Consider the following 112,306-nt stretch of genomic DNA (forward strand, 5'->3'; position numbering starts at 1 on the left):
ACCCCGCCTCGGTGAGCAGTTCGGTGACCAGCGGGCCGATCGAGTCCTCGGCGCCGTGCGCCGTCCGATCGTCGACCACAACCACCAGTGCCCGCCCCGCCACAGGAGCATCGATTTCCATGTCGCTCACCGTAGCGCCCAGCGGCGACAGCCCGACCGATCCCCCGGGCAGCACGCGCATCAACGGCCCGCCTCCGCCGGTGCGGCGTCCAGCGTCACCTGGACGGCCCTCGGATTGTTGCCCTGTTCGTCGGTGTAGGTCACCGTCACCTTGTCTCCTGGTTGGTGGGAACGGACCGCGGCGATCAGCGCGTCACCGGAATCGATGACCCGATCGTCGACCTTGATGACGACCGCTCCGGCCGGAATCCCCGCCTTGGCGGCGGGTCCGTCCTGGGTCGCTTCGAGCACCTGTGCCCTGGTGTCCTGCGGGCGCAGCCTGATGCCGATCTGGGCGTAGGTGGCCCGGCCGGTCTTGATCAGCTGGTCGGCGACTCGCCGGGCCTGGTCCACCGGAATGGCGAAGCCGAGCCCGATCGAGCCGCTCTGCTGGCCGCCGGTCTCGCCGCCGAGGGTGGCGATGGCGGTATTGATGCCGATGAGCTTGCCCTCGCCGTCCACCAGCGCGCCGCCGGAGTTGCCCGGGTTGATCGCGGCGTCGGTCTGCACCGCGTCGATCACCGGGTTGACGCCGGGGGCGGTGCCGGAGCCGCTGGTCGAGACCGGGCGGTTGAGCGAGGAGACGATGCCGGTGGTGACGGTGCCCGCGAGGCCGAGCGGGGAGCCGATGGCGATCACCGGCTGGCCGACCTGGAGTTCGGCCGAGCTGCCGAGCTCGATCGGGGTGAGGCCGGTCTTGCCGTCGGCCTTGATGACCGCGAGGTCGGAGACCGGGTCGGCGCCGACGATGGTGGCCGGGGCGGTGGAGCCGTCGCTGAAGACGACCTCCATCCTGGCGCCGGTGCCGCCGCCGGTGGCGACGTGGTTGTTGGTAAGGATCAGGCCATCCGAGGAGAGCACCACGCCGGAGCCCTCACCCTCGGCGCGGTTGCTCGCCACCTTGATCATGACGACGCTGGGCAGCACCTTCTGGGCCACCGCCTGGATGGAGCCTGCGGGGGCGTTCGAGACCGTGTTCACGTTCGGCTTCGGGGCGTCGAGGGCGTTGGCGACCGTCGAGGTGGCGTCGCGGTCGACGGCGACGGCGCCGACGACGCCGCCGATGCCGCCGCTCACCAGGGCGAGGGCAAGGGCGCCCGCGACCAGCGCGGTGCGGCGGGGGCGCTTGGCCGGGCCGGGGCCGGAGGGGCCGCCGCCGTAGGCGGGTGGGATGGTGCCCGGCGGCACCGGGCCGCCCGGCTGGGTGTAGCCGGAACCGTAGGGGGCCGGGCTCGGGCCGGACTCGTGCCGGCCCTGCGCGTCGTGCGCGGCTGGGCCGAAGCCCTGGTTCGCGCCGAAGGCGCTGGTGGGGTTATCCGGTCCACCACTGCCTTGCGCGCCGAAAGAGCCGGTCCCCGGAGCCCCGGCCCCCGGCTCGAACCCACCGGACCCGGCACCGAACCCACCCGCCCCGGGCGGGTTGTACCCACCCTGCGGCCCGTACGGCCCCGGCGCCCACGGCGACCCCGGCCCGGTCGGCTGCTGGCTGGGGTGCGGGGCCCCCGCGGGCTGCTCACCCGCGCGGCGCTGGTTTTCCTCGGTCACGGCGATCCTCGATGCTCGGCTGTGGGTCCTGCTCGTAGTACCCCCCAGCCTGCTCATCACGACTGAGAACGGACTGAGACGGCGCTATCAGTTTTCCGAGAGCTGCTCGGGCCTGCCTCCCTCGCCGGGGAGCACGATGCGGATGAGCGCCCCGCCGCGCTCGGAGGCGTCGACGGTGATGGTGCCGCCGTGCTTGGTCACCACCTGCTTGACGATGGCGAGGCCGAGCCCGGAGCCGGGCATGGAGCGGGAGACGGTGGTCCGGTAGAAGCGCTCGAAGACCAGCTCCCGCTCGGCGGGCGGAATGCCTGGACCGGCGTCGTCGACGGCGAGTTCGAGCAGGCCGCGGCTCACCTCGCGCATGGTGACCAGGACCCGGGCCCCGCCCGGGCTCCACTTGGCGGCATTGTCGAGCACATTGAGCACGGCACGCTCCAGCCCGGCCTCGTGGCCGTAGACGAACCACGGCCGCAACTCGGCGACGAATTCGATGGCGCCGCGCCTGCGCCGGGCGCGCTCCAGCGCCCGCTCGGCGACCTCGCCGAGATCGACGCGGTCGTAAACGGTCTCCGGCGCGTCCTCGCGGGCCAGGTCGACCAGGTCGCCGACGAGGGTGGAGAGCTCCTCGATCTGCCCCATGACGTCGGCGCGCAGCTCGGCCATGTCCTCCTCGGGCAGCCGGGGCGCACCCGGCCTGCTGGAGGCGATGAGCAGCTCCATATTGGTGCGCAGCGAGGTGAGCGGGGTGCGCAGCTCGTGCCCGGCGTCGGCGACCAGCCTGCGCTGCCGGTCCCGCGACTCGGTGAGCGCGCGCAGCATGGTGTTGAAGCTCTCGGTGAGCCTGGCCAGTTCGTCGTCGCCGGTGACCTGGATCGGCGTCAGGTCGTCGGTGCGGGCGATCCGCTCGGTGGCGGCGGTGAGCCGGGCGATCGGGCGCAGCCCGGTGCGGCCGACCGCGGTGCCCGCCGCGGCGGCGAGCACCACGCCGCAGCCGCCGACCACGAACATGAGCCAGGCGAGCCGGTCCAGCACCTCCCTGGTCGGCTCCAGCCGCTGCGAGACCACCAGCGTGGCCCCGGAGTTGGTGCGCCGCGCGAGCACCCGCTGATTGTCGACGGTGCGCAGGGAGAACTCGCGCTCCCCGGCGGCCACCGCCATCTCGTCGGCGCCGACCGGCGGATCGGTCGGCTGCGGGGGCACGTACTGCTTGTCGTCGCCGAAGATCAGCGCGACGCCGACATCGTTGGAGTAGAGCCCGGCCAGGATGATCGAGTAGAAGCCGAGGCTGTCGAAGTTGTTGTCGATGAGCGTGGCGGCACGGGCACGCAGCTGCGAGTCGACGTCGGCGTAGAGCGAGCGCGCCACCATGGCGTAGGCGGCGATGGAGGCGAGCGCCACCGCGATGGCCACCACCGAGGCGGCGAGCAGGGTAACCCGCCAGCGCAGCGAGACCGAGCGGGTCAGCGGGGTCGGCGGGCGCATCTCCGGCGGCAACTGCTCGGACGGGCGCGGCTCGGCCTGGCGCGTGCCGAGGGTGGCGATCACCGGCCGTCGCGCGTTGCGCGACATGGCGGTCACGGCGGGGTCTCGCGGAGCACGTACCCGACGCCGCGCACGGTGTGGATGAGCCGCGGCTCGCCCTCCGCCTCGGTCTTGCGGCGCAGGTAGCCGATGTACACCTCGAGCGCGTTGCCCGAGGTCGGGAAGTCGTAGCCCCAGACCTCCTCCAGGATCCGGCTGCGGGTGAGCACCCGCCGCGGGTTCGCCATCAGCATCTCCAGCAGCGAGAACTCGGTGCGGGTGAGGCTGATCGACCTGGTGTCCCTGGTGACCTCCCTGGTGACCGGATCCAGCGAGAGATCCGCGAACGTCAGGGTCTCCGAGGCCTCGCCGGGCGCGGTACCGGTCCGGCGCAAGAGCGCGCGCAGCCGGGCGAGCAATTCCTCGAGCGCGAACGGCTTCGGCAAATAGTCGTCGGCGCCCGCGTCAAGTCCCGCGACACGTTCGGAAACGGAATCCCGCGCCGTCAAAACCAGAATCGGAAGGTCGTCTCCGGTACTGCGCAGCCTGCGGCATACCTCCAGACCGTCCAGCCGTGGCATCATCACATCCAGCACCAGCGCATCGGGGCGCTGAGCGGTCGCCTTCTCGAGCGCGTCGACCCCGTCGACCGCCAGATCCACCGTGTAGCCGTTGAAGGTCAGCGACCGGCGCAACGATTCGCGAACGGCGCGGTCGTCGTCGACTACCAGAATCCGCATGTGACCAGTGTGGCCCCACCGACTGAGAGCCGACTGAGAGGGTGTGTCCGACACGCCGTGGCGCGACTCGCCGGGGGATCTCGGCGGATCCATCTCGGAACGATCACGGTCCGGTCACCGACGATGACCAGCGCCTTTTATCCGAAGTCGCCGAAGTGCTTCCGGGCGGACGGGCCGATAGCTCCGAAAGGCGTTCTGTGACGCCATATTCGAGAAAAACATACTGAGTACCCCAGATTGCTCACGCTCACGCAGCGCGGTATGTTCACCGCGGTAAAAAGAAGACCCTTCGTTGGTTCTGTGATGCGGGTTGATCCACATCCGACGAGCAGCCACGCGCCGCCGGGGGTCACTCGTGAAGCGGAGGCGACGGAAGCGGATGGAAGCTGCACCGCGATCCTGGCAATTCAGCCTGTCGAACTGGTCCGTCACCCGCAAGGTGGGGATCGTTCTGGTGCTGCCGGTACTGCTGGCGACCGTATTCGCGGTTCTGCGTATCAACAACGAGTTGCGCACCATGGAGCAACTCCACGCAGCGACCGAACAAGCGATCATCATCCGGCCGGTCATCCGGTACGGCACGGCCACCGAGCAACTCGCCGTCGCGGCCTCCTCCTCCTGGGGGAACATCGCGGACCCGGCGACCGCGGCCGCGCTGACCCGATTCGACCAGGCGCTCGCCGAACTCGAGGTCGCGATGCAGACCACCGACGTCAGCGGGAAGGTGACCGCGGAGCTGGCCTCCGCGGTAGCCACCGGGTCGACCATGCGCAACAGCCTGCGCAACGGCTCGCCCGCCATGGTCGGTGAGCAGGCCGACGAGATCGCGGCCAGGATCGGCAACGCGCTCGCTCGCTCGCCCTCGGTCGACGACCTGGTGATCCAGCGCTACTTCCTGCAGCTCGGCGCGATTCAGTCGGCGCGCCGCACGCTCACCCAGCAGCAGCTGCTGATCGGCATGCCGGATGCCGCGCGCAACCCCGGCGTGCAGGCCAAGGTGCTGATCTCGGCGGGCGCCGAGATGACGATGATCTCGACCTACTCGCTGATCCTGCCGGAGAACGCGGGCAACCTGCGGCCGCTGATGGACGCGGTGCAAACCCGGCTCGCGGCCTTCAGCCAGAACGTCGGCGACCCGTCGGCCAACCCGGCCGTCGTGGATTCGCTGCGGGTCAGCAGCGACACCTACGCCGTCACCACCGACGAGCTGATGGAGATCATCGACGGGTCGCTCGCCTCCAGGACGGTGAACGCGCAGGCCAGCGCGCTGCGCGAGGCGAGCATCGTGCTCGGCACGCTGCTCGCGGGGCTGGCGCTCGCGCTCTCGGTGGCTCGCACGCTGGTGGTCCCGGTGCGCAGGCTGCGGCGCGACGCGCTGGAGGTCGCGCACGTCAAGCTGCCGGACGAGCTCGCGGTGGTGCGCGCGGGCGGCGCCACCCCGCAGATCACCCCGGTCGGGGTGCACAGCACCGACGAGATCGGGCAGCTGGCTCGCGCGGTGGACGAGATCCACGAGCAGGCGCTCGCGCTCGCCGCCGAGCAGGCCCGGCTCCGGGTGCAGATCGGCAATATGTTCGAGACGCTCTCCCGGCGCAGCCAGTCGCTGGTGGAGCAGCAGCTCACGCTGATCGAGGAGCTGGAGCACGACGAGGACGACGGCGAGCGGCTGCAGAGCCTCTTCCGCCTCGACCACCTCGCCACCCGCATGCGCCGCAACGGCGACAACCTGCTCGTGCTGGCCGGTACCCAGCTGCGCCGCGGCGCGCTGCACCCGGTGCCGCTCTCGGACATGCTGTGGAGCGCGGTCTCCCAGGTGGAGGATTACCAGCGGGTGGAGATCGGCTCGGTGCCCGAGGGCGTCGTGCCCGGCGAGCCCGCGGTCGACATCGAACACCTGCTGGCCGAGCTGATCGACAACGCGCTGCGCTACTCGCCGCCGACCACCGCGGTCGCGGTGATGGTGGCCCGCGCGGTGGACGGCGGCTACCTGATCGAGATCACCGACCGCGGCCTCGGCATGGCGTCCGAGGATCTGCAGGCGACCAACGAGCGGCTGGCCTCCGGTGGCGAGGTCAATGTCGAGACCGCGCGCCGGATGGGGCTCTTCGTGGTCGGCAGGCTGGCCAAGCGGCACACCATCACGGTGAGCCTGCGGCGCACCTCGACCATGGCGCAGCAGCCGGGCATCACGGCGAGCGTGCACCTGCCCGGCGCGCTGGTCGCGCCGCAGCTGGACCACACCGACCCGAACGGCAAGCAGCTCTCCGGCCGGGACGACGGCTTCGGCTCCGCGCCGACCCGCAACCTGGTCCCGGTGCCGAGCCTGCCGCAGCGCGAGACCGGCAGCAGCGGCTTCGGCACCACCAGCAACGGGCTGCCGCAGCGCCGCCCGGCCATGCGGGTGGCGGACGCGCCGGAGCAGCCGAGCGTCTCGGTGCCCGGCCGCGGCGACCACTCCGGTACCGACCGCTCCGGCACCGACCGGCCGCGCACCCCGGCCTTCGGCGCGGAGGCGCCGTCCCGGACGACCGGCAGCTTCCCGGCGGTCGACCCGCACAACCCGCCCACCGGCACCGACCTGTGGGCGGAGAACAAGGACGACCCGGCCGACGACGGCGACTCCGCCCAGTTCACCAGCCGCTCCGGGCTTCCGGTGCGCAGGCCAGGCGAGCATGCGCCCGCCGCGGTCCGGCTGGACGGCACCGACCGGTCCGATCGCGCGGCGCAGCCCTCGGCGCGCGACGACCAGCGGGCCGAGCCCGTCGATTCCGGCGAGCAGCCCGCCGCCCGCCGCCCGGTGCCGGATTACGACGGCCCGGAGTACGCCACCCAGGCGTACCGGCCCTTCGACCGGCCCGCGCACACCGGCGAGCAGCAGCGGGTCCGGCGCGCGGAGGAGCCCGACGACGGCCGCGAGCAGACCGGCTCGTCCCGGCTGCAGCCCATCGCCGGGGAGTCGCCGACCCCCATCTACCAGCGCATGGTCTCCGAGTGGCTGGTCGAACCGGCGTCCTCGGAGGCGGCTCCCGGCTCCTGGTCGTCGCCGGCCGACGCGGGCTGGTCCGCGGCGGCCGAGGCGAGCAAGCCGATCACCTCCTCGCGCACCGCGGGCGGGCTGCCCATCCGCAGGCCGGGCGCGCAGCTGGTACCGGGCGGCCTCGCCCAGGCGGAGGAGCAGGGTGACCGCGACCCTGAGGAGATCCGCAACAACCTCACCAGGCATCTCAGCGGGGTCCGCAGTGGGCGGGCCAATGTGCAGTACAACGACGGAGGGCTTGCATGACCAACGCCAACAAAGGCACCACGGACGAGAACCTGAACTGGCTGGTCGCACGGTTCACCCGGGATATCCCCGGCGTCTCGCACGCCGTCCTCGTCTCGGCCGACGGCCTGCTGCAGGCCACCAGCCCGCACCTGCCGTCGGACCGGGCCGAGCAGCTGGCGGCCGTCACCGCCGGGCTTGCGAGCCTCTCCGCGGGCGCCGCGCAGCTCTTCGACGGCGGCAAGGTGATGCAGTCGATCGTCGAGATGCAGCGCGGGTACCTGCTGGTGATGAGCGTCGGAAACGGTTCGCACCTGGCAGTTCTCGCCAATAAATCGCACGATATCGGCCGCATCGGGTATGAGATGGCCCTGCTCGTCGACCGGGTCGGCAGCGTCGTGTCGGCGACCGCGCGGACTGCCGTCTGAGCTTGCCATGTCCAGCCCGCACGGCTCCGGACCGTATCGACCTCCCACTCGCGTCCGGCCCTACGCTCTGACCTCGGGTCGGACCGAGCCCGCGGTGGACCTGCCGCTCGAAGCGGTGATCGAAACCCTGTCGCACAACGCGCATCTCGACTGGCCGTCCGGTGACATCCGTACCGAGATCCTGCGTCTCGGTACGCACCGGTTGTCCGTCGCCGAGATCGCCGCACATCTGGACCGCCCGCTGGGTATGGTCCGGGTGGTGATCGGCGATCTCATCGTGGACGGCGCCATGCGCATGCACATCACACTGACCGAACAGACGAGCTTCAGCGAGCGCCGTACCCTGATGGAGAGGACATTGCGTGGACTCCGCGCCCTTTAGGAAACAAGGGCCCGAAAGCAAGATCGGGCCCGAAGGCAGCACCGGGCCCGATGACGCCGATACCAGGACCGCGTCCACCAAGATCGTGGTGGCGGGCGGGTTCGGCGCCGGGAAGACGACGTTCGTCGGCGCGGTCTCCGAAATCGTGCCGCTGCGCACCGAGGCCATGGTCACCCAGTTCTCGGACGGTATCGACGATCTCGCCGATACTCCGCAGAAGGAGACCACGACGGTCGCCATGGATTTCGGGCGGATCATCCTGCCGGGCAACCTCACGCTGTACCTGTTCGGCACGCCCGGCCAGCGCCGGTTCTGGTTCATGTGGGACGACCTGATCCGCGGCGCGATCGGCGCCGTCGTCCTGATCGACACCCGCAGGCTGGAGGACAGCTTCGCCGCGGTGGACTTCTTCGAGGCCCGCGGGCTGCCCTTCCTGATCGCGGTGAACCGCTTCCCGCACGCGCCGCGCTTCCCGATCGCCGAACTGCGCGAAGCGCTCTCGGTGCGCGAGGGCGTGCCGATCGTCGACATCGACGCGCGCAACGCGGTCGAGGTGCGGCAGGCGCTGGCCGCGGTGACCGAGTACGCCATCGCGGAGCTCAAGTCGCAGGAGCTGGAAGGGGCCGCACGGCATGCCTGAGGTCCAGCTGCTGGCGAGCGGAGGCGCCGAGGTCGAGCTGTTCGTCCTCGGGCCCTGGATCGCCGGGCTCTCCGTCGCCATCTCGGTGCTCGGCGCGCTGATCGGGTTCGCCTGCATCGTGCACAGCGTGCGCTCGGCCCGCTTCCGGCTGGTCTGGCTGACCGCGGCCGCCGTCTCGATCGGCGGCATCGGGATCTGGCTCGCCACCTCGGTCACGCTACTCGGGCTCGATGTCTCGAGCACCGTGCTCCGCTACGACCTGGCCTACCAGATCGCCGCGCTGGTGGTGGCCTTCGCGGCGGTGCTGATCGGGCTGCTGCTGCTCGGCCGCTCCTTCCGGCTGCCGATGCTGCTCGCGGGCGGGCTCGTCATGGGGCTCGGCACCGCGACCACGCTGTACCTGAGCCTCGGCGCCATCAGCGTGCAGGGCAAGGTCGACATCGCGCCGTGGCTGGCCGCGCTGGCCGCCGTCGTCGCGGTGCTGGTGTGCGCGGGGGTGCTGTGGTCGTTCCAGGCGCTGCGCGGCAGGCCGGCGCGGGCCGCGACCACTCTGCTGTTCGGCCTCGGCATCGCCGGGGTGTACTACCTCGGCCTCTCGGCGCTGGAGTTCGAGGTCGACCCGACCGCGACGGCGCCGGAGGGCGTGGAGCTGTTCGACTTCGTGTTCCCGATGTTCGTGATCGGCTTGCTCTCGCTGACCATTCCGATCAGCGCGGTGCTCATCGCGCCGGATCGCCGCGCGCTGGCCGCGGCCACGCCCGCGCCGCGCCCCGACCTCGAGCCCGCGCACTGACCGGCCCGCACGGCTACCAGGGAGGGAGCGGGGCGTGACCCCGGAACAGGAAGCCGTGCTGCGCGACATCCGGCGGCAGCTGCGCTTCCCCGAGCCCGCCGGGCTCGGGGAGCAGGAGGCCACGCTGGCGGGCACGGTGGCCGCGATCCGGGCCGACAGCGCGGCGCTGCGCGAGCAGGCGGAGGCGCTGCGCGGCCAGATCGTCGCGTTGCGGACCGAGATCAGCGAGCTGGAGGCCACCACGGCCGATCTCGCGGCGGAGCTGCGCGGGCTGCTGGAGCGGCGGCTGCCGTTCCCGCTCTCGCTGTTGGAGGGGCCCGCGGTGGCCCTGGTGGGACGTTTGGAATCGCTGCTGCCCGCTCGCCCGGGCGAACTCGCCGCTCCTCATGGAGCTCGGGAACATCACCCCTGAAACAGGGCGGGAATCCGCTGGTGGAGCTTGGCGATGAGCGGGTTCCCCTGCGGCACCGGCTAAACCGGGCTTCGGAGGAACCCGCCCTCCCGCACGAGGGTACCGGTGCGGATCGGTGAAATCCACTCATTCGGCAGGACTTTTATAGGGTGCGAAACCAACCTAGGGTCTGAGCCACGCTCTGCCGCAAACTTTTCGCATCGCCTAGAAAAACATCGTGAAAGGTCCGGCGGGTTACGGGGATCGCGGCGCGTTTGCCCAGCGGGCCCACCCTGTCGAGTGCCCTTGCGCTGGATCCCGTCGCGTGTTCCCGGGTCGCCGCGCGCGAAACCGAGCTATTGTCGGCGCGCACGACGCATCCGGGTTCGTTCGTTCGAAGGAGTTCCGCATGGCTGTCACCGTCTCGCTCGACAAGGCCCTCGACAAGGCGTTCGAGGACAAGTCGCTGCAGGAGATTCTCGCCGCTCCGCCCTCGGCCCTCGCCGGGCTCACCGAGGCGGCGGATCAGAAGTTGCTCGACGTGCTGAAGATCAAGACGATCGCCGATCTGGGGAACAACAAGTACTTCCGGCTCGCGGCCGCGCTCGTCGATCTCGCCGAGCGCGAGGGGTAGTACTCGGTCGCGTCGGCCGGTGCGCGCGCTCGCGGCGCGGGCACCGGCCGACGCGGTGGGCGTATCCGGTCGAACGGCGCTTGGGCCGGGTGATATCGGCGGCGGCGCGAGCGCGCGGGTCCCTAGATCCGGGACGGGTCGATCAGTCCGCGCCGGACCGCGGCGACGAGCCGCCGGGGCACCCGGTGCGCGACCCCGCCGACGGTCACCTCGACCAGATCGGGAGCGACCGCCTTCCACTGCGCCCGCCGGCTGCGCGTATTGCTGCGCGACATTCGCCGCTTCGGAACCGCCACGACCTACCCCTCCCGCCCGGGCCGCGCCCGCCGCCCGTACTTGCGCTCGAACTTCTCGACCCGCCCCGCGGTGTCGAGCACCCGGTTCGCCCCCGTCCAGAAGGGGTGCGAATCCGAGGTCACGTCCACCACGATGAGCGGGTAGGTCGCGCCGTCACTCCATTCGACGGTGCGCGAACTCCCTGCGGTGGACCGGGTCAGGAAGCGGGTCCCGGTACTGGAGTCCTCGAACACCACCGCTCGGTACTCCGGGTGAATCCCTGCCTTCATGCGTTGTCCTCTCTGTGCAGGCTCTCCGCGCCGACCCCGGACGGGCCGGCGCACGGATCGGTGTGCTGCTCGCCGAACGGGTCCTCCCACCCGGCGACGACCTGCGGCGACCGCGCCACCAGCAGCAGCTCGTCGTCTTCGACCAGCGCCCAGTGCAGGGCGCGGCGGATCTCGGCTGGGTCGGCGTGGTGCACCAGCACGACCAGCGAGATGTGCCGGTCACCGAAGCGCTCGTCCCAGCGCAGCGCGGCCAGCGCGGCCCGCTCCGGGTCGGCGGCGGCCCGCTCGGCCGGGGTCATGGCGGCCAGCCAGTGCCCCGCTCCCCCGACCCGGAGCCCGCCGCCTGCCGACTCCAGCCACACCACGTCGGCGGGCTGGGTGGCCAGCCAGATCCGGCCGCGCGCGGTGACGACGCCCTCCAGCAGCACGTCCAGCGCCTCGTGCAGCCGGGCCGGGTGGAACGGCCGGTCGGCGGCGAACTCCACCCACTCGACGCCGTGCTCCCGGCTCAGCGGCGGCTGCCCGCGCAGCAGCGGCGCGTGCGGGTCGAAGCCGCCGCGGGTGCGCGCGGGCACTGCGGCGAGCAACGCCTCCAGCTCGGCGGCGAAAATCTGCTCGGGGCCGGTGCCCGCAGCACCGGAACCGCCGTGCCCGGCCGGGACCACCGAATCGGCGGCGAATTCGGCATCCGGCTCGACGCGCAGCGCCGGAACGCCGGGGGCCAGCCGGTGCAGCACCGCCTCGGTGCGAACCCGCCGCACCGGATCGCCGCTGCCCGCGATCAGCAGCGCGTCGGCGGACTCGACGTGGGCGAGCGCCACCTGCGCCACCGTGCGGTCGTCGTCCACCGTGGTCAGGCCACGCTCGGCCAGGGTGTCGTCGCCGGTGGCGTCGGCGAACCAGCCACTCTCGTCCAGGCAGCCGAGCACGGCGTGCACCCGCACGTCGCGGCTCGCGGGCGCGTCCGGCCTGCCGACGATCCCCGCCACCACCACGTGCTCGATCGCCTCGCACACCGCCGCCGCCTCGAAGGCGGCGTCCAGGTCGAGCACGATGCGGCGCACCCGCTCCCGCGCCGCGAGGGTGCGCAGCAGCGGAAGCAGGTCGCCGCGGAGCGTGCAGGAGACGCAGCCGTGCGCGAGCTCCAGCACCGCGAGCTCGGCGCGGTCGCCGTCCAGCACGGTCCGGCGGACCACCCCCTCACGGAGGTCACGCAGATCGTGCCGGACCACGACGGTGCCGGGCGCACGGAGCAGCGCCTCCGGCACGCCGCGCGGGCCGGTGCCGGTGAGCAGGACGACGGGGGTGCGCCGGTCGGACGCGGGGACGGATTCGGCCACCGGAACAAAACCCTTTCGGCAACGGTTTTCATTTGCTGTGCAGCGACGCTACAGTGTCGGACAGCCGTTGTCGAAAACGATATTCAACTAGGAGGTGGGGTCGTGTCGGCCCACTGCCAGGTCACCGGGCGCGCGCCCGGATTCGGCAAATCCGTCTCGCACTCGCACAAGCGCACCAGCAGGCGCTGGGATCCGAACATCCAGCGCAAGACCTACTACCTGCCGAGCGCGGGGCGGCGGATCACGCTGACCGTCTCCGCGAAGGGCATCAAGACCATCGATCGCGACGGGATCGAGGCCGTGGCCGCACGGCTGCGCGCCCGCGGCGTCAAGTTCTGAGGAGGGGCACATGGCCTCGAAGTCGACCGAACTCCGGCCGATCGTGAAGCTGAAGAGCACGGCCGGAACCGGCTACACCTACGTGACCAGGAAGAACCGGCGCAACGATCCGGACCGGATGGTGCTGAAGAAGTACGACCCGGTGGTACGCAAGCACGTCAGCTTCCGGGAGGAGCGCTGATGGCGAAGAAGTCGAAGATCGCGCGGGATCAGCAGCGCCGGGTGATCGTCGCCAGGTACGCCGAGCGCAGGGCCGAGCTCGAGGAATTGGTCCGCAAGCCGACCACGCCGGCGGAGCAACGCGCCGCTGCGCAGGCAGAACTGCGGAAAATGCCGCGTGATGCGAGTCCGGTACGATTGCGCAATCGGGACGCCGCCGACGGTCGACCGCGCGGCCACCTCCGGAAATTCGGGCTCTCGAGGGTCCGGGTGCGCGAGATGGCGCACCGGGGCGAGCTGCCCGGTGTGCACAAATCGAGCTGGTAGATCATCCACGATCGCGTAGAAGGAAACCGTCAGCATGGCAGTGAAGCGAGCACCGTCGAAGAAGGTCCGTGCCGAGCAGGCGCGCCGCCCGAAGAAGAATCCGCTGATCGCCGCGGGCATCGAGCACGTCGACTACAAGGACGTGAACCTGCTCCGCACGTTCATCTCCGATCGTGGCAAGATCCGCAGCCGCCGGGTCACCGGGCTCACCCCGCAGCAGCAGCGGCAGGTCGCCGTCGCCGTGAAGAACGCCCGTGAGATGGCGCTGCTGCCGTTCACCAGCCGCTGATTCGGCGACCAGCGAGGCCCGGTGCGTGCGCACCGGGCCTCGGTCGTCTCCCGGGACGGTGAGCACCTGGCCCGGATTCGCCGGCGGGCGGTGGCGCGGGCAGCGGCTAGGGTCGGAGGCATGGCTCGGATGTCGTACCCGCGGCGGGTCGCCGCGCTCGCCCTGCTGCTCGGTACCGCTGCGTGCGCGGGGTGCGGGAATACCGGTTCGGACGCGAACAACCCGGCCACGCAGTCGGTTTCGTCCACTACGGCGGCGCCGAGCACACCGGTGGAGGGCGAGCCCGGGCTGCCCGCGGAGCCTTTCACCGCCGCGCCGACGCTGGTCGGCGCGCACCCGATCCCCTTCACCTCGTACTCCCGGCTGGGTGACGACCGGATCGCGGTGGTGTTCGAAACCGGGTCGCCGGAGTGTTACGGAGTGGCGGGTTCGGTCAGTGCCGAGAGCGATTCGACCGTTACGGTCGAGCTGCTGGCGGGCCGTAAACCGGAGGCGGAGAATCGCCTGTGCACCATGATCGCGGTGACCGGAAGTCTCGAGATCCAGCTGCCCTCGCCGCTGGGTCAGCGCCTCGTCCTCAGCGCCGCATAGGCCGCAGGGGCGGCGTCCCAGCGCTCTCGCGCCCCACGGCGCTCACAACCCCGGCGGCCGGGCACCCGCAGGGTGCCCGGCCGCCGCAAGAACCTGCTCAGTGCGCGAAGTGCCGGGCACCGGTGAGGTAGACGGTGACCCCGGCCTCGCGGGCCAGATCAATGGTCTCCTGGTCGCGCACCGAACCACCGGGCTGCACGATGGCGCGCACCCCGGCCTGGATCAGCTGCTGCGGGCCGTCCGGGAACGGGAAGAAGGCGTCGGAGGCGGCCACCGACCCCTTGGCCCGGTCACCCGCCCGCTGCACCGCGAGCTGCACCGCGTCCACCCGATTCACCTGCCCCATGCCGACGCCGACCGAGGCGCCGTCGTCGGCGAGCAGAATGGCGTTCGACTTCACCGCGCGGCAGGCCCGCCAGGCGAAGGCGAGATCGGCGAGGGTGGCCGAGTCGGCGGCCTCGCCCGCCGCCAGCGTCCAGTTCGCCGGGTCGTCGCCGGCGGCGTCCAGGATGTCCCGCTGCTGGAGCAGCAGCCCACCGCTGATCGGGCGCAGTTCGGCGCCCGCCCGCTGCGGCGGCTCGGCGACCAGAATGCGCACGTTCTTCTTGCGCTGCAGCACCTCGACCGCGCCGTCGGCGTAGCCCGGCGCCACGATGACCTCGGTGAACACCTCGGCCACCTGCTCCGCCATGGCCACCGTGACCTCGCGGTTGGCCGCGATCACGCCGCCGAACGCGCTCACCGGGTCGCAGGCGTGCGCCTTGCGGTGCGCCTCGGCGATATCGGCGCCGATCGCGATGCCGCACGGGTTGGCGTGCTTGATGATCGCCACCGCGGCCGCGTCGTGGTCGTAGGCGGCGCGCCAGGCGGCATCGGCGTCGGTGTAGTTGTTGTACGACATCTCCTTGCCGTGCAGCTGCTCCGCCTGCGCCAGCCCGGTGCTGCCGTCGCCGCTGGTGTAGAGCGCGGCCGACTGGTGCGGGTTCTCGCCGTACCGCAGCACCGCCGAGCGCTCCCAGGTACCGCCGACCCAGGCCGGGAAGCCGGCGGACTCGCCGCCGCCGACGCCGGGTGCCAGGACATTGAGCATCCAGCTCGCCACCGCGACGTCGTAGCTCGCGGTGTGCTGGAACGCCCTGGCCGCCAGCGCGGTCCGCTCGGCGAGGGTGAAGCCGCCCGCCTCGATCGCGTCCTCGACCGCGCCGTAGTCGCCGGTGTCGACCACGACCGCCACCGAGGGATGGTTCTTGGCGGCCGCGCGCACCATGGACGGGCCGCCGATGTCGATCTGCTCGACGCACTCGTCCGGGGTCGCGCCACCGGCGACGGTCTCGGTGAACGGGTACAGGTTCACCACCACCAGCTCGAACGCCTCGACGCCGAGCTCGGTGAGCTGTGCCAGGTGCTCGGGGCGCCTGGTGTCGGCGAGGATGCCCGCGTGCACCCGGGGGTGCAGCGTCTTCACCCGGCCGTCCAGGGTCTCCGGAAAGCCGGTGAGCTCCTCCACCTTGGTCACCGGGACGCCTGCGGCGGCGATCCGGCCCGCGGTGGAGCCGGTCGACACGATCTCCACGCCTGCCGCGTGCAGCGCGGTGGCCAGCTCTTCCAGCCCGGTCTTGTCGTAGACGCTCACCAGCGCCCTGCGGATCGGCCTGCGGTCACTCACCGGGGACCTCGCTCATCTGGGATTACTGCCTTTCGTCCGTCGGAGACAATGCCGCGGGTCGCGATGCCGGCGACGACCTCCGCCAGCAACCGTCGCTCGACAACCTTGATGCGCTCGTGCAGCGTGGCCTCGTCGTCGGCGGGCAGCACCGGCACCGGCTCCTGCGCCAGGATCGGGCCGGTGTCGACGCCCGCGTCCACCAGGTGCACCGTCGATCCGGTGACCTTGACGCCGTAGGCGAGCGCGTCCCGCACGCCGTGCGCGCCGGGGAAGGCGGGCAGCAGCGCCGGGTGGGTATTGACGATCCGGCCGCCGAAGCGCTCCAGGAAGGCGGGGCCGAGGATCTTCATGAAGCCCGCCGAGACCACCAGGTCCGGCGCGTACTCCGCGACCGCCGCGGTGAGCGCACGGTCCCAGGCGGCGCGGTCGGCGTACTCGCCGAGCGCTACCAGGAAGCTCGGGATGCCCGCGGCCGCGGCGTGGCCGGTGGCCGCGCACTCGCGGTCCACCCCGACCGCCGCGACGCGGGCCGGGTACGCCGGGGCGGCGGCCGCCTCGAGCAGGGCGCGGAGCAGCGATCCGGTACCCGAGGCGAGCACGACGACGGTGGCGGGCACCCGGTCGACAGACGGTGACGTCAGCGCTCTACTCCTGCGTGAGATGGACGGCGGCGACGTGATCGTGGGGCGAACACCGCCGCCCTAGAGCCTAACGACCCGGGGTGCGGCCACCGTCCGGCAGGTCGCCATCCACCACCTCGGCGTCCAGGATCTCCGGGGTCGCCGCCGTGCTGCGGGCGCTGACGACGGGGTCCTCGTCGTCGAGGAGCTCGGCGTCGAGCGGTTCCTCGCCGCCCGCGTCGAGGTAGCGGGCGCCGGGGTGCTCCGGGTCGTCGCCGGGGTCGCGGTCGCCGGAGGTGGGCTCGGCCTCGGTGCCGCCGCGGATCGCCGCAGGGGCGTCGGCGCGCTCAGCGCCACCGCCGCTGATCGGCGCACGGTCGCCGTAGTCGGCACCACCGCGGATCGCGGCCGGGTCGGCACCGAGGCCCCCGGACTCGGCAGCGCCGTCGTCCGGCTCGTCGTCGTACCCGGCGTCCTCGTACTCGTCCCGGTGGTAACCGTCGGCGTCGTACCCCTCCTCGTCGAAGCCGTGCCGGTCGAAGCCGTCCGCGTCGTATCCGTCCTCGTGCAGCCCGTCCTCGTGGTACCCGCGCTCGTCGTACCCCTCGTGGTCGTACCCGTGCGCGTCGTACCCGTGCGCGTCGTACCCGTGCGCGTCGAAACCGTCGCGGTCGTACCCGTCGATATCGAAGCCATCGCCGTCGAAGCCGTATTCGTCGAACCCGCCGGACGGCACCGCTGCCGTGCGCTCCGCGGCAGGCGCCGCCCGCCGCAACCGCGGCCGCCGCAGCGCGACATTCCACCGCCTGCCGAGGAACAGCCCGGCGTACCCGAAGATCGCGAACCAGGCGAAGGCGACCACCCCGAAGGCGGGCAGCAGCATCCCGACCCGCCCGGCATCGCCGAGCCCGCCCCCGCTCACCGCGCCGAGCAGCAGCAGCGCCAGCGTGGCGCTGCCTGCGGCGGTGAGCGTGGCCCACGGCACGGTGAGCCGGTCGTCCGAGCTCCGCGCGGTGTCGAGCCCGCCGAGCGCGCCCACCGCGGCGGGCAGCAGCAGGAGCACCGGCCACCACCCGGCAGCCGGGCCGGTCGGCACCGCGGCCAGCAGCGGAAGCCCGGGCACCGCCCCGCCCACCACCCCGAAGAGCCCGAATTCGGCGCCGCCGAGCTGCGCGCCCGGCCCGAGCAGCACGCCCACCGCCGCCACCACCACATTGGGCAGATAGCCGATGGAAAGCACGGTGAGCCCGAGCACCCCGACCACCCCGTCCGCGCCCGCGTAGGCGTCGAGCACCGCGGAGCCGCGCGCCAGCAGCGCCAGCACCACGACGACGGCCGCGCAGCCGAGCATGCGGAGCACGATGATCCCGCCCGCGCGCAGCCCGGGGAGCACCCACTCCGGCAGCCGCGGCAGCGGCAGGTCGAGATCGGGCAGCCGGGTCGCGATACCGGCGCACGCGGCGAGCAGGTGCCAGCCGAACACCCAGGTGAAGGCGGTGAGCGGGTTCGGCGGCTGCAGCGCGACGACGGCGGAGGCGTCCTCGGCGACGGCGATGCAGATGGAGGTCACCACCAGCGGCCCGAGCAGCGCGGCGCCGAGGATCCAGGAGAGATCGACCCGGTTCGCGCCCGGCCGCACGGCGTGCGCGCACTCCCTGGCAGCGGCCGACACCAGCAGCGCGGTGGCGAGCAGCGGCAGCGCGCCGAGCGTGGTCTTGCCGATCGTCAGCGGCACCTGGTGCACGGCGAGCCAGCTCGCCGCGATGGCGCCCGCACCGCCCTCGGTGCCACTGCCCGCGGCGAGCAGCGTGGTCATGACGAGGACGGTGATGATGGTCAGGGCGAAGGTCGCCGGCCTGGCCGCGACCAGCAGCAGCACCCTGGCCCGCTCCGGGGTCAGCGCCCAGCCGCCCTCCTGGCCGCCGGGACGCTCCGGGCCGCGGCGGGTCGGGCGGCGGCGTTCGGCCGTTGTTCTCGGGGCGCTCATGGGAATGAAGCGTGGCACCGGCCCCGGTGCGCCCTCGTCAGGCGCGCCGGGGCCGGTGCGGCCGCGCTACTTGTTGTCGTCCGAGGGCCGGAAGGCCCGGGTGGCATCGGCGGCCGGATCGGCGCCCTGCTCCCCGCCGAACGGCTGCCCCTGCTGGGCCTGGCTCGGCTGCGGCTGGGCCGGCTGGCTGTGCTGCCCCGCCTGCGGCTGGGCGGCCGGCTGCTGCGTGCCGGTCTGCGGCTGGCCGTAGCCCGGCTGCGCGCCGTACTGCGGCTGCTGCTGGCCACCGAAGTGCTGGGTGGCCTGGTCCGAACCCGGGAACGAGCCGTGCTGCTGGGCGCCGTACCCCGGCTGCGGCTGCTGGCCGTACTGCTGGCCGTAGGGCTGCTGCTGCTGCCCGTACGCGGGCTGGCTCGGCTGGCTCTGCCCGTACGGCGACTGCTGCTGGACCGGGTACTGCGCGCCGCTCTGCTGCCCGTAGGACTGGCCGAACCCCTGGGTGGACGGGCTCGCCTGCTGCCCGAACCCGGCCTGCTGCCCCTGCTGCCCGTAGCCGCCCTGCTGCCCGTACTGCTGCCCCTGCTGGCCGTACCCGCCCTGCTGACCGAAGTTCTGCTGGCCGAAGTTCTGCTGCGCCGGCGCGGCCGGACGCGGCGCGGGCGGCTTGATGATGCCGAGCTCGAAGAGCACCGCGGCGACCGCGATGGCGGCCTGCACGAAGAGCAGCACCAGCACCACCCAGGCGCCCCACTTCAGCTCCAGCCCCTCGCCCAGGTTGAAGGAGACGAAGAGCAGCGCGAGGAACGCCACCACCGAGGCGGCTGCCGCCGGCGGCAGCCAGGCCTGCTTGGGCAGCAGCGAGAACGCGGCGAGCACCCCGGCGAACAGCGCGAAGCCGAGGATAGACGCGCCGAACGCGGTGTCGAACAGGCTGTTCGACACGTCCGACTCGATGGAGGTGTCGCCGAAGCTCACCGGGGAGGTGGTGAGGAAGGGCAGGAAGCCGAGCAGGAAGTTCAGCACGCCGAGCGCCGCGACACCGACCGTCAGCAGGAAGGGCAGCCCCTTGCCCGCGACACCGGCCGCCGGTGTGCTGGAACCGGTAGCGCCCGCGCCGGTACTCGGCGTACCCGCCTGCTGCCCGGTGCTCGGAGTGGCGGAGGGCTGGACGGGGTTGTTGTACCCGGAGCCCCCGGTCGGGTAGGACATGTCGTCGTCTCCTTGTCGATGGGTCGAGCGGCGAGGGCCGGTCGAGTCGTGCACGGCTTTCGACGGGTGATTACCCCGACGCTACTGCAACCCACAGCCCGGGTCACCACCAGCCGAGAACAGCGGAGGCCGTCTCCCCGCGGGGAGACGGCCTCCGGTGGCACCCGGCGCGGATCACGCCGTGACGGCTGCCTTCTCCAGGATTTCGCGGGCCAGCGCGGCGGTCTCGGACGGCGTCTTGCCGACCTTCACGCCCGCGGCCTCCAGCGCTTCCTTCTTGGCCGCGGCGGTGCCCGAGGAGCCGGAGACGATGGCGCCGGCGTGGCCCATGGTCTTGCCCTCGGGGGCGGTGAAGCCCGCGACGTAGCCGACGACCGGCTTGGTGACATTGGCCTTGATGAAGGCGGCCGCGCGCTCCTCGGCGTCGCCGCCGATCTCGCCGATCATCACGATGAGCTCGGTCTCCGGGTCCTTCTCGAACGCCTCGATGGCGTCGATGTGGGTGGTGCCGATGACCGGGTCGCCGCCGATGCCGATGGAGGTCGAGAAGCCGAAATCGCGCAGCTCGTACATCATCTGGTAGGTCAGCGTGCCGGACTTGGAGACCAGGCCGATCGGGCCCTTGCCGGAGATGTTGGCCGGGGTGATGCCGACCAGCGACTCGCCAGGGGTGATGATGCCGGGGCAGTTCGGGCCGATGATCCTGGTCTTGTTGCCCTTTTCCAGGTTGTAGGCCCACGCGTACGCGGTGTCCTGCACCGGGATGCCCTCGGTGATGACCACGAGCAGCGGGATCTCCGCGTCGATGGCCTCGATGATGGCGTCCTTGGCGAACTTCGGCGGCACGAAGGCGATCGACACGTCGGCGCCGGTCTTCTCGATGGCCTCGGCGACCGAGCCGAACACCGGCAGCTCGACGTCGCTGCCGTCCTTGGCGACGTGCGCGACGGTGGTGCCTGCCTTGCGGGCGTTGACGCCGCCGACGACCTGGGTGCCCGCCTTCAGCATCAGCGCGGTGTGCTTGGTGCCCTCGCCGCCGGTGATGCCCTGGACGATGACCTTGGAGTCCTTGTTCAGGAAGATAGACATTGCCGTTGTCCTTACTTGGCCGCTGCCAGTTCGGCCGCCTTGTCGGCGCCCTCGTCCATTGTCTGCGCCAGCGTCACCAGCGGGTGCGCGGCATCGGCGAGGATCTTGCGGCCCTCGTCCACGCGGTTGCCGTCGAGCCGGACCACCAGCGGCTTGGTCGCCGTGTCGCCGAGGATCTCCAGCGCCTTCACGATGCCGTTGGCCACCGCGTCACAGGCGGTGATGCCACCGAACACATTGACGAACACGCTCTTGACCTGCGAGTCACCCAGGATGACGTCGAGCCCGGCCGCCATCACCTCGGCCGAGGCGCCGCCGCCGATGTCGAGGAAGTTGGCCGGCTTGACGCCGTTGTGCGCCTCGCCCGCGTAGGCCACCACGTCGAGGGTGGACATGACCAGCCCCGCGCCGTTGCCGATGATCCCGACCTCGCCGTCCAGCTTGACGTAGTTGAGGTCGTTCTCCTTGGCCTTCAGCTCCAGCGGATCGGTGGCATCACGATCGGCGAACTCGTCGTGGTCGGCGTGCCGGAAGGAGGCGTTCTCGTCCAGGGTGACCTTGCCGTCCAGCGCGAGGATCTCGTCCTGCGGGGTGCGCACCAGCGGGTTGACCTCGACCAGGGTGGCGTCCTCGGCGACGAACACCTCCCAGAGCTTCTGGATGGTCACGGCGGCGGCGTCCAGCACCTCGGCGGGCAGGTGGCCCTGCTCGGCGATGGAGCGGGCGAAGGCCAGGTCGACGCCCTTGACGGCGTCCACGGAGATCCGGGCCAGCCGGTCCGGCTTGGTCTCGGCGACCTCTTCGATCTCCATGCCGCCCTCGACCGAGCACATGGCCAGGTAGTTGCGGTTGGCACGATCGAGCAGGAAGGAGATGTAGTACTCCTCCGCGATGTCCTTCGCCTCCGCGACCAGGACCTTCTTGGTGATGTGGCCCTTGATGTCCAGGCCGAGGATGTTCGAGGCGTGGGTGAAGGCGTCGTCCGGGGTGGCGGCGTACTTGACGCCGCCGGCCTTGCCGCGGCCACCGACCTTCACCTGCGACTTGATCATCACCGGCTTGCCGATTTCCTCCGCGATGGCGCGCGCGTCCTCGGCCGTGTCCGTGACGCGGCCCTCCGACGAAGGCACTCCGTGCTTAACGAAGAGCTCCTTCGCCTGATATTCGAAGAGATCCATGTACTCACCGTCTCGTCTGCGTTGTGATGACAACGTCTTTGTTGGCGGCCCGACGTCGGAAGCGGGTCGGCTCGGACTCTAATCAGCCGCACCGAGCGGGAATCGACCGCGTGCCCCTCCAGTGGCGCAGGTCACGGGGGTGTATCCGGGAACGGCAAAAGCCCCGGTCAAGGCTACTGGCGAGTAGGGAGCCAGGTAGGGCGCCCTGGCGCCGGAGACGAGCGCGCGCGCACCGCCGCCGGGTCACGTACCCTCACTCCGGTGCCCGCCGGGCGGTGCGTTGGTACCGACCCCGGTCGGTGATCAATCTCACATGCTTGGACAGAATCGGCGGAGCGCTTGAAGCCCTGTAGTCATTTCGTTACCGTTATGCGGTCGATGTCACAGCAAGGTCACGACACGTGCCAGGTCACGAGGAGGACGGCAAGCTTGTCACAGCACACCACTCCGCAGGTGCACTGCCGCTTTCTCATTGACCGGTTGCCCGGTATCAGGACGATTTACACCTCCATGCCTCTGCACACTTCCGGCCGGTCCCTCCGATGACCGACGCGCTCTCGTTCGACGCCTTCGCCGGCCCGCGCCGCCGCCAGGTCGGCTCGCTGCACCGCTACCGGGACGCCGAACCCACGGCAGCCGTGCTCCCCTTCCGGCCCGCCGCCCCCGAAGCCCAGACCGGCCACTGCCTGCCGCACGACGGCACCCCCGGCCACTGGCCGGGCACCGACGGCCGCCCGGCAGGCTCCCGCGATCACGACGCGAGCTGGACCGACGCGCAATCCTGGGGCCAGGCGGGCGCCTGGGACGAGGGCGCCGCGTGGCACGACGGCTCGCCCGCCCGCCCGGCCGCCACGCCGGGCTGGGGCGCCGAGCAGGCCTGGAACGACTCCCCCGGCTGGGGCGCCGAGCAGGCGTGGGGCGAGCAGCCCGCCGCGGGCGATTGGCACGAGGGCGCCGCCTGGGATTCCGAGCGGAGCTGGGACGGCGGCTACGACGAGCAGCGCTGGGGCGCCGAGCAGGCGTGGAACTCCGAGCCGGAGTGGAGCCCCGAGCAGCCCTGGAACCCGGACGAGCGCTGGGACGCCGCCGAACCGGCCGAGGAGGCCGGGCCGCAGCCGCGCTACATCGGCTCGCGCGCGGGCCACAAGGCGGGCACCGGCGCGCACCGCCTGCCCGCCCCTCCCGGATCGCTCAAGGGCAGGGCCGCGGTCGTCGCCGTCGCGGCCGGCGCGGTCGTCGCCGCCGGGCAGGCCGCGCTGGCCAGCCCGGGGCAGTCGTCGCAGGCGGTCGACTACGAGGCTGCCGGGCAGGTGCACGAGATCGCCGCGCAGTCCATGAGCGTCGCCGATCCCTCCGCCGCCTCGCCGGAATCACCGCAGATGCTGAACATCTCCGCGCCGGTCGAGCTGACCCAGTTCAGCGACATCCTGGAGAAGGGCGCCAAGTACGCGGAGGATCTGGCAGCGGCCGAATCCGCCAAATATCGCCCGCTCTTCGCCAAGTTCACCTCCGGCACCTACACCTCCGGCTACGGCGCCCGCTGGGGCGTCCAGCACCTCGGCCTGGATATCGCCGGGCCGATCGGCACCCCGATCTACGCGGTCGCCGACGGCACCGTGATCGAGTCCGGGCCCGCCGCCGGCTTCGGTATGTGGGTCCGGCTGCTGCACGACGACGGCACCGTCACCGTGTACGGCCACATCGACACCGCGACCGTCTCGCAGGGCGAGCGGGTGCTGGCCGGCGACCAGATCGCCACCATGGGCAACCGCGGCTTCTCCACCGGCCCGCACGTGCACTTCGAGGTCTGGCTGAACGGCTCGGACAAGATCGACCCGCAGCCCTGGCTCGCCACCCGCGGCATCAGCCTCGGCCCGATGGGCGACTAGGCAGCTGGTCAGAGCTTCATCAGCGTCCGGCTGAACTGCGGGATGAGCCGGATGGTGCCCGCGGTGCCGAAATCGATGGTCACCGTGGCCAGCGGGCCGACGCCGTCGGCGGCGACCACCCGGCCGAGGCCGTACTTGTCGTCGGTCACCCGATCGCCCACCGCGAGCACCAGGTCGGTGTTGTTCCGCTTGGCGCCGCCCGGCGCCGGCCTGCGCGGGCCGCCGCGCACGCCGGGGCGCTCGTCCCAGCCGCTCCCCCTGGTCCAGTCCCTGGCCAGGCCATCGTCGTCGCCGCGCCTGCGGCCGCGCCCCGCGGTCTGGCTCACCGGCTCCAGCCGCTGCCAGTCGATGAGGTGCTGCGGGATCTCCTGCAGGAAGCGGGATTCCGGGTTGCTCACCGGCTGCCCCCAGCCGGAGCGCACCACCGCGCGGGACAGGTACAGCCGCTGCCTGGCCCTGGTGATCCCGACGTACGCGAGCCGGCGCTCCTCGGCCAGCTCGGTCGGGTCGCCGAGCGCCCGCATGTGCGGGAACTGGCCGTCCTCCCAGCCGGTCACGAAGACCACGGGGAACTCCAGCCCCTTCGCGGTGTGCAGGGTCATCATGGTGACCACGCCGGTGCCCTCGTCCGGGATCTGGTCGGTATCGGCGACCAGCGAGACCCGCTCCAGGAAGGCCGCCAGCGAGCCGGGGTCGGGCTCGCCCTCCTCGGCCTCCGGCACCAGCCCCTCGGCCGCCGCGGCCTCGGCATTGTTGTGCGCCTCCGAGCTGAATTCCCTGGCGACGCTGACCAGCTCGTTCAGATTGTCCAGCCGGGCGCCGTCCTGCGGGTCGTCCGAAGCCTCCAGCTCGCGGCGGTAGCCGGTGCGGTCCAGCACCGCGTCGACCACGGTGCCGACGTCGAAGTAGGCGGCGTCGGGCTGGGCGCCGAGCACGCGCACCTCGTCCAGCAGGTCGAGGAAGCCGGCGATGGCGCGCTGGGCCCTGGTGTTGAGCAGCGCGACCTTGCCCTCCGCCGCGTCCCGCAGCGCCGCCCCGAAGCCGAGGCCGCGCTGCTCGGCGTGCACCGCGACGCAGGCCTCGGCCCGGTCGCCGATGCCGCGGCGCGGGGTGTTCAGGATGCGGCGCATGCTCACCGCGTCCTCCGGGTTCTCCAGCACCCGCAGGTAGGCGACGATATCGCGCACCTCCTTGCGCTCGTAGAACCGGACGCCGCCGACCACCTTGTACGGCAGCCCCATGCGGATGAAGATCTCCTCCAGCGCGCGCGAGTTGTTGTTGGTGCGGTAGAAGACCGCGACGTCGCCGTAGTTGGCGTCGCCCGCGTCGACCAGCCGGTCGATCTCCCTGGCGACGAAGGACGCCTCGTCGTGCTCGTTGTCCGCGACGTAGCCGACGATCAGGTCGCCCTCGCCGGAATCGGTCCAGAGCTTCTTCTCGCGCCGGTTCTCGTTCCGCGCGATCACCGCGTTCGCCGCGGAGAGGATGTGCTGGGTGGAGCGGTAGTTCTGCTCCAGCAGGATGGTCTCGGCGTCCGGGAAGTCGCGCTCGAACTCCTCGATATTGCGGATGGTGGCGCCGCGGAAGGCGTAGATGGACTGGTCCGCGTCGCCGACCACGCAGAGCTCGCTCGGCGGCACCTCGCTGTGCAGCTCGCGGCCGTCGGGCCCGCGCTCGGGCGCGGCCGCCGCGTGCCCGACCAGCTCGCGCACCAGCACGTACTGCGCGTGGTTGGTGTCCTGGTACTCGTCGACGAGGACGTGCCGGAAGCGGCGGCGGTAGTACTCGGCCACCTCGGGGTGGTTCTGCAGGATGGCGACGGTCTCGCCGATCAGGTCGTCGAAATCGAGCGCGTTCGCCGCGCGCAGCCTGCGCTGGTACTCGGTGTAGACCTTGGCGACCAGGGCGGGCAGCTCGGACTCGTCGGACTCCGCGTCGAGCACCGCCTGCGCCGGGCCGATCAGCTCGTTCTTCAGGTTCGAGATGGCGGTGGCGAGCAGCCGGGCCGAGTACTTCTTGACGTCGATCTCCAGATCCCGGCTGATCATGGTGAGCAGCCTGCGCGAATCGTCCGCGTCGTAGATGGAGAAGTTGGAGTTCATGCCGGGCAGCAGCGCGGCCTGCATGCGCAGGATCCGCACGCAGCTGGAGTGGAAGGTGGAGACCCACATGCTCTGCGCCCGCGGCCCGACCAACCCGGCCACCCGCTCGCGCATCTCGGCGGCGGCCTTATTGGTGAAGGTGATGGCCAGGATCTGCCCGGTGTGCGCGCCGCGGGCGGCGAGCAGGTAGGCGATCCGGCGGGTGAGCACCGCGGTCTTGCCCGACCCAGCGCCGGCCACGATGAGCAGCGGCGCCCCCGCGTGCACCACGGCGGCGCGCTGCTGCGGATTCAGCCCGTCGAGCAGGTGCTCGGCCTCGTCCGCGCGCTTACGCTCGCGCTCGACCCGCAACTGCTCGCGCTCGTCCTGGCTCAGCGGCGCCTGCGCGGTGAGCGCGACCCGCTTCGCCGGAGCCGGAGCCGTTCGAGTGCCGTTCGTTTCGTCCTGCGCCACCGTGATGTCCATTGCCCATCCACGCTACCGGCGCGCACCGACAGAACCGAGCCCGGACCGGGGCGGTCGCCGCCCACCGGCCCCGCCGTCGGTGGTGTGGCAGACTGGCCGGGTGATCAGCAACCCGACCCGCAGCCCGGAGTTCCGGTTGTCCGCAGGCCACCCTTTCCGCGGATCCTGATCCACGTGTGACCTAGCGGGGGGAGAATCAAGGTCCACCAGGTTCTGTTTCAGAGTGAAAGAACCGATCGGTAACGACCAGGGGATGACGACCGATCCACGTTCTGACACGAGGAGATGAATGATGAGCACCCCTGCCACCACCGCCGGGTCGAATTCCGCGCCGTCCCCCGGGTCGGACGCTCTCCCGCAGAGCGAGGCCGAGATCGAGAAGCTCCGCAAGGAGATCGATCGGCTGGACGCGGAAATCCTCGCCGCCATCAAACGGCGCAGCGAGATCTCCCGGGTGATCGGCCGGACCCGGATGGCCTCCGGCGGGCCGCGCCTGGTGCACAGCCGGGAGATGAAGGTGCTCGAGCGCTTCAGTGAGCTCGGGCAGGAGGGGCACACCCTCGCCATGCTGCTGCTTCGCCTCGGCCGCGGACGTCTCGGCCACTGAGCTTCCACCCGCGACAGCCGCCCCGGATCTCCTCGGACCGGGGCGGCTGTCGCGCGTCCGGGCTCAGGTGAGCGCGATGTACTTGGTGGAGAGGTACTCCTCGATGCCCTCGCTGCCGCCCTCACGCCCGAAGCCCGACGCCTTGACCCCGCCGAAGGGCGCCGCGGTATCGGAGATCACGCCGCGGTTGATCCCGACCATCCCGCTCTCCAGCCCCTCGGCGATCCGCAGCGCGCGCTCCAGATCCCGGGTGTAGACGTAGGCGACCAGCCCGAACTCGGTGTCGTTGGCGGCGGCCAGCCCCTGCTCCTCGGTCTCGAAGGTGACCACCGGCGCCACCGGGCCGAAGACCTCCTCGCGCAGGATGCGGGCGTCCGCGGGCAGGTCGGCGAGGACCGTGGCGGGGTAGTACCAGCCGGTCCCCTGCGGCCGCTCGCCGCCGATCCTGACCTGCGCGCCCTTGGCGACCGCGTCCTCCACCAGCTCGGCGACGGTGTTCAGCTGATCCTCGCTGACCAGCGGGCCGAGCGTGGTCTCCGGATCGGTGCCCGGCCCGAGCACCACGGACTTCATGGCCTCGGCGAATTTGGCGGTGAACTCCTCGGCCACCCCGGCCTGCACGTGGAAGCGGTTGGCGGCGGTGCACGCCTCGCCGCCGTTGCGCAGCTTGGCCAGCATGGCGCCCTGCACCGCGGCATCGATATCGGCGTCGTCGAAGACCACGAAGGGGGCATTGCCGCCCAGCTCCATGGAGGTGCGCAGGAGCCCGGGCGCGGCCTGCTCGACCAGCGTGCGCCCCACCTCGGTGGAGCCGGTGAAGGTCAGCTTGCGCAGCCGGGAATCCGCAAGCAGCGGCTTGGTGACCGCGGCCGAGCGGCTGGACGGAATCACCGAGAGCACGCCGTCCGGCAGCCCGGCCTCGCTGCACAGCTTGGCCAGCAGCAGCATGGTGAGCGGGGTCGCCGAGGCGGGCTTGACCAGCATGGTGCAGCCCGCGGCGAGCGCGGGGCCGATCTTGCGGGTGCCCATGGCGAGCGGGAAGTTCCACGGGGTGATGGCCAGACAGGGCCCGACCGGCTGCTTGTGCACCAGGATCCGGCCGGTGCCGAGCGGCGAGTGCTGGTAGCGGCCGTGCACCCGCACCGCCTCCTCGGCGAACCAGCGGAAGAACTCGGCGCCGTACCGCACCTCGTTGCGGCTCTCCGGCAGCGCCTTGCCCATCTCCAGCGTCATGAGCAGCGCGAACTCCTCGCTGCGGGCGGTGATCGCCTCGAAGACGGCGCGCAGGATCTCGCCGCGCTCGCGGGACGGCGTCGCGGCCCACTCGGCCTGCACGGCGACCGCGGCGTCGAGCGCCCTGACGGCGTCGCGCGGGCCGGCGTCGGCGATCTCCAGCAGCACGTCACCGGTCGCCGGGTTGTGCACGGCGAAGGTGCCGCCCTCGACGGGATCGGCCGCGCCGCCGATCCACAGCGACGTCGGAACGGATTCGAGAACTTCGTGTTCGGAGGCCATGCCGCCAGCCTATCGACCTCGGGCGCGGTTACCGGGCGGTCCGCTCCCGGCCGCACAGCCTGCCGCGGAGCAGCGGGTTACCGCGGACCGGCGGCGCAGGGCACCGCCGGCGGGGTTGGTGCCGGCCGCGACTGCGTCACCGGCCGCCCCGCCTGCGGCGCCCGCGCTGTAATGTCGGTGGACGTGAGCAGCGACATCACCGCGTCGGCGGCATGGCGGAAACTGCACGATCACCACGGGAGCGTCGGGGGGACCCACCTGCGCGAGTTCTTCGCCGAGGATGCGGAGCGCGGGCGCGAACTCGTCGTCGAGGTCGGCGATCTGCGCATCGACTACAGCAAGCACCGCGTCACCCGCGAAACCCTCGCGCTACTCGCCGAACTGGCGCGCGAGGCGGACGTCGAGGGGCACCGGGACGCCATGTTCCGCGGTGACCACATCAACACCAGCGAGGACCGCGCGGTCGGGCACATCGCGCTGCGCGCCACCGCAGGCGAGCCGCTCACCATCGACGGCGCGGACGCCACCGCCGAGGTGCACGACGTGCTGCGGCGGATGGGCGAGTTCACCGACGCGGTGCGCTCCGGGGAGTGGCGCGGCGCCACCGGCGAGCGCATCCACACCGTGGTCAACATCGGGATCGGCGGCTCCGACCTGGGTCCGGTCATGGTGCACCGGGCGCTGCGGCACTACGCGGACGCCGGGATCGACGCCCGCTTCGTCTCCAATGTGGACCCCGCCGACCTGGTCGCCAAGCTCACCGGGCTCAACCCGGCGCACACGCTCTTCGTCATCGCCTCCAAGACCTTCTCCACGCTGGAGACGCTGACCAACGCCACCGCGGCGCGGCGCTGGCTCACCGCCGCGCTCGGCGAGGACGCGGTGGCCAAGCACTTCGTCGCGGTCTCCACCAATGCCGAGCGGGTGGCCGAGTTCGGCATCGACACCGCGAACATGTTCGGCTTCTGGGATTGGGTGGGCGGGCGCTACTCGGTCGACTCCGCCATCGGGCTCTCGGTCATGGCGACCGTCGGCAAGGAGCGCTTCGCCGAGTTCCTGGCCGGGATGCACGCGGTGGATCAGCACTTCGCCACCGCCCCCCTCGAGGCCAACGCGCCGGTCCTGCTCGGGCTGCTCGGGGTCTGGTACTCGAACTTCTTCGGCGCGGAATCCCGCGCGGTGCTGCCGTACTCGAACGACCTCGACCGCTTCCCGGCGTACCTGCAGCAGCTCACCATGGAGTCGAACGGCAAATCGGTGCGGGCCGACGGCACCCCCGTGCGCGCCTCCACCGGCGAGATCTTCTGGGGCGAGCCGGGCACCAATGGCCAGCACGCCTTCTACCAGCTGCTGCACCAGGGCACCCGGCTGATCCCCGCCGACTTCATCGGCTTCGCCGCCCCCACCGACGACCTGCCGACCAGGGACGGCACCGGCAGCATGCACGACCTGCTCATGAGCAATCTCTTCGCGCAGACCAAGGTGCTCGCCTTCGGCAAGACCGCCGAGGAGATCGCCGCCGAGGGCACCGATCCCGCGCTGGTGCCGCACAAGGTCATGCCGGGCAACCGGCCGACCACCACCATCCTGGCTCCGGTACTCGCCCCGTCGGTGGTGGGGCAGCTGATCGCGCTGTACGAGCACATCGTCTTCGTGCAGGGCGTGATCTGGGGCATCGACAGCTTCGACCAGTGGGGCGTCGAGCTGGGCAAGCAGCAGGCGCTCGCGCTGGAGCCGCTGCTCACCGCCGCCGAGGAGCCGGAGCCGCAGGACGACTCCTCCACCGACGCGCTCATTCGCTGGTATCGCGCAGCCCGCGGGTGATCGTCCCGGTGGCGACGGCGAGCAGCACGCCGACCACCACCAGGTCGAACACGATCTGCAGCATGGTGACGATGCGCGCCGCCTGACCGGTGGCGCGCACGTCGCCGTAGCCGACCGTGCCCAGCGTGACGATCGTGTAGTACAGCGCGTCGGTGCGCGTCTCCAGCCCGTCGAACTGGGCGGGGTCGTTCCGCGCCAGCAGGTAGTAGGTGAGCGCGAAGAACACGATCGTCACGGTGAGCAGCAGCAGGATCCCGTCCACCTGCCTGCCCGCCTGCCTCGGGGCCGCGGTGAGGCGGCGGACGTGGCGGTCGATGAGCCGGGTGAGGCCGGCGAAGGCCACCAGGAAGACGATGCTGCCGAGTGCTCGGCCGGCGAGGTTCAGCTCGAGCGGGATGCCGTAGTAGATGAGCAGGGCGCAGAGCACCGCGGTGCCGTTGCGGAGCACGCGGATGCCGTGCGAGTCGTGCGGGCGCATCGGTTCATCATGGGGTGGATCCGGGGGTGGGGGCGGGATCCACGCCGGGTGGACGCAGGACGAGGTCGGCTCGGTCTCTGGTCTCGGCGATCAGCTCCGCATTCCGCAGGTCGCTCTCGTACACCTTTCTTCGCGCCGCCTCCTCATCGCGCCCGCCCTGCCGATGGCGGTCGATGAGCCGTTGCGCGAGCAGGTCGCGCGGGGCGTCGAGGTACCAGATCTCGTCCAGGAGCGGGCCGACCTCCGCCCAGGTCAGCAGGTAGTTCCCCTCGACAAGGGCGATGCGCTGCGTCGTGAAGGTGACGCCGGCGGGCGTCGGCTCGTCGGTACTTCTGTCGAACGTCGGCCAGGGGACGGTCTTCTCGTGTCGCAGCACCCGGAGATTCGCCACGAATCCGGCGACGTCGAAGGTGTCGGGCTCCCCTTTCCGCTCCCGCGCTCCACGCTCGTCGAGCACCGCGTTCGGCAGGTGGTACCCGTCCATGGGCGCGATCTCCGCGTCCGGCGCGAGGGCTGCGCGCAGCCCTTCGGCCAGGGTGGATTTGCCGGTGCCGGGCGGGCCGGTGATGCCGAGCAGGACGCGCTGATCCGTCCGCTCGGCGCGGGCCCGCACCCGGCGGACGAGTTGCTCGAGCACCGGGTCCCGGCGCTCGGCACGATCCGGCTCCACGGTAGGGAATCGCGGCACGTCGGCTGCGGACCCGTCAGTCGACGAACGCCCGCTCGACGATGGAGTGCGTGTCCACGCCGACCGGAAGGGTGCCGAAGGCGATACCCCAGTCACCGCTGAGCCGGGTGGCGCAGAAGGCGTCGGCGACGGCGGAGTGGCCGTGGCGGACCAGCTGGGCGCCCTGCAGGACCAGGGCCATGAGCTCGATGACGCGGCGGGCGCGGTACTCGATGTCGGAGAGGTCGGTGAGTTCCTTGCCGACGCGGTCGATGGCGTCGTCGAGGCGCGGGTCGGCGCCGCGGGCGAGCGAGACCTCGGCGAAGTAGGCCTCGACCGACTCGGGCTGGCGGGCCATGGCGCGCAGGGCGTCGAGGGCGGCGACATTGCCCGACCCCTCCCAGATGGACATGAGCGGTGCCTCGCGGTAGAGCCGCGGCATTCCGGACTCCTCCGCGTAGCCGTTACCGCCCAGGCACTCCAGCGCCTCGGCGGCGTGCGCGGGGGCGCGCTTGCAGACCCAGTACTTGGTGATGGCGAGCGCGATGCGGCGCAGCGCGGCCTCGGCGGGGTCGGCGCCCGCCCGGTCGGTGGCTCCTGCCAGCCGCATCATGACGGTGGCGGCGGCGTCGGACTCGATCACCAGGTCGGCGAGGACATTGCGCATGGCGGGGTGGTCGAGCAGCGGCTTGCCGAAGGTCTGCCGGTGCCTGGCGTGGTGCACGGCGTGCACGGCGCCGACGCGCATCCCGGTGGCGGAGCCGATCACGCAGTCCAGCCTGGTCATGTTGACCATCTCGATGATGGTCTTCACGCCCGCGCCCTCGGCGCCGACGAGCCAGCCGGTGGCGTTCTCGTACTCGATCTCCGACGACGCGTTGGACTTGTTGCCGAGCTTGTCCTTGAGCCGCTGGATCCGGATCGGGTTGCGGGTGCCGTCCGGCAGCACGCGGGGCAGCAGGAAGCAGGAGAGCCCGCCCGGCGCCTGGGCCAGGGTGAGGAACATGTCCGACATGGGCGCGGAGGTGAACCACTTGTGCCCGACGATCCGGTACGCGCCGTCCGGCTGCGGGGTGGCGGTGGTGGTGTTGGCGCGCACGTCCGAGCCGCCCTGCTTCTCGGTCATGGACATGCCCGCGATCAGCCCGGTCTTGGTGGACGGCTCGCGCAGCCCGAAGTCGTAGCTGCGCGAGCCGAGCAGCGGCTCGAAGCGGGCGGCGAGCTCGGGGTTGTGCCGGAGCGCGGGGATCACGGCGTAGGTCATGGAGATCGGGCACATGTGGCCCGCGTCGGCGGCGCCCCAGGTGTAGAACTTGGCGGCCCGCGCGACGTGCGCGCCCGGCCGGTCGTCCAGCCAGGGCGAGCCGTGCAGCCCGTGCTCGACCGCGACCGCCATGAGCTCGTGCCAGGCCGGGTGGAACTCGACCTCGTCGATGCGGTTGCCGTAGCGGTCGTGCGTGCGCAGCACCGGCGGGTACTCGTTGGCGAGCCTGCCCCACTCCTGCGCCTCGGCGCCGCCCGCCCGCAGCCCGAGCGCGCGGACCTCGGGCTCGGCCCAGCCCGCGCCCTCCCGGTGCAGCCCCTCCAGCAGCGCCGGGTTGCGCGCGACGTCGAAGGGGACGATGTCGGGCACCTGGTTGAAGACGTCGTGGGTGTGCATGGTCGCTCCTCTCAGTGGAGGCCGAGCGCGCGCAGCGCGAAGGCCACCAGGTCGTCGATGACGGCGGGGTCGGCGGGTTCGGCGGCGAGCGGACCGACGAGGACCTCGCCGATCGCGCCCACCAGCGCCGCCGCGGTCACCGCGGGCCGCTGCGGCGGCAGCTCGCCGCGGGCGATGCCCGCCGCGACCGCGCCCTCGAAGGTCTCGGCGAAGGCGCGCCGGAAGTGCAGCCGCTCGGCGTCGACGGCGGCGTCGACCGGCTCCGCGAGCAGCACATAGGCCAGTTTGGGGTTGCGCAGGGCGCGACCCGCGAAGGTGCGGACGGCGGCCGAGACCAGCTCCGCCGCCGAGCTCTCGGCGGCGTTCGCGGCCGAGCGCACCGCCGCCACCTCGTGCGTGACCACCGTGCGGAAAACGGCCCGCACCAGCTCGGCCTTGCCCGCGTAGTGCTTGTAGACGGTGCCGGTGGCGATCTCGGCCTCGGCGGCCACCGCGGCCATGGACAGCCCGGCGAAGCCGTCGCGGGCGAGTACCCGCGCGGCGGCCTGCGTGATCAGCCCCGTCTGCGCATCCAGCCTGGCCTGCACGGCGGGGGTTCTGCGGTACGCCACGCAAGAAGTGAAGCATCTATTCACTTCTTCGCGCAAGGGGTAGGGTCGAGCCGTGAACGCTGTGCGGGTAGAACGCTCCGGCCCCGTGACCACGGTGATCCTGGATCGCCCCGAGGCGCGCAATGCGGTGGACGGCCCCACCGCCGCCGCGCTCGGCGCGGCCTTCCGCGAGTTCGACGCGGACGAGGGGGCGGCCGTCGCGGTGCTCTGGGGCGCGAATGGCACCTTCTGCGCGGGTGCCGACCTGAAGGGGCTCGGCACCGAGCGCTCGAATGTCGTCACCGAGGACGGCGACGGGCCGATGGGGCCGACCCGGATGGTGCTGAGCAAGCCGGTGATCGCCGCCGTCTCCGGGTACGCGGTGGCGGGCGGGCTGGAGCTGGCGCTCTGGTGCGACCTGCGAATCGCCGAGGAGGACAGCACCTTCGGCGTGTTCTGCCGACGCTGGGGTGTCCCGCTCATCGACGGCGGCACCGTGCGGCTGCCGCGCATCGTCGGCCAGGGGCGGGCCATGGAGCTGATCCTCACCGGGCGGGCCGTGGATGCCGCCGAGGCGCTGGCCATCGGGCTGGCGAACCGGGTGGTGCCCGCCGGGCAGGCGCGGGCCGCCGCCGAGGAGCTCGCGCGGGAGCTGGCCGGGCTGCCGCAGGAGTGCCTGCGCTCGGACCGCATGTCGGTGCTGGAGCAGGAGGGGCTGGACGAGGCCGCCGCGCTGCGCGCCGAGTACCACCACGGGCTGCGGGCGCTCGCGGGTGGTGCGCTGGAAGGGGCGCGGCGCTTCGCTGCCGGGGCCGGGAGGCACGGGGCCGCTTCGTCGTGACGGCTCGGCTGAGCGTCGTCGACGAGATCTTTCTGCGCACGCATCGGGGGATGGGGACGCCGATCGTGCTGCAGGGTGTCTGGCGGACCGCCGAGCGGGTGCCGGTCGGGGTGCTGTGGGCGCTGCACGAGGGGTTGCGGACCGGGGAGCTCGGGCGGCGGGTGCGCAGTGCCTCGGTGCCAGGGGCGCGGCGGGGGTGGGTGCGGAATGTGCGGGGGTTGCCGCTGACGCTCTACGGGGTGATTCCCGTTGCCGAGCTGCTGGATTGGGCCGATGCCCGCGGCGCCGAGCTGGACCCGTCGCGCGGGCCGGGGTGGCGGCTGGCCTACGCGCCGCTCGCCGACGGCGGCGCGGTGGTGTCGCTGACCTGCTCGCATGTGCTGGCCGATGGGCGGGCGCTCGTGCTCGCCGCGGATCGCGCGCTGCGCGGCGTCGGGGGTGCGGCGGAGGTGCTTCCGCTGGACGCGCGGGGTGATTGGGGGGATGCCCGGCGGGTGTGGGGTGTGGTGCTCCGGGGGACCGCGCGGGCGGGATCGGAGTGGTTGCGGCGCGGTATTTCCGAGCGTTCCGGAGCCGCGCGCCGCGCGAACGGCACTGGACCGCTGACCGCCGCCGCACTGCCGCGCCCCGTGGCAGCGGTGCCGAACGCCGCCGGTCCACGGGTCACGGGCGCGCCGGAGCCGCTCGGCGGCAGCGGTCCCGGCTCGCCAGGGGCGGCGCGCACACCGGCCGCGGCGGCGCAGCGCCCCGCCCCGCGCCGTGCCCTCCCCGCGGACCGCGGACCGCGGCTCCGCACCGCCCCGGTCCCGCCGGACGCCACCGCGACCGTCACCCTGGTCGCCCAGTCCCCCCTGGCCACCTGGGATTCCATCGCCGAGGAGCACAAGGGCACCCCCAACAGCCTCTTCGTGGCGCTGGTCGCGCACACCCTCTGGGAGCTCGGCCACCACCGGGCCGAACTCACCGCGAGCCTCCCGGTCGACACCAGGGCCGAGCCGCGCGTCGACAACGACCTCGCGATGACCGCCATCCGCATCACCCGCACCGACACCCCCGCCGACCTGCGCGAAAAGGCTCGCGCCGCCTACGAGTACCGCATGACCGGCCCGGCCGGAATCCCGGAGCAGATCCTCCAGGTACTCCCGGACCGCCTGGCCCACACCCTCGCCGCGGGCGCGGGCGAGCGCGACATCCTCTGCTCGAATATCGGCCCGCTCCCCGACTCCATCGGCGCACTCGGCCCGAGCCGCTGCACCGGCATGGCGGCCCGCGCCATCCACCCCGGCCTGCGCCCGGACCGGCTGCCGCGCACCCGCCTCTCCGGCTACCTCTGCCACCTCGGCGGCGAGTACACCCTGGCCCTGGTCGGCCTGGAGCCCGAGCGCACCCGCGCCGAGCTGCGCGCCGCGCTGCTGCGCGCCGCCGAACCCTTCGGGCTGCCGCTCACACCGTGGTGACGGCCGCCCGGCCGAGCACCGAATCCGGCACGCCGACGCCGGGTTCGAGGTCGGCCGAGGAGATGGGCGGGTCGAAGACCTGACGCAGCGGAAGCACCCCGGCCCAGACCCCACCGGCCGCGATATCGTCGGCATCGTCCACCGGCCCGCCGGTGCGCACCTTGACCGAGGCCTCGGTGAGGTCGAGCGCGAGCACCAGCGTCGCCGCCAGCTCCCTGGCATTCGGCGGCCGCACCCGCGCCCAGGAGCCGGGGGCGGTGTGCTCGACGATCACTCGCAGCGCGTGCAGCCGCCGCTCGGCATCGGTGAGCCGCTCCGGCCTGCCGTGGATCACCGCGGAGCGGAAGTTCATCGAGAAGTGCATGGCCGAGCGCGCGTAGACGATGCCGTCCACCTGGGTGACGCTCACGCAGACATCGCCGGTGAGCGCGGCCCGGATGTTCCCGGAGCCGGTGGAGCCGTGCAGGTAGAGGGTGTCGCCGTCGCGGCCGTAGACGGTCGGCACCACCAGCGGGGCGCCGTCGAGCACGACGCCGAGGTGGCAGAGCGCGCCCGCGTCGAGCAGGGCGTCGAGCTCGGCGCGGTCGGTGCGGCCGCGCTCCCGGCTGCGGGTGAGCCGGGTGCGCGGGGTCGGGGCGAGCGGGGCACGTTCGGTCATGGTTCCAGCGTGCGCCGGTAGGTGGCATTATCGAAGGGCCAATTCGCGGAAGGTTCGGAAGACCACTTCGGGCTCGCGCCGGCCGCGCAGCGGAGACCGGCCCGGTCGTACCGGATCTCGTCGCGGCGGGGCACCGCACACGTACCCGACCCCACCTCCGGGTGAATGGTGCCGCACGACCGTGGCCCCGGACCACAGCAAGGACTGCACCCCGTGACAACCCCTGCCGACGAGTTGCCACTCACCTTCGATCGGGCGAGCGCGGTCCCGCTCGCCGTGCAGGTCGCGGACGGCCTGCGCCGCGCGGCGGGCTCCGGGCTGCTGCGCCGGGGCGACCGGCTGCCTTCCTCCCGCGCACTCGCGGCCCGGCTCGGGGTGAGCCGGACGGTGGTCGCCGCGGCCTACGACCGCCTGCACGCCGAGGGCTGGCTGGGCGGGCGGCCGGGCTCGGGCACCTACCTGCTCGCCGCACCCGCCGCGGCGCCCGCGGCCCCGGCGCCGCTGCCGTCCGACACCGCACACAGCGGGTTGATCGACCTCGCACCGGGCGCACCCTGCGCCACCGTCATCGACCGGGCCGCCTGGCGCCGGGCCTGGCGCGCCGCCGCCGACCGGCTGCCCGCCACCCGGCGCGACCGGGCGGGCGAGCCCGCCTACCGCGCCGCCGTCGCCGAGCACCTGCTGCGCCACCGCGGACTGGCCGCTGGCCCTGAGGTCACCGTGCTGGCGACCACCGGCACCGGCGCCGCGGTCGCCGAGATCGCGGCCGCGGCGCTGCCGCCGGGCGCGGCGGTGGCCGTGGAGGATCCCGGCTACCAGCGCGCGGTCGGCGGCTTCCTGGCCGCCGGGCTGCGGGTGCTCCCGGTGCCGGTGGACGACGGCGGGCTGCGCGTCGACCTGATACCGGACGGCGTCGCGGCGGTCTACTGCACCCCCGCGCACCAGTTCCCGCTCGGTAGCCGGATGAGTGCCGAGCGCCGGGTGCACCTGGTCGACCTGGCCCGCGAGCGCCGCTTCCTGGTGCTGGAGGACGACTACGACGGCGAGCTCCGCTACGACACCGCCCCGCTGCCGCTGCTCGCCGCGCTGGCCCCGGACGTGGTGGTGCACCTCGGCACCACCAGCAAGATCCTCTCCCCCACGCTCGGCGCGGGCTGGCTGGTCGCCGCGCCCGAGGTGGCCGCCGCGGTGCTCGCGCACCGGGACCGCACCGGCACCGCGCCGTCGCCTGCGGGCCAGCTGGTCCTGGCCGAGCTCGCCGCACACGGCGACCTCGCCGGGCACCTGCGCAAACTGCGCCGGGTCATGCCCGCCCGCCGCGCGCTGCTGCTCGACCACCTCACCGGGCTCGAGGTGCTCGGCGACGACGCTGGCTCGCACCTCGTGGTCCCGCTGCCCGGCGCCGCGGCCGAACACGCGGCGGTGCGGGCCGCCGCGGCGCGCGGCGTGCTCTTCGACGGCCTGGCCAGACACCACCTCGGGGAACGGCACCGCTTCGGCGTCGCGCTCGGCTACTCCGCGGCGAGCGAATCGGAGCTCGCCGTCGCCGCTCGGATAGCGGGCGAGTGCCTGCGGCGGTCGTAGCATGGGCGGCATGAGCGAACAGGACCTCCTGGCCCGTATCCGTGAGCTGGTCGACCGGGAGCACGAGCTCCGGTCGCAGGCCGAGAACCGGGAGAGCGATCCGGAGACCGAGCGCCGCAAGCTCGCCGAGCTCGAGGTCACCCTCGACCAGTGCTGGGACCTGCTGCGGCAGCGCCGGGCCCGGCTGGACGCGGGCGAATCCCCGGACGACGCCGCGGTCAACTCGCCCGGCCAGGTCGAGAACTACCTCCAGTAGCCGTGACCGACGAATTCGACGTCATCGTGATCGGGGCCGGGCCGGCCGGCGAGAACGCCGCCGCCTACGCCATCGCGGGCAGCGATCGCACCGCCGCGCTGGTCGAGCGCGAACTGGTCGGCGGCGAGTGCTCCTACTGGGCCTGCATTCCCAGCAAGGCGCTGCTCCGCCCCGGCCACGTGCTCGCCGCCGCCAGGGCCATGCCCGGCGTCACCGCCGACGGCCTCGACGTGGCCGCGGTGCTGGCCCGCCGCGACTCCTTCACGCACCGCGACGACCGCGGCCACGACGACTGCTCCCAGGTCGACTGGGCCGAGGACAACCGGATCACGGTGGTCCGCGGGCACGGGCGGCTCGCGGGCGAGCGCGCCGTCGAGGTGGAGGGCCGCACCCTGCGCGCCAGGCACGCCGTCGTGCTGGCCACCGGCACCACCGCCGCCGTCCCCGACGTGCCGGGCCTGCGCGCCGCGCTGCCCTGGACCTCGCGCGATGCCACCGCCGTCACCGAGATCCCCGGCCACATCGCCATCATCGGCGGCGGCGTGGTGGCCTGCGAGGCCGCGACCTGGCTGGCCGCGCTCGGCGCGCGGGTCACGCTGCTGGTGCGCGGGCGGGCGCTGCTCGCCGGTAACGAACCGTTCGCGGGCGAGCGGGTCGCGGCCGCGCTCACCGGCACCGGGCGGGTCGAGATCCGCTTCGGCGCGCAGCCCGAGCGGGTGCACCGGCCGGCGGCCGCCGACACCGGCGAGGGCCGGATCCACGGCGGCCCGGTCACGGTCGAGCTGGGTACCGGGACCGTCGAGGCCGACGAGATCCTGGTGGCGGCGGGCCGCGCCCCGCACACCGGCGACCTCGGGCTGGCGACCGTCGGGCTGGAGCCCGGCTACCTCGCGGTCGACGACCACCTCACCGTCGCCGGTGTGCCCGGCGAGTGGCTGTACGCGGTGGGCGATGTGAACCACCGGGTCGCGCTCACGCACATGGGCAAGTACCAGGCCAGGGTGGCGGGCGATGTGATCGCCGCCCGCGCGGAGCGCCGCCCGCTGGACAGCGCCCGCTACACCGCGCTCGCCGACCACGATCTCGCGCCGCAGGTGGTCTACACCGATCCGGAGGTGGCGGCGGTCGGGCTCACCGAGGCCGCGGCCAGGGAGCGCGGGCTCACCGTCTCCGCGGTCGAGCTGGATATCGCGGTGGCGGGTTCCGCGCTGGCCAGGGACGACTACGCCGGGCACGCCAAGCTGGTGATCGACGAGAGCACCGACACCCTGGTCGGCGCCACCTTCGTCGGCCCGGATGTCGGCGAGCAGCTGCACGCGGCGACCATCGCCGTGGTCGGCCGGGTACCGCTCGCGACGCTGTGGCACGCGGTCCCGGCGTTCCCCGCGGTCAGCGAGTTCTGGCTGCGGTTGCTGGAGGCGCGGCGGTAGCGCTGGCACTCGGTGCCGATGGGCTCAACGGTACCGCTGGTTCCGGTTACCCCTGTCGGCAAGCGCCCGCGCTGGATACCATCGGGGCATGGTGGCAACGACAGACATCACGATCGCCGACGGAGTCGTCCGCGGTCGTCGCGGTCGTCGCGTACTGCGCTGGCGATCGATTCCGTACGCGGCCCCGCCCGTCGGCGACCAGCGCTTCCGCGCGCCGCAGCCGGTGCAGCCATGGTCCGGCGTCCGGGACGCGACCGAGTTCGGCAACGCGGCCATGCAGCACCGCGAGGGCGCTCGGATCGGCCCGCGCGGGTACCAGCCGACCAGCGAGGATTCGCTGACACTCAATGTCACGGTGCCCGCGCGGGCGTCCGCGTCGCCGCGGCCGGTGCTGGTCTTCATCCACGGCGGCGGGTACCTCTTCGGCACCTCGGCGCTCGGGCTCTACTCCGGCGCCAGGCTGGCCCAGCGCGGCGACGCCATCGTGGTCTCGCTGAACTACCGGCTCGGCGTCTTCGGCTACGTGGACTTCGGCGAGTACAGCAGCGCGAGCCGGGCCTACGAGAGCAATCTGGGGCTGCGCGACCAGGTGGCCGCGCTGCGCTGGGTGCGCGACAATATCGCCGCCTTCGGCGGCGACCCGGGCAATGTCACGATCTTCGGCGAATCCGCGGGCGCGCACGCCGTGCTCGCGCTGCTCGGCACTCCCGAGGCCGGTGGCCTCTTCCACCGCGCCATCTCGCAGAGCCCGCCCGCCGACTGGGCGATGACCGCCGAGGATGCCCGCACCTTCGCCCGCCGCTGCCTGGACGAGCTCGGCATCGCGCCGGAGGCCGCGAACAAGGAGCTCGGCACGATCGACGGGCACGAGCTGCGCCGCGCCTTCAACCGGGTCGCGCGCCGGGTGGTACACGAGCGCCGCGGCCTCTTCCCCACCTCCCCGGTCGTCGACGGCGAGTACCTGCCGCTCCCTCCGGTGCAGGCCATCGAGGAGGGCAGCGCGCACCGGGTGCCGCTGATCATCGGCACCAACCGGGACGAGGGCACGCTCTTCGCCAAGTTCGCCGACGAGCTGCCGACCACCCCGGACCGGCTGCGCTCCGCGCTGGAGTCGGTCGGCGCCGACCAGGAGCGGATCGCCGCCGCCTACCCCGGCTTCGCGGACAACCCGCGGGTCGCGGTGAGGGCAGGCGGCGACTACGTCTTCTGGCGCCCGTCGCTGCGGGTGATGGCCGGGCACAGCAGGCACGCCCCGACCTACGCCTACCGCTACGACTTCGCGCCGCGCGCCCTGCACCTGGCCGGGCTCGGCGCCACCCACGCCTCCGACCTCATCCCGGTCTTCGGCGGCGGCGACGGCCCGCTCGGCCGTGCCCTCACAGCGGCGGGCGGCGGCAGCGGGCTGCGCGCCGTCACCAGGCAGTTCCAGGACAACTGGGTGGAGTTCGCCCGGACCGGGACGCCGCTGCCCTCCTGGCCGCGCTACACCGAGCAGCAGCGCAGCACCCTGATCATCGACGACCCGACCCGGGTCGAGCACGATCCGGAGCCGACCAAGCGGCTGGCCTGGCAGGGCGTCGGGGTGCCGAGCCTCACTTGAGCAGCCGGGACATCCGGCGGTCGGCCAGGGTTCGGCCGCCGGTCTGGCAGGTGGGGCAGTACTGGAACGAGCGGTCCACGTAGGAGACCTCGCGCACGGTGTCGCCGCAGACCGGGCAGGCTTCGCCGGTGCGCGCGTGCACCCGCATCCCCGAGCGCTTCTCGCCCTTCAGCCGGGCAGCGTCCTGCCCCACCGAGCGCCGCACCGCGTCGGTGAGCACCGCGCGCATGGCCGCGTACAGCTCGGCCGTCTTCGCCTCCGGCAGCGTCTTGGTATTGGCGAACGGCGAGACCTTGGCGGTGTGTAAAATCTCGTCCGAGTAGGCATTGCCGATGCCGGCGAGCAGCGTCTGGTCCACGATGGCGGTCTTGATCCGCTGCGAGGTGCCGCGCAGGAGCGCGCCGAACTCCTCCTCGGTGAGCGCCAGCGCGTCCGGGCCGAGCCTGGCGATGCCGGGCACCTGCTGCGGATCGTCCACCACGTACACCGCGAGCCGCTTCTTGGTGCCCGCCTCGGTGAGGTCGAAGGCAGGCGTCGCCCCCGCCGGGGTGAAGAAGTGCACCCGCAGCGCCAGCGGCCCCCGCCCCGGCTTCGGCGGGTTCGGACTCGGCTCGTCGATCCAGCGCAGCCAGCCGCCCCTGGACAGATGCGTGAGCAGCCACAACCCGCCGCAATCGAGCCCGAGGAACTTGCCGAACCGCCCCGCCCCGGTCACATCCCGCCCGGACAGCGCCGTGATCGGCGGCTCGAAGGTCTTCACCGCGCTCAGCGCCGCAATATCGATCCGCCCGACCACGGCACCGGTCGCATGCTCCCGCAGGAACTGCGCCAGCGCCTCGATCTCCGGCAGTTCGGGCACATCGCCAGGTTACCGGCGAGGGCCGACAGGTGCGGGAATCAACTCGGCACCGTCAGCTGCCAGACGTGGCCGTCGGGGTCGGCGAAGGTGGCGGTGAAGCCCCAGGGCTGGGTGGCGGGGGCGGTGATGACGGTGGCGCCCGCGGCGCAGGCGCGGTCGGTGGCGGCGATGACCTCGGCCTCGGTGCGGAGGGCGAGGCCGAGGAGGCATTCGCTGGTGCCGGGGGTGGCGACCGAGCGGTCGCCGAGCACCCAGCCGAAACCGCCGGTGGGGACGAGCATGAGGGTGGTGCGGGCGTCGAGGCGGTACTGCAGGGGCTCGGGCACGCCGTCGCCGGCGAGGTCGCCGAAGGGCTCGAGGCCGAGGGCGTCGCGGTAGAAGGCGACGGCGCGGCGGCGGTCCTCGGTGGGCAGCGCGATCACCAGCGGGGGCACCTCGGTGGCGCGGCGGAGCAGGTAGATGTCCATGATCCAGCCCTTGGCCGCGCGCAGCTCGGCGCGGCGGGCGACGATGCGCGGGCCCACCTCGGCGAGCGGGCCCTCGATCAGCTCCTCGTCCGGCATGCCGAGGTAGGCGCCCCACCAGATGTGCACGTCGTCCGGCGGCACGGTGGTCCACGCGCAGTCGCCGTCCAGCATGACCAGCGTCGGGTCGTTGCCGAGCCCCTCGGCGCGGAGCCTGCGGCCGGTGGTGATGTGCACCGGCTGGCCGATGCCGTGCAGCACCGTGCGGTGCGCCGCCGCCAGCGCCTGCGGGCTGGTGATGCCGGGGATCACGGTGTACTCGAAATCCTGCGTGCCGCGAATGGTCTCGACTAGCCGCAGCGTGCTGTCGTAGAGCGCGGGGTCGCCCCAGACCAGGATGCCCCCGACCCCGTCGACCGCCGCGAACTCGGCGGCGAGCAGCGCGGCGCGGCGGCGGTGCCAGTCCTCGACCGCGCCGCGGTAATCGCCGGGGTCGCGGTCGCGCGGGGGGTCCTGCACCTCGACCACCCGGTGCCCCGCCCCGGCGTGCCGGTCGAGGATGGTGGCGCGCAGGTCGAGCAGTTCCCGCTTCTCCTCGCCCTTGCCGATGACGAAGAAGGTGTCCACCCGCCCGATGGCCGCGACGGCCTGCAGGGTCACCTGGTCCGGATGGCCGGCGCCGATTCCGATCACGTAGAGCGTCCGCATGCGCCGAGACTAGAGTCGACGTGTGACGACTGCGCCGGACACCCAGTACGAGGACCTGCTGCGCCTGGTCCTGAGCACCGGAACCGCCAAGGGCGACCGCACCGGCACCGGCACCCGCAGCGTGTTCGGCCACCAGCTGCGCTACGACCTGAACTCCGGCTTCCCGCTGGTCACCACCAAGCGCGTGCACCTCAAGTCGGTGGTCTACGAACTGCTCTGGTTCCTCCGCGGCGACTCCAACGCCCGGTGGCTGCAGGAGCGCGGGGTGAAGATCTGGGACGACTGGGCAGGCCCGGACGGCGATCTGGGCCCGGTCTACGGCGTGCAGTGGCGGTCGTGGCCCACCCCCGACGGCCGCCACATCGACCAGATCACCGGCGTGCTGGAGACTTTGCGCACCGACCCGGATTCCCGGCGCATGCTGGTCTCCGCGTGGAACGTCGCCGAGCTGGACAAGATGGCGCTCGCGCCGTGCCACGCGCTGTTCCAGTTCTACGTCGCGGACGGCAAGCTCTCCTGCCAGCTGTACCAGCGCAGCGCCGACCTCTTCCTCGGCGTCCCCTTCAATATCGCCTCGTACTCGCTGCTCACGCACATGGTGGCGCAGCAGGCCGGGCTCGGCGTCGGCGAGTTCGTCTGGACCGGCGGCGACTGCCACATCTACGACAACCACGTCGAACAGGTCACCGAGCAGCTCGGCCGCGACCCCTACCCCTTCCCCGAGCTGCGGCTGCGCAGGGCCGATTCGCTCTTCGGCTACGACTACGAGGATGTCGAGATCCTGGGGTACCGGCACCACCCGGCCATCAAGGCGCCGGTGGCGGTGTGACCGCCCGGACCGTCGGGCTGATCTGGGCGCAGACCCCGGCCGGGGTGATCGGCAGGGACAACGGCATTCCGTGGCGGGTGCCGGAGGACGTCGCGCACTTCAGGGCGACCACCGCGGACCACCCGGTCGTCATGGGCCGCCGCACCTGGGACTCGCTGCCCGCGCGGTTCCGCCCGCTGCCCGGCCGCCGCAATATCGTCGTCACCAGGCAGCCCGGGTGGTGCGCCGCGGGCGCCGAGTCCGCCACCTCGGTCCCGGCCGCGCTGGCGCTGGCCGGAACCGGGACGGTTTGGGTGATCGGCGGCGCCGAGATCTATCGCGAGGCGCTCGCCGCCGCCACCGACCTCGCCGTCACCGAGGTCGAGCTGGCCGTCGAGGGCGACAGCTTCGCCCCCGCGCTCGGCCCGGAGTGGGCGGCCGACGACCCGGCCTGGCAGGCGTCGAGCACCGGCATCCGCTACCGCATCCGCCGGTATCGGCGTGCGGAGCGCTGAACCCGGCATATCGCCGCGCGGCGTCGGGCATACTTCGGTTCATCAGCACCTGTGACCTCAGCCACAGCCCGGCCGAGGTCGGCGCGAAAGGTTGTCATGGACAAGAAATCGCTCACCGCGGTGGCCCGGCAGCAACTGAAGCTCGCGGCCACCGCGACCAGCGGCCGGAGCTCCCAGACCCTCTTCGGCGGTCACGCCAACGCCCTGCGGCAGACCGTCGTCGCGCTCACCGCGGGGCAGAGCCTGGCCGAGCACGACAATGCCGGGGAGGCGACGCTGCAGGTCATCAGCGGCACGCTCATCCTGATCAGCGGCACCACCGAGTGGAAGGGCTCGGCAGGCGATCTGCTGGTTGTCCCCAAGGCGCGGCACAGCGTGAAGGCTGTGGATGATGTGGCGTTTCTGCTGACCGTCGCGAAGTCGTGAGCGCGCCGACGATCTAGGCTTTCCGGCATGGGTGAGCCGCAGCCGATCCTCGAACCGCTCACACCGGCCGCCATCTTCCTCGTCGCCACGATCGCCGAGGGGGGCGAACCGGTGGTCCGCGACCTGCTCGCCGACCTGCCCGGGCTCCGCCGCTCGGTCGGCTTCCGGCTGCCCGGCGCCGGGCTGACCTGCGTCGCCTCCATCGGGTCGGCGGCGTGGGACCGGCTCTTCGCCGGGCCGCGCCCGGCCGAGCTGCACGAGTTCCGCGAGTTCAAGGGCGAGGTGCACAGCGCGCCGGGCACCCCTGGCGACCTGCTGTTCCACATCAAGGCCGAGGTGCACGACGCCTGCTTCGAGCTGGCCATGGCGATCGGCGACCGGCTCGGCGACGCGGTGCGGATCGTGGACGAGACCGTCGGCTTCCGCTACTTCGAGCAGCGCGACCTGCTCGGCTTCGTGGACGGCACCGAGAACCCGGAGGGCGCCACCCCGCAGTCCGACGCCGGGCGCACGGCGCTGATCGGCGACGAGGACCCGGATTTCGCCGGCGGCAGCTACGTCATCGTGCAGAAGTACGTGCACCCCATGGACAAGTGGCGGGCGCTGCCGGTGCCGGAGCAGGAGAAGGTGATCGGCCGCAGCAAGCTGGACGACTTCGAGCTGGCCGACGACGTCAAGCCGCCGGACTCGCACGTCGCGGTGAACACGATCGTCGACGCGGACGGCACCGAGCGGCAGATCCTGCGCGCCAACATGCCCTTCGGCAGCGTCAAGGACGGCGAGTTCGGCACCTACTTCGTCGGCTACGCGGCCACGCCGAGCGTTACCGAACGCATGCTGGAGCGCATGTTCACCGGCACGCCCGACGCCGCCTACGACCGCATCCTGGATTTCTCCGTCGCGGTCACCGGCACGCTGTTCTTCACGCCGCCGAACGACTTCTTCGACGACCTGCCCGATCCGCCGGAGCAGCCCGCGGCGCCCGCCGCCGAGCGATCGGCCGACGGCTCGCTGGGAATCGGCACGCTGAAAAGGAGCACCAACCGATGAACAACCTGCACCGCGAACTAGCGCCGATCACGCCCGAGGCCTGGGCGCAGATCGAGGAGGAGGCGAAGCGCACCTTCAAACGGCACATCGCCGGGCGCCGCGTGGTGGATGTCTCCGGGCCGTTCGGGGTGGACTACTCCGCGGTGGGGCTCGGCCGCACCACCCCGATCGCCGCGCCGGACCAGGGCGTCGAGGCGCGGCAGCGGGTGGTGGCGCCGCTGGTGGAGCTGCGGGTGCCGTTCACGCTCTCCCGCGAGGAGCTGGACAATGTCGAGCGCGGATCGCAGGACACCGACCTGGACGCGGTCAAGGACGCCGCGCGCAAGATCGCCTTCGCCGAGGACCGCGCGGTCTTCGAGGGCTATCCCGCCGCGGGCATCAAGGGCATCAGGGCCAGTGCCTCGAATCGGCCGATCGGGCTGCCCACCGACACCCGACTGGTGCCGGAGGCCGTGGCACAGGCGCTCTCCGCGCTGCGGCTGGCCGGGGTCGACGGGCCGTACTCGGTGCTGCTCAGCGCCGACCTCTACACCGAGGTCTCGGAGACCTCCGACCACGGCCACCCGATCCGCACGCACATCGAGCGGCTGCTGCCGGAGGGCGAGATCATCTGGGCCCCGGCCATCGGCGGCGCGATCGTGCTCACCTGCCGCGGCGGCGATTTCGACCTGCGCATCGGCCAGGATCTCGCCATCGGCTACCTGAGCCACGACGCGGAGTCGGTGCGGTTGTACTTCCAGCAGAGCATCCAGTTCCTGGTGTACACCGCCGAGGCCGCGGTCTGCCTCTCCGCGTGATGGACGACGCGGTGGCGACGGAGCGCCCTGGCCCGGTGCGGGCCGGGGTGGTCCCCGGGTCCAGGATCGCGCTGTACGCGGTGGCGGCGGTACTGGTGACGGCGGCGCCCTGCGCCGCGGTGGTCGCGCTCTTCGGCGTGCACCGGGTGGTCACCGGGGTGCTGCTCGGCGGGGTGTTCGGGATCGCGGTGCTGGTGGCGCTGTTCCGGCGGGACGCGGTGGTGCTCGGTGAGCGCGGGATCGAGCGGCGCACACCATGGTCGGCGGAGCCGCTGTCGTGGGAACGGGTGGTCGGCGGGCGGTTCGCCCTGGACGAGCGGGCCCGCTGGGCGCTGGCGCTGGATCTGACCGGCGACGCCGAGCTGGTGCTGCTCTCCATCCCGCCGGTGGTGCGGCCGGTGGGCAATGCCTACGAGATGCGCAAACGCGAGCAGGTGCGGCAGCTGCGGCAGCTGCTGCGGGAGAAGCGCATCCCCATCACCGTGCTGCCGGAGATCGCAACCGCATTACAACGGCACTGGCGCCTGGCACCGCCCGCCCGCTGACCGGTATACCTGGTGCGGAGCGAGACGCGGAGGCTGAAGTGTCGATGAAGAAGGGCGCCAATGTCGCGGTGCCGACCTCGGTGTTGCGGATCGAGGTATCCGCGGCGCCGGATGTCGCCGCGCTGTTGCTGGCCGGGGGGCGGGTGCGCAGCGACGCCGATTTCGTGTTCTTCAACCAGCCCGCGCACCCCTCCGGTGCGGTGCACTACGAGCGCGAGCACATGCTGGTCGCGGATCTCTCCCGGATCGAGGACGCGGTCGATTCCATCGTGATCGCCGTCGCCGGAGACGAACCGCTCGGTGCACTCACCGCGCGGGTGCTCGACTCCACCACCGGGGCCGAGGTCGCGGCCTTCGAATGCCGGGCCGACGCGGAGAACGCGCTGGTCGCCGGGGAGCTGTACCGGCGCGGGGGCGGGTGGAGGTTCCGTGCGGTCGGGCAGGGGTACACCTCCGGGCTGGCGGGGCTGGTCGTGGCGCACGGGGTCTCGGTGGACGAGGACACACCGAAGGTCGATTCCGGAGCCGAGCCTTCCGGGGTGCGGCAGGCAGCTGCGGAGCAGCGCCCCGCGCCTGCTCAGCAGTATCCCGTAACGGGTGATCCGGCGTCGGCACAGCCATTTTCGGTTCCGGCACGAACCGCGCCGACACTGCCGAATCCGGCCCCGGTCCGCGGTGCACCGCACCCGACACTGGTCAACCCGAATTCGCGGGCACCGCATCCGACGGCGGTCGACCCGCGCGCGAACGCGCCCTACTCGCCCCCGCCGGACAAGGTGACCGAGGAACTCCCGACCCTGTCGCTGACCAGCGTCGGCGCCACCTCCGGGCTGCTCAGGATCAACCTGAGCTGGTCCATCCCGGCGATCCGCGGCATCGCGGGCCGCGGCGCCCCCGACCGCCCCCTCGACCTGGACCTGTGCTGCCTGTGGGAGCTGAACGACGGCAGCAAGGGCATCGTGCACGCCCTCGGCGAGTTCGGCAGCCTCGCCGGCCCCCCGTTCCTGAAACTCGACACCGACGACCGCACCGGCCGCCCGGACGGCGAGAACCTGCTCATCGACCTGGACCACACCCCCGACTTCCGCCGCATCCTGGTCTTCGCCTCGGTCTACGAGGGCGCCGACGACTTCCGCGGCGTCACCGCCACCGCCACCCTGCACCCGGTGCACGGCGCCCCCATCGAACTCAGCGTCGGGGGCTGCACCGACAACTCCCGCAAGGTCGCGCTCGCCATGCTGGAGAACGTCGCGGGCGACCTGGTCCTGCGCCGCGAGGGCCGCTTCATCCCCCCGCCGACCCGCCCGCCCTTCTTCCTGAACATGGCGGTGGACGAGGCGTATTCGTGGGGTTTGGCCTGGGTGAGCGCACCGGCCAAGGAGTAGGTGTCGTTCGGAAAACTCTGCACCCGGTGCAGGGTTTTCGATTCATTCCTCGGTGGGGAGGTCGCCCCGGAGTGCGCGCCGGGCCGCGGCGATCGCGGGGTGACCGCCGGTGCCGCGACGGTAGGCAAGGTGCGTCCGGCGCTGGATGGGCAGCGGAGTGAGTACCACGCCGTCCGGGGCGCTCGCAGTGCCGAGGTCGGGGACGAGGGCCACACCCTGCCCGGCGGCGACCAGGGCGAGTACCGCCCCGAAATCGTCGGCGTGGTGCCGGATTCGCGGCGGGAAACCGGCCGCCTCGCAGGCGCGGAGGGTGAGGGCGTGGCAGAGGGTGCCCGGGGTTCCGGCGATCCACGCGGACTCGCGGTGGGACGCGAGGGGTTGCGCAGAGCGCGCGGCGAGGTGGACGGTCTCGCGGAGCAGTGGTTCGGTTTCCAGACCCGGGTCGGGGACCACGGGGACGTAGTCGTACTCCTGGACGAGGGCGATATCGAGCCGCTCACCGCGCAGCGCGTCGGGGACCGAGGCCGGGTCGAGCTCGGTGACCATGAGATCGAGCCCGGGGTGCGCGCTGCTCAGCGCCACGATGGCGGGGGTCAGAATGGCCGGGACGGCGGAGGGGAAGACACCGATGCGCAGGGTGCCGGTGAGCTCGGTGGCGGCGAGTTCGGCGGCGGCGCGCTGCAGCACCGCGAGGAGTTCCTCCGTGTGCGCGACCAGCCCGCGGGCGGCGGGGGTGAGCGTGACCCGGCGGCCGGTGCGCTCGAGCAGGGCCGCCCCCGTCTCCCGCTCCAGCGCGGTGAGCTGTTGTGACACCGCCGAGGGGGTGTAGTTCAGCGCTTCGGCGACGGCGGCGATGGTGCCCCGGTGGGCCAGTTCGCGAAGCAGCCGCAGTTTGCGGACATCGAGCATAAGTTCAGCTTATGCTCGATGTCGGGAATCCGAACTGGACCTGACGAACGATCCGGGCGATGGTCGATTCATGCTCCGCACCGGCCTGTATGTCCCGCTGATCACCCCGTTCACCGCCACCGGCGAACTCGCGACCGCCGCATTGGAAGAACTCGCGCACGCCGCGCTGACCGGCGGCGCCACCGGGCTGGTCGCGCTCGGCACCACCGGCGAAGCCGCGGCACTCACACCGGAAGAGCACGACACCGTCATCGACATCTGCGCAAACGCCTGCGGCGAGCACGGCGCGCCGCTCATCGCGGGAGCGGGAACGAATACCACCGCCGCCTCGATCGAGCAGGTCGCGGCGCTGGACCCGCGGGTCACCGCCGCGCTCACGGTGGTCCCGTACTACACCCGGCCATCCGAAGCTGGTGTGGTCGAGCACTTCCGGCTGCTCGCCGCCGCCAGCCCGGTGCCGCTGATCGTCTACAACATCCCCTACCGCACGGGCCGCACGCTCAGCGCGGAGACGCTGGGCCGAATCGCCCGCATCCCCGATATCGCCGGTTTCAAGCACTCCACGGGCGGCATCGACGAGACTACCCTTGCCTTCCTCGCCGACCTCCCGGACAACACCTCGGTCCTCGCCGGAGACGACCTCTTCACCGCCCCGCTCCTCGCCCTCGGCGCCACCGGCGCGATCCTGGCCTCCGCCAATATCGTCGCCCGCCCGTACGCCGACCTCATCGCCGCCTGGCGCGGGGGCCACGTCGAGCGGGCCAGGCGACTCGGAAACCGCCTGGTCCCGCTCACCCGCGCCCTCTTCGCCGAGCCCAACCCGACCGTCGTCAAAGCGGTCCTCGCCGCGCAGGGCCGAATCCCGAGCCCCCACGTCCGCCTCCCCCTGCTCCCCGCTCGCCCGGAGTCGACTGCCGCCGCTCTGACCTACGTGGACCAGCTCGCCCTCGGACCGCTCGACCGCTCGTAGGGGGACGTCGGCGGTCTTGGTTGTCCGCTCCCGCGTTGCCGATTCCGCGCACTACGCCCGCGGCCCCGCGAGCGATTCCAGCAGTGCCACCGCCTCCGCCCGCACGCCCCCCTCCGCCCCGAGCACCCGCAGCACCGCCTCCGGAATCGTGTGCTCGGCGTACTCCGGCGCCGCCCCCTCGTCGGACCGAATATTGATCACCGTCTCCACCAAGCGGAACGGAAGCACCTCCGCGCCGAGAGCGGCGCCGAGGTCGGCGAGGACCAGCCGGGCCAGCTCCTCGTAGTGCCCCCGCAGCTCGTCCCGGCGCAGCCGGAAGGCGGCGAACCGCTCGGTGCGCAGCTCGGGAAGCAGGTACAGCGCACCGAGATTCCAGCGCGCGGCACACAGCTGGCGCACGTCGAAGAGCGCGAGCGCGTAGAGCCGCACGGCGGCGGGGGCGGGCGAATCGGCCAGCCACTCGGCGAATTCCAGCGGCCCGGCCACGGTCTCGGCGAGCAGCGCGTCCAGGATGTCGTCCTTGGCGGCGAAGTGGTGGTAGAGCGATGCCTGCCGGATGCCGACCGCGTCGGCGACCGCCCTGGTCGAGGTATTCGCGTACCCCTTGGTGGTGAAGAGCTCGCCTGCGGCGTCCAGGATCTCCGCCCGCGGCGTCTGCCCGTGCCTGCGCCGCTGCTCGAGCCGCGGCCGCCCCGGTCCGAGGTTCGTCACCGGGCCATTCTGGCACTGCTCCGGAGCAAGTCCGGCTCGCACCGCGCTGACCTGCGCGGAGAGATTCCTGTCATCCGACAGAAACTCAGGCAACGCAGACGTTACGGCGCTTGATCGGAGCGATACACAGCGGTCACCGGAGACGCGATCGACGGGTCAAAACTGTCACTCGATAGATATTTCGGCCCGTCCCGAAGGAACCGATCATGGCCACCACCCTGGAACCCACCGCCCCCGGGAATCCACCGTCCGACACCCGCGACGGCGCCGACCTCGCGACGTTCGGCTACGAACCGGTGCTGCACCGCAAGCTGGGCCGGTACGCATCGTTCGCGGCGGGCTTCTCGTTCGTCTCCATCCTCACCACGATCTTCCAGTTCTTCGCCTTCGGCTACTCCTTCGGCGGCGCGGCCTTCTTCTGGACCTGGCCGCTGGTCTTCGCGGGCCAGTTCCTGGTGGCGCTGAACTTCGCCGAGCTGGCCGCCCGCTACCCCATCTCGGGCTGCATCTACCAGTGGTCACGGCGGCTGGCGGGCGAGGCGGTGGGCTGGTTCGCGGGCTGGCTGATGATCATCGCGCAGATCGTCACCGCGGCGGCCGCGGCCATCGCACTGCAGGTGGTATTGCCGAGCATCTGGAGCGGTTTCCAGATCATCGGCACCGATACCGCGCTGACCTCGCACGACGGCGCCATGAACGCGGTGCTGCTCGGCAGCGTCCTGCTGGTGGTGACCACCACTATCAATGTCATCGGCATCGACCTGATGGCGCGGATCAACTCGATCGGCGTGACCATCGAGATCGTCGGCGTGCTCGCCATCATCGCGCTCTTCTTCACCGGGGCGGAGCGCGGGCCGGACGTGGTCTTCGACACCTCGCAGGCGGTGGAGGGGCCGTACTGGATGGCCTTCCTGATCTCCGGGCTGATGGCGGCGTACGTGATGGTCGGCTTCGACTCGGCCGGTGAGCTCTCCGAGGAGACCAAGGACCCACGCCGGGTGGCGCCGCGCACCATCCTCACCGCGCTCACCGCCTCCGCGCTCGGTGGCGGGCTCATCCTGGTCGGCGCGCTGATGGCGGCGCCGAGCCTGGACGACGGCGCGCTCGCCGAGGGCGGGCTGGCCTACGTGCTGACCGCCAAGCTGGACAGCCCGGCGGGCACGGTGCTGCTCGGCTGCGTCGCGGTCGCGATCATGGTGTGCACGCTGGCCGTGCAGACCGCCGGTTCCCGGCTGCTCTTCTCCATGGCGCGGGACGGCAAGCTGCCCTTCGCCAAGCCGCTGGCCGCGGTGCACCCGCGGTACGGCACGCCGGTGCTGCCCGCCATCGTGATCGGCGCCGTCGGCATCGCGCTGCTGGTGCTGAACCTGGGCAACTCGGCCATCTTCGCCACCCTGGCCAGCGTCGGCATCGCCACCCTCTACCTGGCCTACCTGCTGGTGACGACGCCGCTGCTGGTGCGCCGGTTCCGCGGCTGGCAGAGCGAGCCAGGGCTGTTCGGGCTCGGCCGCTTCGGGATTCCGGTCAACCTGCTCGCGGTGGCCTGGGGCATCGCCATGACGGTGAACCTGGCCTGGCCGCGGGAAGAGGTGTACACGCCGGAGGGCGGTTCCTGGTGGATGCTCTGGGCCGCACCGCTCTTCGTGCTGCTCGCCGTCGGCGTCGGTTTCGCGATCTACCGCACGGTGGCCTCGAAGCCCGCCCCAGCCCTCGTCCCCTGATCCGTGCGGCGGTGGCGATGCCGGTCGCCACCGCCGCGGTGCCGATGGGGACGCGGCGGCCGACCGCCGGGTCCGCATCTCGGGCGCCGCCGACGGCCCGCCGGCTCGCCGCAAGCCCTTCGACCGACACAGGAGTCTCGATGACAAGCACCGATTCGACCACGGCCGCCAGGGCGCACGCCCGCGCGCAGGCGGCCGCCGCCGCGCTCCCCGAACCCGAACTCCCCGCGGGCATCGACCCCGCGCAGGTCGTGCTCCGCGACCGCATTCCGGCGGGCGGCTACCTGACGCGAGTACTCGCCCGCGGCACCCGAATCCGCCTCACCGACCCCACCGGCGCCGCCTGCGCCCACCTCCTGCTGTTCCGCGCGGAGGCGCCCTGGGAGCGGCTGAACGTCGCCGACACCCTCAAGGTCCCGTGGCAGGCCTACCTCGGCACCGGCCACCCGCTCCTCTCCGATCAGGGCCGGGTGCTGGCCACGGTGCTGACAGACACCTCGGGCCACCACGACGCGCTCTGCGGCCCGACCCCCGAGGTCAGGCACGCGCTGCGGCTCGGCGCGGCCAAGCACGGACTGGCACCCGCCGATGTCGGCCCGACACTCTCCTTCTTCCGCGGGGTCCGCGTGGACGCCGACGGCGGGCTGACCGGCACCGGCAGCGCCGCACCCGGCGCCGCGCTCGACCTCATCGCGCACCTGCCGGTCACCCTGCTGCTGGCGTCCGGCGCCCACCCGCTGGACGAGCGCCCCGCCGCCGAGTTCGACGTCGTCGCCTGGGCCGCACCGGACGACCTCGCGCTGCGCCCGAACCCGGACCCGGAGTACCTGCGGGCCGTCGACAACACCGAAGCGGCCTGGAAAGCCGCCCACCTCGAGGGGGTCCCGGCATGACCAGCACCGAAACACTCGTCCTGGACGAGACCGTCGCCGCCTGCGCCCCCTGGTCCACCGTGGTCCGCGCGGGCGAGCAGCTGCGGATCATCGACCTGCACGGCAACCAGGCCGTCGACTGCCTGCTCTACTCCGCCGCCGACCCCGCCGGCGAGCGCTACAGCGCGCAGGCCACCATGACCGCGCAGCGCAATATCTTCCTGACCACCGGCAGCGTGCTGCGCACCGACTCCGGCGCCGCGCTCATGACGGTGCTCGCCGACGAGGTCGGCAACCACGACACCCTCGCGGGCGCCTGTTCCCAGGAGTCGAACACGCTGCGCTACGGCCAGCACACCAGGCACCAGCACGCCTGCGTGGAGAACTTCCTCACCGAGGCGCTGAAGTGGGGGCTCGGCAAGCGCGACCTGGTCTCGAACATCAACTGGTTCATGAACGTCCCGGTGGAGCCGGACGGCACGCTCGGCATCGTGGACGGGCTCTCCGCGCCGGGCAAGTCGGTGACGCTGCGCGCCGAGATCGACACCCTGGTGCTGGTCTCCAACTGCCCGCAGATCAACAACCCGTGCAATGGTTTCGACCCCACGCCGGTGCGCATGGTGGTGACCCGATGAGCGTATTCACCGAGCCGGTGCCTGCCGAGACCGCGCAACCCGGTGTGCGGCAGCAGCCGCCCGCGGTGCTCGGGGCGCCCGCCACTGCGCGAACGGCCGGCGACGAGCGGGCGACGGGTGTCGAACAGGTGGCGCCCGGCGCCTCGGCCGCGCTGGTGACCGTCGAGCGGCCCGGGCCGCTGACCACCATCCAGGACTGGCCGGGCCGCACCGGGTACTGGCACGTCGGCGTCCCGCCGTCGGGTCCGATGGACGACCTGTCGTTCCGGCTCGGCAACCGCGCGGTCGGGAACCCCGAGGGTGCGGCCGGGCTGGAGTGCACCCTCGCCGGACCGGCTCTGCGCTTCGACCGCCCCACCACGGTCTGCGTGACCGGCGCCCCCGCCCCGGTCACCGTGGACGGCGAACCGGTCCCGCAATGGCGCGCGGTGACGGTGCCCGCGGGCGGCAGGCTCGAGGTCGGCACGGTCACCGGGCCCGGGCTACGGGTCTACGTGCTGCTCGCGGGCGGGCTCGATCTGCCCGAGTACCTGGGCAGCACAGCCACTTTCACGCTCGGCAGGTTCGGCGGCAGCACCGGCGGCACCCTGCGCGAAGGCGAGCTCCTGCCGCTGGGCGAGCCGCCGAGCACCCGCACCGGCGCGGTGCCGATGGAGCACCAGCCCGCGCTCACCCGGCACTGGCAACTGGCCGTCACCGAGGGCCCGCACGGCGCGCCGGAGTTCTTCACCCGCGCCGATATCGACACCCTCTACGCGACCCCCTACGAGGTGCACTTCAACTCCGACCGCACCGGCGTCCGGCTGATCGGCCCGAAACCGGCCTGGGCCCGCCCGGACGGCGGCGAGGCCGGGCTGCACCCGTCCAATATCCACGACACCCCGTACTCCGTCGGCGCACTCGACTTCACCGGCGACACCCCCATCCTGCTCGGCCCCGACGGACCGAGCCTGGGCGGCTTCGTCTGCCCGGTCACGGTGACCGCCGCCGACCGCTGGAAACTCGGCCAGCTCGCCCCCGGCGACACCGTGCGCTTCGTCCCGGTGCGCGGCGCGGCCACCGCCCCGCTGCGCGAGCTGGGCCGGGAGCGCCGCGCCGGCTTCCCGATCGTGCTCAGCACCGGCGGCGACGGCGACGACGGAGTGCTCCGCCGCCGCCACGTCGACGACGAGACCTCGGTGACCTACCGGCGCGCCGGTGACGACGGCGTCCTCGTCGAATACGGCGAGATGACACTGGATCTCGCACTCCGCGCCCGCGTGCACGCACTGCACCAACACCTGCTCACCGACCGCCCGCGCGGCATCACCGAGCTCACCCCCGGCATCCGCTCACTACAGATCCGGGTCGATCCGGCGTTGCTGCCGATCCCCCACCTGCTCGACCTGCTCACCGAGGCGGAGACCGCCATCCCCGCCGCCAGCGACCTGGTGGTGCCGAGCCGCACCGTGCACCTCCCGCTCTCCTGGGACGACCCCGCCACCCGCGAGGCCATCACCCGCTACATGCACGGCGTCCGCGCCGACGCCCCCTGGTGCCCGTGGAATATCGAGTTCATCCGCCGCGTCAACGGCCTGGAGACGGTCCAGGACGTGTACGACACCGTCTTCGACGCCGAGTACCTGGTGCTCGGCCTCGGCGACGTCTACCTCGGCGCGCCGGTCGCCACGCCCACCGACCCCCGGCACCGCCTGGTCACCACCAAGTACAACCCGGCCCGCACCTGGACCCCCGAGAACGCCGTCGGCATCGGCGGCGCCTACCTGTGCATCTACGGCATGGAGGGGCCGGGCGGGTACCAGTTCGTCGGCCGCACGACCCAGGTCTGGAACCACCGCGCCACCGGCTCCGACGACCCCTGGCTGCTCCGCTTCTTCGACCGGATCCGCTGGTACCCGGTCGAAACGGACGAACTCCTCGACCTGCGCGCCGACTTCCGCGGTGACGTGCGCACCGAAGACGGGCACTTCTCGCTCGCCGAGTACCGGGGGTTCCTGGATGCCGAGGCGGATTCCATCGCGGAGTTCCGTGGTCGGCAGGCGGAGGCGTTCGGGGCCGAGCGGGAGTCGTGGCGGCGGGCGGGTGAGTTGTAGGGGATCAGTAGAGACGCAGTGCCCAGACCGCCGGGTATACGGTCAGTTCGCGCCCAGGTGCCGCTCGATCGATTCCACCTTCCCCGTCATCGCATCCGTGACGCCGGGCCGGATATCGCCCTTGAGGACGATCCCGGCCCGCGGCGCGACAACCAGCACGGCATCGATGGCCTGCTTGATCACCGCCATCACCTCGTCCCACTCACCCTCGATGGTGGTGAAGAGCGCGTTGGTTTCGTTGGGTAGCCCGCTGGCGCGGATGACCCGCACCGCTTCGGCAACTCCTGCACCGACGCTTTCGCCGGTCCCCATGGGCGTGACCGAGAACGCGATGATCACCTGTGCCTCCTGATTCGCTGGTCTTCGTGACTACGAAGCGTGCAGGAGCTCGGCGATGTCGCGGTGGAGTTCGGCGGCACCGATCACCTCGGTAAGCCAGATCGGATACGCCCTGGGCGGCATCGCCTCGAAGCATGGCATCGCCGTAGTAGGCGCCGAAGCCTTCGTGGTCGATATCCGGGTGGTCATGGCCCCGGGATTCGACGAACAGCTGCTCGGCGTCCTCGACAGCCCGCAGGCACTCGACCGCATTACCGAGCTGACCGAAGGCGCGGGCTTGCACTGCTGCGATATCGGCCCGACGTAGGAGCGACAGCCGATCGGGCCGCATACCGGCCATGCCGAGCATCGTCAGGGCGTCGTCGGCCTGACCGAGGAAGATGGCCTGCCGCGCCAGACAGGTCAGGATGGCGGCCCGAAGCCACCAGGCATCGGACTGTTCGGCGCAGTGCAATCCAGCCTCTGCCGATACTCGCTGCACGTGAGCCATCCCGACGCGAGCGGGAAGCTGGTCGAGCGGGCCTGCGGCAGCCGCGATCATCTCGTCGCTGAGCATGGTTGCCGACACAGCGAGCACCCCGCGCAGGAAGTCATTGCGTCGCACATCATCCGCCTGAAGCGCTCGGGACCATGTCGCGTCATCATAGGACGACCGAGCGGGCTCGGCCGGTGTGGACTTCCTGCCACCTCGCCTCCGCGCCTGCCAGGCGGCTTGGCCTTCGGCGACGATCTGCTCGAAGCGGGTCCGGTCATCGGCGGTCGCCCGTTGCGCGTAGGCGGTATCGAGAATCGCCTGCGTACCCGGGCGCGGCACGACCGTGCCGAGTCCGCGACGCCAGTTCGCGACGATCGTGATCTCAACGCCGAGCAGAGCAGCGAAATCCCGTACCGAACAACGCATGGCTTCCTGTAGGGCCACGGCTTCGAATCCGGTCCACGCCCGCCCTCTGACCACATCTCCCCCTACGTCACCGCTCTTCGAGCCGGGCGAACGCATACAACGCGCCGACGCTAGCGCAACAGCGCGTACTTCGCACGAAACACGCTGTCGGGCAGGGTAAATGCCGATATCCGGCACTGGGGAGACGCCTGGAATCGAGTCGGGCGCACCGACTGCCCTGCGGTGCGGCAGGCCGGTGGCGAAAGCCCTCGGTGCCGGGTATCTCGATCCTCGAGCGGCGCACTGTACACGGAGGCTTTCAGCTCGATGTCGACCCCACCACGTCGAGCCCGACACATACATATCGAATCCGGCCCCCTGAGCCTGGACTTCATCGCCAGTGCCGAACACGCCCGAGATGTCTCCGACGAATTGGCGCCATGCTTCCCGGAAGTCATTGTCACCGTGGATGACGATATCTCTCCGGATCTGCCGCCCCTGCCTTGCGCAAGATTGTGGGAGTAAAAAGTCAGGTGTGCGCGAAACCGGCGGTGTCGTGCTGCGGGCGCTCCTGGGCCCGCAACCGCGGCATCACCTGCTCGAGCGCTTCGAGCAGCAACCCGGCGAGATCGTGGGTGAAACCATTGCGCACCACGATGCGCAGCGCCGCGAGATCCTCCCGGTCGGCGGGGAAGGTGTAGGCGGGCACCAGCCACCCGTGTTCGCGCAGCGCGGCGGAGACGTCGAAGACCGAGTAGCCGGACTCGCCGTCGGCCAGGGTGAAGGCGAAGACCGGGAGCTCGCTGCCGTCGGTGAGCAGGCGGAAGGGGCCGAGCGCGGCGATCCGCGCGGCCAGTTCGGTGGCGACGTCCCGGCAGTACTGCTGGATCCGCGTGTACCCGCTGCGGCCGAGCCGGAGGAAGGTGTAGTACTGGGCCACCACCTGGGCGCCGGGGCGGGAGAAGTTGAGGGCGAAGGTGGGCATCTCGCCGCCGAGGTAGTTGACGCGGAAGATGAGGTCGTCGGGGAGCGCGGGGGTGTCGCGCCAGAGCACCCAGCCGACGCCCGGGTACACCAGGCCGTACTTGTGCCCGGAGGTATTGATCGAGGCGACGCGCGGGAGGCGGAAGTCCCACTCCAGCTCCGGGTCGCAGAACGGGGCGATCATGGCGCCGGAGGCACCGTCCACGTGCACCGGGATGTTCCAGCCCTGGTCTTTCTCCAGCTGGTCGAGCGCGGCGCAGATCTCGGCGACCGGCTCGTAGCTGCCGTCGAAGGTGGAGCCGAGGATGGCGACGACGCCGATGGTGTTCTCGTCGCAGTACGGGAGCGCGGCCTCGGCGGTCAGGTGGTAGCGATCGCCTTCCATCGGCACCAGCCGGGGCTCGACGTCCCAGTAGTCGGCGAACTTCTCCCAGCACACCTGGACATTGCCGCCCATCACCAGGTTCGGCCGCTCGGCCGGGAGCCCGGCCGCCCTGCGCTGCTGCTGCCACCGGCGTTTCAAGGCCAGCCCGGCCAGCATGCACGCCTCGCTCGACCCGGTGGTCGAACAGCCTGGCGCGGTCGCCGGGTCGGGGGCGTGCCACAGGTCGGCGAGCATGTGCACGCAGCGCTGCTCCAGCTCGGCGGTGCGCGGGTACTCGTCCTTGTCGATCATGTTCTTGTCGAAGCACTCGCGCATGAGTTCCTGCGCGGCGGGCTCCATCCAGGTGGTCACGAAGGTCGCCAGGTTGAGCCGGGCATTGCCGTCCAGCATGAGCTCGTCGTGCACCACCTGGTAGGCGACCTCGCAGTCCAGCTCCCCCTCCGGCATGCGATCCCGCGGCACGGTGATCGGCTCCCTGGTGAACACCGGGTTGACCGCTACCTCCTTCGGCCGGCGGGGGTGCGGGTCGGACGGGTGCGACAGCGGCATGGCGGCTCCTGCCTCTCGGCCGGGCGATCGGGTGGGCTCAGCGTATCCGCAGGTCGGCGCCGTCCCCCGTTTCCGCGCTACCCGGCGTGCCGGTCCAGGTACTCGGCGACCGCCTTGCGGATGCCCGGTCTGGGAGCCCCCTTCGCGGGGGTGCGGCATGACTGCCCCTAGGGAATTTGCTGTGGCTGCCTGATGTGGTGTCTTCGGCGTACCGGAGGTCGATGACTCATCATCAGGACGAGTTGCTGCTAGCGATCAAGTCGCGGACACACCTGGTCGAGCCACTGCACTGACCGCAGACGCAGAGCAGCCCCTGGGGGCCGTAGCTGTCACCAGGGGCCAGACCGTCTGTCAGGGCGAACCCCGAGGGACGATTCCTTGCTCGCATTTCAGGTTAACACGCAAACCGTGCTTCATCCGTGGAGCCGCTCCGGTCAGCGCACCTTGCGCTCCAGCTCGTCCAGGGTCAAGGGCGGCTCACCGTTGTGGTCGCGGTAGGCGACGATGCTTGGCGTCGGACGTTCGAAGCGGCCGACGAAATTGCCTGCGGCGATGAAGACCTGGCCGGTGACGTCCTTGGCTCGGTCGGTGGCGAGGTAGCGGTAGAGCTGCGCGGCGTACTCCGGGGGCGGGGCGTCGAGGGCGCCCTGGGTGGAGAGCTCGTCGAGCATTCCACGGCGGTGGAGTTCGTGGATCTTGGCTTCGTAGGCGTCGCCGGTGGAGAGGCGGGTGCGGGCGCCGGGGCAGATCACGTTGGCGCGGACGCCGTGTTCGCGGAGTTCGGCGGCGATGGCGAGGGTCAGGCTGGTCACCGCGCCCTTGCCCGCGGCGTAGCCGGTGCCGCCGTAATCGCCGAGGTAGGCGAAGGAGCTGGTGTTGACGATGGTGCCGCGGCCCTGCTCGACCATGCGCGGGGCGGCCGCGCGGCAGGTGGTGAAGACGGTCTCCAGGTGGGAGTCGAGCAGGGTGCGCCATTCGTCGGGGCGAACGGTGAGAATCGAGGAACCCTCCGGCTCGGCGATGCCCGCGCAGTTCACCAGGATGTCGACGGCGCCGAACTCGGCGACGCAGGTGGCGATCAACCGGTCGGCCACGAAGGCGTCGGCGGCCGAGCCGGGTACGCCGACGGCGCCCAGCTCGGACGAGACGCGCTGCACCACCTCGGCTGAGCGGCCGTTCACCACCACCCCCGCCCCTTCGGCGGCCAGCGCGGCGGCGACAGCACGCCCGATCCCGCTGGTTCCGCCGACCACGACGGCGCCGCGACCGGTCAACTCGGCCATGTCTCTCCTCGAAGGTCAGACGCCGGGCATCCCGGCGAAGAGCAGCCGGAATACCGACGGCAGGTTGGGGGTGATCTGCGTGGACGGGATGAAGGGCGGGCCCTCGTTGGTGTCGGTGACGACATAGTCGGCGTGGCTACCGGGCGCCCGGTCCAGCACGCCGCTGCAGTTGGGGCCGCCGGTGGCGTTCACCTCGGGCAGGTCCTGCGGGTACTTGTACGCGGGCGCGCCGTACATGAAGCTGGCGAAGAACGAGGCCCCCGGCTTGTTGCCACCGAAGAGCGACTCGGCCAGCGGCATGGCGTTGTTGATCCCGACCACCAGGCAGTACAGCACCGGCTTGTACTCGTACAGCAGCTCGGCGGTGGGCCGGAGCAGGGCCAGCGTCTCGACGACCGCCTGCTCGTTCTCGCCGAGCACGGCGGTGCCGGTGTCGGCGAGCCCGATCAGCCCGAGGAGTACGGCGTCGAGGTCCCGCGAGCGCTCCGCGATGGTGCCCGCCGCGACGGTGGTGTTGTCCACCGTCCGCAGCAGGTCGGGCGCGGTAGCGGAATACAAGCCGGTGACCTGGGCGGTGGCGGCGAGATCGCGCTCCAGTGCGGGCAGGCTGGGGTTGAGCTCGGCGAGGTAGGCGTCCGAGCGGGTGAGCAGCTCGCCGAGTTTCGCGCCGCGTCCGTCCAGCGCCTGGCCGATCGCGCTCAGCGTGGCATTGAGCTTGGCCGGCTCGACCGCGGCGAGCAGGCGGCTGAGCCGCTGGAAGAGCGTGTCGAACTCGACCGTCACGGCGGACGCGCGCAATAGCGTGCCCGGCCGCATGGGAGTCGGCGCGGCATCGGCGGGCACCACGAAGTTCACGTACTTGGCGCCGAAGACGGTGGTCGAGCGGATGTCGACGGTGGCATTGCTCGGAACCAGCGCCAGCCGCTCCGGATCGACCCGCAGCTCGAGCCGCGCGGTGTCGCCGATCGACTCCACCGAGGCGACCGTGCCGATCTCCACCCCGCGCACCCGCACCTTGGCATCCGGGTCGAGTACGAGCCCGCTGCGCGGCGCCTCGACGGTGAGCGCGACGGTGTCCTGGAAACGCCCGGCGAACATGGCCAGCGCGAGCCCGGCGACGGACGCTAGGAGAGCGACCATGGAGAGCGCCGCCACCTTGTAGCGCACCAGCGACCAGACCTCAGCGGCCTGCGACTTCGCCGACGCTTCCTCGCGTTTCTGCACGGTTCACCTCTCGCTGGGCGAGCGCTTTCTTCCTTGCTTGGCCAGGGGCGGCCGTAGTACTGTCCAGACAGGTGTCCATCATATGTCTGGACAGCAACCTGGGGAAGGATTTCCGATGAGTCCGCTGAAACCGCGACGGGTCTCCGGTGGCGAGCACGAGCACGGCCATCTCGAGGAGTTCCGCACCGACCCGATTGCCCTGATGCAGCGCATCCGCGCCGAGTGCGGTGATGTCGGCGCGTTTCAGCTGGCGGACAAGAAGGTGCTGCTGCTGACCGGCGCCGAGGCGAACGAGTTCTTCTTCCGCTCCGCCGACGAGGATCTGGACCAGGCCGCGGCCTACCCGTTCATGAAGCCGATCTTCGGCGCGGGCGTGGTCTTCGACGCCAGCCCGGAGCGGCGCAAGGAGATGCTGCACAACTCCGCGCTGCGCGCCGACCAGATGCGGGGCCACGCCGCGACCATCGAGCGCGAGGTCGAGCGGATGCTGGCGAACTGGGGCGACGAGGGCGAGATCGACCTGCTGGAGTTCTTCGCCGAGCTCACCATCTACACCTCGTCGGCCTGCCTGATCGGCCCCAAGTTCCGCGAGGAGCTGGACATCCGGTTCGCCGAGCTCTACCACGAGCTGGAGCGCGGCACCGACGCGCTCGCCTACGTGGACCCGTACCTGCCGATCGAGAGCTTCCGCATCCGGGACGAGGCGCGCGCCGCCCTGGTCGACCTGGTGCAGGGCATCATGGACCAGCGCCGGGCCAACCCCTCCGCCAAGGAGGACCGCGACCTGCTCGACGTGCTGATCTCGGTCCCGGACGACGACGGCAACCCGCGCTTCGACGCCGACGTGATCACCGGCATCTTCATCTCCATGATGTTCGCCGGGCACCACACCACCTCGGGCACCGCCGCCTGGTCGGTGATCGAGCTGCTCCGGCACCCGGAGGTGCTCTCCGGCGTGGTGAAGGAGCTGGACGAGCTGTATGCCGACGGGTCGGCAGTGAGCTTCAACGCGCTGCGCCAGATCCCGAATCTGGAGGCGGTGCTCAAGGAGACGCTGCGGCTGCACCCGCCGCTCATCATCCTGATGCGGGTGGCGCGCGGCGCCTTCGAGGTGTGCGGCACCGAGATCACCGAGGGCGACCTGGTGGCGGCGACCCCGGCCATCTCCAACCGGCTGCCGGAGGACTTCCCGAACCCGGACTCCTTCGACCCGGGCCGCTACCTCGACCCGAACCAGGAAGACCTGGTGAATCGCTGGACCTGGATCCCGTTCGGCGCGGGCAGGCACCGCTGCGTCGGCGCGGCCTTCGCGCTCATGCAGCTCAAGGCGATCTTCTCGGTGCTGCTCCGGGACTGGGAGTTCGAGATGACGCAGCCATCGGAGAGCTACCGCAACGACCACAGCAAGATGGTGGTGCAGCTGGCCCAGCCGTGCCGGGTGCGCTACCGGCGCAGGCAGCGCTGAGAACAGGCGGGGCCCGCCGCGCGCGGTACGCGTGGCGGGCCCCGTCTCGTTCCGCTCCGAGTTCACTCGAAAGCGACCTGCCAGCTCTTGATGCCGTTGATCCAGCCGTTGCGCAGCCGCACCGGCTCGCTCACCTCCCGGACCACGGGCATGACGTCGGCGATCGCGTTGAACATCAGATCGATCTCCAGCCGGGCCAGATTGGCGCCGACGCAGTAGTGGGTTCCGGTGCCGCCGAAGCCGACGTGCGGATTGGGGTCGCGGCCGATGTCGAAGGTGAAGGGCCGATCGAAGCCGTCCTCGTCGAAGTTGGCCGAGCCGTAGAAGAGGCCGATCCGCTCGCCCTCCCTGATCTGCTGCCCGCCGAGCTCCAGGTCCTGGGTGGCGGTGCGCTGGAAGACGGTGACCGGGGTGGCCCAGCGGACGATCTCGTCCGGTGCGGTCTTGGGCCGCTCGGCCCGGTAGCGCTCCCACTGCTCCGGGTGGTCGACAAAAGCCTTCATGCCGTGCGTGATGGCATTGCGGGTGGTCTCGTTGCCGGCGACGGCGAGCAGGATGACGAAGAAGCCGAACTCGTCGGAGGCCAGCGATTCGCCGTCGATATCGGCCTGGACCAGCTCGGAGACGATGTCGTTGGCCGGGCTGGCCCGGCGCTGCTCGGCCATGTTCCAGGCGTAGCCGAGGATCTCGGCGGAGGCGACGGTCGGGTCGCCGTACTCCGGGTCGTCGTAGTTGAGCATGGCGTTGGACCAGTCGAAGACCTTGCGCCGGTCCTCCTGCGGCACGCCGAGCAGCTCGGCGATGGCCTGCAGCGGCAGCTCCACCGCGACCTGCTCCACGAAATCGCCGCCGCCGGACTTCCTGGCGGCGTGCACGATCCGCTCCGCCCGTTCGGCCAGCGCCGCGCGCAGGCTCTCCACCGCGCGCGGGGTGAAGCCCTTGGCGATGATCCGGCGGATCTTGGAGTGCTTGGGCGGGTCCATGTTCACCAGCAGCGCGCTGGTCAGCTCCATCTGGTCGATGGTGATGTCGCCGGGGAGCCGGATGATCGAGCCCTTGCGCTGTGAGGAGTACAGCTCCGGGTGGCGCGAGATCTCTTTGATGTCGGCGAGTTTGCTGACCACCCAGTAGCCGCCGTCGAAGAAGCCGCCCGAGTTCTCGTCGGTCTGCGGGTTCCACCACACCGGCGCGGTGCGGCGCAGCATCGCGAACTCCTCGACCGGGCGGCGGTTCTCCCAGAGCGCGGGATCGGTGAAGTCGAAGCCGGTGGGCAACGAGGGTGCGGACATCTCTACCTCCTGGGGATAGCGAAAGCTCACCGGGCCGGGGACCGGTCGCTCCGGTGTGCGCGGTGCAGGTGCGGTGCGGCTCTTCCCGCCGTGAGCGGCAGGTCGAGGTACGTGTGCACGCCGGGGGCGGCGGCGACGACGTACGGGATGCTGTTCACGCAGTGCGCGGCGGTCGCGACGATGCCTGGATGCCGTTCCACTACCCGGGGGCCACCCGCCGGCGCGCGGTCGTCGGCGGGGTGGGCGTGCATGCCCGCGATCGTGGTGAACGACCCGGGGTCGCCGGCGATCTCGATCTCGTAGCGCTCACCGGCGGCGCCGAACTCCCACGGCGGGTCCAGCGCGGCCTCGCCCATGAACCAGTTCACCGCGGCGGTGATCACCGGCTCGCCGTCGACGGTGCCCTGCCAGCGCAGCCGCTGCGCGGCCACCTGCCCCGGCTCGATCACCCCGATCGGGGACTCGATCGGGGCGGTCGCCACCGCGGCCTCGTGCGTGACCCGCAGCTCGGGGTCGAGATCGAACCCGAGCGCGTCGGCGATCATCCACACCGACTGCCGGTAGCCGGAGCCGAGCGCGTCGGCGGTGCCGGACGAGGTGGCCTCCTCGGCTGTGCCGCCGAACTTCATCCAGTACCGGACCACGTCGGGGGCGGCGTAGGTGCGGATGTCGGAGAACTCCTCCGCGCGCACCGCCGTCACCGAGCCGCTCAACGCGGTGAGCGCCAGCGGGATCTTCTCGGTGATGCCGCCGGGGTGGATGCCGGTGCCGTGCAGGGTGACGCCGTGCTCCCGGCACAGCGCGTCGTAGCGTTCGCGCTGCTTGGCGTCGGGGTAGAACCAGCCGAGCGGGGTGACCACGTTCTTTCCCGCGGCGAGGATGCCGCGCAGCGTTTTTCCGTCGGCCAGGAGCGGGCTGTAGAGGACGCAGTCGGCGTCGCGGGCGAGCAGGGCTTCCGCGTCGGTGGTGGCGGTGACGCCGATGCGGTCACGGCCGACCAGGGTGCCGAGATCGGCGCCGTCCTTGTCCGCACTGTGCACCCACGCGCCGGCGAGTTCCAGTTCGGGGTGGTCGAGGATGGTCTCTATGGCGGCCCGGCCGACGCCGCCGGTCGCCCACTGGATCACCCGGATCACGCCGGGATCCCGCCCTCGCCCGGCGCGGCGGCGCTCGAAACCGGCGCCCCTGGCTCCGGCACCCGGTGATCCGGCTCGTGCTCGGCGACGTGGCCGCGCGCCCAGCCGTAATCCGGCTTTCCGCTGGGCGCCCGCACCACGCTCTCGGTGATCCACAGCGAGCGCGGGATCTTGTACCCGGCCAGGTGCCGCCTGGTGTGCGCGCAGAACTCGGCGAAGTCGAACTCCGCGCCGGCCGCGAGCGCGACCACCGCGGCGACCGAGCTCCCCCACCGCTCGTGCGGCACCGCGACCACGGTGGCGTCGAAGACCGCGGGGTGCGCCTTGACCACGCTCTCCACCTCTTCGGCGAAGACCTTCTCGCCGCCGGTGTTGATCACCATATTGCCGCGGCCGATGAGCGTGATCGAGCCGTCGTCCTCGCGCCTGGCCCGGTCGTCGGTGATCACGATGCGCTCGCCGTCGACGGTCTTGAAGAGCTTCTCCGACTTCACCGGGTCCCTGTAGTACCCGAGCGGCACCTGCCCGGTCTTGGCCAGCCACCCCTCCGACCCGGGCGGCACCGGAACGCCGTCGTCGTCCACGATCACCGCGCCGCGGCCGGTGTTCACCCGCGGCCCGCGCGCCGGGTCGTCGTCCTGCTGCGCGAAGCCGATCCCGCCGAACCCGGTCTCCGAGGAGCCGATGGAGTCGGAGATGACCGCACCGGGGAAGAGCTCGAGCAGCACGTTCTTGGTGGACTGGGTGAGCAGCGCCGCGCCGGAGGCGATGGCGATCACCGAGGAGACGTCCACCGGGTGCGCCCGGAAGGCGTCGATCAGCGGCCGCGCCATGGCGTCGCCGGTGATCACGATGACATGGGGGTGCTCGCGCGCGACCTGCCGCCAGACCCGCTCCGGGTCGAAACGGCGCTCGAAGACCACCGCGTGCCCGCACCACAGCGCCAGGAAGGTCGGCATCATGGCGGCGGCGTGGATGAGCGGCGGCAGGATGAAGTAGATCGCCTGGCCACCCGCCGCGCCGGTGCGGGACTGCTGGTACTCGTCGGTGACGTACTCGCCTGTGTAGAAGTCGATGCCGCCGCCGAGCACCCGCCACATGTCCTCCTGCCGCCACATGACGCCCTTGGGCAGGCCGGTGGTGCCGCCGGTGTACATCATGAACAGGTCGTCACCGCTGCGGTCGGCGAACGGCCGCCAGGGCGCGCCCGCCTTCATGACCGACTCGTAGCGCAGCGCCTCGATGCCGAACTCCCAGCTCGCCAGGTCGTCGTCCACGCAGATCAGGTGCCGCAGCCCGGGCACCGCCTCCCGCGCCGCGCGCACCTGCTCGCCGTAGCAGGCGTGGTAGAGCAGGACCTCGAGGTCGGCGTTGTCGTAGAGGTAGGTCAGCTCGGCCGGGCCGTAGCGGAAGTTGACGTTGATCGGGACCGCGGCGAGCTTGAAGCAGGCGATCAGCACCTCCATGGTCTCGATGCTGTTGTGCATCTGGAAGCCGACGTGCGTGCCGGTGCCGACCCCGAGCGTGGCCAGGTAGTGGGCCAGCTGATTCGCCCTGGTGTCCAGGTCGCGGAAGCGGAGCCTGCGGTCGCCCTGGATCAGCGCGGTGCGCTCCGGCATCGCGTCGACGGCGTGTTCGAAGAGGTCGGCGAAGTTGTTGGCCATGTCGCTTCCGTCTCGTACTCGGTCCGGAGCTCACACCACGGTGAGCGGGAGGGGGATTCCCCGGTCGGTGAAGGTCCAGTCGGCGCCGGTGCTGAACCGGGTCACCGCGACCTCCGGCGCTTCCCTGTGCGGCTGGTCGGTCAGCTCGACCTCGACGCTCCAGCCCCCCGGGCCGCTCTCGGCGCGACAGCTGAACCGCGGGTTCACCCCGCGCACCAGGGCGTCCAGCGGACCGAGGTGCTCGGGGTCGAGCATGGCCGGCCAGGCGCCGTCGGCCTGCGCGCCGGATTCGGCCGGGAACCACAGGGCCAGCCCGTGCTCGCGCGGGCGGAGCTCGATCCCGGTGTAGACCGCCGGGTTGAGCACCGGGTGCGCGCGCAGCACGGTGGCCAGCCCGGCGTAGTCGTGGCCCGCGCCGAGGGCGTGCCGCAGCCGCTCGGCGGCGACGCCCGCGATCCCGGCGAGGGTCTTGCGGGCGATCTCCGCGGCCGCGGCGAGATCGGTACGCTCGGTGATCGCCACCAGGAAGCCGAGCGTCAGCAGGTGCTGCTGCAGGCAGACCTCGTCGGCGATCCGGATCAGCGCGGAGCGGGAGAAGTCCGCGAACCGGACGTCGCTGAGCAGCGGGCCGGAGTAATCCGCCGCGCCCGCGTCGGCGGGGTCGATCGGGGCCAGCTCCAGCCCGGCGGCCACGGTATTCGCCACCAGCGCGGCATTGCGCGGCACCGGGGGCGGCTCGTGCGCGGGGTCGATGATGACGGTCCAGGCGCACATGGGCTTGCGGTCCGCCGGCTTGCGCGGCGGCCGGTGGATCGGGCGCACCTGGGCGTGCGGGTTGGTGGCCAGCGCGGTGGCGTCGAAGGTGGGGTCTTCGATGTCGTGGCACATGGAGACGACGTACTTGTCCCCCATCGGCTCGACGTCGACGAGCGCGCCGCAGTGGTCCAGCCAGAACTGGCCGTGGTCGCGGTCGGTGACCTCGAACCGGAAGTCCATGAACTGCGGCGGCGCGCCGATGTCGAGCTGCAGCCCCTTGAAGATGGTGACCACGTCGTCGCCGGTGTAGTTCAGCGCGCGCTGCATGCGCCTGGTGTAGATCGGGCTGGCGAGCTGCCACTCCTCGATCGCCACCTCGGCCATCCCCTCGCGGCCGAAGGCGCCGATCACGTGCGCCATGCCGGAGCGGTCGATGAGCTGGCCGCAGAGCAGCAGCTCGGGCACGAGCACCGCGAGCTGTTCGCGGGTGAAATCCTGGAATCCACTGCCGGGCTGAATCATGCGTGGATCACCTGCTCCGGACGTCGCGCAACGCGGAATCTGTCCCGGCGTGGCCGGTTCTCGTTGTCATGGGACCTACCAGATCGGGACCGGCGACTGGCCGATCTTGTACCAGCCGGGCAGCGGCTCCCTGGCGGTGGAGCGCTCGATCCGCTTCAGCATCCCGGGCGAGAGCGCGTTCGCGGTGATCATCTCCAGGAACAGCGCGGAGACATTGCCGAAGTCGAAGAAGTCGCGCTGCCAGGACCACTGGTAGTCGCCGCCGTACTTGAACCAGCTGCCGCCGATCCCGTCCACGGTGTACTTGCTGCCGTCCGCGCGGGTGGCGTCGGCCACCTGCTTCCACAGCCCGATGACGTTGCCGGAGCGCTCGTCCACCACGAAGTCCTGGTAGGGGTAGGTCCACCCCTCCAGCCCCGCCATCTCCTGGCCGAGGGCCAGCTCCCGGATCTCCTCCCGGCCGACCGCCATGAACTCCTGCTTGGGGCCGTAGTTCCAGCCGTAGGTGGCGTCGACGGTGTAGAGCTCGGCCAGCGGGCGCCAGTCGCCCTTCTCCTCCGCGCGCTCGTTCTCCGCGATCCAGCGGGCGATCATCTCGTCCAGCTCGGCGCGATCGAATCCGGTCATAGCTCTTCGCCTTTCACAAAAAGGGCCTGGGTCGGGCAGTAGCGGACGGCGTTGCGCACGTCCGCGAGGTGGTCGGGGCCGGGTTCGGCGTCGAGGATCTCGACCTGGCCCCGCTTGGGCACGGTGAACACATCGGGCGCCTCCGCCGCGCAGACGGCGTGGCCCTGGCACAGATCCAGATCGACCTCGACGCGCATTACGCGCCGCCCTCGTCGCGGGGCTTCAGCGGGGCCTCGGGTTGCACCTCGACCAGCACCATGTGCGCGCCGCGCGGCACCGAGACCACGGTGGCGACGGCATCGGCCAGGTGCTCCGGCTTGAGCATGTACGGGTGCCTGGCGAAGCCCCAGGACATCCAGCTCTCCAGCAGCGGGCCGACCGTCTCGGGTGCGGCGTTCATGCCCATGCCGGTGACGGTCGGGCCGGGGCGCACCAGCGAGGCCCGGATGCCGGTGCCCTCCAGCTCCATGCGCAGCTGGTGCCCGAAGGCCTCCAGCCCGGTCTTGGCGGCGTTGTAGGCGCCGTTGTGCGGGCGCGGGATCTCGGCGCAGTCCGAGGAGATGAGCACCAGGTCGCCGCGCTGCCGCTCCAGCATGCCGGGCAGCACCCGGTGCACCAGCCGGTGCGCGCCGACCAGGTGCACCTGCACCTGGGCCAGGAACCGGTCCGGCGCCATGTCCTGGATCCGGCCGAACTCGATATCGCCCGCCCCGGAGACGAGGATCTCGGCCGGGCCGTGCGCGCGCTCGGCGGCGGCGACGAACTCGTCCACCGAATCCTGCTCGGTGACGTCCAGCCGGATGGCGGTCGCGGTGCCGCCGTCGGCGGTGATCTTCTCGGCCAGCTCCTGGCACTGCGCCACCCGGCGGGCACCGAGCGCCACCGGGTGCCCGAGCCTGGCCAGCCGCACCGCGGTGGCGGCGCCGATGCCGGACGAGGCGCCTGCGACGAGCGCCGGCCTGCGCACGGGATGGGGTTCGAAACGGGGCATCAGCGCACCTCCACCGAGATCGGAAGCTTGGCGAAACCGCGGACATTGGTCGAGTGCACGCGCTCGATCCCCTCCGCGTGGACGTGGTATTCACGGACCCGCTCGGCGAACTCGGCGAGCGCGACATTGGCCTCCAGCCGCGCCAGGTGCGCGCCGAGGCAGAAGTGCACGCCCGCGCCGAAGCTGGCGAGCGCGGTGCCGCCGGTGCGGTCGATCCGGTAGCTGTCGGCGTCGTCGAACGCCTCGGAGTCCCGGTTCGCGGAGCCGATCAGCAGCAGCACCTTGGCGCCCTCGGGGATGGTGCCGCCGTGGTACTCGAGGTCGGCGGTGGCGGTGCGGGCCACGATCTGGCTGGAGGTGTCGTAGCGCAGCGTCTCCTCGACCCAATCGCTGACGCGCTCCGGATCGCCCGCCACCCTTGCGTACTCGGCCGGGTTGCGGCCGGCCCAGTAGAGCGCGTTGCCGAGCAGCTTGGTGGTGGTCTCGTTGCCCGCCACCACCATGAGGAACATGAAGCCGATGATCTCGTCGTCGGTCAGCACGTCGCCGTCGATCTCGGCGTCCAGCAGCGCCGAGGTCAGGTCGTCGGTGGGGTTCTTCCTGCGCTCGGCGACCAGGTCGGCGTAGTAGCCGACCAGGCCGAGCGAGGCGTCGATGGCCTCCGGCGGCACGTCGAGCACGCCGTCCGCGCGGTGCACCACCAGGTCGGCCTGCCTGCGGATCTCCGCCCGGTCGCTCGCCGGGACGCCCATCAGCTCGCTGATCACGTCCATCGGCAGCTTGCCCGCGACCTCGTCGATCCAGTCGAAGCGGCCGCTCGCCAGCGCGGGCTCCAGGTACTCCAGGGTGAGCTCCCGGATCCGGTCCGCCATCTCGGCCACCCGCTTGGGGGTGAAGCCCTTGTAGACCAGCCTGCGCATACGCATGTGCCGCGGGTCGTCCATGGCCAGGAAGGACATGGTGCGGTGCGCGTGCGGGCCCCAGGCGGCGGGGTCGAGCGAGACGCCGTTGGCGCTGGAGAGCCTGGTGCTGTCCCGGAACCCGGCGGTGACGTCGGCGTACCGGCTCAGCGCCCAGAATCCGATCGCCGGATTGTGGTAGAGCGGAGCCTCTTCGCGCAGGCGCCGGTAGATCGGGTACGGGTCCTCGTGGAAGCCGTAGTCGTACGGATCGAACGCCAAGGGGTCGAGGGCGGTGGAACCGGTCATCGCGAGCACCCCGATTTCGATAACGAGTTCTCTGCGTCGCGCGGCGCTACCGCGAGCCGGGCAGACAGACAGCTGGACATGTGTCTGGACGGTACCACCGACACTTGTGGAGGACAATGGAATCTGCGCGGACATCCGTGCACACCTCCGAGGATGCGACACTCGGTGCGGTGCCGCTGCGGAATCGCCCCGACCAGGAGAACGAGAACGTGTTCTTGCGCCATCGCAGCAGATCGGAATATATTCCGAACACTTGTCCAGACACTTGGGAGAGATCGCGATGAGCCTGCTGCCAACGGACAGCTCACGGTTGCTGATCGACGGGAAGCTCGTCAGCGGCGGCGGTGGCGAGTTCGACACCGTCAACCCGGCAACGGAGGAGGTGCTCGGCACCGCCGCCGACGCGAACGCGGCCGACATGGACGCGGCGATCCAGGCCGCCCGCACCGCCTTCGACACCACCACCTGGTCCCGCGACCACGCCTTCCGGGCCCGCTGCGTGGCACAGCTGCGGGACGCGCTGCAGGCCGACGTGGAGCGGCTGCGCGCGGTCACCATCGCCGAGGCGGGCGCGCCGACCATGCTGACCAGCGGCCCGCAGCTGGAGGCGCCGATCGAGGACCTGACCTTCGCCGCCGAGCTGGCCGCGAACTACACCTGGGAGACCGACCACGGCGAGGCCGCCCCCATGGGCATGCGCAGCCACCGCACCGTGCGCCGCGAGGCGATCGGCGTGGTCGGCGCGATCACGCCGTGGAATTTCCCGCACCAGATCAACTTCGCCAAGCTCGGTCCGGCGCTCGCCGCGGGCAACACCGTGGTGCTGAAGCCCGCCCCCGACACCCCGTGGTGCGCCGCCGAGGTGGGCCGGATCATCGCCGAGCAGACCGATATCCCGCCGGGCGTGGTCAATATCGTGACCTCATCGGAGCACGGCCTCGGCGCCCAGCTGACCACCGACCCGCGGGTGGACATGGTGACCTTCACCGGCTCCACCGCCACCGGCAAGGCGGTCATGGCCGCCGCCGCAGGCACGCTCAAGAAGACCTTCCTCGAGCTCGGCGGCAAGTCCGCCTGCATCGTGCTGGACGACGCAGACCTGGGCGGCGCGGTCGGCATGGCCGCCTTCTCGGTCGCCATCCACGCCGGTCAGGGCTGCGCGCTCTACACCAGGCTGGTGGTGCCGCGGGCCACATACGCCGAGGCGGTGGAGATCGCCGCGGGCACGCTCGGCGGCATCAGGGCGGGCGACCCGACCGACCCGCGCACCGTCTGCGGCCCGCTCATCTCCGAGCGGCAGCGCTCGCGGGTGGAGCGCTACCTGGAGATCGCGCGGGCCGAGGGCGGCCGGATCGTGGTCGGCGGCAAGCGCCCGGAGTACCAGGAGCGCGGCTGGTTCCTCGAGCCGACGCTCATCGCCGAGGTGGACAACTCCCACACCGTGGCCCGCGAGGAGATCTTCGGCCCGGTGCTGGTCGTCATCCCGCACGACGGCGACGACGACGCGATCGCCATCGCCAACGACTCCCCCTACGGCCTCTCCGGGCAGATCTGGGGCTCCGACCCCGAGCGCCTCCGCCGGGCCACCGAGCGCGTCCGCAGCGGCACGCTCTCGGTGAACGGCGGTGTCTGGTACTCGGGCGACGTGCCGTTCGGCGGCTACAAGCAGTCCGGCATCGGCCGCGAGATGGGCGTGCTCGGGTTCGAGGAGTACCTGGAAGCCAAGCTCGTCGCGACCGGGCTCTGAGCCCCTTTTCCCGAAAACGAATGGAGCAGAACGTGTCCCGTTTCGCAGGACGATCCGCCATCGTCACCGGCGCCGCCCAGGGCATCGGCGCCGCCTACGCGCGGGCGCTGGCCGCCGAGGGCGCCAAGGTGGTCGTCGCCGACCGCAACGAAGCGGCGGGCAAGGCCGTCGCGGAGAAGATCGTGGCCGACGGCGGCACCGCCGTCTTCGGCGCGGTCGACGTCGCCGACCCGGACTCCGCCGCCGCGCTCGCCGAGTTCACGATCGAGCAGTTCGGCGCCGTCAACCACCTGGTGAACAATGCCGCCATCTACGGCGACATGAAGCTGGACCTGCTGCTCACCGTGCCGTGGGACTACTACAAGAAGTTCATGAGCGTGAACATGGACGGCGCGCTGAACGTCACCCGCGCGGTCTGGGAGCACATGGCCGCGGCGGGCGGCGGCTCCATCGTCAACCAGTCCTCCACCGCGGCCTGGCTCTACTCCGGCTTCTACGGGCTGGCCAAGGTCGGGGTGAACGGCCTGACCCAGCAGCTCGCCACCGAGCTGGGCGGCTCGAACATCAGGATCAACGCCATCGCGCCCGGCCCGATCGACACCGAGGCCACCAGGAACGTCACCCCGGGCACCATGGTCAAGGACATGGTGAACCGGCTCCCGCTCAAGCGCATGGGCACGCCGGAGGACCTCGTCGGCGCCTGCCTCTTCCTGCTCTCCGACGACGCGAACTGGGTGACCGGCCAGATCGTCAACGTCGACGGCGGACAGATCTTCCGGTCATGAGCGAGCGGGTCGCCTTCATCGGGCTCGGCAATATGGGCGCGCCCATGGCCCAGCGGCTGCTGGCCTGGCCCGGCGGGCTCACGGTCTGCGATGTGCGCGCCGAGGCGCTCGAGCCCTTCATCGCCGAGGGCGCGCGGGCGGCCGGTACTCCGGCCGAGGCCGCCGAGGGTGCGCGGGTCGTCTCCATCACCGTGCTGGACGACGCCCAGGTGCGCGAGGTGGTCGCGGGCGCGAACGGGGTGCTGAGCAGCGCCGCCCGCGGCACCGTGCTCGCGGTGCACTCGACCATCGCCGACCGCACCGCCGAGGAGCTGGCCGAGCAGTGCGCGGAGCGAGGCGTCGACCTGGTCGACGCCCCGGTGAGCGGCGGCGCGGGCGGGGCCAAGGACGGGCGGCTCGCGGTCATGGTCGGCGGCACCGACGCCGCCTTCGCCGCGGTCAGGGAGCCGTTCGGGCTCTTCGCTGACCTGGTGGTGCACGCCGGGCCGGTGGGCGCGGGCACCAGGATGAAGCTGGCCCGCAACCTGCTGCACTTCGTCGCCTTCACCGCCGCCACCGAGGGGCAGCGGCTGGCCGAGGCGGCCGGGCTCGACATCACCGCGCTCGGCAAGGTGGTGCGGCACTCCGACGCCGTCACCGGCGGCGCCGGCTCGATCATGCTGCGCGACACCACCGCGCCGATCCCCGACGGCGACTTCTGGTTGCCGATTCTCACCCACGTGCGCGGGCTCGGCGAGAAGGACCTGAGCCTGGCGCTTGACCTCGGCGCGCGGCTCGGCGTTTCGCTGCCGCTGGCGCAGCAGGCACTGCAGGACTTCGGGATCGGGTTGGGTGTGGGGCGCGGCCCACTGGCGGAAGGACAGGCATGAGCGAGTCAGCAGCCGAGCGCGGCCCCGTGGTCGCACCGAACGGGCACAGCGCGGGTGACGACGACCGCCGGGCGCGCGGCCTCGCCAAGATGAGCGAGGTCTACGGCTGGGAATTCAAGGACGGCCCCGGCGACCACTTCGCCGCCACCGCCGACCACCTCTTCGCCGACATCTGGTCGCGCGAGGCGCTGAGCATCCGGGACCGCAGGCTGCTGCTGATCGGGCTGCTCACCGCGCAGAACCTCTTCGACGTGGCGGAGATCCAGATCGGCGCGGCGCTCGGCAACGGGGAGTTCACCCCGGACCAGCTGCGCGACGCGGCGCTCTTCCTGTGCCACTACGCGGGCTGGCCGCTCGGCACCAAGCTGGATTCCGTGGTCGGCAAGGTCATCGCCCAGCAGGAGAAGAAGAAATGAGCAACGAGCTGCGGCCGGTGCGGGCCGACACCATCACCGAGTGGGACGAGACCGCGGACGTGGTGATCGCCGGGTACGGCATCGCCGGGGTCTGCGCCGCCATCGAGGCGGCGCGGGCGGGCGCGAACACGCTCATCGTGGAGCGCACCAGCGGCTGGGGCGGCGCCGCCTCGCTGGCCGGCGGCTGGGTGTACCTGGGCGGCGGCACCCCGCTGCAGCAGGCGCTCGGCTTCGAGGACACCCCGGAGAACATGGAGAAGTTCCTGCTCGCGGCGGTCGGGCCGGGCGCGGACACCGCCAAGATCGCCGACTACAGCCGGGGCAGCGTCGAGCACTACAACTGGCTGGTCGGCAATGGCGTCCCGTTCAAGGAGGCGTTCTGGGGCGAACCGGGCTGGGAACCGCCGCACGACGAGGGGCTCGGCTACTCCGGCGGCGAGAACGCGGCGCCGTTCAACGAGATCGCCACCCCGGCCCCGCGCGGGCACGTGCCGCAGATGTCGAACAAGCGCACCGGCTCCAAGGGCGGCGGCTACATGCTGATGAAGCCGCTCGCCGAGACGGCCGAGGGGCTCGGCGTCCGGGTCGAGTACGACATCCGGCTGGCCCGGTTGATCGTGGACGGCGAACGGGTGGTCGGGGTACTGGCCAAGCGGTACGGCAGGGAGGTCGCGGTGCGCGCCGAGCGCGGGGTCGTGCTCGCCACCGGCAGCTTCGCCTACGCCGACCAGATGATCTCCGACTACGCCCCGCAGCTGATCGGCCGCCCCGGCGCCGCCATCGAGGAGCACGACGGCATCGGCATCAAGCTCGCCGCCGCGCTGGGCGCCGCCACCTCGCACCTGAACGCCACCGAGGTCGCCTTCTTCGGCGATCCGCAGCTCATGGCGCGCGGCATCCTGGTCAACGGCCGCGGCCAGCGCTACGTCCCGGAGGACACCTACCCGGGGCGGATCGGGCAGCTGACGCTGTTCCACCAGGAGAACCAGGCGTATCTGGTCATCGACGAGCGAGCGCACGAGGAGGCGCTGGCCACCGAGACCTCGACCCCGTTCTTCCGGGTGCCGCCCACCTGGGCGGCGGAGACCGTCGCCGAGCTGGAGCGGGACATGGGGCTCCCGGAGCTCGCGCTGCAAAGCACGGTCGAGGTCTACAACCGGTACGCGGCCGAAGGCACCGACCCGCTCTTCGGCAAGAAAGCGGAGTGGCTGCGGCCGCTCACCGGCGCCGTGGCCGCCTTCGACATGCGCAACTTCACCGCCGGGTTCACACTGGGCGGGTTACGCACCGATCTCGATGCCAGGGTGCTGCATGTCTCCGGCGCCCCGATCCCGGGGCTCTACGCCGCCGGGCGCTGCACCTCGGGCATCTGTACCGGTGGTTATGTCAGTGGTGCATCACTCGGAGACGGTAGCTTCTACGGCCGGAGGGCCGGACTCGCCGCTGCCGAGAATTAACCCGCGAGCGGCGGGATTCCCGGCGGCGCACTACCGTGCAAGATCAAGCCGCCTGATCACCTGAGCGAAAGACGAGGCAGGCAATGCGTTTCGGCATCGTGCTGTTCACCAGTGACCGCGGTATCACCCCCGCGGCGGCGGCCAAGGCCGCCGAGGAGACCGGCTTCCACTCCTTCTACGTGCCCGAGCACACCCACATCCCGGTGAAGCGCGAGGCCGCCCATCCGCAGACCGGCGACGCGTCGCTGCCCGACGACCGCTACATGCGCACCCTGGACCCGTGGGTCGCGCTCGGCACCGCCGCCGCGGTGACCTCCCGGATCGAGCTGGCCACCGCGGTCGCGCTGCCGGTGGAGCACGACCCGATCACCCTGGCCAAGACCATCGCCACCCTGGACCACCTCTCCGGTGGCCGGGTGCTGCTCGGCGCGGGCTTCGGCTGGAACACCGACGAGCTGACCGACCACGGCGTCCCGCCCGGCAAGCGGCGCACCGTGCTGCGCGAGTACCTCGAGGCCATGCGCGCGCTGTGGACCCAGGAGGAGGCCGCCTACCAGGGCGACTACATCAGCTTCGGCCCCAGCTGGGCCTACCCCAAGCCGGCCCGCGAAGTCCCGGTGCTGATCGGCGCGGCGGGCACCGAGAAGACCTTCGGCTGGATCGCCAAGTCCGCCGACGGCTGGATCACCACCCCCGGCGAGACCGACGTGACCGATCGGCTGGCGCTGCTGCACCGGATCTGGGAGGACGCGGGCCGGGAGGGCAAGCCGCGAGTCGTGGCGCTCGACTTCAAGCCGGACGCCGACCGCCTCACCGACTGGGCCGCCGCCGGCGTCACCGACGTGCTCTACGGCCTCCCGGACAAACCGGAGCCCGAGGTCAGGGCCTACCTGGAGCGGCTCGCGGGCAAGCTGGCCGCACTGCCCGCCGCCGTCGAAGCGGGGCGCTGATGCGGGTCGCCCTGCTCTCCTACCGCAGCAAGACGCACTGCGGCGGGCAGGGCGTCTACGTTCGGCTGCTCAGCTCCGGGCTGGTCGAGCTCGGCCACGAGGTCGAGGTCTTCTCCGGGCAGCCGTACCCGGAGGAGCTGGACCCCAGGGTCCGGCTCACCGAGGTCCCCAGCCTCGACCTCTACTGCGACGAGAACCCCTTCCGGACCCCGCATCCGCGCGAGATCAGGGACCGGCTCGACGTGCTCGAGGTCGCCACCATGTGGACCGCGGGCTTCCCCGAGCCGCGCACCTTCAGCCTGCGCGCGGCCCGGCTGCTGCGCGATCGCATCGCGGACTTCGACGTGGTGCACGACAACCAGTGCCTCGGCACCGGGCTGCTCGACATCGCCGAGCACCTTCCGGTGGTCGCCACCGTGCACCACCCCATCACCAGGGACCGCGCGGTCGATATGGCCGCCGCCACGTGGTGGCGCAAGCCGCTGGTGCACCGCTGGTACGGCTTCCTCGGCATGCAGCAGCGGGTGGCGCGGCGGATTCCGGAGCTGGTCACCGTCTCCTCCACCTCGGCCACCGATATCGCCACCGACTTCGGCGTCGACCCGGCGCAGCTGCACGTGGTGCCGCTCGGCGTCGACACCGAGCTCTTCGCCCCGCGGGAGGCGCCGCGGGTGCCGGGCCGGATCGTCGCGGTGGCGAGCGCGGACAAGCCGCTCAAGGGCGTCGCGCACCTACTGCGCGCCTGCGCCCGCATGCGCTCGCTGCGCGCGATCGAGCTGCACCTGGTGGCCAAGCTGGAGCCGAACGGCCCGACCGAGAAGCTGATCGCCGAACTCGGCCTCACCGACATCGTCACCGTGCACTCCGGCGTCACCGACCTGCAGCTGGCCGAGCTGCTCGCCTCCGCCGAGGTCGCCTGCATCCCGTCGCTGTACGAGGGGTTCTCGCTGCCCGCCGTCGAGGCCATGGCCAGCGGGACCCCGCTGGTGGTGAGCCGGGCGGGCGCGCTGCCCGAGGTGGTCGGCGAGCCCGGCGTCTGCGCCGAGCTGACCACCCCCGGCGACGACGCCGCGCTCGCCACCGTGATCGGCGGCCTGCTCGACGACCCCGCCCGCCGCGCCCGCATGCAGCTGGCCTGCCGGGACCGCGCGGTGACGGTGTTCAGCTGGGAATCGGTGGCCGCACAGACCGTGGAGGTGTACCGGCGCGCCATCGAGCGGCGCGCCGGGTTGGAGATGGAGGAGGCCGCGCGTGCTGACCGTTGATTTCGACCGGGTGGGAATCGGGCCGGGCGTGCGCGTCATCGACGTCGGCTGCGGCGCGGGCAGGCACTCCTTCGAGGCCTACCGCCGCGGCGCCGAGGTGATCGCCTTCGACCAGGACGCCCCCGAGCTGGACAATGTCGAGACCATGTTCGGCGCCATGGCCGCCGCGGGCGAGGCGCCCCCCGGCGCCTCCGCCAAGACCGTGCAGGGCGACGCGCTCGCGCTCCCCTACGGCGACGACACCTTCGACGTGGTGATTGCCTCGGAGATCCTGGAGCACGTTCCCGCCGACGAGGCCGCCATCGCCGAGCTGGTCCGCGTGCTGCGCCCCGGCGGGCAGCTCGTCGTCACCGTGCCGCGCTGGCTCCCGGAGCGGATCTGCTGGGCGCTGTCGGACGAGTACCACGCCAACGAGGGCGGGCACGTCCGCATCTACAAGGCCAGCGAGCTGCGCGAGAAGGTCGCCGCGCTTGGCATGCGCTTCGTGCGCGACACGCACGTGCACGCGCTGCACTCGCCGTACTGGTGGATCAAGTGCGCGGTCGGGGTGCGCAACGAGCAGCACCCGCTGGCTCGCGCCTATCACAAGCTGCTGGTGTGGGACATGATGAAGGCGCCCAAGCTGACCCGCACCGCCGAGCGGCTGCTGGACCCGCTGATCGGCAAGAGCGTCGCCCTGTACTTCGTCAAGCCGGCGGTGCAGCGTGCCGCCCTCTGAACTTCCCTCCCTCGCGGGGGTGTTCAGCAGGCGGCAGTGCCTGAAAACCGCGGAATCCATTGCGACCGCCCAGGAGTCGACGGGTGCCATTCCGTGGTTCACCGGCGGGCACACCGACCCGTGGGACCACGTGGAGTCGGCCATGGCGCTGTCCGTGGCCGGGCTCTACGACGAGGCGGTGGCCGCGTATCGGTGGTCGGCCGCCACGCAGAACGCCGATGGCTCCTGGCCGCGCCAATTCCGTTCCGGCGTCGTGGAATCCGCGGATATCGACGTGAATTTCTGCGCCTACCTGGCGGTCGGCGTCTGGCACCACCTGCTGCGCAGCGGTGATCTCGCGTTCGCCCGCGAGCTGTGGCCGAGCGTGCGCGCCGGGCTCGATTTCGTGGTCGGGTTGCAGGTGCCGCGCGGGGTGATCCCCTGGACCCTCGGCACCGACGAGGCGCTGGTCACCGGCAATTCCAGCATGTACCAGAGTTTGGGCTGCGGGCTCGCCCTCGCCGAGCGGCTCGGTGACCCGCAGCCTTCGTGGGCGGCGGCCAGGCATCGGCTCGGTGCCGCGCTGCGCGACGATCCCGGGGCCTGTACACCCAAGGATCGATACTCCATGGACTGGTACTACCCGATCCTCGGCGGCGCCCTGCGCGGGCCGGGTGCGCACGCGCGCATCGACGCCTCGTGGTCGCGCTTCGTGGTCGGGAACATCGGGATTCGCTGCGTCTCCGACCGCCCCTGGGTCACCGGCGCCGAGACCTGCGAGCTGGTGCTCGCCCTGGATGCTCTCGGGGAGCACTCGCGCGCCGGCGCACTGTTCGCGGCCATGCAGCACCTGCGGGAGCAAGACGGGTCCTACTGGACCGGGCTGGTCTTCGCCGACGGGAAGCGCTGGCCCGAGGAGCGGACCACCTGGACCGGCGCCGCGGTGGTGCTCGCGGCGGATGCGCTCTCCCGGGCGACGCCCGCCAACGGCATCTTCCGCGACCTGCTGCCCGACGCGGTCCCAGTCACCTCCCGATAGCGCGAGTGCCGCCCCTCCTACGCCCAGCGGGTAGATTGTCCGGGCAAGGGGGCACGATGGCAGCAGAGCTTTCATTTCCGGGCGGACAGCGGTGACCGCCGAGAATACGCCGTTCTCGGTGGACCTCGCCGAGGTCGAGCAGGTCATCTCGCGGCTGGCCGGGCTCGCCGGATTCCTCGCCGACCACATCGACCAGATCGACGCGAAGGTATCGACGCTACTGGGTGGTACGGCATGGGAGGGCGCCGCCGCCCAGGCCTACGGGACAGCACAGCAGCAGTGGTCGGCAGGCGCCCGCCAGTTCGTCGATGGCGTCCGCGAGATGAGCGCGGCGGCCCGGACCGCGCACGATTCCTACACCGAGGCCGGCGCCGTCAATACCCGGCTGTTCCGCGGCAGGTAGGGCCCGACATTGTCGCCGATCACCGTTGACCCCGCTGTCTACTACGCTGCCGCGCAGGCGATTCGCAACGAGTACGCGGGGGTGCTCGAAGCGGTCCGCAACTCCCTGAACCCCGGGCTCGCGACCAGCGCGGGAATGGCCGGAAACTATCCGGCCGCCGCTCCGTGGGTGAGCAGATACTCCACGGTCGCCGCCGATCTGGAGGGCGTGCTCGTCGCCTACGGCAACGCGGTGCAGACCATGGGCGACATGCTCGAACTCGCCGGCTACACCTGGGCGAAAGCCGAACACGACGCCAACCCGGCCACGAACAAGGGCGGCGGGCCGGCGTCGCCACCACCCCGAATCGGCCAGACCTGGGATGACAGGAACATCGACATTCCCGATCCCATGCCCGCGCCGTACACCACCTCCGATCGCGGCCTGCGGACCAACTCGGACACCTTCCGGGACACGTTCGTCGCCGCCCTCCGGCACGGCAATGCGCAGATACCCACCGGGGACACCGACGCACTCCACGCGGCGAGCACTGCGTGGCGCAGCTTCGGCGACCACGATGCGTGGCGCGCAGGCCCCGCCCGCATCCAGTCGATAGCCGCCTCCTTCGACACGACCAAGGCACCGGAGAAGGCGGACATCCTCGACATGCTGGGCATTCTCGCCGCGGCGCCCGCCGCCGTCACCGACGTCGCCGCCGGGTTCGCGGCGGCCACCGCGGCGCACGCCTCCGCGCTCGCGGACCTGCGATCGCGCCTGGTGGCGAATGCGGCCGGAGCCTTCCCAGACAGCACCGTCTCGGCGGCGGCCTCGAACACCGCGGTCACTGTCTCCTTCGCGGAAGCACCGGAGGGTGCGGCCATGGCGGACGGGGCCGCGGCGCTCGCCACCACGATTACGGGCCATACGCTCTACAGCCTGCTAGCCGCCGCCGAGTTCGCCGGCGGCGAGAGCCTTACGCAACTGAAGGCGAGACTGGAGGAAATCATGTCCTCCCCCGTCGACGAACTCGTCAATCGAGCCACCTGGAAGGCTCCCGCGCCGAAGTGCGAACTCAACCCGGAGGGTCTGCGCGACTACCACGGGGCCAACGACATCGTGCGCGGATGGATCGATGACGCCGTCCGCTACGGCAATGAGGCCGGAGTCGACCCCAAGCAAGTACTCGCCGTCGTCTTCAATGAGGGCGGGAACCGGGCGGATACCCAACTCGAGCAGATTGGGAGCGGATACTGGGATGCGATCAGAGAGATTCTCAATCCGTTCCGCGAGATCACCAGTCCCGCCGGGATGGGCATGTCCCTCGGTTTGACCAACATCAAAGAGAAGACCTACCAGGAACTTCAGGAGCAATACCCGGAGAAATTCGGCAGCATCCCCTGGGAACGCGTTCAATACGATGACTCGTTTGCGATCATGGCAGCTACCTACACCATGACCCGAATAAAGGACCAGTATGGCCCGACACTCCCAGACGAAATCAGGGAAAAGTACAGCAGCAATGAGTTCATGGCGGCGGGGTACAATTCGGAGGGCGCTATGGACGACTACTACAGGCAGAAGGACCTAGGACCACAGGTCAAGCAATATGTCGCCATGAACGACGCTTCCTACGCGAGAGCTTCCGAGATAATAGACGGAGCATACACATGCCGATAGTTCGCCGAGCGCAGAAGACCTCAAAATATATGTTGATCAGCCTTCTCGTAGTCATAGGAATCTCGCCAGTGATCCTCGTCGGCGTAGTCGCATGGGGACGGATACGCGCCGAAGTCGATCCACCGGCGGAAATGCGACATGCTACGTCCACAGAGGTGGATGGATTCGACGAGGTGTCTATCAGCAGTGCGAATATCGATCGCTTGGTAGTCACCAAGACTTACATCGGCCCCGTTGTCGCCAGACCTCAGGACAGAATCACATCACCAGGTGCGACATTCACGCCGATGGACAAAGTGAACACTTCGTACGGCACGATATTCCTCGTACACGGATCCTATCGAGATGGCTGCTACGTGGGCGTCCATCAGATCGGCGATGGGCGAGCTCTCAGGGGCGTCGACGGGCTATCGGATGCTCAGCGCGGTGAAGTCGCCCGTGGCGAGAAGGTGATTTTGGAGATGAAATTCGCCTGCGGAGAGGGGTGACGCCGAATCGCGTGTCACAGGGAGACGGGACGCGATTCAGGCGCTCGCAGATCAGGCATTCGCGGGGCGGATACAACCCGCGACACCCACATGGTGCGCGATCGGCAACGGCATAGCGCCGAGACCCTATCGCGCCTCCGCGGACAGATCAGCGGCATTCCCGTCCTCGGTGGCGGTGTAGGCGGCGCCCGCCTTGCGGAACATGTCGGCCATGGACTGCACAGCTTCGATGTGGCGGCCCAGCGCCTCGCTCAGCGAACCCGAGCCAGGGCCACCGACGGCGAGTTCCTGGAACTTGGCTCCCAGCATTGTTGCCGAGTTCAGGGTGCCGAAGGAATCAACGTTCACGATGCTGGCTGTTCGCCGCCGCAGAGCGATCAACTCCTGAACGTATCGGTCGCATTCCGCCGCACAGGCTTCCGCGGCACCTGACGCGATACGCAGTTCGCCCGCCACCGCCTCGCGAGCCAGAGCCTCGAAGTCACCGCTCATCGGGGGATCCACTGATCGACCGCTCGTGCTGCCCGGGTGACCAGGCCGCAAGGCTCTGGGAAGCTGTCTCCCAACTGGTCGTCGATGACAAAGATTTGGATAGTGCCCTGAGCGGTGTCGTAGACGAGATTGCAGTTCTTCGCCTCCGATGCCGCGCCTTGGACGAAGAGCGTCGCGTCCCGGCCGGGCAGGTCGGCGGGGCGGAAGTCGTGGAACCGGCTGTTGTCGCGGAACTCCGCGAGAGTCTTGTCGGTCGCGAATACGCGCAGTGCATAGCCGTCCGCGCCCCACAGGCACCCGCGCCACCCCGTCCGGGGTGCTCCGAATGGATTGTCCTCCCGCTGCGCGGGATCGGCCCCTGCCGCGGCGATCGCACTGTCCGGCAGTGTGCACGGATCGAACAGCGCCACCGGCGTAGGCGTACCCGCCCCCTCCGACGGCGTTTCGCATCCAGCCAGCAGCGGCCCCACCGTGAACGCCAGGAACAAGGTCGACCACCGCCGCATTTCTGCCCCTCCCACCGATGAATCGTGCACCAAGCATAACGACGGTCCACGGTCACAACCGTGGGTGCCCGAAGCGCAGAGCGCCCCGGCCCGCACGATGGCGGGCCGGGGCGCTCGGCCGAGCCGACGGCTCAGGGGAGGTCGAACTCCCCGCCCCGGACGCCCGCGGTGAACGCGGCCCACTCACCGGGGGTGAAGACAAGGGCAGGCCCGGCCGGGTTCTTGGAGTCGCGCATGCCGACCAGTCCCCCGTCCAGATGGGCGACCTCGACGCAGTCGTTGCCCCCGGTGCTGAAGGACGACTTGAACCACTCGGCATTGGACAGGTCTACGGTCACTGCTGGTACTCCCTCGCTATGCGCCGCAGCGCTTGCTTGCTGTCTGCTGGCGACAGGGCGGAGGCGGCGAGGCGGCTGAACGTCTCGCGGTACTGCGCGATCGCCTCCGGCTTGTCGTAGTACATGTTTCCACGGTAGCCCTCGATGTAGGCCGTCGCCCGCTCACCGGTGGACGGGTCGAAGTCCAGGAGCGTGAACGGTCCGGGAGCAACGCCGAGGGGGTAGCCGCTGGTGAACGGAAGCAGCTGCACGGTCACGTTGACGGGCAGATCGACGATGTGCAGCAGTTGCTCGGCCATCGTCCGCGGACTGCCCACCACGGATCTGACAACTGCCTCCGAGAACAGGAGCCGGACTTCGACCGGGTTCCGCCGCCTGGTGATGATTCGCTGCCTCGTCTTGCGGATCGTGTACCACCGGTTGAATTCTTCCTCCCCGGCGTCCAGGTAGAACAGGCTATCCAAAACCCTTGCATAACGCTGGGTTTGGAAGAGTCCACTGATCAGGTCAGGCCGGAAGATGGTGAGCTTGGACGCGGCGGATTCCAGATTGACGTACAGCTCGAAGTCGGCGCGGATCGCACCGCTGTACTCGTGCCACCACAACCCCTCACCGTCATTGGACGCCGCGACCTGCGCGAGTTCCAGCAGCCCGTCCAGCTTGTCCGTCGTCTCGTACACCTGGCACAGCGCCTTGATGTCCAGCATTCGGATTCGCCCGGCCTCCCCCTTCTCCAGGCGTTGCAGGGTGCCGGTGCCGCGCTCGATCAGCCTGGCGGCGTTGGCAATCGATATTCCCGCCTCCAACCGCATGTCCCGGAGGTGACGGCCGAGCTGGCGGCGCGGGATGGTCGTGGATGGCTTCTTCGGGCTCGGCATGGGTGGCATCTCCCCGGATTTGTGGGTGGCTCACGAACTGATGGCTGGGCGGCATCGTCGGACGCTGCGGGCCGGTATCTCGCGGATAGCTGGGATGCGAATGCCGGACCGGTGGGCGACCCCCTGGGACTTCGGGCCATGTTCCTTGGGCGTCCCATTCCCCCCGTGCCGGCGATTGTAGCCGGTGTCTACTGGCGGCGGATCGATCTGAGATTCCGCCGGCTTCCCCTTTGTCCGGCGCTCCGGCCGATCCCTTCATCCGGACTACGCAGGGGGCAGGGGTGACATGGTTGCAGTAGACGAGCGTTGGCTGAGTTGCGATTTCGATCCCGACCAGCTGACCGCGCACTCCGCGAAACTGATTCTGTCGTTCCACCGGCACCCGCCGGGCCTGCACTGCCTGCCCGAGATCGCCGCGCTGGCCTTCCTCTCGGAGCCGGCCGCCGGGCACGACTGGGAGTAGCCGTGGACCGGCATATCCGCATCGAGTACGCGGTCGGGGTGATCTTCGACTTCCGCGTCAGTGCCACCGCGGACGGACAGCTGACGAGCACGCTGCACGGCTGGGCGCCGGATGCCCGGATCACGGTGGACGATCACGTGACCGACGAGCTGCCCGTGATTCCGTGCGCGGCCTTGTGGGAGCCGTGATGTGGTGGCTGGTCACGGTCGGCGCGGCTGGCATCTGCGCGGTGCTGTGGTGGGTGATTCACTACGTCGGGTGGCGGGACTTCGAGCCGGGCAGGCATCTGCGCGGCCACGTCGCGGAGGTGCAGCCGGAGCGAGCCGACGCGGTCGAGCCGATCACCGATGTACTGCCGATCATTGGGGACGACTCGCACACCACCTACTACGACCCGAGCTTCTACCGACTGAGCAACGCGGTGCGGAACCTGCATCAGGCGCGGAAGACCGGCTCGTGAGACAGCGCGACTCAGGACGTACCCGCCTCCAGCTCGCCGACGATCTCGAGCAGATGCCGCACCTCCTGATAGGTGGGCGACAGCTGGTACGCGTGCTGGTGGCAGGCCTCGGACAGCCGCGTCCACGCGTACTGCGAGCGGGCGGGCACGTCGCGCTCGTCGCGGTAGGCGACCTCGAGGCAGGTCAACCGCGCCTTCGTGCTGGCTTCGCCCGGTTCGATTCCCCTCGCGCGCAACAGATCGTCGACGATCTGCTCCAGCGCGGTCCTGGTGAGCCAGGCCGCGATCCGGTTGCTGTGCGGAGAGCGCCGGTCGGCCTGCGCCGCCGCCATGACCAGGAGGGTGCTCACTGTGCCGCCTTCTCGATGTCCTCGACCAGGCGCTGCACGTCCTTGGCCGCCTGTCGCGGGTCTTCGGTGGCGTCGAGACCGGAGTGCATCTTGGGACCCGTGATCTTCAGCGCGGACTTCTGATACGGGGCGCGCGCCCACCGTTCGAGCACATGGTGCTCCTGCTTCTCGCCGAAGACCCCCAGGATCACCTTGTCCCGCGTACTGCCCGCCGCTTCCCACTCGCGCTCGAGTGCTTCGAGTTCCCCTCCGGCCTTGATATTCCGGGTGAAGAAGGCGTGCTTGGCCGCCGTTTCGACGGCGAACCGCAGCATTCCGGGCAGGGTCCGGCGCATGGCGTCGGCGGGCAGCTTGCCGTTCTCGTACTCCAGCACCAGGCCGAACGCGTCGGCGACGTAGCGGCGCGCGGGGTCGGTGAGCGTGGTGATCGCCACCTGCGAGTCCTTGCCGCGGTCGACCTCCATGATCGTCGCCGCGACGTTGCCGCGGCGCACCGCCGCGGGCAGGCGGTCGTCGTGCGAGAGCACGATCACCTGCCTGGTCCGGGCGAGATCGGCGAGCAGCGTCACCAGCCCGTCCACCTTGGCCGGGTCCATGGCCTGCACCGGGTCGTCGAGCACGAGGAACCGGAACGGCGATTCGGCCAGGGTGGCGCGCGGCAGGAACAGCGCGAGCGCCAGCGCGTGCAGCTCGCCCTGGCTCAGGACGGTGAGCCCGGCGGCGGGCACGCCGTCGACCATCGAGTCGATGCGCAGCTTGCGCCGGGTGGCGGTCCCCTCCAGGCAGAGATCGCCGATCTCCACATTGCTCTCCTGGCGCAGCATCGACCACGCCCGCTGCACCCCGTCCCGGATCGGCGCGAGGCGCTCGTTGCGGAGCCGGAGATGGTTCTCGTTCAGCCACTTCTTGGCCCTGTCGAGTTCTTCGACCACGGCCTTATCGGCGAGCCAGGCCTGCCACGCCGCGCACCACGCCCGCAGCTCGGCGTGCAGCGGCTGCCACCGGTCCTCCCGCTCGGCCAGGCAGGTGGCCGCGGCCTTGGCGACGGCGTCGACCGCATCACCGAGCGCGACGACATGCGTCTCCAGGTGGTCGGCGAGCTGGGCCATCGTGGGTGCGTTGCCGATCGCCGCCCAGCGCTGCCACGCGCCCCTGGCGGCGGCGATCGGCTCCGCCAGTTCCGGGACGGCGGAGCTCTCGAGCGCCGCGGGCACGGGCCGCAGCGCGCGCAGCGCCTCGCCGCGCGCCGATTCCGCCCGGGCCCTCGCCTCGTTCACCGCGGCGGTGTGCCTGCGTTCCGCGCTCACCGCGGCGCGACCTTCCGCCGCCCACGTCGCGTCGAGGGTCCCGGCCCGGCATACCGGGCACGGCATGTCGCCGTGCTCGTCGTGGACCTGCAGGGCCTGCTCGAGTAACCGCAGGGCGGCGTGGGTGCGATCACCGGCCGCGCGGTCGAACTCGCTCGCCTCGGCCGCGCACGCCCGCAGCCGGTCGGCCATCGCGATGGCGTCCTCGAGAGTGAGCGGGGCGGTCAGCTCCGCGAGCGCGCGCAGCTCCGGGATCGCCCCGGTCGCGGCGGCTTCGCTCGCGTTCAGCAGCTCGCGCAGCCGAGCCGTGTCGGGGCTCGCCTTCCGCAGCAGCGGCGCCACCGCGGCGGCCCGATCGTCGTCGAGCTGCGCGACCGCGTCGGCGAGTGCCCTGCGCCGCTTCGTGAGTTCGTCGCCGGGGGCCTTGCGGTCCTTGTGCCGCGCCGCGATTCGATCGAGCGCGGCCGTCAGCTCTTCGACGCCGAGTGCGCGGGAGATGGCGTCGTGCAGCGCGCTCGGCGTGCCGGTGAGCATGGCGCCGAGCTCGTCGTAGGAGAGGATCGGGCGGAACCGCTCGAGCGGCCCGTCCCAGCCGAGCTCGCCGCGGCCGAGCTGCTGCTTGCCGCCGCGCCGCTGGGTGCGGACGGTCGGCCGGGTCACGTCGTTCTCGTCGGCGGGCCAGTCGAGGGTGACCGTCACCGGCTCGTTGCCCTCCTCCACCAGGCGCACCGCGATGCGGGCGGTGCGGTGGTGCAGGTTGCGCCACTCCTCCTGCCACTGCGTCGACTTCTTACCGCTCCAGCGGTAGGTGCTGTTGGTGAGGGTGAGCTCGAGGGCTTCGGAGATGCTCGACTTCCCGGAGCCATTGCGCCCCGCGACGATGGTCAGACCCGGTTCCGGCCGCAGCTTCAGGGTCGCGGCGGGCCCGATCCCCCGGAAACCCTCGACCCGCACCTCGTCCAGGAACGTGCGGCGAGCATCGGGCTGCTCGGCGGCGACCTGGGCGACGACCGGCTGGGCGGGGGTGCCGCCACCGAGATGGTCATCCAGCGCTTCGTCGCCATCGAAGGCGGCCAGGATGAGCAGCCCGACCTCGGCGGGCAGGTCGGATGCGTCGACCTGGGCGGCGATCCACTGGGCGAGACGTGCGCCGTCCGGGAGGGGATCGGTCATGGCGGTGACCTCGTTTCTGATCGGTCCTGCGCTGTCGGCAGGCTGTACACATGGTCGAGCACACTGTGAATGTTGTCAATCACATTACTGATGCTTGATTTTCACCGATGGGCAGTCCAAGATCGTGTTGTACACGAGAGGGATGCCATGCCGAACCTGATACCGCCGGTGACCGCCACGGAGATTTCCCAGCTGGCCGGCGTCACCCGCGCCACCGTGAGCAACTGGCGCAAGCGGCACGACGACTTCCCGAAACCGATCGGCGGCACCGACTTCCGGCCCCTGTTCGACTGGAACGCGGTGCAGGCCTGGCTGGCCGAGCGCGGCCAGGATGCCGCCGACACCCCGCTCCTGACCCTGCGGACGCAGCTGCGCTCGACGCTGTCCAGCGCGGACGCACAGGCCCTGATCACCCAGTTAACTCCGACCGGAACCGGTTGGGCATCGGCTGAACACCGGACTACCGCTGCCGTCTCCGGCGTGCTGCGGACGCTGGCCGAGGTCGCGGAATCCGAGGGGCCGCGCGCGGCGCTCCAAACCCTGGCCGACCACGCGAACGGCGGCGAGCAGAACGTCGGCCTCTATCGGACGCCCGAGCCGGTCGCCACCCTCATGGCCGATCTACTGCGGCCACTCGGGGCCGGGCTGGTGCGCGTGCTCGACCCCGCCTGCGGGAGCGGTTCGCTGCTCATCGCCGCCGCGGCGACGGGCGCCACGGAACTCTATGGCCAGGACATCGCGGAGAACCAGGCGGCGCTCGCCCGGCTGGCGGTGCCCGCCGAGACCGATATCGAGCCGGACATCGCCGTCGGCGACAGCCTGCACAGCGACGCCTTCCCCGAGCTGTCGGCGGACGCGGTGCTGTGCAGTCCGCTGAGCGGCCGTGACTGGGGCGCGGATCGCGCCCGCATCGACGACCCGCGCTGGATATTCGGCGTCCCGCGGCGAACGGACTCGGAATTCGCCTGGATACAGCACGCGCTCGCGCATCTGCGCCCCGGCGGGTTCGCCGTGCTGCTCCTCCCGGCCCTGGCCGCGTCGCAGCCGTCCGCCAGGCGGATTCGCGCGGCCCTGCTCCGCGCCGGCGCGCTCCGGGCCGTCATCGCCCTGCCCCCCCGGCTCCCCCAGCTGCTGTGGACGCGGTTGACCCTGCAGCTCTGGATCATGGCGAAACCGGACCCCGACGCGCCACCGCCCGACGCCGTCCTGCTGGTCGACACAGCCGGGAGTGAGACCGCGCAGAGCGCGGCGGGCGAGGCGCTCGACTGGCCGCCGATCGCCGACACCGTCCGGCGCGTCTGGTCGGCGTTCGCCGCGGGGCGGCAGGCGGAGGCCGAGGAGCCGGGCGTGGCGACCGTCGTCCGGGTCGTCGACCTGCTCGACGAGGAGGTCGATCTCGCCCCGGGGCCGCGGGTGCGGCTGGCCATCGATCCCGGCGTCGTCGCCAGGGAGGCCGACGCCGCACTCGCCCGGCTCCGCACCGCCATCGCCGACCTGACCGCGGCCGCCGAATCCGTCGGCCGGCTCACGGGAGTCCCGGGCGCGACCTGGCGCACCGCGACCGTCTCCGACCTGGCGTCGGGCGGAGCCATCCGCGTGCTGCGCACTCCCTCGAAAGCGGCCGGGGCCGATGACGGCGCCCTCCGGCCCGCCCTCACCGGCCGCGATATCGCCACCGGCGCCCCGGCGTCCGGCGCCGTGCGCGCCGACGCAGCGACCCCCGCGATCGACATCGAGGTCGACGACATCCTGGTCCCCACCGCGCGCACCGCACGCGGCCCCGCCTTCCGCATAGCGGGCCCCGCCGAAGCGGGCCTCGCCCTCGGCCCGCACGCCCAGATCGTGCGCACCGACCCGCAGCGCTTCGACCCCTGGTTCGTCGCCGGCTTCCTCGGCGGCCTCGACGACATCGCCGCCACCGGCACCACCGGTATCCACTCCGCCCTGCACCGCACCCGAATACCGTTGTTGCCACCGGCCGAGCAGCGACGCTACGGCGCGGCATTCCGGGACGTGCACCACCTGCGGGCGACCCTGACCAGCGCGGGCGCCGCCGTGGACCACATCACCGAGACCGTGACCACCGGCCTGGTCGCCGGCGCGCTGGCACCGGCCGCCGACAACACGAACAAGAACGCGAACAATTCTCGAGGAGGCAGTGAGTGAACACCGGCAAGCACAGCGAGCTGGCCAACCACGCGTGGTCGGTCGCGGACCTGCTGCGCGGCGACTACAAACAGTCCGACTACGGCAAGGTGATCCTGCCGTTCACGGTGCTGCGCCGCCTGGAGTGCGTGCTTGCACCGACCAGGGAAGCGGTACTCGCCAAGGCCGAGGCGCTGGCCGGGAAGAACATCGACGTCCACCGCTTCCTGACCAAGGCCGCGGACGCGGTGTTCTACAACACCAGCGACCTCACCCTGACCAAGATCGCCGCCGACCCCGCGCACGCCGCCACCAACCTGATCACCTACATCGGCGCCTTCTCCGAGAACGCGCGGGACGTACTGGAGAAGTACGAATTCGCCCAGCAGATCCGCAGGCTCGACGCGGCCGGGCTGCTGTATCAGGTGGTCGGCAAGTTCGCCGACCTGGACCTGCGGCCGGAGGTCGTCTCCAACCATCAGATGGGGTACGTGTTCGAGGAGTTGATCCGGCGGTTCGCCGAGCAGTCGAACGAGACCGCCGGTGAGCACTTCACTCCCCGCGAAGTCATCGAGCTCATGGTGAACCTGTTGATCGGGCCGGATATGGATCAGCTCCTCATGCCCGGCGTGGTCCGCCGCGTCCTCGACCCCGCCTGCGGCACCGGCGGCATGCTCAGTTCCGCGGAAGCCCTCATCATGGCAGTGAACCCGCAGGCGACAGTCGGGCTGTACGGGCAGGAGCTGAACCGGGAATCGTGGGCGATCTGCCGATCCGATCTGATGATCAAGGGCGAAGACTCCGAGAACATCGTGCTCGGCAACTCGCTCGATGACAACGACGGGCACAAGAACACCAAATTCGACTACATGCTCGCCAATCCGCCGTTCGGGGTGGAGTGGAAGAAGATCAAGAGCGATGTGGAGTGGGAGGCGGCTAATCTCGGCGATGCCGGGCGGTACGGGGCTGGGTTGCCTCGCATCAATGATGGTTCGCTGTTGTTCTTGCAGCATATGATTTCCAAGATGAAGCCGGTGGGGCCGGATGGGGAGGGTGGTAGTCGGATTGCCATTGTCTTCAATGGTTCGCCGCTGTTTACCGGGGCGGCTGGGTCCGGGGAGTCGGAGATTCGGCGGTGGATTATCGAGAATGATTGGTTAGAAGCGGTTGTTGCGCTGCCGGATCAGCTGTTTTACAACACGGGGATTTCCACGTACTTCTGGATACTAACCAATCGAAAGAAGCCCGAGAATCAGGGGAAGGTGGTGTTGCTGGATGCGCGGGAATACTGGGTAAAGATGCGGAAGTCGCTGGGCGACAAGCGCAAAGTGATCGACAGTGATCAGATTCAGAAGGTCACGCAGCTGTACGGGGAGGCGATGAAAATCGCGAACAACCCGGATCACACGCTACACGACAAGGTGAAGGTATTCGACAACGAGGAATTCGGTTACCGACGAATTATCGTCGAGCGACCACTCAGACTACGGTTTGAGCTCACCAGCGACGGTTTGGACAGGTTGGCATCTTCAGTTCCAGTCCAGAAACTGTATGGCCAATCCGACACCTTCCGCGTCCTTCTGACCCCGCTGGTCGGCACTTCTTGGACGACGAGGGCTGCCGCGGTCTCTGCCATGCGCGCCGCTGTCGTCGGTGGCGGAAAAACATGGCCTAAGGGGTCAGCTTTCGAGAGAGTCTTTCGGGACGGGGTAGGCGTGCGAGATACCGATGGCGAGGTGCAGGCGGTAAAGGGCATACCGGAGTCGGATCCCGACCTGCGCGACTACGAAATTGTTCCGTTGACAGAAGACATCGACGAGTACTTGAGCCGCGAGGTTCTGCTGTACGCTCCCGACGCCTGGGTAGACTATTCGAAGACCAAAGTAGGTTACGAAATCCCGTTTACACGGCATTTCTATTCATACACACCCCCCCGACCACTGACGGAGATTGATGCGGAACTGAAGACGCTGGAAGAGCAGATCCAAAAGCTGCTAGGAGAAGTAACACAATGAGTGCTGCGTCCGCAATCCCGACACTTCGCGTCAAACAAATTGCCACGAAGATTGGCAGCGGCAAGACGCCATCAGGCGGTTCCGAAACCTATTCAGATTCTGGAGTGTTGTTTATTCGCAGCCAGAATGTCCAGTTCGGGGCGCTAAATCTGACAGATATCGTCCACATCAATGACGCAACGCACCGCGATATGTACAGCACGAGGGTTCACGACGGAGATGTACTACTGAATATCACCGGCGCCTCCCTCGGCCGTGTCGCATATTACCGAGCAGAACTTGGCGAAGCAAATGTCAATCAGCACGTCTGCATAATTCGACCCCAAAGCAGCATGGACACGCGGTACCTCTCGTACGCATTGTCATCCGACCTGTGCCAAGATCAAATAGCAGGAATGCAGGCAGGAGGAAACCGGGACGGTCTCAACTTCGAACAGGTGGGTGGGCTGAGACTCCCAGTGCCATCATTAGAGATGCAGCGCCGAATTGCCGACTTCCTCGACGCCGAAATCTCTCGCCTAGACCGACTCGCAGCCCTCCGCAAACGGGTTCGCGAATTGGTAGAATTGAGAAATGAGCGGCTTGTCGACACCGTTCTCTGGTCTGGACTTTCGAATCACAAACGGCGAACAATACCGCTGAAGTATCTTGCACAAGAAATATCGGTTGGAATCGTTGTCACTCCTGCAAAGTGGTATGTCGACAGTGATGGCGTTCCAGCATTGCGCGGCATCAATGTCCGGCCAGGACACATCGACTTGTCCGATCTTGCAAACATCAGCATCGAAGGTCACACTCACCATTCCAAGTCGAGGCTCAGCGTAGGGGACGTTGTTGTGGTTCGCACCGGCCAAGCAGGCGCGGCAGCCGTGGTGCCGCCAGCCCTAAACGGTGCCAACTGTATTGATCTTATTATTATTCGCTGTGGCTCGAAACTGTCTCCAGACTACCTTCAATATGTCATAAACTCGGCGCATACACGAAACACGATTGCCGAATACTCGGTTGGAAGTATACAGTCACACTTCAACGTGAGTTCAATGAAGCAGGTCGGGATTCCGTGCCGCACCAGGAATGAGCAAGATGATATCGTGCTAGAAATCGACACTAGCCTTCAACAGGGAAGCAATGCGATCGAACTTTTGCGACGCCAGGAGGCCTTGCTGTCCGAACGCCGTAAATCTCTGGTCTTAGGTGCCATAACCGGCATGATTGATATCACCACTGCCTCCGGCCGAAATCTCACCAAGGGGATATAGCAAACCATGTCCGTACACAGCGAGCAGACGTTCGGGGAGGCCATCATCCAAGCGATGCTGGCGAACGGCTGGCGGGAGGGCAACCCGCACGAATACCGCGCGGAACTCGGACTGGACCTCGGCGAACTACTCACCTTCATCTCACAAACCCAGCAACCCGAGTGGGACGCCCTGCTCGCCACCTACGGCGAAGACCACAACGCCGCCCAGCAGGGATTCGCGAAGCGCCTCGGTGACGAGCTGGCCGCCAAGGGCCTCATGCGAGTCCTGCGGGAAGGGGTGAAGGACCGGGGAATCCTGATCCGGATCGCCTACTTCAAGCCGAACCTCGTCACCTCCGACGCCGCACTGCACGCCTACAAAGCCAACCGCCTCACCGTCGTCCGCGAACTCCCGTACGCGACCAAGCCCGGCGCATCCCGCCCCCGCCTCGACCTCGCCCTGCTGCTCAACGGAATCCCCGTGGCGACAGCCGAACTCAAGAACCCCCTGACCGGCCAGGGCGTCGAGGAGGCGAAGGCTCAGTACCGCACCGACCGCGACCCCACCGAGCTGATCTTCAAGCACCGCGTGATCGCCAACTTCGCCGTGGACCCCGACTTGGTGTTCGTCACCACCCAGCTGCGCGCGGCGAAGACGGTCTTCCTGCCCTTCAACACCGGTTCGGCGGGGCCGGGCAATGCGGGCGGCAAGGGGAACCCGTCGCCCACGGTGGCGGGCAAGTACGCCACCTCGTACCTGTGGGAGCAGGTCTGGCAGCCGGACAACTGGCTGGACCTGCTGGAACGCTTCGTGCACACCACCGAGCAGAAGGGGCCGGGCGGGAAGACCACGCGCTCGACGATCTTCCCGCGCTTCCACCAGTGGGACGCGGTCAAGAAGCTCACCGCCCATGCCGCGACCCACGGGGCGGGGCATCACTACCTGGTGATGGCCTCGGCCGGCTCCGGCAAGTCGAATACCATCGGCTGGCTCGCGCATCGGCTGAGCGACCTGCACACCGAGCGGCTGGAGAACCTCGATCCGGCGGCGCGGGACGCCGGGTTGCGGCCGGGGGTGCCGGTGTTCGACAAGGTCATCATCATTACCGACCGGCGCAATCTGGATTCGCAGCTGCGCGATACGGTCGGCGGGTTCGAGCGGGTGCACGGCCTGGTGGTGAAGATCGACGACAAGGCGGGCTCGAAGTCCGAGCAACTCGCGCGGGCCTTGAATTCGCAGAGCGGCAAGATCATCACCGTTACCCTGCACACTTTCCCGGCGCTGCTGGAGTACCTGCGCCGCGAGCAGACGAAACTTGCCGGTGGCCGCTACGCGATCGTCATCGACGAGGCGCACTCCTCGCAGTCCGGCGATGCGGCGGCGGCCGTGCGGAGCGCGCTGCGCGATCTGGGGCTCGACGCGGACGACGACGAGGGTGGCGCGGTCGCGGCGAAGCTGCCCGAACACCTGCGGGCCAAGGCGGCCGCCAGGGCGAAGGCCGCCAATATCTCCTATTTCGCCTTCACCGCGACGCCCAAGGCGAAGACGCTGGAGAACTTCGGCACCGCCGACGGGTCCGAGTACCGGCCGTTCCACACCTATTCCATGCGGCAGGCGATCGAGGAGGGGTTCATCCTCGACCCGCTGCGCAATTACGTCACCTACCAGGCCTACTACCGGCTGGTGAACCAGAATCCCACCGATGTCGAGGTGCCCGAGGCCAAGGCCTCGAGCATGCTCGCGCGGTTCGCGTTCATGCACCCCTCCGCGGTGGATCAGCACGCGGAGGTGATCGTCGAGCATTTCATCGCGCATACCAGGAGCCGGCTCGGTGGCCGGGCGAAGTCGATGGTGGTGACCGCGTCCAGGCAGAGCGCGGTCGCGATGGCGCGGGCGATCAAGAGATTTCTGCGGGTTCGGGAGTACGACACCAAGTACCCGGATGTGGGTGTGCTGGTCGCGTTCTCCGGGAGCCTCGAGGTCGACGGCGAAGAGGTGACCGAGCCGTCGGAGAACGATGGGCTCGCCGAATCCGCGCTGCCGAAGGCCTTCCGCTACACCCGGGCCGACGACCGGGCGACCAAGTCGGGCGGCAAGGGGCAGCGCGAGTACCGGATTCTGGTGGTGGCCGAGAAATATCAGACCGGGTTCGACGAGCCGCTGCTCACCACGATGTATGTGAACAAGACGCTCACCGGGATCGCCGCTGTGCAGACGCTCTCGCGGCTCAACCGCACCCGTACGGGAAAGGCGCAGCAGGATCTGGTGGTGCTCGATTTCGTCAACGAGGCCGAGCACATCCGGGAGTCGTTCGCGCCCTACTACGAGGACGCGTTCACCCTGCCGACCGACCCGAACCTACTGTATGTCGCCCGCGACCGGGTAATGAATGCGCCGATCCTGATCACGCCGGAGATGCAGGAATTCGCTGTCGCCTACCTGGTGGCCGAGCGGAAGGCGGCCGGATCGGCGGCGGCGTGGACCAAACTGCACGCCGAGCTCTACCGGCACCTGGCTCCCGCCGTGGACCGGTTCGCGCTGCTCCTCGACAGCACGGAGGAGGACGATGTCGCGCTCGCGGAATCGTTCCGGGCCGACCTCGGCGACTACATCCGCAAGTACGGATTCCTCGCGCAGATCGTGCCGTACCAGGACCCCGACCTGGAGCTGCTGTACCTCTACGGGCGGCACCTGCTGAATCGGCTGCCCCGGCGGGCCGACGGCGGCATCGATATCGGCGAGATCGACCTCAGCCACCTCCGGCTCGAGCAGACCGGGGAGCACGACCTCGGGCTCGCCCCGGAGGGCGCGCAGGAACTCCGGGGATTCGGCGACGGCGCCGGGCCGGCCGCGGAACCCGAGAAATCACTGCTCTCCGCGCTGGTGGAGCGCTTCAACGAGCGGTACGGCACGGAATTCTCCGAGGAGCACCTCGCCCTGCCGTTCGAGGCGGCGATGGACGAGCCGCAGGTCGAGCAGGCACGCCTGGCGAACAAGAATGTCGACGATTTCGGCGTCGTCTTCGACAAGGTGTTCGCCGAGAAGATGGTCGAACACTTCGATACCCTCAATGACCTGGGTGGCCGATACTTCGCCCAGGACAAGGAGTTCAAACGGGACCTGGACCGGCAGGCGCGCACCGCGGCGTTCCGGTTGCTCGGGCGACGGCACGGGCTGCCCGAGCTGTAGCGCGGGGAGGGCAGGGGGTAGGCGATGCCGGCTCGGCGCGTCGGGCTGCGCTACGACCTGATCGAGGAGATCGGGTTCGGCGGGATGGGGTCGGTCTGGCGCGGGTACGACACCGTGCTCGACCGGGAGATCGCGGTCAAGACGATCCGCTTCGCCCAGATCCACTCGGAGACCGATGCCGCCGAGTTCGCCGAGCGCTTCCGCCGCGAAGCCCGGATCACCGCGCGGATCCGGCATCACGGCGTCCCGCAGGTGTACGACGCCGTGCTCGACGCCGGCCTGAGCGAGGTTTACCTCGTGATGGAGCTGGTCGAGGGCGCCGCCACGCTGCGGAGCTATCTCATCGCCGGGCAGCCGCTGCCGGTGGAGTGGGCGGTCGCGGTGGCCGCGCAGATCGCCACCACACTCTCCTACGCGCACGCGCTGCCGGTGGTGCACCGCGACCTCAAACCCGACAATGTGCTCGTCACCCCCAATGGCACGGTGAAGGTCATCGATTTCGGCATTGCCGCGCTGCTCGAGCCGGGCACGCCGAAGCTGACCATGACGGGGGCGTTCCTGGGGTCCGCGGCCTACATGTCGCCGGAGCAGGCATCCGGGGACAAGGTCACGCCGCGGACCGACCTCTACGCCCTCGGCTGCATCCTCTATGAGACGCTCTGCGGGCGACCGGTCTTCGAGGGGACCGTGCCCGCCGTCCTGCACCAGCACGCCGGCACCGCGCCGACTCCGCCCCGCGCCCTGCGCGCCGACCTACCGGACGAGCTGGACCGGCTGGTCACGGAGTTGCTCGCCAAGCGGCCCGAGGAGCGGCCGGGTGACGCGGCGGCGGTCTACGAGCGGCTGCTTCCCCTGCTGCCCGCACCCGGTGCGGTCATCGCACCGGACCGTGAACCCCCGGCCGACGTGCCCGACCCGACCATCGTCTTCCGGCGCCCCAACGCACCGCTGCGGATCGCGGAGACCGCGCCCGCACCCCGATTCCAGGGCTCGCTGCCCGCCACCGCTCCGGTCAACGGCGACGTCCTCGAGCAGCGGCTGCGCCGGCACGTGGACGAGTACCGCGGCCTGCTCGCCGACGGCCGCGCGCTGCAAGCGGCCGATGTCCTCAGCGGCATCGTCGAGCCGGCGGGCCGCGCCTTCGGCACCGGCAGTCCGCGCGTGCTGGAACTGCGGTTGGATGTCGCGCTGGCCCGCTTCGTCGGTCGCGAATTCCGCCGGGCGCGGGCCGAGTTCGACGCTCTCGCCGCCGCGTTCGCGCGGGCGAACGGATTCGGCGACGAGCTGACCATGCAGTGCCGCAAATTCGCCGCGGACTGCCGGGTGGAGCTCGGCGAACTCACCGAGGCCCTCTCCGATATGCGCGCCCTGCTCGCCGACGTGCGCGCGGTGTCCGGGGATGCCGGCGAAACGGCCCTGGAGCTGCGGCTCTCGCTCGGCCTGCTGCTCGCGCTCATGCGGCGGCGGGAGGAGGCGTTCGACGTTCTGGATGCGCTGTACGACGATCTGCTGCTCGTTCGCGGCGGTGACGACGGGCTGACCGTCGAGGTCGCCGAGGCGCTGGCGCGGTTCGGTGACGATGAGCCGCCGGCGAGCGGTAGCGACTCGGCGGACCGCTTCGTCAATTGATCAGGATCGGACCGGCGATCCAGCAAACACTTGTCCGTCGCGATCATGCAGCCCCTGCCTCTCTTTTCACACGCGAAAGCGGTCGACGCGCTACCCGCCTGAAATTGCTTCAGTAGCAGTCGATTCAGTGGTTATTAGACATCGAGGCATTAGCATTGGGGCGGGGAAATGGCGGGTCCAGAAGTACCGTTCGCGAACGCCAGGACACCGCCCACCAGGGGGGCGACAACCGTCCAGCAAAGACTGTGGCGAGCACCCACCGATGTGGCCCGCGGCCATCCAGAATTCGAGAAAGGTTCCGTCCACCGTGGTGACACCGAAGAAGCCGCCCAGCACGATTCCGCGCCGACAGCTCGGCCGCTACCTGCGAGATCTCCGGCAGGAGGCGGGGTATTCGATTGCCAATGCCGCCCGGCTGATCGAGCGGGGCACCGGGACGCTCCAGCGGCTCGAGAAAGGGCAGGCAGGGCGGATTCGGACGCTCGATATCCAGGCGCTGTGCCAGCTCTACGGGGTGCCGGAGAAGTTGCCCATGCTCCTGGAGCTGGCGCGGGAGGCCGACTCCAATGCCGGGGACGGTGGGCTGTGGTGGCAGGAGTACTCCGACGCGATCCGCGCCGATTTCGAGCTGTACGTCAGCCTGGAGTCTTCGGCATCGAAGCTCACGATCTTCCGTCCGGACATCATCAGCCGGTTGTTCCAGACCAACGGCTACGCGCGGGCGCTGGATGACCTGTTCGAGCCCGGTGCTGGCGCCGAGCAGGTCGCGCACCGGGCGAGCGTGCGCGCCAACCGGCAGCGCATCGTCACTCGCAAGCAGAATCCGGTCCAGGTCGACCTTCTGCTGGACGAACTGGTGCTGCGGCGCCGCGTCGGCGTTCCGAAAGTGATGGCACGCCAGCTGATGAGCCTCGCGGACCTGCCCGCGAACGTGACCGTTTCCCTGCTTCCGTTCAGCGCGGGCTATCCGCTCGGCGTCGCCAGCGGGCCGTTCATGATCCTGGACTTCGATGAGGTCGCCGGGGAAATTCCAACGGTGTTCGTCGAGGGCTTCCGTGGCAACATGTACTACGACAAGGCAACGGCGGTAAAGCACTTCCGGGAGACGTTCGCCCGGCTCCGCGCGGCCGCCCTGTCCCCGGCAGACAGCAAGCAGGCGCTGCGGCGCATGGCAAGGGAGGACGAGCGATGACATCGGAACTGTCCAACGCCAGGTGGTTCAAATCGAGCTTCAGCGGCGGCAACAACGAGTGCGTCGAGGTCGCCCATCTGGACGGCGGACGGGTCGGCGTGCGTGACTCCAAGAACCCCGCAGGCGCCGCACTGGTCTTCACCGCCGGCGAGTGGGATGCCTTCCTCTCCGGCGCCCAGGGCGGCGAGTTCAACCGCCCGTAGTCGAAGCCGCTTCGCGCGCGGCCAGCACGAGATCGCGATACGGCAGCCGCACGGGCGGATAATCGGAGGCATCGAGCGCCCGCTCGGCGCCTCTGAGCCGCTCGGCAGCCGCATCGCTGTCGACGGCGGTCACCTCCGTTTCGATGAAGGCCCCGACTCCGGTCACCACGTCGATACTCACGACCGGGTCCTCGGCATCGGGATGCCGGTACGTCGTGCGCGCCTTCTCCACCCGCACGAGTTCGACCATGCCGACGGCGCGAAGCAGGGCATCCGCCGCACCCGCCTGATCGGCATCGGCGAGCTCGACATTGATCTCCTGCTTGGTGATCACGTCATCTGGGGAGTGTGCGGCGGCATCGGACGGCGGCTTGTAGGTGACCTCAGCGAATCCTTCGCGCCTGCGCACCCGCAGGCATTCCACGGTCGCCATGAAGTCGATGTCGGGACGGCTGTAGCAGGTGTCGACCTCGGTGTGCGAGCTGCTCTCGCGGTAGCCGAGTGCGTCGAGACGCTGCCGGAATACGGCGGCGTCCGGTAGCTCACGTTTCCGCTCGACCTCGAACATGCGGCGATCATCCTCTCCGGTGCGCAGCGATGGCATTCTAGGATTGCTATCCGGGGGGCGTGGGATCGGAGAAGAGCGGGGGCAGCGGCATTCCTCTGGAGCCGTCAACCAGGACCTCGGAGCTGAAGACGCCTTCCGGTGGCGCGGCGGCAACGTAAGTGGCGCGCTGGACCGTACCGCCTTTGGTAAACACCAGAATTCGAACCTGCGGTGTGAACACCGGCTCCATCTCGACCGGCGCGCCCACGAACGCTTCCACCCGAGCACGGGTATGCGCGGTGAGAATGTAGACCCGATCCCAATCCCCACCGGTCAGATCGCGCAGCAAGGCGGAGCCGCGCGATTTTCTGAGGTCGACCAGCTTCGCCGCCAGCTCCGGATCGGCGGCCAGCCGCGGGCCCACCGGTTCCGGGTCGCGCAGCTCGATATATTTCGGATATCCCGCGGCCGTAAGCGTCACCTCCGAGGTGTAGACCCCCGAGATCAACGGAACATCCACCCACCCCGCCCGCAGCACATCCTCACCTTTCAAGAACACCAGAACGGTCACCCCCTCCCGGTCGAAGGAAGACGGCATCGGGACCGGCGCCCCGACCTCACTCTCCACCTGGTCACGCCCGAGCAAATCCTGCTGATAGATGTGAACCCGATCCCACCCGTCCCCGGCCAGGGCGCGCAGCGACGTATTCCCGCCGCCGTACCAGAGTTCGCGCAGCTCGACCGACAGCTCTCGATCCTGTTCGAATCCGCGCTGGTCCAGCTTGTGCAGGACGACGACCACGAACACACCGGCCACGATGACAACCGGCACCATGAGCAGAAGGACCCACTTGGCACGAACGGTCACCAGTACGTTCCATTCTTCGGCTCCCCGGCCTCGACCTGCGGATCGCGCCCACCCCCGCGCGGGAGGTTCGCGGTCGGTCTGACCGGTGAATCCGGGGTCTACCCGATTGCTGTACATCAGGTGATTGTCCGGCCCTGGCCCGACCACCACCATCTGACCGTCGAGTACCGCCTGCTTGACGAGATCGTAGAGTTCAGGATTGGAAGCCGTCGGATTTTCCGCGGCGATCCGGCGCCCGACCTCGTTGTTGTAGAGGTCCATCGCCTCGGCGGTGGCGTGGGTTCGGTCCGGGTCGTCGATGCGCTCGTGCGCTGTGGTGAACGCCTCGGTCCACTCCGCTCCGAACTCCTTGGTCAGCATGGCATTCCAGTACGCATGCCGGAACGCGTCCGCATGCCCGTCGCCGATACCGCCCTTGCGCGGTTCATCCGCGAAGACCTCGTGGCCGCCGTCGGAGGCCAATTGCTCGATGGCTACCGCCGCTGCGACGCCGTGCAGATTCAGCCTGGACAACATGTCCGCTTCGCCCGCAGTGAGTTCCTTGGGATCGATACCCATCGAACCCAGCATCTTCCCGACCGCGCTGTCCGGGTCCGCAGGGAACATCACGGTTCCGTTCGGATCCGGCGTCACGTTGTACCGCGCCAGCAGCTGTTCGTGCAGCGAGGCCGGGCCCGCTCCCGCGCCGCGCTTCTTCAGTTCGGTGATCTCGATCGGATCGGTCCGGAAAGTACCCGCCGAGCTCGGCGCGAAGGCACGCAACTCCGCGACAACAGCCGCGATCTGTGGTGCCCACATTTCCATGGCGCTGCCGATCTGGCCGGCTTGAGCTTGCAAACTCGCGGTGTCCGCCGCGGCGCGCGCTTCGTCGCCGTTCGACGGCGCGCGCACCGTCCAGTCCTGCTCCACGGTGAATCCGTCCGCCATCAGCTGCAGCGCGGTCGCCGTGAGGAAACTCGAGGCGTAGGACATGTCGTTGTAGGCGCCGGTGGACAGCTCCCCGAGCCGCCCATAGGCGTCCGCCAGCTTGCGCACGTCGTCGTATTCGTGATCGGCCCGCGATGTGGCGGCGTCCCGAGCGGCGCCGGACCAATCGAGATCATGAATCTGGCGCCGGAGTGTCTCCGCGGAGTCGCTGAGCCCTTTCTCGACGCTCTCGGCGCGGCTCGCCAATCCCCGCAGCACCGAGACGTCCAGGGAGTGCCCACCGCCACCGATACTGATGATGTCGTCCAGCCTTGGCATCCACACGGCTACTTGTCCTCGCTCAGCTCGCCCATCCCGGCCATATACAGCGCGAGTTCGATGTCGCTGTCGTGGAAGTTCTTGGCCGTCGTGTACAGCAGCTGGGCGATCCAGTGATATCGATTCTGTACGACGTCTCGCACCTGTATATCGGCTCCGTCCGCGTCGCCGAGCGCCACCGCTATCGGCGACCCGCGCAACGATTCGACGCAAACGTCGGCGGACAGTTTCGGAACGCGCGTGGGGTCCTTGACGTCGTCCCCGAGAAACGCGATTACTCGACCGCAATCGGTCAAAGTCACAGGATCGATCTTCAGCGGCATCCGGCCCCCCGTTCGCACTGCGCCCGAAGCGCGATCGCCAGAGTATCAGGCGGGGTGGGCCGATGAATCCGACGAAGTAGCACCGTCATACCTCCGACCAGCTCGAAAGCAGGAGGTATCTGATGACCAGGGTATTGATCGCGGGAGCGAGTATCGGCGGGCCGGCGCTGGCTTTCTGGCTGCACCGGTGGGGCGCTGAGGTCACCGTGGTGGAGCGCGCACCCGAGCTGCGGCCGGGCGGGCAGGCGGTGGATGCGCGCGGGGTGACGAAGGAGGTCATCCGGCGGATGGGGCTGGAGGCGGCGGTGCGGGCGGCGCGCACCGAGACGGCGGGCGCGCACACCGTGGACGCCGAGGGCACCATCCTGGAGACGTTCAACGCCGAGGACGACGGCGGGGACGGGTACATCTCGGATATCGAGATCCTGCGCGGTGACCTGTCCCAGGTGCTCTACGACGCCACCCGCGATGACGTCGAGTACCTGTTCGGCGATCGGATCGCCCAGCTCACCCAGGACGCGAACGGGGTCGACGTGGCGTTCGAGAGTGGCGCGCAGCGTCGCTTCGAGCTAATGATCGGCGCGGACGGGCTGTACTCGTCGCTGCGCGCCCTGGTCTTCGGACCGCACGAGCGGTTCGTCCGGCACCTCGGGCACATGCTCGCCTTCTACAGCGTGCCGAACGAATTCGGGCTCGACCGCTACCTCCTCGACCACCAGGAGCCGGGGCGCTCGGCCGGGCTGCGGCCCATCCGGGATGCCACCCGGGCCATGGCCATCTTCGCCTTCGCGGCGCCCGGCCTCGAGGTGGACCACCGCGATATCCCCGCGCAGAAGCGGCTGCTGCGGGAACGCATGGCCGGGCTCGGCTGGGAAACCGAGCGCATTCTCGTTCATCTGGACGACGCGCCGGACTTCTACCTGGACCAGGTCGCCCAGGTGAAGATGGAGCGCTGGTCCAGCGGGCGGGTCGGGCTGCTCGGGGACGCGGCGTTCAGCTCGTCACCGCTCTCCGGGCAGGGCACCGGGCTCGCCCTGGTCGGCGCCTACCTGCTGGCCGGGGAGCTGGCGGCCGCCGGCTGGGATCCGGCGGCCGGGTTCGCGAAGTACGAGGCGCGGATGCGGGGGTTCGTCGAGGCCAATCAGGAGATCGGGCGGTTGCACGCGAGCAGCAAGGACGTTCCGCCGCCGCCGGAGCCGGAATGGGATTTCGCGCTGATCGACCGCGCGATCAATGGTGTGGAGCTGCCGGACTACGCCCCGGTCAGCGCGCGGTAGAACCGGAACCGGTCGGTCACTCGGGCTGCCAGGGGTCGATCACGGCCCCACCGGGGGACTCGCGCAATTGGCTGATGACATCGATGGCCAGCAGGAAGGTTGCAGTTCCGGAACCTTCAGAGTGATTGTCAGTGGACCGGGGTCGAACTCGATGTCGTCGTCCATGCTGAGCCTGGATACAAGATCCTGGCTGATCGAGGTCATAGAACCCTCTTGCCGTAGGTACGGACCGACAGTATTCCGCGCCTGGGCACCTCGGTGTGACTATCGCGACGAATCCCATTGCGGGTACCATTATGGGATGAGCATCCAGATCTCCGTTCGCCTCGAAGACAGCCTCGTCGGCTGGCTGGACCGCGCCGTCGCGCTCGGCGAGGGATCGAGCCGTGCCGCGATCATCGAACAAGCCCTGGAACGCGACCGGATGCGCCGCGCCGCGGAGCGAGATGCGGCGATCCTCATGAAGACGGCCCCCGACCGGGATATGGAGGAGCTCGCACACCACGACGTGAGCATGCCCATGAGCGATCTCGCGTGAGAGAGATCCGCCTCGCGAACTTGGACAAGACACGACCCGTCCTGGTCTTGACCCGCGACCAGGTGCGCCCCTACATGACGAGCGTAACCGTGGCACCTATCACCAGCACCATCAAGGGCCTTTCCACTGAGGTTCCCCTGGACCAACGCAATGGCCTCGACGACGCGTGCGTCGTCTCCTGCGACAACATTCGCACCGTCCCGAGCAAGTCTCTCGGCCGCCTGATCGGCTACTTCTACGCCGATCAGGAGCCTCAGCTCACCGCCTGCATCAAAGCGGCATTCTCGCTGATTTGAGCTGGCCGCCACTCGAGACCCACAGGCTCAACCTGCGGATTGCCGCACCCGCTGAAGAATCCGCAGCGACCCCGTGTGTCCGACCTCGCGGAACTCCCCGCTCTCCAGCGCTCGGCAGTAGATCTCGTACGGCGGCCGACCCCCGTCGGCCGGGTCGGGGAAGACGTCGTGGATCGCCATGACGCCACCCTCAGCGACCCACCGTGCCCACCCGTCGTAGTCGCGGTGCGCCGCCTCGGTGGAGTGGCCGCCGTCGACGAAGAGGAAGGCGATGGGGGTGCGCCAGGTGGCGGCGACGGTGGGCGAATCGCCGACGATCGCGAGCACCCGGTCGGCGAGGCCGGCCTTGACGACGGCGCGCCGGAATGTGGGCAGGGTGTCGAAACGGCCGGTCTCGGGATCGACGAGGGAGCTGTCGTGGTATTCCCACCCGGGCTGGTGCTCTTCCGAACCCTGGTGGTGATCGATGGTGTAGAGCACCGCGTCGATTTCCCGCGCGGCGGCGCCGAGCAGAATTGCGGACTTACCGCAATAGGTTCCGATCTCCACCATCACGGCACCCGCGGCGAATTGTTTCGCGGCCTCGAACAGCGCGCGCCCCTCGTCTTCCGGAAGAAAGCCGGGAACCTTCTGCGCGAAAGCGAACAACTCCTCGGTCGTGGCTGCTCCCAGGGTGTTGACCGGTGCCATTGTGACCTGTCTCTCCACTCGTTGACCTGCGGTGACGCGGTTCGGGCGAGTTGATCCCACCCGGTGTTCAGAGTATCATCCAGACACATGTCCGATGGCGATTCCACAATCCTCGAAGCGACCCGCAGGCGCCTCACCGGGAAGCAAGCCGAAACGGTCGAGAAGCTCACGACATCGGCCATGACGGTGCTCGCGCGCGAGGGTTTCGCCGGGATGACCATCCGTATGGTAGCCGCAAGCGCCGGGGTCGGGACGGCCACCGCCTACACCTATTTCTCCTCCAAGGAGCACCTGGTCGCGGAGATATTCTGGCGCAGGCTGCGCAGCTCGCCCTCGCCGGTGAGCGACGATCCGGACCCGGTGGTGCGGGTGCTCGCCGAACTCCGCAATATCGCGCTGCTCGTCGCGGACGAGCCGGAATTCTCCGGCGCGGTCACCAGCGCGCTGCTCGGCCGCGACCCGGATGTGCAGCACCTGCGGCTGCGCATCGGCGTGGAGATTCGCAACCGGCTCACCGGCGCGCTCGGCCCGAGCGCGGAGCCGGAAATCGTCGAATCGCTGGAGTTGCTCTACGCCGGTGCCCTGGTGCGCGCCGGGATGGGGTACGAATCGTACTCCGAGATCGCCGAGCGCATCGAGCGCTCCGCCAAGCTCATCCTGCGCTGAAGAGGACATTCATGGACAAGCCCCGCCTGCTCGACTCCGGCCTGGTCGCGACGGTCATGAAATACGGGTCGCGGGCCAATGCCTGGATCTATCGCCGCACCAACGGGAAGGTCGGCGGCAGCTGGCGGGTCGGGGCGGGGTTCCGCAAGCCGGTGCCGACGCTGCTGCTCGAGCACACCGGGCGCCGCTCGGGCAAAACCTTCACCGCGCCGCTGCTCTACATCACCGACGGGGCCGACATCGTGGTGGTGGGCTCGCAGGGTGGCAAAGCGGATCATCCGCAGTGGTACCTGAATCTGCTCGCGCACCCGGCGGCGCACGTGCAGATCGGCTCGGAGCGCAAGGCCGTGGTCGCGCGGGCCGCCGATGATGCCGAGCGGGAGCGGTTGTGGCCGCGGCTGGTCGAGGCGTATGCGGATTTCGACACCTATCAGTCGTGGACGCAGCGGCGTATTCCGGTGGTGCTGCTCAGCCCAGCCTGATTTCGCTCGCGTCGGGCCTGGGGGCCGATACGTGGAGGTCGCGGGATCGGGCGCATCCCGATGTGGCGCTGCGGCACCACGGAGCCGGCGCGCGATACCAGCCGGTGCCGCGGTGGTGAAACCGGTGCGCGTGAGTGTGGGGAGAACGGGTAGGGGCTGGGGGTGCAGACTTTTCTGCCCTACCCCGACTTCACCGCGACCGCTCGCGTGCTGGATGTGAAGCGGCTGGGGAAGCAGCGCGTGGAAGGGATTCAGGTGGTGCGGGCGTTGACGGTGCCGGGGTACGGGTGGCGGCATCATCCGGCGGCGGCCATGTGGGCGGGGTACGAGGAGGCGCTGGTCCGGTACGGGCTGGATGTGTGCGCGGTGTGGGTGGAGCTGGGGCATGCCGATAGCTGCGCGGCGACGATGGTGCGGGATCTGCGGGAGGGGACCGGTATCAGCGTGCCGCGTACGCAAGCCGAGCTGGCGGCGGCGGGTGAGCTGCCGCCGTGGCTGGGGGACGAGGCGTTCCACCGCAGCCATCAGGCGGCGCTGGTGCACAAGGATCCGGCGTTCTACCGGGTGCACTTCCCGGAGGTGTCGGACGACCTGCCGTACGTCTGGCCGGGGTCGGACCGGCCGCGCCGGGTGCCGGTGCGCGCGCCCGCCGACCCGTGAGCCGCGCGCGCGGCGGACGCGCGCCGGGTGCCGGTGCGCGCCTGCGGGTCCATGAGCTGCGCGGGCGGCGGACAGTCGCGCTGCGGCTGAGCGCACAACGCCGCGGCCCGCGCACGACGGGCCGCAGCCGGCTCACTCCACGGTGACGATCGTGACCTCGTCACCGGCGGCGGACGTGTCCTCCCCCGGCGCGACGAACCAGTGCGACACCTCGCCGTCGGCGAGATCGTCCCCGACCGTCCCGGTGGGCAGCACGGAGAGCGCGCCCGCGGTCGCGGCGGCGAGGAACTCGACGACCGCGACCAGCCCGCCACCGGCTGTGGTGAAGGTCGTCGACTCGTAGTCGACCCCGTGTTCGTCGCGCGCCCGGAGCGCGAGGTCGAGCGCGTCCACCTGGCTGTAGACCGTGCCGTCCGCGAGGACGAAGGCCGGGCTCTCCTCGCCGAGCGGGCGGACCCGGTCCGCGTAGGAGACGGGGTGCGCGGGCGCTTCGGCGATGGCCGTGCGGATCGCGTCGTCGGCCGGGTCGATCCACTCCACGTCCCCGGCGCCGGAGCCGATGCCGTAGCGGGCACCGGCGGTGGCATCGAGGAGCACGGCGGCACCGGCCTTCTGCACCGCCCAGACGGCCACGACCGCCTCGAAGGAACGCGGCAGCGCGACGGCGACGACGTCGTCCGGCCCGATCCCGCGCCCGATCAGCACCCGGGCCAGCTGCGAGGAGCGGCGATCGAGCGCGTGGTACGGGATCTCGTCCTCGCCGCGCAGCAGCGCGGGCGCCTCCGGGTCCGCCTCGACCACCTCGCCGAGCACCTTCGACACCGTGCGCGCGCCGACCCGGTTCACCGGCTCGGGCGCGGCCGCGGCCACCCCGGACTCGGCGAGCAGCCTGCTGCGCTCCTCGGCGTCCAGGATGTCGATGTCGCCGACGAGCCCGTCCGGGTCGCCGAGCAGCCCCTCCAGCACCCGCATCAGCCTGGCGGCGAGGGTGCGCACCTCGTCGTCGGTGAAGCGGCTGGTGAGGTACTCGAAGACGAACTCGATGGTGGACTCGGCGGTGACCTGCAGCGTCATCGGGTAGTGCGTATTGCTGAGCACGCCGACGCCGTTCACCGACATGCCGTCGATGGAGCTGGCGGCGGCGATGGCCTCGCGGTCGATCGGGTACGACTCGAAGACCAGCAGGGTGTCGAAGAGCGAGCCTGCGCCCGCGGTGCGCTGGATCTCGGCGAGCCCGACGTAGTGGTGGTCGAGCAGGTCTGCCTGCTCACGCTGCAGCCGCACCAGCTGGTCGGCGACGGGTGAGTGGTCGTCGATCCGCACCCGCACCGGCAGGGTGTTGATGAAGAGCCCGACCATGGACTCGACGCCGGGCAGCTCGGCGGGGCGGCCGGAGACGGTGGCGCCGAAGACCACGTCGGTGCGGCCGGTGAGCCGCCCGAGCAGGATCCCCCACGCCGCCTGGACCAGCGTGTTCACCGTGACGCCGAGGTCGGCGCAGTGCTTGGTGAGCCTGCGGGCCCGCTCCGGGTCGATCGAGGTGATCAGCTTGCCGGTCTCGTACTGCTCCTGGCCGCGGGCGGGTGCGGCCAGCTCGGTCGGCTCGCCCGCGCCGTCCAGCGCCTCGGCCCAGGTGCGCAGCGAGACGTTCAGGTCGCGCTCGCCGAGCCAGCCGAGGAAGTCCCGGTAGGGGGTGACGGCGGGCAGCTGGGAGCGGTTGCCGTGCACCGCGTACAGCACCAGCAGGTCCTGCATGAGCAGCGGCATGGACCAGCCGTCGAGCAGCACGTGGTGCGTGGTGATCGAGAGGTGGTACTGCTCGGCGGCGGTGCGGTACAGGGTGAACCGGACCAGCGGCGGGGCGGTCATGTCGAACCGGGTGGCCTGGTCGGTGGCGAGCAGCTCGCGCAGCGCGGCGGCGGGGTCGTCGCGGTCGGTCAGGTCGACCTCGCGCCACGGCACCTCGGCCCGCTCCGGCACCACCTGGACGGCCTGGCCGTCGGAGTCGGTGACGAAGCCGGCGCGCAGGTTGGGGTAGCGGTCCAGGACGCCCTGGGCGGCGGTGTGCAGCCGGTCGGCGTCCACGGTGCCGAGCAGGTCGACCGTGGCCTGCATGACGTAGATGTCGGTGCCCGCGGTGGTCATGAGGGCGTGGAAGAGCAGGCCGGACTGCAGCGGGGTGAGCGGCCAGACCTCGGCGAGGCCGGGGTAGCCGCGCTCCCACTCCTCCAGGTCGGCCTGGCTGACCCGGACCAGCGGCATGTCGGACGGGGTGAAGCCGCCCGCACCCTGGGTGCCCGCGTGCTCGGCGAGGCCGGTGAGCGCCGCGGTCCAGAGCTCGGCCAGCTCGGCGAGGCGCTCGGCCGGGCCGGTGAAGTCGGTGACCAGTTCGCCACCGGCGGTGACGGACGCGAGGACGTCGATACGCGCGCCGGCGGCCCCGGCCTCGCCGCCGACCGCGAGCACCTCGGCCCCCGCGGTGGCGACGACCGGCATGCCGCTGCCCGCGGTGCTGTCGACGGGCACCGCGACACCTACGGCCGCGGAAGCAGCGGCGGGCAGCGAGTACTCGTCGAAACCCTCGACCCGGACACCGGCGAAGCGGAAGGTGATTCCACCCGGCTGCCCGGCGGCGAAGAGCGCCGGGTAGCCGTGCTCGGGCACGGCGAGCACCTGCTCCTTGACCAGCTTGAGCGCCTGTCCCTCGGTGACCTCGGCGGTGCCGAGGTCGAGGCGGAGCGGGTGGGTGACCGTGAAGTCGCCGACCGTGCGGGTCAGCTCGGCTCCGCGCTCGGCGGCGACCGGGCGCAGGTCGTTGGCGTACCGCACGGTGGTGGCGGTGTTCCCGGTCCAGCGCGCGGTGGCGAGCGCCAGCGCGGTGAGCAGGGCGTCGGTGGCGACCCCGTGGTACAGCCCGGGGACGACGCGCAGCACCGCGTCGCTCTCGGCCGCGGGGAGCACGGTCCGCACGTGTCCTGCGGGACCCGCCGCGACGGCGTCGACGGCGAGCTCCGGTGCGGTGGTCGCACGATCCTGCGCGACCTCGTGCAGCCAGCGGCGCAGCGAGGTGCCCGGCTCCGGCAGCTCGATCGGCTCGCCCGCGGCGGCCTGTG

General features: G+C 70.6%; 111 protein-coding genes and 1 pseudogene (2 of these 112 cut by a window edge). 64 read left to right on the top strand and 48 right to left on the bottom strand.

Annotated elements, in window-relative coordinates; translation table 11 throughout:
• The 4 genes from NH2_RS13415 to NH2_RS13430 all read right to left on the bottom strand — a co-directional run.
• Nucleotides 1-181, bottom strand: partial view of a MogA/MoaB family molybdenum cofactor biosynthesis protein gene (locus tag NH2_RS13415; protein ID WP_067653192.1) — the 5' end (the start) only. It extends 374 nt beyond the left edge of the window; 181 of the gene's 555 nt are visible here — the first part of the coding sequence; the start codon lies at nt 179-181; its stop codon lies beyond the left edge, outside the window.
• Nucleotides 181-1,761: a S1C family serine protease gene (locus NH2_RS13420; protein ID WP_439951749.1), complete on the bottom strand. Its 1,581-nt coding sequence runs from the start codon at nt 1,759-1,761 to the stop codon at nt 181-183. The genes NH2_RS13415 and NH2_RS13420 overlap by 1 nt, the downstream gene beginning before the upstream one ends.
• A 30-nt stretch (nt 1,762-1,791) precedes the next feature.
• Nucleotides 1,792-3,186 (bottom strand): HAMP domain-containing sensor histidine kinase, encoded by a 1,395-nt coding sequence (locus NH2_RS13425; protein WP_245650574.1) that lies wholly within the window; start codon nt 3,184-3,186, stop codon nt 1,792-1,794.
• A gap of 92 nt (nt 3,187-3,278) precedes the next feature.
• Nucleotides 3,279-3,965, bottom strand: coding sequence for a response regulator transcription factor (locus NH2_RS13430; protein WP_067653194.1), 687 nt, complete (start codon nt 3,963-3,965; stop codon nt 3,279-3,281).
• A gap of 379 nt (nt 3,966-4,344) precedes the next feature.
• Between NH2_RS13430 and NH2_RS13435 the strand changes: the two genes are divergently transcribed.
• From NH2_RS13435 to NH2_RS13465, 7 genes are all read left to right on the top strand, one after another.
• On the top strand, nt 4,345-7,248 hold the full coding sequence (locus NH2_RS13435; protein ID WP_067653196.1) for an ATP-binding protein: 2,904 nt from the start codon (nt 4,345-4,347) through the stop codon (nt 7,246-7,248).
• On the top strand, nt 7,245-7,655 hold the full coding sequence (locus tag NH2_RS13440; RefSeq protein ID WP_067653199.1) for a roadblock/LC7 domain-containing protein: 411 nt from the start codon (nt 7,245-7,247) through the stop codon (nt 7,653-7,655). Before NH2_RS13435 ends, NH2_RS13440 begins: the two co-directional genes overlap by 4 nt.
• Before the next feature lie 7 nt (nt 7,656-7,662).
• Nucleotides 7,663-8,037: a DUF742 domain-containing protein gene (locus NH2_RS13445; protein WP_067653201.1), complete on the top strand. Its 375-nt coding sequence runs from the start codon at nt 7,663-7,665 to the stop codon at nt 8,035-8,037.
• Nucleotides 8,038-8,059: 22 nt separating this feature from the next.
• Complete coding sequence (locus tag NH2_RS13450) at nt 8,060-8,677, top strand: GTP-binding protein (RefSeq protein ID WP_067653616.1); 618 nt, start codon at nt 8,060-8,062, stop codon at nt 8,675-8,677.
• Nucleotides 8,670-9,470 carry an MHYT domain-containing protein gene (locus tag NH2_RS13455; RefSeq protein WP_067653203.1) on the top strand — a complete coding sequence of 267 codons (801 nt, stop codon included), beginning with the start codon at nt 8,670-8,672 and terminating at the stop codon, nt 9,468-9,470. Before NH2_RS13450 ends, NH2_RS13455 begins: the two co-directional genes overlap by 8 nt.
• Nucleotides 9,409-9,882, top strand: coding sequence for a DUF7856 family protein (locus NH2_RS13460; protein WP_501193507.1), 474 nt, complete (start codon nt 9,409-9,411; stop codon nt 9,880-9,882). The genes NH2_RS13455 and NH2_RS13460 overlap by 62 nt, the downstream gene beginning before the upstream one ends.
• A gap of 388 nt (nt 9,883-10,270) precedes the next feature.
• Nucleotides 10,271-10,495 carry a hypothetical protein gene (locus NH2_RS13465; protein WP_067653207.1) on the top strand — a complete coding sequence of 75 codons (225 nt, stop codon included), beginning with the start codon at nt 10,271-10,273 and terminating at the stop codon, nt 10,493-10,495.
• A 122-nt stretch (nt 10,496-10,617) separates the two neighbouring features.
• Here the strand turns inward: NH2_RS13465 and rpmF are convergent, their stop codons facing one another.
• The 3 genes from rpmF to mrf are packed head-to-tail and all read right to left on the bottom strand — an operon-like array spanning nt 10,618 to nt 12,401.
• Complete coding sequence (gene rpmF / locus NH2_RS13470; protein ID WP_067653209.1) at nt 10,618-10,791, bottom strand: 50S ribosomal protein L32; 174 nt, start codon at nt 10,789-10,791, stop codon at nt 10,618-10,620.
• Nucleotides 10,792-10,794: 3 nt separating this feature from the next.
• A complete protein-coding gene (locus tag NH2_RS13475) occupies nt 10,795-11,061 on the bottom strand; it encodes a type B 50S ribosomal protein L31 (protein ID WP_067653211.1) in 267 nt (88 codons plus the stop codon).
• Nucleotides 11,058-12,401: a ribosome hibernation factor-recruiting GTPase MRF gene (gene mrf, locus NH2_RS13480; protein ID WP_067653213.1), complete on the bottom strand. Its 1,344-nt coding sequence runs from the start codon at nt 12,399-12,401 to the stop codon at nt 11,058-11,060. Before mrf ends, NH2_RS13475 begins: the two co-directional genes overlap by 4 nt.
• Nucleotides 12,402-12,503: 102 nt before the next feature.
• On the opposite strand from mrf, the gene rpmB reads away from it, so the two are divergent.
• From rpmB to NH2_RS13505, 5 genes are all read left to right on the top strand, one after another.
• Nucleotides 12,504-12,740, top strand: a complete 237-nt coding sequence (gene rpmB / locus NH2_RS13485) for a 50S ribosomal protein L28 (protein WP_067653215.1) — start codon at nt 12,504-12,506, stop codon at nt 12,738-12,740.
• 10 nt (nt 12,741-12,750) lie between these two features.
• Entirely contained in the window at nt 12,751-12,921 is a 171-nt protein-coding gene (rpmG, locus tag NH2_RS13490) for a 50S ribosomal protein L33 (RefSeq protein WP_067653218.1), read from the top strand.
• Nucleotides 12,921-13,226 (top strand): 30S ribosomal protein S14, encoded by a 306-nt coding sequence (rpsN, locus tag NH2_RS13495; RefSeq protein ID WP_067653220.1) that lies wholly within the window; start codon nt 12,921-12,923, stop codon nt 13,224-13,226. The genes rpmG and rpsN overlap by 1 nt, the downstream gene beginning before the upstream one ends.
• 34 nt (nt 13,227-13,260) lie before the next feature.
• Nucleotides 13,261-13,515 (top strand): 30S ribosomal protein S18, encoded by a 255-nt coding sequence (rpsR, locus tag NH2_RS13500; RefSeq protein ID WP_067653222.1) that lies wholly within the window; start codon nt 13,261-13,263, stop codon nt 13,513-13,515.
• Nucleotides 13,516-13,635: 120 nt separating this feature from the next.
• Entirely contained in the window at nt 13,636-14,106 is a 471-nt protein-coding gene (locus NH2_RS13505; protein ID WP_245650553.1) for a hypothetical protein, read from the top strand.
• Between the two features lie 97 nt (nt 14,107-14,203).
• Here NH2_RS13505 and purH read toward each other — a convergent pair whose 3' ends face one another.
• From purH to sucC, 6 genes are all read right to left on the bottom strand, one after another.
• A complete protein-coding gene (gene purH, locus NH2_RS13510; protein ID WP_067653226.1) occupies nt 14,204-15,772 on the bottom strand; it encodes a bifunctional phosphoribosylaminoimidazolecarboxamide formyltransferase/IMP cyclohydrolase in 1,569 nt (522 codons plus the stop codon).
• The gene (gene purN, locus NH2_RS13515) at nt 15,769-16,452 is read right to left on the bottom strand and encodes a phosphoribosylglycinamide formyltransferase (RefSeq protein ID WP_174552833.1); all 684 of its coding nucleotides are present in this window, start codon (nt 16,450-16,452) and stop codon (nt 15,769-15,771) included. Before purN ends, purH begins: the two co-directional genes overlap by 4 nt.
• Before the next feature lie 28 nt (nt 16,453-16,480).
• Nucleotides 16,481-18,379, bottom strand: a complete 1,899-nt coding sequence (locus NH2_RS13520) for a cell division protein PerM (protein ID WP_157103754.1) — start codon at nt 18,377-18,379, stop codon at nt 16,481-16,483.
• 66 nt (nt 18,380-18,445) lie between these two features.
• Nucleotides 18,446-19,588 carry a DUF5336 domain-containing protein gene (locus NH2_RS13525; RefSeq protein ID WP_067653232.1) on the bottom strand — a complete coding sequence of 381 codons (1,143 nt, stop codon included), beginning with the start codon at nt 19,586-19,588 and terminating at the stop codon, nt 18,446-18,448.
• Nucleotides 19,589-19,762: 174 nt separating this feature from the next.
• Nucleotides 19,763-20,677 carry a succinate--CoA ligase subunit alpha gene (gene sucD, locus NH2_RS13530; RefSeq protein WP_067653234.1) on the bottom strand — a complete coding sequence of 305 codons (915 nt, stop codon included), beginning with the start codon at nt 20,675-20,677 and terminating at the stop codon, nt 19,763-19,765.
• Between the two features lie 11 nt (nt 20,678-20,688).
• Nucleotides 20,689-21,855 carry an ADP-forming succinate--CoA ligase subunit beta gene (gene sucC, locus NH2_RS13535; protein ID WP_067653236.1) on the bottom strand — a complete coding sequence of 389 codons (1,167 nt, stop codon included), beginning with the start codon at nt 21,853-21,855 and terminating at the stop codon, nt 20,689-20,691.
• 542 nt (nt 21,856-22,397) lie between these two features.
• Between sucC and NH2_RS28175 the strand changes: the two genes are divergently transcribed.
• Nucleotides 22,398-23,744, top strand: a complete 1,347-nt coding sequence (locus NH2_RS28175) for a M23 family metallopeptidase (protein ID WP_084505514.1) — start codon at nt 22,398-22,400, stop codon at nt 23,742-23,744.
• Between the two features lie 8 nt (nt 23,745-23,752).
• Here NH2_RS28175 and NH2_RS13545 read toward each other — a convergent pair whose 3' ends face one another.
• On the bottom strand, nt 23,753-26,311 hold the full coding sequence (locus NH2_RS13545; protein ID WP_084505515.1) for a UvrD-helicase domain-containing protein: 2,559 nt from the start codon (nt 26,309-26,311) through the stop codon (nt 23,753-23,755).
• Nucleotides 26,312-26,603: 292 nt separating this feature from the next.
• Between NH2_RS13545 and NH2_RS13550 the strand changes: the two genes are divergently transcribed.
• A complete protein-coding gene (locus tag NH2_RS13550; RefSeq protein WP_067653238.1) occupies nt 26,604-26,918 on the top strand; it encodes a chorismate mutase in 315 nt (104 codons plus the stop codon).
• A gap of 63 nt (nt 26,919-26,981) precedes the next feature.
• Here NH2_RS13550 and NH2_RS13555 read toward each other — a convergent pair whose 3' ends face one another.
• Nucleotides 26,982-28,433 carry an NAD-dependent succinate-semialdehyde dehydrogenase gene (locus NH2_RS13555; RefSeq protein ID WP_067653240.1) on the bottom strand — a complete coding sequence of 484 codons (1,452 nt, stop codon included), beginning with the start codon at nt 28,431-28,433 and terminating at the stop codon, nt 26,982-26,984.
• A gap of 183 nt (nt 28,434-28,616) precedes the next feature.
• On the opposite strand from NH2_RS13555, the gene pgi reads away from it, so the two are divergent.
• Nucleotides 28,617-30,257 (top strand): glucose-6-phosphate isomerase, encoded by a 1,641-nt coding sequence (gene pgi / locus NH2_RS13560; RefSeq protein WP_067653620.1) that lies wholly within the window; start codon nt 28,617-28,619, stop codon nt 30,255-30,257.
• On the opposite strand, the gene NH2_RS13565 is transcribed toward pgi, so the two are convergent.
• From NH2_RS13565 to NH2_RS13580, 4 genes are read right to left on the bottom strand one after another with little or no spacing between them, the layout of a single operon-like run.
• Nucleotides 30,226-30,735, bottom strand: a complete 510-nt coding sequence (locus tag NH2_RS13565; RefSeq protein ID WP_067653242.1) for a potassium channel family protein — start codon at nt 30,733-30,735, stop codon at nt 30,226-30,228. The two genes, pgi and NH2_RS13565, sit on opposite strands and share 32 nt — an antisense overlap.
• A 7-nt stretch (nt 30,736-30,742) precedes the next feature.
• Entirely contained in the window at nt 30,743-31,405 is a 663-nt protein-coding gene (locus NH2_RS13570; RefSeq protein WP_245650554.1) for a nucleoside/nucleotide kinase family protein, read from the bottom strand.
• Nucleotides 31,406-31,439: 34 nt separating this feature from the next.
• Nucleotides 31,440-33,062, bottom strand: a complete 1,623-nt coding sequence (locus NH2_RS13575; protein WP_067653244.1) for an acyl-CoA dehydrogenase family protein — start codon at nt 33,060-33,062, stop codon at nt 31,440-31,442.
• A gap of 11 nt (nt 33,063-33,073) precedes the next feature.
• On the bottom strand, nt 33,074-33,673 hold the full coding sequence (locus tag NH2_RS13580; protein WP_067653246.1) for a TetR/AcrR family transcriptional regulator: 600 nt from the start codon (nt 33,671-33,673) through the stop codon (nt 33,074-33,076).
• A 52-nt stretch (nt 33,674-33,725) separates the two neighbouring features.
• On the opposite strand from NH2_RS13580, the gene NH2_RS13585 reads away from it, so the two are divergent.
• Together NH2_RS13585 and NH2_RS13590 are read left to right on the top strand one after the other, a co-directional pair.
• Nucleotides 33,726-34,493, top strand: coding sequence for a crotonase/enoyl-CoA hydratase family protein (locus NH2_RS13585; RefSeq protein ID WP_245650555.1), 768 nt, complete (start codon nt 33,726-33,728; stop codon nt 34,491-34,493).
• Complete coding sequence (locus NH2_RS13590; protein ID WP_157103755.1) at nt 34,490-35,950, top strand: hypothetical protein; 1,461 nt, start codon at nt 34,490-34,492, stop codon at nt 35,948-35,950. Before NH2_RS13585 ends, NH2_RS13590 begins: the two co-directional genes overlap by 4 nt.
• On the opposite strand, the gene NH2_RS13595 is transcribed toward NH2_RS13590, so the two are convergent.
• Complete coding sequence (locus NH2_RS13595; protein WP_067653252.1) at nt 35,937-36,608, bottom strand: pyridoxamine 5'-phosphate oxidase family protein; 672 nt, start codon at nt 36,606-36,608, stop codon at nt 35,937-35,939. The genes NH2_RS13590 and NH2_RS13595 overlap by 14 nt on opposite strands.
• Before the next feature lie 213 nt (nt 36,609-36,821).
• Between NH2_RS13595 and NH2_RS13600 the strand changes: the two genes are divergently transcribed.
• The 4 genes from NH2_RS13600 to NH2_RS13615 all read left to right on the top strand — a co-directional run bounded on the left by NH2_RS13600 (nt 36,822) and on the right by NH2_RS13615 (nt 41,478).
• Nucleotides 36,822-38,192 (top strand): aminotransferase-like domain-containing protein, encoded by a 1,371-nt coding sequence (locus tag NH2_RS13600; RefSeq protein ID WP_067653254.1) that lies wholly within the window; start codon nt 36,822-36,824, stop codon nt 38,190-38,192.
• Between the two features lie 10 nt (nt 38,193-38,202).
• The gene (locus tag NH2_RS13605; RefSeq protein WP_067653624.1) at nt 38,203-38,448 is read left to right on the top strand and encodes a DUF2630 family protein; all 246 of its coding nucleotides are present in this window, start codon (nt 38,203-38,205) and stop codon (nt 38,446-38,448) included.
• A gap of 2 nt (nt 38,449-38,450) precedes the next feature.
• Complete coding sequence (locus NH2_RS13610; RefSeq protein WP_067653256.1) at nt 38,451-39,878, top strand: dihydrolipoyl dehydrogenase family protein; 1,428 nt, start codon at nt 38,451-38,453, stop codon at nt 39,876-39,878.
• A gap of 88 nt (nt 39,879-39,966) precedes the next feature.
• Complete coding sequence (locus NH2_RS13615; protein WP_067653258.1) at nt 39,967-41,478, top strand: carboxylesterase/lipase family protein; 1,512 nt, start codon at nt 39,967-39,969, stop codon at nt 41,476-41,478.
• On the opposite strand, the gene NH2_RS13620 is transcribed toward NH2_RS13615, so the two are convergent.
• The 3 genes and pseudogenes from NH2_RS13620 to cobF all read right to left on the bottom strand — a co-directional run.
• Nucleotides 41,471-42,337, bottom strand: a complete 867-nt coding sequence (locus tag NH2_RS13620) for an Fpg/Nei family DNA glycosylase (RefSeq protein ID WP_067653260.1) — start codon at nt 42,335-42,337, stop codon at nt 41,471-41,473. The genes NH2_RS13615 and NH2_RS13620 overlap by 8 nt on opposite strands.
• Nucleotides 42,338-42,375: 38 nt before the next feature.
• Entirely contained in the window at nt 42,376-42,804 is a 429-nt protein-coding gene (locus NH2_RS29815; RefSeq protein WP_245650575.1) for a VOC family protein, read from the bottom strand.
• A pseudogene (gene cobF, locus NH2_RS29820) lies at nt 42,781-43,509 on the bottom strand (precorrin-6A synthase (deacetylating)); the annotation flags it as partial. The pseudogene cobF and the gene NH2_RS29815, both read right to left, overlap by 24 nt.
• Before the next feature lie 22 nt (nt 43,510-43,531).
• Here cobF and NH2_RS13630 point away from each other — a divergent pair.
• The 7 genes from NH2_RS13630 (at nt 43,532) to NH2_RS13660 (ending at nt 49,035) form a co-directional block, all read left to right on the top strand.
• Nucleotides 43,532-44,338 (top strand): thymidylate synthase, encoded by an 807-nt coding sequence (locus NH2_RS13630; protein ID WP_067653262.1) that lies wholly within the window; start codon nt 43,532-43,534, stop codon nt 44,336-44,338.
• Nucleotides 44,335-44,832, top strand: coding sequence for a dihydrofolate reductase (locus NH2_RS13635; protein WP_067653264.1), 498 nt, complete (start codon nt 44,335-44,337; stop codon nt 44,830-44,832). Before NH2_RS13630 ends, NH2_RS13635 begins: the two co-directional genes overlap by 4 nt.
• A 96-nt stretch (nt 44,833-44,928) precedes the next feature.
• Nucleotides 44,929-45,258 carry a cupin domain-containing protein gene (locus NH2_RS13640; RefSeq protein WP_067653266.1) on the top strand — a complete coding sequence of 110 codons (330 nt, stop codon included), beginning with the start codon at nt 44,929-44,931 and terminating at the stop codon, nt 45,256-45,258.
• Between the two features lie 27 nt (nt 45,259-45,285).
• Nucleotides 45,286-46,308 (top strand): Dyp-type peroxidase, encoded by a 1,023-nt coding sequence (locus NH2_RS13645; RefSeq protein WP_067653267.1) that lies wholly within the window; start codon nt 45,286-45,288, stop codon nt 46,306-46,308.
• Complete coding sequence (locus NH2_RS13650) at nt 46,305-47,105, top strand: family 1 encapsulin nanocompartment shell protein (protein ID WP_067653269.1); 801 nt, start codon at nt 46,305-46,307, stop codon at nt 47,103-47,105. Before NH2_RS13645 ends, NH2_RS13650 begins: the two co-directional genes overlap by 4 nt.
• Entirely contained in the window at nt 47,105-47,650 is a 546-nt protein-coding gene (locus NH2_RS13655; RefSeq protein ID WP_067653271.1) for a hypothetical protein, read from the top strand. The genes NH2_RS13650 and NH2_RS13655 overlap by 1 nt, the downstream gene beginning before the upstream one ends.
• A 44-nt stretch (nt 47,651-47,694) precedes the next feature.
• Nucleotides 47,695-49,035 carry a TerD family protein gene (locus NH2_RS13660; protein WP_084505547.1) on the top strand — a complete coding sequence of 447 codons (1,341 nt, stop codon included), beginning with the start codon at nt 47,695-47,697 and terminating at the stop codon, nt 49,033-49,035.
• A 42-nt stretch (nt 49,036-49,077) separates the two neighbouring features.
• On the opposite strand, the gene NH2_RS13665 is transcribed toward NH2_RS13660, so the two are convergent.
• Nucleotides 49,078-49,944, bottom strand: a complete 867-nt coding sequence (locus NH2_RS13665) for a LysR family transcriptional regulator (protein ID WP_067653275.1) — start codon at nt 49,942-49,944, stop codon at nt 49,078-49,080.
• A gap of 70 nt (nt 49,945-50,014) precedes the next feature.
• Here NH2_RS13665 and dapA point away from each other — a divergent pair, with 70 nt between their 5' ends.
• On the top strand, nt 50,015-50,914 hold the full coding sequence (gene dapA / locus NH2_RS13670) for a 4-hydroxy-tetrahydrodipicolinate synthase (RefSeq protein ID WP_067653277.1): 900 nt from the start codon (nt 50,015-50,017) through the stop codon (nt 50,912-50,914).
• A gap of 51 nt (nt 50,915-50,965) precedes the next feature.
• On the opposite strand, the gene NH2_RS13675 is transcribed toward dapA, so the two are convergent.
• On the bottom strand, nt 50,966-51,625 hold the full coding sequence (locus NH2_RS13675) for a TetR/AcrR family transcriptional regulator (RefSeq protein WP_067653279.1): 660 nt from the start codon (nt 51,623-51,625) through the stop codon (nt 50,966-50,968).
• Nucleotides 51,626-51,831: 206 nt separating this feature from the next.
• Between NH2_RS13675 and NH2_RS13680 the strand changes: the two genes are divergently transcribed.
• From NH2_RS13680 to NH2_RS13695, 4 genes are all read left to right on the top strand, one after another.
• Nucleotides 51,832-53,346 (top strand): amino acid permease, encoded by a 1,515-nt coding sequence (locus NH2_RS13680; RefSeq protein ID WP_067653281.1) that lies wholly within the window; start codon nt 51,832-51,834, stop codon nt 53,344-53,346.
• A 140-nt stretch (nt 53,347-53,486) separates the two neighbouring features.
• Nucleotides 53,487-54,239: a DUF1989 domain-containing protein gene (locus NH2_RS13685; RefSeq protein WP_067653283.1), complete on the top strand. Its 753-nt coding sequence runs from the start codon at nt 53,487-53,489 to the stop codon at nt 54,237-54,239.
• A complete protein-coding gene (locus NH2_RS13690) occupies nt 54,236-54,853 on the top strand; it encodes an urea amidolyase associated protein UAAP2 (protein ID WP_067653285.1) in 618 nt (205 codons plus the stop codon). The genes NH2_RS13685 and NH2_RS13690 overlap by 4 nt, the downstream gene beginning before the upstream one ends.
• Nucleotides 54,850-56,946 (top strand): 5-oxoprolinase/urea amidolyase family protein, encoded by a 2,097-nt coding sequence (locus tag NH2_RS13695; RefSeq protein WP_084505518.1) that lies wholly within the window; start codon nt 54,850-54,852, stop codon nt 56,944-56,946. The genes NH2_RS13690 and NH2_RS13695 overlap by 4 nt, the downstream gene beginning before the upstream one ends.
• A 42-nt stretch (nt 56,947-56,988) precedes the next feature.
• Here NH2_RS13695 and NH2_RS13700 read toward each other — a convergent pair whose 3' ends face one another.
• Nucleotides 56,989-57,285 (bottom strand): MTH1187 family thiamine-binding protein, encoded by a 297-nt coding sequence (locus tag NH2_RS13700; protein ID WP_067653287.1) that lies wholly within the window; start codon nt 57,283-57,285, stop codon nt 56,989-56,991.
• A 55-nt stretch (nt 57,286-57,340) separates the two neighbouring features.
• Between NH2_RS13700 and NH2_RS13705 the strand changes: the two genes are divergently transcribed.
• Both NH2_RS13705 and NH2_RS28765 read left to right on the top strand, forming a co-directional pair.
• Complete coding sequence (locus NH2_RS13705; RefSeq protein ID WP_067653288.1) at nt 57,341-57,592, top strand: hypothetical protein; 252 nt, start codon at nt 57,341-57,343, stop codon at nt 57,590-57,592.
• 174 nt (nt 57,593-57,766) lie between these two features.
• Nucleotides 57,767-58,198 (top strand): hypothetical protein, encoded by a 432-nt coding sequence (locus NH2_RS28765; RefSeq protein WP_157103756.1) that lies wholly within the window; start codon nt 57,767-57,769, stop codon nt 58,196-58,198.
• 496 nt (nt 58,199-58,694) lie between these two features.
• Here NH2_RS28765 and gad read toward each other — a convergent pair whose 3' ends face one another.
• The 3 genes from gad to NH2_RS13720 form a co-directional block, all read right to left on the bottom strand.
• On the bottom strand, nt 58,695-60,083 hold the full coding sequence (gad, locus tag NH2_RS13710; protein WP_067653290.1) for a glutamate decarboxylase: 1,389 nt from the start codon (nt 60,081-60,083) through the stop codon (nt 58,695-58,697).
• A gap of 434 nt (nt 60,084-60,517) precedes the next feature.
• Complete coding sequence (locus NH2_RS13715) at nt 60,518-61,366, bottom strand: SDR family NAD(P)-dependent oxidoreductase (protein WP_067653292.1); 849 nt, start codon at nt 61,364-61,366, stop codon at nt 60,518-60,520.
• A 15-nt stretch (nt 61,367-61,381) separates the two neighbouring features.
• Nucleotides 61,382-62,506 (bottom strand): MCE family protein, encoded by a 1,125-nt coding sequence (locus tag NH2_RS13720; RefSeq protein ID WP_067653628.1) that lies wholly within the window; start codon nt 62,504-62,506, stop codon nt 61,382-61,384.
• Between the two features lie 199 nt (nt 62,507-62,705).
• On the opposite strand from NH2_RS13720, the gene cyp51 reads away from it, so the two are divergent.
• On the top strand, nt 62,706-64,055 hold the full coding sequence (cyp51, locus tag NH2_RS13725; RefSeq protein WP_067653294.1) for a lanosterol 14-alpha demethylase: 1,350 nt from the start codon (nt 62,706-62,708) through the stop codon (nt 64,053-64,055).
• Nucleotides 64,056-64,117: 62 nt separating this feature from the next.
• Here cyp51 and NH2_RS13730 read toward each other — a convergent pair whose 3' ends face one another.
• The 8 genes from NH2_RS13730 to NH2_RS13765 form a co-directional block, all read right to left on the bottom strand.
• A complete protein-coding gene (locus NH2_RS13730; protein WP_067653296.1) occupies nt 64,118-65,344 on the bottom strand; it encodes a cytochrome P450 in 1,227 nt (408 codons plus the stop codon).
• Nucleotides 65,345-65,370: 26 nt separating this feature from the next.
• Nucleotides 65,371-66,480 (bottom strand): NAD(P)H-dependent amine dehydrogenase family protein, encoded by a 1,110-nt coding sequence (locus NH2_RS13735; protein ID WP_067653298.1) that lies wholly within the window; start codon nt 66,478-66,480, stop codon nt 65,371-65,373.
• Entirely contained in the window at nt 66,477-68,144 is a 1,668-nt protein-coding gene (locus NH2_RS13740; RefSeq protein ID WP_084505519.1) for an acyl-CoA synthetase, read from the bottom strand. The genes NH2_RS13735 and NH2_RS13740 overlap by 4 nt, the downstream gene beginning before the upstream one ends.
• 30 nt (nt 68,145-68,174) lie before the next feature.
• Nucleotides 68,175-69,422, bottom strand: coding sequence for a hypothetical protein (locus tag NH2_RS13745; protein WP_067653300.1), 1,248 nt, complete (start codon nt 69,420-69,422; stop codon nt 68,175-68,177).
• Between the two features lie 75 nt (nt 69,423-69,497).
• Nucleotides 69,498-70,049, bottom strand: a complete 552-nt coding sequence (locus NH2_RS13750) for a Cif family virulence factor (protein WP_067653301.1) — start codon at nt 70,047-70,049, stop codon at nt 69,498-69,500.
• Nucleotides 70,046-70,246 carry a ferredoxin gene (locus NH2_RS13755; RefSeq protein WP_067653303.1) on the bottom strand — a complete coding sequence of 67 codons (201 nt, stop codon included), beginning with the start codon at nt 70,244-70,246 and terminating at the stop codon, nt 70,046-70,048. The genes NH2_RS13750 and NH2_RS13755 overlap by 4 nt, the downstream gene beginning before the upstream one ends.
• The gene (locus NH2_RS13760; RefSeq protein ID WP_067653305.1) at nt 70,246-71,040 is read right to left on the bottom strand and encodes an SDR family oxidoreductase; all 795 of its coding nucleotides are present in this window, start codon (nt 71,038-71,040) and stop codon (nt 70,246-70,248) included. Before NH2_RS13760 ends, NH2_RS13755 begins: the two co-directional genes overlap by 1 nt.
• Nucleotides 71,040-72,248, bottom strand: coding sequence for a cytochrome P450 (locus tag NH2_RS13765; protein WP_067653630.1), 1,209 nt, complete (start codon nt 72,246-72,248; stop codon nt 71,040-71,042). The genes NH2_RS13760 and NH2_RS13765 overlap by 1 nt, the downstream gene beginning before the upstream one ends.
• Nucleotides 72,249-72,528: 280 nt before the next feature.
• Between NH2_RS13765 and NH2_RS13770 the strand changes: the two genes are divergently transcribed.
• The 12 genes from NH2_RS13770 to NH2_RS28770 all read left to right on the top strand — a co-directional run bounded on the left by NH2_RS13770 (nt 72,529) and on the right by NH2_RS28770 (nt 84,020).
• The gene (locus NH2_RS13770) at nt 72,529-73,995 is read left to right on the top strand and encodes an aldehyde dehydrogenase (protein ID WP_067653307.1); all 1,467 of its coding nucleotides are present in this window, start codon (nt 72,529-72,531) and stop codon (nt 73,993-73,995) included.
• 32 nt (nt 73,996-74,027) lie between these two features.
• Nucleotides 74,028-74,780 carry an SDR family oxidoreductase gene (locus NH2_RS13775; RefSeq protein WP_174552830.1) on the top strand — a complete coding sequence of 251 codons (753 nt, stop codon included), beginning with the start codon at nt 74,028-74,030 and terminating at the stop codon, nt 74,778-74,780.
• A complete protein-coding gene (locus NH2_RS13780; protein WP_067653311.1) occupies nt 74,777-75,649 on the top strand; it encodes an NAD(P)-dependent oxidoreductase in 873 nt (290 codons plus the stop codon). Before NH2_RS13775 ends, NH2_RS13780 begins: the two co-directional genes overlap by 4 nt.
• An 89-nt stretch (nt 75,650-75,738) precedes the next feature.
• Nucleotides 75,739-76,065 carry a carboxymuconolactone decarboxylase family protein gene (locus NH2_RS13785; RefSeq protein WP_067653632.1) on the top strand — a complete coding sequence of 109 codons (327 nt, stop codon included), beginning with the start codon at nt 75,739-75,741 and terminating at the stop codon, nt 76,063-76,065.
• Nucleotides 76,062-77,522 (top strand): FAD-dependent oxidoreductase, encoded by a 1,461-nt coding sequence (locus NH2_RS13790; protein ID WP_067653313.1) that lies wholly within the window; start codon nt 76,062-76,064, stop codon nt 77,520-77,522. The genes NH2_RS13785 and NH2_RS13790 overlap by 4 nt, the downstream gene beginning before the upstream one ends.
• 83 nt (nt 77,523-77,605) lie before the next feature.
• Nucleotides 77,606-78,472 carry an LLM class F420-dependent oxidoreductase gene (locus NH2_RS13795; protein WP_067653315.1) on the top strand — a complete coding sequence of 289 codons (867 nt, stop codon included), beginning with the start codon at nt 77,606-77,608 and terminating at the stop codon, nt 78,470-78,472.
• On the top strand, nt 78,472-79,737 hold the full coding sequence (locus NH2_RS13800; RefSeq protein WP_067653317.1) for a glycosyltransferase family 4 protein: 1,266 nt from the start codon (nt 78,472-78,474) through the stop codon (nt 79,735-79,737). Before NH2_RS13795 ends, NH2_RS13800 begins: the two co-directional genes overlap by 1 nt.
• Nucleotides 79,724-80,455 carry a class I SAM-dependent methyltransferase gene (locus NH2_RS13805; RefSeq protein WP_067653634.1) on the top strand — a complete coding sequence of 244 codons (732 nt, stop codon included), beginning with the start codon at nt 79,724-79,726 and terminating at the stop codon, nt 80,453-80,455. The genes NH2_RS13800 and NH2_RS13805 overlap by 14 nt, the downstream gene beginning before the upstream one ends.
• On the top strand, nt 80,442-81,473 hold the full coding sequence (locus tag NH2_RS13810) for a prenyltransferase (RefSeq protein ID WP_067653319.1): 1,032 nt from the start codon (nt 80,442-80,444) through the stop codon (nt 81,471-81,473). Before NH2_RS13805 ends, NH2_RS13810 begins: the two co-directional genes overlap by 14 nt.
• Before the next feature lie 91 nt (nt 81,474-81,564).
• The gene (locus NH2_RS13815) at nt 81,565-81,876 is read left to right on the top strand and encodes a WXG100 family type VII secretion target (protein WP_084505520.1); all 312 of its coding nucleotides are present in this window, start codon (nt 81,565-81,567) and stop codon (nt 81,874-81,876) included.
• 9 nt (nt 81,877-81,885) lie between these two features.
• On the top strand, nt 81,886-83,532 hold the full coding sequence (locus tag NH2_RS13820) for a hypothetical protein (protein WP_067653321.1): 1,647 nt from the start codon (nt 81,886-81,888) through the stop codon (nt 83,530-83,532).
• Between the two features lie 68 nt (nt 83,533-83,600).
• Entirely contained in the window at nt 83,601-84,020 is a 420-nt protein-coding gene (locus tag NH2_RS28770) for a hypothetical protein (protein WP_157103758.1), read from the top strand.
• 126 nt (nt 84,021-84,146) lie between these two features.
• Here the strand turns inward: NH2_RS28770 and NH2_RS13825 are convergent, their stop codons facing one another.
• The 4 genes from NH2_RS13825 to NH2_RS13840 form a co-directional block, all read right to left on the bottom strand.
• Complete coding sequence (locus NH2_RS13825) at nt 84,147-84,512, bottom strand: hypothetical protein (RefSeq protein WP_067653323.1); 366 nt, start codon at nt 84,510-84,512, stop codon at nt 84,147-84,149.
• Entirely contained in the window at nt 84,509-85,018 is a 510-nt protein-coding gene (locus tag NH2_RS13830) for a DUF3558 family protein (protein WP_067653325.1), read from the bottom strand. The genes NH2_RS13825 and NH2_RS13830 overlap by 4 nt, the downstream gene beginning before the upstream one ends.
• Nucleotides 85,019-85,149: 131 nt before the next feature.
• The gene (locus NH2_RS13835) at nt 85,150-85,356 is read right to left on the bottom strand and encodes a DUF397 domain-containing protein (RefSeq protein ID WP_067653327.1); all 207 of its coding nucleotides are present in this window, start codon (nt 85,354-85,356) and stop codon (nt 85,150-85,152) included.
• Entirely contained in the window at nt 85,353-86,234 is an 882-nt protein-coding gene (locus NH2_RS13840; protein WP_067653329.1) for a helix-turn-helix domain-containing protein, read from the bottom strand. Before NH2_RS13840 ends, NH2_RS13835 begins: the two co-directional genes overlap by 4 nt.
• A 286-nt stretch (nt 86,235-86,520) precedes the next feature.
• Here NH2_RS13840 and NH2_RS28775 point away from each other — a divergent pair, with 286 nt between their 5' ends.
• From NH2_RS28775 to NH2_RS13850, 3 genes are read left to right on the top strand one after another with little or no spacing between them, the layout of a single operon-like run.
• Entirely contained in the window at nt 86,521-86,697 is a 177-nt protein-coding gene (locus NH2_RS28775) for a hypothetical protein (RefSeq protein ID WP_157103760.1), read from the top strand.
• A 2-nt stretch (nt 86,698-86,699) separates the two neighbouring features.
• Nucleotides 86,700-86,885, top strand: coding sequence for a hypothetical protein (locus NH2_RS13845; RefSeq protein WP_067653331.1), 186 nt, complete (start codon nt 86,700-86,702; stop codon nt 86,883-86,885).
• Nucleotides 86,885-87,157, top strand: coding sequence for a hypothetical protein (locus NH2_RS13850; protein WP_157103761.1), 273 nt, complete (start codon nt 86,885-86,887; stop codon nt 87,155-87,157). Before NH2_RS13845 ends, NH2_RS13850 begins: the two co-directional genes overlap by 1 nt.
• Before the next feature lie 11 nt (nt 87,158-87,168).
• Here the strand turns inward: NH2_RS13850 and NH2_RS13855 are convergent, their stop codons facing one another.
• Both NH2_RS13855 and NH2_RS13860 read right to left on the bottom strand, forming a co-directional pair.
• Nucleotides 87,169-87,507: a hypothetical protein gene (locus NH2_RS13855; RefSeq protein ID WP_067653335.1), complete on the bottom strand. Its 339-nt coding sequence runs from the start codon at nt 87,505-87,507 to the stop codon at nt 87,169-87,171.
• On the bottom strand, nt 87,504-89,987 hold the full coding sequence (locus tag NH2_RS13860; RefSeq protein ID WP_067653337.1) for an AAA family ATPase: 2,484 nt from the start codon (nt 89,985-89,987) through the stop codon (nt 87,504-87,506). Before NH2_RS13860 ends, NH2_RS13855 begins: the two co-directional genes overlap by 4 nt.
• Nucleotides 89,988-90,134: 147 nt before the next feature.
• Between NH2_RS13860 and NH2_RS13865 the strand changes: the two genes are divergently transcribed.
• From NH2_RS13865 to NH2_RS13890, 7 genes are all read left to right on the top strand, one after another.
• Entirely contained in the window at nt 90,135-92,153 is a 2,019-nt protein-coding gene (locus tag NH2_RS13865) for an N-6 DNA methylase (RefSeq protein ID WP_067653339.1), read from the top strand.
• Nucleotides 92,150-94,147 (top strand): type I restriction-modification system subunit M, encoded by a 1,998-nt coding sequence (locus NH2_RS13870; RefSeq protein ID WP_067653341.1) that lies wholly within the window; start codon nt 92,150-92,152, stop codon nt 94,145-94,147. Before NH2_RS13865 ends, NH2_RS13870 begins: the two co-directional genes overlap by 4 nt.
• Entirely contained in the window at nt 94,144-95,406 is a 1,263-nt protein-coding gene (locus NH2_RS28185) for a restriction endonuclease subunit S (RefSeq protein ID WP_084505523.1), read from the top strand. Before NH2_RS13870 ends, NH2_RS28185 begins: the two co-directional genes overlap by 4 nt.
• A gap of 6 nt (nt 95,407-95,412) precedes the next feature.
• Nucleotides 95,413-98,577, top strand: a complete 3,165-nt coding sequence (locus NH2_RS13875) for a type I restriction endonuclease subunit R (RefSeq protein WP_067653343.1) — start codon at nt 95,413-95,415, stop codon at nt 98,575-98,577.
• Between the two features lie 24 nt (nt 98,578-98,601).
• Nucleotides 98,602-100,206: a serine/threonine-protein kinase gene (locus NH2_RS13880; RefSeq protein WP_067653345.1), complete on the top strand. Its 1,605-nt coding sequence runs from the start codon at nt 98,602-98,604 to the stop codon at nt 100,204-100,206.
• A gap of 307 nt (nt 100,207-100,513) precedes the next feature.
• Nucleotides 100,514-101,398, top strand: coding sequence for a helix-turn-helix domain-containing protein (locus tag NH2_RS13885; RefSeq protein WP_169811488.1), 885 nt, complete (start codon nt 100,514-100,516; stop codon nt 101,396-101,398).
• Complete coding sequence (locus NH2_RS13890; RefSeq protein WP_067653353.1) at nt 101,395-101,601, top strand: DUF397 domain-containing protein; 207 nt, start codon at nt 101,395-101,397, stop codon at nt 101,599-101,601. Before NH2_RS13885 ends, NH2_RS13890 begins: the two co-directional genes overlap by 4 nt.
• Here NH2_RS13890 and cyaB read toward each other — a convergent pair.
• Genes cyaB through NH2_RS13905 form a run of 3 tightly spaced genes read right to left on the bottom strand, consistent with a single transcriptional unit; the run spans nt 101,588 to nt 104,584 of the window.
• Nucleotides 101,588-102,205 carry a class IV adenylate cyclase gene (gene cyaB, locus NH2_RS13895; protein ID WP_245650557.1) on the bottom strand — a complete coding sequence of 206 codons (618 nt, stop codon included), beginning with the start codon at nt 102,203-102,205 and terminating at the stop codon, nt 101,588-101,590. The two genes, NH2_RS13890 and cyaB, sit on opposite strands and share 14 nt — an antisense overlap.
• Before the next feature lie 10 nt (nt 102,206-102,215).
• The gene (locus NH2_RS13900; protein WP_157103763.1) at nt 102,216-104,261 is read right to left on the bottom strand and encodes a DUF6973 domain-containing protein; all 2,046 of its coding nucleotides are present in this window, start codon (nt 104,259-104,261) and stop codon (nt 102,216-102,218) included.
• Between the two features lie 8 nt (nt 104,262-104,269).
• Complete coding sequence (locus NH2_RS13905) at nt 104,270-104,584, bottom strand: hypothetical protein (RefSeq protein WP_067653360.1); 315 nt, start codon at nt 104,582-104,584, stop codon at nt 104,270-104,272.
• A 122-nt stretch (nt 104,585-104,706) separates the two neighbouring features.
• Between NH2_RS13905 and NH2_RS13910 the strand changes: the two genes are divergently transcribed.
• The 3 genes from NH2_RS13910 to NH2_RS13920 all read left to right on the top strand — a co-directional run bounded on the left by NH2_RS13910 (nt 104,707) and on the right by NH2_RS13920 (nt 106,695).
• Nucleotides 104,707-105,861, top strand: a complete 1,155-nt coding sequence (locus NH2_RS13910) for an FAD-dependent monooxygenase (protein WP_067653362.1) — start codon at nt 104,707-104,709, stop codon at nt 105,859-105,861.
• A 301-nt stretch (nt 105,862-106,162) separates the two neighbouring features.
• Entirely contained in the window at nt 106,163-106,399 is a 237-nt protein-coding gene (locus tag NH2_RS13915) for a ribbon-helix-helix protein, CopG family (RefSeq protein ID WP_067653364.1), read from the top strand.
• On the top strand, nt 106,396-106,695 hold the full coding sequence (locus NH2_RS13920) for a type II toxin-antitoxin system PemK/MazF family toxin (protein ID WP_067653366.1): 300 nt from the start codon (nt 106,396-106,398) through the stop codon (nt 106,693-106,695). Before NH2_RS13915 ends, NH2_RS13920 begins: the two co-directional genes overlap by 4 nt.
• A gap of 27 nt (nt 106,696-106,722) precedes the next feature.
• Here the strand turns inward: NH2_RS13920 and NH2_RS13925 are convergent, their stop codons facing one another.
• Complete coding sequence (locus NH2_RS13925; RefSeq protein WP_067653368.1) at nt 106,723-107,385, bottom strand: class I SAM-dependent methyltransferase; 663 nt, start codon at nt 107,383-107,385, stop codon at nt 106,723-106,725.
• An 87-nt stretch (nt 107,386-107,472) separates the two neighbouring features.
• Between NH2_RS13925 and NH2_RS13930 the strand changes: the two genes are divergently transcribed.
• From NH2_RS13930 to NH2_RS13940, 3 genes are all read left to right on the top strand, one after another.
• On the top strand, nt 107,473-108,051 hold the full coding sequence (locus tag NH2_RS13930; RefSeq protein ID WP_067653370.1) for a TetR/AcrR family transcriptional regulator: 579 nt from the start codon (nt 107,473-107,475) through the stop codon (nt 108,049-108,051).
• 11 nt (nt 108,052-108,062) lie between these two features.
• Nucleotides 108,063-108,533: a nitroreductase family deazaflavin-dependent oxidoreductase gene (locus tag NH2_RS13935; protein ID WP_067653372.1), complete on the top strand. Its 471-nt coding sequence runs from the start codon at nt 108,063-108,065 to the stop codon at nt 108,531-108,533.
• A gap of 162 nt (nt 108,534-108,695) precedes the next feature.
• Complete coding sequence (locus NH2_RS13940) at nt 108,696-109,193, top strand: MSMEG_6728 family protein (protein ID WP_067653373.1); 498 nt, start codon at nt 108,696-108,698, stop codon at nt 109,191-109,193.
• Nucleotides 109,194-109,325: 132 nt separating this feature from the next.
• Here NH2_RS13940 and NH2_RS13945 read toward each other — a convergent pair whose 3' ends face one another.
• Nucleotides 109,326-112,306, bottom strand: partial view of a non-ribosomal peptide synthetase gene (locus NH2_RS13945; protein WP_067653375.1) — the final stretch only. Its footprint extends 34,261 nt past the window's final position; 2,981 of the gene's 37,242 nt are visible here — the last part of the coding sequence; its start codon lies beyond the right edge, outside the window; its stop codon occupies nt 109,326-109,328.

Origin of the sequence: Nocardia harenae NBRC 108248 (assembly GCF_001612885.1) — a bacterium.
In the GTDB taxonomy this organism is placed as follows: Bacteria; Actinomycetota; Actinomycetes; order Mycobacteriales; family Mycobacteriaceae; genus Nocardia; species Nocardia harenae.

What these genes read in the sequence shown, in the direction of transcription:
- NH2_RS13420 (WP_439951749.1), bottom strand. Translation starts at nt 1,761, where the DNA reads ATGAGCAGGCTGGGGGGTACTACGAGCAGGACCCACAGCCGAGCATCG.
- NH2_RS13425 (WP_245650574.1), bottom strand. Translation starts at nt 3,186, where the DNA reads ATGCGCCCGCCGACCCCGCTGACCCGCTCGGTCTCGCTGCGCTGGCGG.
- NH2_RS13430 (WP_067653194.1), bottom strand. Translation starts at nt 3,965, where the DNA reads ATGCGGATTCTGGTAGTCGACGACGACCGCGCCGTTCGCGAATCGTTG.
- NH2_RS13435 (WP_067653196.1), top strand. Translation starts at nt 4,345, where the DNA reads ATGGAAGCTGCACCGCGATCCTGGCAATTCAGCCTGTCGAACTGGTCC.
- NH2_RS13440 (WP_067653199.1), top strand. Translation starts at nt 7,245, where the DNA reads ATGACCAACGCCAACAAAGGCACCACGGACGAGAACCTGAACTGGCTG.
- NH2_RS13445 (WP_067653201.1), top strand. Translation starts at nt 7,663, where the DNA reads ATGTCCAGCCCGCACGGCTCCGGACCGTATCGACCTCCCACTCGCGTC.
- NH2_RS13455 (WP_067653203.1), top strand. Translation starts at nt 8,670, where the DNA reads ATGCCTGAGGTCCAGCTGCTGGCGAGCGGAGGCGCCGAGGTCGAGCTG.
- NH2_RS13465 (WP_067653207.1), top strand. Translation starts at nt 10,271, where the DNA reads ATGGCTGTCACCGTCTCGCTCGACAAGGCCCTCGACAAGGCGTTCGAG.
- NH2_RS13475 (WP_067653211.1), bottom strand. Translation starts at nt 11,061, where the DNA reads ATGAAGGCAGGGATTCACCCGGAGTACCGAGCGGTGGTGTTCGAGGAC.
- rpmG (WP_067653218.1), top strand. Translation starts at nt 12,751, where the DNA reads ATGGCCTCGAAGTCGACCGAACTCCGGCCGATCGTGAAGCTGAAGAGC.
- rpsN (WP_067653220.1), top strand. Translation starts at nt 12,921, where the DNA reads ATGGCGAAGAAGTCGAAGATCGCGCGGGATCAGCAGCGCCGGGTGATC.
- rpsR (WP_067653222.1), top strand. Translation starts at nt 13,261, where the DNA reads ATGGCAGTGAAGCGAGCACCGTCGAAGAAGGTCCGTGCCGAGCAGGCG.
- NH2_RS13505 (WP_245650553.1), top strand. Translation starts at nt 13,636, where the DNA reads ATGGCTCGGATGTCGTACCCGCGGCGGGTCGCCGCGCTCGCCCTGCTG.
- NH2_RS13520 (WP_157103754.1), bottom strand. Translation starts at nt 18,379, where the DNA reads ATGAGCGCCCCGAGAACAACGGCCGAACGCCGCCGCCCGACCCGCCGC.
- NH2_RS13525 (WP_067653232.1), bottom strand. Translation starts at nt 19,588, where the DNA reads ATGTCCTACCCGACCGGGGGCTCCGGGTACAACAACCCCGTCCAGCCC.
- sucD (WP_067653234.1), bottom strand. Translation starts at nt 20,677, where the DNA reads ATGTCTATCTTCCTGAACAAGGACTCCAAGGTCATCGTCCAGGGCATC.
- sucC (WP_067653236.1), bottom strand. Translation starts at nt 21,855, where the DNA reads ATGGATCTCTTCGAATATCAGGCGAAGGAGCTCTTCGTTAAGCACGGA.
- NH2_RS28175 (WP_084505514.1), top strand. Translation starts at nt 22,398, where the DNA reads ATGACCGACGCGCTCTCGTTCGACGCCTTCGCCGGCCCGCGCCGCCGC.
- NH2_RS13545 (WP_084505515.1), bottom strand. Translation starts at nt 26,311, where the DNA reads ATGGACATCACGGTGGCGCAGGACGAAACGAACGGCACTCGAACGGCT.
- NH2_RS13550 (WP_067653238.1), top strand. Translation starts at nt 26,604, where the DNA reads ATGAGCACCCCTGCCACCACCGCCGGGTCGAATTCCGCGCCGTCCCCC.
- NH2_RS13555 (WP_067653240.1), bottom strand. Translation starts at nt 28,433, where the DNA reads ATGGCCTCCGAACACGAAGTTCTCGAATCCGTTCCGACGTCGCTGTGG.
- NH2_RS13565 (WP_067653242.1), bottom strand. Translation starts at nt 30,735, where the DNA reads ATGCGCCCGCACGACTCGCACGGCATCCGCGTGCTCCGCAACGGCACC.
- NH2_RS13575 (WP_067653244.1), bottom strand. Translation starts at nt 33,062, where the DNA reads ATGCACACCCACGACGTCTTCAACCAGGTGCCCGACATCGTCCCCTTC.
- NH2_RS13595 (WP_067653252.1), bottom strand. Translation starts at nt 36,608, where the DNA reads ATGACCGAACGTGCCCCGCTCGCCCCGACCCCGCGCACCCGGCTCACC.
- NH2_RS13605 (WP_067653624.1), top strand. Translation starts at nt 38,203, where the DNA reads ATGAGCGAACAGGACCTCCTGGCCCGTATCCGTGAGCTGGTCGACCGG.
- NH2_RS13615 (WP_067653258.1), top strand. Translation starts at nt 39,967, where the DNA reads ATGGTGGCAACGACAGACATCACGATCGCCGACGGAGTCGTCCGCGGT.
- NH2_RS29815 (WP_245650575.1), bottom strand. Translation starts at nt 42,804, where the DNA reads ATGGACATCTACCTGCTCCGCCGCGCCACCGAGGTGCCCCCGCTGGTG.
- NH2_RS13640 (WP_067653266.1), top strand. Translation starts at nt 44,929, where the DNA reads ATGGACAAGAAATCGCTCACCGCGGTGGCCCGGCAGCAACTGAAGCTC.
- NH2_RS13645 (WP_067653267.1), top strand. Translation starts at nt 45,286, where the DNA reads ATGGGTGAGCCGCAGCCGATCCTCGAACCGCTCACACCGGCCGCCATC.
- NH2_RS13650 (WP_067653269.1), top strand. Translation starts at nt 46,305, where the DNA reads ATGAACAACCTGCACCGCGAACTAGCGCCGATCACGCCCGAGGCCTGG.
- NH2_RS13655 (WP_067653271.1), top strand. Translation starts at nt 47,105, where the DNA reads ATGGACGACGCGGTGGCGACGGAGCGCCCTGGCCCGGTGCGGGCCGGG.
- NH2_RS13660 (WP_084505547.1), top strand. Translation starts at nt 47,695, where the DNA reads ATGAAGAAGGGCGCCAATGTCGCGGTGCCGACCTCGGTGTTGCGGATC.
- NH2_RS13665 (WP_067653275.1), bottom strand. Translation starts at nt 49,944, where the DNA reads ATGCTCGATGTCCGCAAACTGCGGCTGCTTCGCGAACTGGCCCACCGG.
- dapA (WP_067653277.1), top strand. Translation starts at nt 50,015, where the DNA reads ATGCTCCGCACCGGCCTGTATGTCCCGCTGATCACCCCGTTCACCGCC.
- NH2_RS13680 (WP_067653281.1), top strand. Translation starts at nt 51,832, where the DNA reads ATGGCCACCACCCTGGAACCCACCGCCCCCGGGAATCCACCGTCCGAC.
- NH2_RS13685 (WP_067653283.1), top strand. Translation starts at nt 53,487, where the DNA reads ATGACAAGCACCGATTCGACCACGGCCGCCAGGGCGCACGCCCGCGCG.
- NH2_RS13690 (WP_067653285.1), top strand. Translation starts at nt 54,236, where the DNA reads ATGACCAGCACCGAAACACTCGTCCTGGACGAGACCGTCGCCGCCTGC.
- NH2_RS13695 (WP_084505518.1), top strand. Translation starts at nt 54,850, where the DNA reads ATGAGCGTATTCACCGAGCCGGTGCCTGCCGAGACCGCGCAACCCGGT.
- NH2_RS13705 (WP_067653288.1), top strand. Translation starts at nt 57,341, where the DNA reads ATGTCGCGGTGGAGTTCGGCGGCACCGATCACCTCGGTAAGCCAGATC.
- gad (WP_067653290.1), bottom strand. Translation starts at nt 60,083, where the DNA reads ATGCCGCTGTCGCACCCGTCCGACCCGCACCCCCGCCGGCCGAAGGAG.
- NH2_RS13715 (WP_067653292.1), bottom strand. Translation starts at nt 61,366, where the DNA reads ATGGCCGAGTTGACCGGTCGCGGCGCCGTCGTGGTCGGCGGAACCAGC.
- NH2_RS13720 (WP_067653628.1), bottom strand. Translation starts at nt 62,506, where the DNA reads ATGGTCGCTCTCCTAGCGTCCGTCGCCGGGCTCGCGCTGGCCATGTTC.
- cyp51 (WP_067653294.1), top strand. Translation starts at nt 62,706, where the DNA reads ATGAGTCCGCTGAAACCGCGACGGGTCTCCGGTGGCGAGCACGAGCAC.
- NH2_RS13730 (WP_067653296.1), bottom strand. Translation starts at nt 65,344, where the DNA reads ATGTCCGCACCCTCGTTGCCCACCGGCTTCGACTTCACCGATCCCGCG.
- NH2_RS13740 (WP_084505519.1), bottom strand. Translation starts at nt 68,144, where the DNA reads ATGGCCAACAACTTCGCCGACCTCTTCGAACACGCCGTCGACGCGATG.
- NH2_RS13745 (WP_067653300.1), bottom strand. Translation starts at nt 69,422, where the DNA reads ATGATTCAGCCCGGCAGTGGATTCCAGGATTTCACCCGCGAACAGCTC.
- NH2_RS13750 (WP_067653301.1), bottom strand. Translation starts at nt 70,049, where the DNA reads ATGACCGGATTCGATCGCGCCGAGCTGGACGAGATGATCGCCCGCTGG.
- NH2_RS13755 (WP_067653303.1), bottom strand. Translation starts at nt 70,246, where the DNA reads ATGCGCGTCGAGGTCGATCTGGATCTGTGCCAGGGCCACGCCGTCTGC.
- NH2_RS13760 (WP_067653305.1), bottom strand. Translation starts at nt 71,040, where the DNA reads ATGCCCCGTTTCGAACCCCATCCCGTGCGCAGGCCGGCGCTCGTCGCA.
- NH2_RS13765 (WP_067653630.1), bottom strand. Translation starts at nt 72,248, where the DNA reads ATGACCGGTTCCACCGCCCTCGACCCCTTGGCGTTCGATCCGTACGAC.
- NH2_RS13770 (WP_067653307.1), top strand. Translation starts at nt 72,529, where the DNA reads ATGAGCCTGCTGCCAACGGACAGCTCACGGTTGCTGATCGACGGGAAG.
- NH2_RS13780 (WP_067653311.1), top strand. Translation starts at nt 74,777, where the DNA reads ATGAGCGAGCGGGTCGCCTTCATCGGGCTCGGCAATATGGGCGCGCCC.
- NH2_RS13785 (WP_067653632.1), top strand. Translation starts at nt 75,739, where the DNA reads ATGAGCGAGGTCTACGGCTGGGAATTCAAGGACGGCCCCGGCGACCAC.
- NH2_RS13790 (WP_067653313.1), top strand. Translation starts at nt 76,062, where the DNA reads ATGAGCAACGAGCTGCGGCCGGTGCGGGCCGACACCATCACCGAGTGG.
- NH2_RS13795 (WP_067653315.1), top strand. Translation starts at nt 77,606, where the DNA reads ATGCGTTTCGGCATCGTGCTGTTCACCAGTGACCGCGGTATCACCCCC.
- NH2_RS13800 (WP_067653317.1), top strand. Translation starts at nt 78,472, where the DNA reads ATGCGGGTCGCCCTGCTCTCCTACCGCAGCAAGACGCACTGCGGCGGG.
- NH2_RS13825 (WP_067653323.1), bottom strand. Translation starts at nt 84,512, where the DNA reads ATGAGCGGTGACTTCGAGGCTCTGGCTCGCGAGGCGGTGGCGGGCGAA.
- NH2_RS13830 (WP_067653325.1), bottom strand. Translation starts at nt 85,018, where the DNA reads ATGCGGCGGTGGTCGACCTTGTTCCTGGCGTTCACGGTGGGGCCGCTG.
- NH2_RS13840 (WP_067653329.1), bottom strand. Translation starts at nt 86,234, where the DNA reads ATGCCGAGCCCGAAGAAGCCATCCACGACCATCCCGCGCCGCCAGCTC.
- NH2_RS28775 (WP_157103760.1), top strand. Translation starts at nt 86,521, where the DNA reads ATGGTTGCAGTAGACGAGCGTTGGCTGAGTTGCGATTTCGATCCCGAC.
- NH2_RS13850 (WP_157103761.1), top strand. Translation starts at nt 86,885, where the DNA reads ATGTGGTGGCTGGTCACGGTCGGCGCGGCTGGCATCTGCGCGGTGCTG.
- NH2_RS13860 (WP_067653337.1), bottom strand. Translation starts at nt 89,987, where the DNA reads ATGACCGATCCCCTCCCGGACGGCGCACGTCTCGCCCAGTGGATCGCC.
- NH2_RS13865 (WP_067653339.1), top strand. Translation starts at nt 90,135, where the DNA reads ATGCCGAACCTGATACCGCCGGTGACCGCCACGGAGATTTCCCAGCTG.
- NH2_RS28185 (WP_084505523.1), top strand. Translation starts at nt 94,144, where the DNA reads ATGAGTGCTGCGTCCGCAATCCCGACACTTCGCGTCAAACAAATTGCC.
- NH2_RS13875 (WP_067653343.1), top strand. Translation starts at nt 95,413, where the DNA reads ATGTCCGTACACAGCGAGCAGACGTTCGGGGAGGCCATCATCCAAGCG.
- NH2_RS13880 (WP_067653345.1), top strand. Translation starts at nt 98,602, where the DNA reads ATGCCGGCTCGGCGCGTCGGGCTGCGCTACGACCTGATCGAGGAGATC.
- NH2_RS13890 (WP_067653353.1), top strand. Translation starts at nt 101,395, where the DNA reads ATGACATCGGAACTGTCCAACGCCAGGTGGTTCAAATCGAGCTTCAGC.
- cyaB (WP_245650557.1), bottom strand. Translation starts at nt 102,205, where the DNA reads ATGCCATCGCTGCGCACCGGAGAGGATGATCGCCGCATGTTCGAGGTC.
- NH2_RS13900 (WP_157103763.1), bottom strand. Translation starts at nt 104,261, where the DNA reads ATGCCAAGGCTGGACGACATCATCAGTATCGGTGGCGGTGGGCACTCC.
- NH2_RS13905 (WP_067653360.1), bottom strand. Translation starts at nt 104,584, where the DNA reads ATGCCGCTGAAGATCGATCCTGTGACTTTGACCGATTGCGGTCGAGTA.
- NH2_RS13910 (WP_067653362.1), top strand. Translation starts at nt 104,707, where the DNA reads ATGACCAGGGTATTGATCGCGGGAGCGAGTATCGGCGGGCCGGCGCTG.
- NH2_RS13915 (WP_067653364.1), top strand. Translation starts at nt 106,163, where the DNA reads ATGAGCATCCAGATCTCCGTTCGCCTCGAAGACAGCCTCGTCGGCTGG.
- NH2_RS13925 (WP_067653368.1), bottom strand. Translation starts at nt 107,385, where the DNA reads ATGGCACCGGTCAACACCCTGGGAGCAGCCACGACCGAGGAGTTGTTC.
- NH2_RS13930 (WP_067653370.1), top strand. Translation starts at nt 107,473, where the DNA reads ATGTCCGATGGCGATTCCACAATCCTCGAAGCGACCCGCAGGCGCCTC.
- NH2_RS13935 (WP_067653372.1), top strand. Translation starts at nt 108,063, where the DNA reads ATGGACAAGCCCCGCCTGCTCGACTCCGGCCTGGTCGCGACGGTCATG.